General features: G+C 42.3%; 100 protein-coding genes and 2 pseudogenes (1 of these 102 only partly in view). 55 read left to right on the top strand and 47 right to left on the bottom strand.

The window, feature by feature from the left end:
• The 6 genes from xdhB to Vgang_RS15165 all read left to right on the top strand — a co-directional run.
• Positions 1-569: the end of a xanthine dehydrogenase molybdopterin binding subunit gene (gene xdhB, locus Vgang_RS15190; protein ID WP_105901671.1), read on the top strand. The gene continues 1,852 nt to the left of window position 1, outside the view; the window shows 569 of its 2,421 coding nt (coding positions 1,853-2,421); its start codon lies beyond the left edge, outside the window; the stop codon is at positions 567-569.
• Between the two features lie 156 nt (positions 570-725).
• A complete protein-coding gene (gene xdhC, locus Vgang_RS15185) occupies positions 726-1,568 on the top strand; it encodes a xanthine dehydrogenase accessory protein XdhC (RefSeq protein ID WP_105901670.1) in 843 nt (280 codons plus the stop codon).
• A gap of 94 nt (positions 1,569-1,662) precedes the next feature.
• On the top strand, positions 1,663-2,985 hold the full coding sequence (guaD, locus tag Vgang_RS15180) for a guanine deaminase (RefSeq protein WP_406708318.1): 1,323 nt from the start codon (positions 1,663-1,665) through the stop codon (positions 2,983-2,985).
• Positions 2,986-3,128: 143 nt separating this feature from the next.
• Positions 3,129-4,181, top strand: a complete 1,053-nt coding sequence (locus Vgang_RS15175) for a phospholipase A (protein WP_105901669.1) — start codon at positions 3,129-3,131, stop codon at positions 4,179-4,181.
• A gap of 399 nt (positions 4,182-4,580) precedes the next feature.
• Complete coding sequence (locus tag Vgang_RS15170; protein ID WP_105901667.1) at positions 4,581-5,525, top strand: hypothetical protein; 945 nt, start codon at positions 4,581-4,583, stop codon at positions 5,523-5,525.
• 174 nt (positions 5,526-5,699) lie between these two features.
• Positions 5,700-6,890 carry an HPP family protein gene (locus Vgang_RS15165; RefSeq protein WP_105901666.1) on the top strand — a complete coding sequence of 397 codons (1,191 nt, stop codon included), beginning with the start codon at positions 5,700-5,702 and terminating at the stop codon, positions 6,888-6,890.
• A gap of 187 nt (positions 6,891-7,077) precedes the next feature.
• On the opposite strand, the gene Vgang_RS15160 is transcribed toward Vgang_RS15165, so the two are convergent.
• Positions 7,078-7,947 (bottom strand): NAD-dependent epimerase/dehydratase family protein, encoded by an 870-nt coding sequence (locus tag Vgang_RS15160; RefSeq protein ID WP_157946011.1) that lies wholly within the window; start codon positions 7,945-7,947, stop codon positions 7,078-7,080.
• A 43-nt stretch (positions 7,948-7,990) separates the two neighbouring features.
• Between Vgang_RS15160 and Vgang_RS15155 the strand changes: the two genes are divergently transcribed.
• Genes Vgang_RS15155 through Vgang_RS15145 form a run of 3 tightly spaced genes read left to right on the top strand, consistent with a single transcriptional unit; the run spans position 7,991 to position 9,448 of the window.
• Positions 7,991-8,605, top strand: a complete 615-nt coding sequence (locus Vgang_RS15155) for a sugar O-acetyltransferase (RefSeq protein ID WP_105901664.1) — start codon at positions 7,991-7,993, stop codon at positions 8,603-8,605.
• 34 nt (positions 8,606-8,639) lie between these two features.
• A complete protein-coding gene (locus Vgang_RS15150; protein ID WP_105901663.1) occupies positions 8,640-9,038 on the top strand; it encodes an AAA family ATPase in 399 nt (132 codons plus the stop codon).
• A 59-nt stretch (positions 9,039-9,097) separates the two neighbouring features.
• Positions 9,098-9,448 carry a VOC family protein gene (locus Vgang_RS15145; protein WP_105901662.1) on the top strand — a complete coding sequence of 117 codons (351 nt, stop codon included), beginning with the start codon at positions 9,098-9,100 and terminating at the stop codon, positions 9,446-9,448.
• Between the two features lie 2 nt (positions 9,449-9,450).
• On the opposite strand, the gene Vgang_RS15140 is transcribed toward Vgang_RS15145, so the two are convergent.
• On the bottom strand, positions 9,451-10,458 hold the full coding sequence (locus Vgang_RS15140; protein ID WP_105901661.1) for an AraC family transcriptional regulator: 1,008 nt from the start codon (positions 10,456-10,458) through the stop codon (positions 9,451-9,453).
• A 253-nt stretch (positions 10,459-10,711) separates the two neighbouring features.
• Between Vgang_RS15140 and Vgang_RS15135 the strand changes: the two genes are divergently transcribed.
• Positions 10,712-12,178: a coniferyl aldehyde dehydrogenase gene (locus tag Vgang_RS15135; protein WP_211293976.1), complete on the top strand. Its 1,467-nt coding sequence runs from the start codon at positions 10,712-10,714 to the stop codon at positions 12,176-12,178.
• 35 nt (positions 12,179-12,213) lie between these two features.
• Positions 12,214-13,944 carry a GMC oxidoreductase gene (locus Vgang_RS15130; RefSeq protein WP_105901659.1) on the top strand — a complete coding sequence of 577 codons (1,731 nt, stop codon included), beginning with the start codon at positions 12,214-12,216 and terminating at the stop codon, positions 13,942-13,944.
• 88 nt (positions 13,945-14,032) lie between these two features.
• Here the strand turns inward: Vgang_RS15130 and cueO are convergent, their stop codons facing one another.
• Positions 14,033-15,670 (bottom strand): multicopper oxidase CueO, encoded by a 1,638-nt coding sequence (cueO, locus tag Vgang_RS15125; protein ID WP_105901658.1) that lies wholly within the window; start codon positions 15,668-15,670, stop codon positions 14,033-14,035.
• 200 nt (positions 15,671-15,870) lie between these two features.
• On the bottom strand, positions 15,871-16,515 hold the full coding sequence (locus Vgang_RS15120) for a DsbA family oxidoreductase (protein ID WP_105901657.1): 645 nt from the start codon (positions 16,513-16,515) through the stop codon (positions 15,871-15,873).
• Positions 16,516-16,674: 159 nt separating this feature from the next.
• Here Vgang_RS15120 and pxpB point away from each other — a divergent pair, with 159 nt between their 5' ends.
• Both pxpB and Vgang_RS15110 read left to right on the top strand, forming a co-directional pair.
• Complete coding sequence (gene pxpB / locus Vgang_RS15115) at positions 16,675-17,379, top strand: 5-oxoprolinase subunit PxpB (RefSeq protein WP_105901656.1); 705 nt, start codon at positions 16,675-16,677, stop codon at positions 17,377-17,379.
• Positions 17,376-18,311 (top strand): 5-oxoprolinase subunit C family protein, encoded by a 936-nt coding sequence (locus Vgang_RS15110; protein ID WP_105901655.1) that lies wholly within the window; start codon positions 17,376-17,378, stop codon positions 18,309-18,311. The genes pxpB and Vgang_RS15110 overlap by 4 nt, the downstream gene beginning before the upstream one ends.
• A gap of 36 nt (positions 18,312-18,347) precedes the next feature.
• On the opposite strand, the gene yccS is transcribed toward Vgang_RS15110, so the two are convergent.
• The gene (yccS, locus tag Vgang_RS15105; protein WP_105901817.1) at positions 18,348-20,540 is read right to left on the bottom strand and encodes a YccS family putative transporter; all 2,193 of its coding nucleotides are present in this window, start codon (positions 20,538-20,540) and stop codon (positions 18,348-18,350) included.
• Positions 20,541-20,809: 269 nt separating this feature from the next.
• Here yccS and helD point away from each other — a divergent pair, with 269 nt between their 5' ends.
• Complete coding sequence (gene helD, locus Vgang_RS15100) at positions 20,810-22,957, top strand: DNA helicase IV (protein WP_105901654.1); 2,148 nt, start codon at positions 20,810-20,812, stop codon at positions 22,955-22,957.
• Between the two features lie 196 nt (positions 22,958-23,153).
• Here the strand turns inward: helD and Vgang_RS15095 are convergent, their stop codons facing one another.
• Positions 23,154-24,356, bottom strand: a complete 1,203-nt coding sequence (locus tag Vgang_RS15095; protein ID WP_105901653.1) for an NnrS family protein — start codon at positions 24,354-24,356, stop codon at positions 23,154-23,156.
• A 201-nt stretch (positions 24,357-24,557) separates the two neighbouring features.
• On the opposite strand from Vgang_RS15095, the gene norR reads away from it, so the two are divergent.
• The 3 genes from norR to Vgang_RS15080 all read left to right on the top strand — a co-directional run bounded on the left by norR (position 24,558) and on the right by Vgang_RS15080 (position 29,129).
• Entirely contained in the window at positions 24,558-26,114 is a 1,557-nt protein-coding gene (gene norR / locus Vgang_RS15090; protein ID WP_105901652.1) for a nitric oxide reductase transcriptional regulator NorR, read from the top strand.
• Between the two features lie 189 nt (positions 26,115-26,303).
• Entirely contained in the window at positions 26,304-27,974 is a 1,671-nt protein-coding gene (hcp, locus tag Vgang_RS15085; protein WP_105901651.1) for a hydroxylamine reductase, read from the top strand.
• An 87-nt stretch (positions 27,975-28,061) separates the two neighbouring features.
• Positions 28,062-29,129 (top strand): hybrid-cluster NAD(P)-dependent oxidoreductase, encoded by a 1,068-nt coding sequence (locus Vgang_RS15080; protein ID WP_105901650.1) that lies wholly within the window; start codon positions 28,062-28,064, stop codon positions 29,127-29,129.
• Positions 29,130-29,211: 82 nt separating this feature from the next.
• Here Vgang_RS15080 and Vgang_RS15075 read toward each other — a convergent pair whose 3' ends face one another.
• The 9 genes from Vgang_RS15075 to Vgang_RS15035 form a co-directional block, all read right to left on the bottom strand.
• Positions 29,212-29,466 (bottom strand): DUF2999 family protein, encoded by a 255-nt coding sequence (locus Vgang_RS15075; RefSeq protein ID WP_105901649.1) that lies wholly within the window; start codon positions 29,464-29,466, stop codon positions 29,212-29,214.
• Between the two features lie 82 nt (positions 29,467-29,548).
• Positions 29,549-29,701: a hypothetical protein gene (locus tag Vgang_RS15070; RefSeq protein ID WP_157946010.1), complete on the bottom strand. Its 153-nt coding sequence runs from the start codon at positions 29,699-29,701 to the stop codon at positions 29,549-29,551.
• Positions 29,698-30,561 (bottom strand): VOC family protein, encoded by an 864-nt coding sequence (locus Vgang_RS15065; RefSeq protein WP_105901648.1) that lies wholly within the window; start codon positions 30,559-30,561, stop codon positions 29,698-29,700. Before Vgang_RS15065 ends, Vgang_RS15070 begins: the two co-directional genes overlap by 4 nt.
• Positions 30,562-30,747: 186 nt before the next feature.
• A complete protein-coding gene (gene yjfF / locus Vgang_RS15060; RefSeq protein WP_105901647.1) occupies positions 30,748-31,749 on the bottom strand; it encodes a galactofuranose ABC transporter, permease protein YjfF in 1,002 nt (333 codons plus the stop codon).
• Positions 31,746-32,792 (bottom strand): galactofuranose ABC transporter, ATP-binding protein YtfT, encoded by a 1,047-nt coding sequence (ytfT, locus tag Vgang_RS15055; protein ID WP_105901646.1) that lies wholly within the window; start codon positions 32,790-32,792, stop codon positions 31,746-31,748. The genes yjfF and ytfT overlap by 4 nt, the downstream gene beginning before the upstream one ends.
• Complete coding sequence (gene ytfR, locus Vgang_RS15050) at positions 32,789-34,336, bottom strand: galactofuranose ABC transporter, ATP-binding protein YtfR (RefSeq protein ID WP_105901645.1); 1,548 nt, start codon at positions 34,334-34,336, stop codon at positions 32,789-32,791. The genes ytfT and ytfR overlap by 4 nt, the downstream gene beginning before the upstream one ends.
• A 194-nt stretch (positions 34,337-34,530) precedes the next feature.
• The gene (gene ytfQ, locus Vgang_RS15045) at positions 34,531-35,490 is read right to left on the bottom strand and encodes a galactofuranose ABC transporter, galactofuranose-binding protein YtfQ (protein WP_105901644.1); all 960 of its coding nucleotides are present in this window, start codon (positions 35,488-35,490) and stop codon (positions 34,531-34,533) included.
• Between the two features lie 390 nt (positions 35,491-35,880).
• Entirely contained in the window at positions 35,881-36,336 is a 456-nt protein-coding gene (locus tag Vgang_RS15040; RefSeq protein ID WP_105901643.1) for a methylglyoxal synthase, read from the bottom strand.
• A 140-nt stretch (positions 36,337-36,476) separates the two neighbouring features.
• The gene (locus Vgang_RS15035) at positions 36,477-38,846 is read right to left on the bottom strand and encodes a fatty acid cis/trans isomerase (protein ID WP_105901642.1); all 2,370 of its coding nucleotides are present in this window, start codon (positions 38,844-38,846) and stop codon (positions 36,477-36,479) included.
• A 389-nt stretch (positions 38,847-39,235) separates the two neighbouring features.
• Here Vgang_RS15035 and Vgang_RS15030 point away from each other — a divergent pair, with 389 nt between their 5' ends.
• The 5 genes and pseudogenes from Vgang_RS15030 to Vgang_RS17135 all read left to right on the top strand — a co-directional run bounded on the left by Vgang_RS15030 (position 39,236) and on the right by Vgang_RS17135 (position 42,578).
• Positions 39,236-39,772 carry a DUF3332 domain-containing protein gene (locus tag Vgang_RS15030; RefSeq protein WP_105901641.1) on the top strand — a complete coding sequence of 179 codons (537 nt, stop codon included), beginning with the start codon at positions 39,236-39,238 and terminating at the stop codon, positions 39,770-39,772.
• Positions 39,773-39,943: 171 nt separating this feature from the next.
• A complete protein-coding gene (locus tag Vgang_RS15025; RefSeq protein ID WP_105901640.1) occupies positions 39,944-40,177 on the top strand; it encodes a hypothetical protein in 234 nt (77 codons plus the stop codon).
• A gap of 302 nt (positions 40,178-40,479) precedes the next feature.
• Entirely contained in the window at positions 40,480-41,523 is a 1,044-nt protein-coding gene (locus Vgang_RS15020) for a GMP reductase (protein ID WP_105901639.1), read from the top strand.
• 380 nt (positions 41,524-41,903) lie between these two features.
• Positions 41,904-42,490 (top strand): annotated as a pseudogene (locus Vgang_RS17140) (sigma 54-interacting transcriptional regulator).
• Positions 42,453-42,578, top strand: coding sequence for a DUF6119 family protein (locus tag Vgang_RS17135; protein WP_406708317.1), 126 nt, complete (start codon positions 42,453-42,455; stop codon positions 42,576-42,578). Before Vgang_RS17140 ends, Vgang_RS17135 begins: the two are co-directional and overlap by 38 nt.
• 240 nt (positions 42,579-42,818) lie before the next feature.
• Here the strand turns inward: Vgang_RS17135 and Vgang_RS15005 are convergent, their stop codons facing one another.
• Both Vgang_RS15005 and Vgang_RS15000 read right to left on the bottom strand, forming a co-directional pair.
• Positions 42,819-43,601, bottom strand: a complete 783-nt coding sequence (locus tag Vgang_RS15005) for a helix-turn-helix transcriptional regulator (protein WP_105901638.1) — start codon at positions 43,599-43,601, stop codon at positions 42,819-42,821.
• 25 nt (positions 43,602-43,626) lie between these two features.
• The gene (locus tag Vgang_RS15000; protein WP_105901637.1) at positions 43,627-44,160 is read right to left on the bottom strand and encodes a YbhB/YbcL family Raf kinase inhibitor-like protein; all 534 of its coding nucleotides are present in this window, start codon (positions 44,158-44,160) and stop codon (positions 43,627-43,629) included.
• Positions 44,161-44,712: 552 nt separating this feature from the next.
• Between Vgang_RS15000 and Vgang_RS14995 the strand changes: the two genes are divergently transcribed.
• The 4 genes from Vgang_RS14995 to arsB all read left to right on the top strand — a co-directional run bounded on the left by Vgang_RS14995 (position 44,713) and on the right by arsB (position 48,231).
• Positions 44,713-45,744: an OmpA family protein gene (locus tag Vgang_RS14995; RefSeq protein ID WP_105901636.1), complete on the top strand. Its 1,032-nt coding sequence runs from the start codon at positions 44,713-44,715 to the stop codon at positions 45,742-45,744.
• The gene (locus Vgang_RS14990; protein WP_105901635.1) at positions 45,741-46,583 is read left to right on the top strand and encodes an Ig-like domain-containing protein; all 843 of its coding nucleotides are present in this window, start codon (positions 45,741-45,743) and stop codon (positions 46,581-46,583) included. The genes Vgang_RS14995 and Vgang_RS14990 overlap by 4 nt, the downstream gene beginning before the upstream one ends.
• Positions 46,584-46,742: 159 nt before the next feature.
• Positions 46,743-47,081, top strand: coding sequence for a metalloregulator ArsR/SmtB family transcription factor (locus tag Vgang_RS14985; protein WP_105901634.1), 339 nt, complete (start codon positions 46,743-46,745; stop codon positions 47,079-47,081).
• Between the two features lie 76 nt (positions 47,082-47,157).
• Positions 47,158-48,231, top strand: a complete 1,074-nt coding sequence (arsB, locus tag Vgang_RS14980) for an ACR3 family arsenite efflux transporter (protein ID WP_105901816.1) — start codon at positions 47,158-47,160, stop codon at positions 48,229-48,231.
• Positions 48,232-48,286: 55 nt separating this feature from the next.
• Here arsB and Vgang_RS14975 read toward each other — a convergent pair whose 3' ends face one another.
• A complete protein-coding gene (locus Vgang_RS14975) occupies positions 48,287-49,174 on the bottom strand; it encodes a LysR family transcriptional regulator (protein ID WP_105901633.1) in 888 nt (295 codons plus the stop codon).
• Positions 49,175-49,298: 124 nt separating this feature from the next.
• Here Vgang_RS14975 and Vgang_RS14970 point away from each other — a divergent pair, with 124 nt between their 5' ends.
• From Vgang_RS14970 to Vgang_RS14960, 3 genes are all read left to right on the top strand, one after another.
• Entirely contained in the window at positions 49,299-49,718 is a 420-nt protein-coding gene (locus Vgang_RS14970; RefSeq protein ID WP_105901815.1) for a CidA/LrgA family protein, read from the top strand.
• A gap of 4 nt (positions 49,719-49,722) precedes the next feature.
• Positions 49,723-50,421: an LrgB family protein gene (locus tag Vgang_RS14965; RefSeq protein ID WP_105901632.1), complete on the top strand. Its 699-nt coding sequence runs from the start codon at positions 49,723-49,725 to the stop codon at positions 50,419-50,421.
• A gap of 133 nt (positions 50,422-50,554) precedes the next feature.
• Positions 50,555-50,953 (top strand): DUF1090 domain-containing protein, encoded by a 399-nt coding sequence (locus Vgang_RS14960; RefSeq protein WP_157946009.1) that lies wholly within the window; start codon positions 50,555-50,557, stop codon positions 50,951-50,953.
• A 74-nt stretch (positions 50,954-51,027) separates the two neighbouring features.
• Here Vgang_RS14960 and Vgang_RS14955 read toward each other — a convergent pair whose 3' ends face one another.
• Positions 51,028-52,320 (bottom strand): DUF5666 domain-containing protein, encoded by a 1,293-nt coding sequence (locus Vgang_RS14955; protein ID WP_105901630.1) that lies wholly within the window; start codon positions 52,318-52,320, stop codon positions 51,028-51,030.
• Between the two features lie 119 nt (positions 52,321-52,439).
• Here Vgang_RS14955 and Vgang_RS14950 point away from each other — a divergent pair, with 119 nt between their 5' ends.
• The 3 genes from Vgang_RS14950 to Vgang_RS14940 all read left to right on the top strand — a co-directional run bounded on the left by Vgang_RS14950 (position 52,440) and on the right by Vgang_RS14940 (position 54,843).
• The gene (locus Vgang_RS14950) at positions 52,440-53,111 is read left to right on the top strand and encodes a response regulator transcription factor (protein WP_105901629.1); all 672 of its coding nucleotides are present in this window, start codon (positions 52,440-52,442) and stop codon (positions 53,109-53,111) included.
• 28 nt (positions 53,112-53,139) lie between these two features.
• Positions 53,140-54,330 (top strand): sensor histidine kinase, encoded by a 1,191-nt coding sequence (locus tag Vgang_RS14945; protein ID WP_245879883.1) that lies wholly within the window; start codon positions 53,140-53,142, stop codon positions 54,328-54,330.
• A gap of 123 nt (positions 54,331-54,453) precedes the next feature.
• Complete coding sequence (locus Vgang_RS14940) at positions 54,454-54,843, top strand: YgiW/YdeI family stress tolerance OB fold protein (RefSeq protein ID WP_105901627.1); 390 nt, start codon at positions 54,454-54,456, stop codon at positions 54,841-54,843.
• A 141-nt stretch (positions 54,844-54,984) separates the two neighbouring features.
• Here Vgang_RS14940 and Vgang_RS14935 read toward each other — a convergent pair whose 3' ends face one another.
• Positions 54,985-56,376: a YjiH family protein gene (locus Vgang_RS14935; protein WP_406708316.1), complete on the bottom strand. Its 1,392-nt coding sequence runs from the start codon at positions 56,374-56,376 to the stop codon at positions 54,985-54,987.
• A 425-nt stretch (positions 56,377-56,801) separates the two neighbouring features.
• On the opposite strand from Vgang_RS14935, the gene Vgang_RS14930 reads away from it, so the two are divergent.
• The 3 genes from Vgang_RS14930 to Vgang_RS14920 all read left to right on the top strand — a co-directional run bounded on the left by Vgang_RS14930 (position 56,802) and on the right by Vgang_RS14920 (position 60,110).
• Positions 56,802-58,277 carry a DEAD/DEAH box helicase gene (locus Vgang_RS14930; RefSeq protein ID WP_245879882.1) on the top strand — a complete coding sequence of 492 codons (1,476 nt, stop codon included), beginning with the start codon at positions 56,802-56,804 and terminating at the stop codon, positions 58,275-58,277.
• Positions 58,278-59,005: 728 nt separating this feature from the next.
• The gene (locus Vgang_RS14925) at positions 59,006-59,356 is read left to right on the top strand and encodes a hypothetical protein (RefSeq protein WP_105901625.1); all 351 of its coding nucleotides are present in this window, start codon (positions 59,006-59,008) and stop codon (positions 59,354-59,356) included.
• Positions 59,357-59,579: 223 nt separating this feature from the next.
• Entirely contained in the window at positions 59,580-60,110 is a 531-nt protein-coding gene (locus Vgang_RS14920) for a GNAT family N-acetyltransferase (RefSeq protein WP_105901624.1), read from the top strand.
• Between the two features lie 21 nt (positions 60,111-60,131).
• Here Vgang_RS14920 and Vgang_RS14915 read toward each other — a convergent pair whose 3' ends face one another.
• Positions 60,132-61,043: a LysR family transcriptional regulator gene (locus Vgang_RS14915; protein WP_105901623.1), complete on the bottom strand. Its 912-nt coding sequence runs from the start codon at positions 61,041-61,043 to the stop codon at positions 60,132-60,134.
• Positions 61,044-61,223: 180 nt separating this feature from the next.
• Between Vgang_RS14915 and hisC the strand changes: the two genes are divergently transcribed.
• Both hisC and Vgang_RS14905 read left to right on the top strand, forming a co-directional pair.
• Positions 61,224-62,342, top strand: coding sequence for a histidinol-phosphate transaminase (gene hisC, locus Vgang_RS14910; RefSeq protein ID WP_105901622.1), 1,119 nt, complete (start codon positions 61,224-61,226; stop codon positions 62,340-62,342).
• Between the two features lie 64 nt (positions 62,343-62,406).
• Positions 62,407-63,183 (top strand): ABC transporter substrate-binding protein, encoded by a 777-nt coding sequence (locus Vgang_RS14905; RefSeq protein WP_105901621.1) that lies wholly within the window; start codon positions 62,407-62,409, stop codon positions 63,181-63,183.
• A gap of 81 nt (positions 63,184-63,264) precedes the next feature.
• Here Vgang_RS14905 and Vgang_RS14900 read toward each other — a convergent pair whose 3' ends face one another.
• Positions 63,265-64,197 carry a Gfo/Idh/MocA family protein gene (locus Vgang_RS14900; RefSeq protein ID WP_105901620.1) on the bottom strand — a complete coding sequence of 311 codons (933 nt, stop codon included), beginning with the start codon at positions 64,195-64,197 and terminating at the stop codon, positions 63,265-63,267.
• 150 nt (positions 64,198-64,347) lie between these two features.
• On the opposite strand from Vgang_RS14900, the gene Vgang_RS14895 reads away from it, so the two are divergent.
• From Vgang_RS14895 to Vgang_RS14885, 3 genes are all read left to right on the top strand, one after another.
• Positions 64,348-64,962, top strand: coding sequence for a LysE family translocator (locus Vgang_RS14895; protein WP_105901619.1), 615 nt, complete (start codon positions 64,348-64,350; stop codon positions 64,960-64,962).
• A 22-nt stretch (positions 64,963-64,984) separates the two neighbouring features.
• Positions 64,985-65,380, top strand: coding sequence for a DUF2391 family protein (locus Vgang_RS14890; protein WP_105901618.1), 396 nt, complete (start codon positions 64,985-64,987; stop codon positions 65,378-65,380).
• Between the two features lie 171 nt (positions 65,381-65,551).
• Positions 65,552-65,812, top strand: coding sequence for a hypothetical protein (locus Vgang_RS14885; protein WP_157946008.1), 261 nt, complete (start codon positions 65,552-65,554; stop codon positions 65,810-65,812).
• Between the two features lie 136 nt (positions 65,813-65,948).
• On the opposite strand, the gene Vgang_RS14880 is transcribed toward Vgang_RS14885, so the two are convergent.
• The 9 genes from Vgang_RS14880 to malK form a co-directional block, all read right to left on the bottom strand.
• A complete protein-coding gene (locus Vgang_RS14880) occupies positions 65,949-67,334 on the bottom strand; it encodes an alpha-amylase family glycosyl hydrolase (protein WP_105901616.1) in 1,386 nt (461 codons plus the stop codon).
• A 112-nt stretch (positions 67,335-67,446) separates the two neighbouring features.
• Positions 67,447-68,709 (bottom strand): maltoporin LamB, encoded by a 1,263-nt coding sequence (gene lamB / locus Vgang_RS14875; protein WP_105901615.1) that lies wholly within the window; start codon positions 68,707-68,709, stop codon positions 67,447-67,449.
• 381 nt (positions 68,710-69,090) lie between these two features.
• The gene (locus Vgang_RS14870; RefSeq protein WP_211293969.1) at positions 69,091-70,029 is read right to left on the bottom strand and encodes a DMT family transporter; all 939 of its coding nucleotides are present in this window, start codon (positions 70,027-70,029) and stop codon (positions 69,091-69,093) included.
• 60 nt (positions 70,030-70,089) lie between these two features.
• Entirely contained in the window at positions 70,090-70,779 is a 690-nt protein-coding gene (locus tag Vgang_RS14865; protein WP_105901614.1) for a response regulator, read from the bottom strand.
• 10 nt (positions 70,780-70,789) lie between these two features.
• The gene (locus tag Vgang_RS14860; protein WP_105901613.1) at positions 70,790-72,394 is read right to left on the bottom strand and encodes an ATP-binding protein; all 1,605 of its coding nucleotides are present in this window, start codon (positions 72,392-72,394) and stop codon (positions 70,790-70,792) included.
• A gap of 225 nt (positions 72,395-72,619) precedes the next feature.
• Positions 72,620-74,128: a tripartite tricarboxylate transporter permease gene (locus Vgang_RS14855; RefSeq protein WP_105901612.1), complete on the bottom strand. Its 1,509-nt coding sequence runs from the start codon at positions 74,126-74,128 to the stop codon at positions 72,620-72,622.
• Positions 74,129-74,140: 12 nt separating this feature from the next.
• Positions 74,141-74,650 (bottom strand): tripartite tricarboxylate transporter TctB family protein, encoded by a 510-nt coding sequence (locus tag Vgang_RS14850; RefSeq protein WP_105901813.1) that lies wholly within the window; start codon positions 74,648-74,650, stop codon positions 74,141-74,143.
• Between the two features lie 131 nt (positions 74,651-74,781).
• Positions 74,782-75,768 carry a Bug family tripartite tricarboxylate transporter substrate binding protein gene (locus tag Vgang_RS14845; RefSeq protein WP_105901611.1) on the bottom strand — a complete coding sequence of 329 codons (987 nt, stop codon included), beginning with the start codon at positions 75,766-75,768 and terminating at the stop codon, positions 74,782-74,784.
• 342 nt (positions 75,769-76,110) lie between these two features.
• Positions 76,111-77,220 carry a maltose/maltodextrin ABC transporter ATP-binding protein MalK gene (gene malK, locus Vgang_RS14840; RefSeq protein ID WP_105901610.1) on the bottom strand — a complete coding sequence of 370 codons (1,110 nt, stop codon included), beginning with the start codon at positions 77,218-77,220 and terminating at the stop codon, positions 76,111-76,113.
• Between the two features lie 493 nt (positions 77,221-77,713).
• Between malK and malE the strand changes: the two genes are divergently transcribed.
• The 3 genes from malE (at position 77,714) to malG (ending at position 81,663) form a co-directional block, all read left to right on the top strand.
• Positions 77,714-78,892: a maltose/maltodextrin ABC transporter substrate-binding protein MalE gene (gene malE / locus Vgang_RS14835; RefSeq protein ID WP_105901609.1), complete on the top strand. Its 1,179-nt coding sequence runs from the start codon at positions 77,714-77,716 to the stop codon at positions 78,890-78,892.
• 306 nt (positions 78,893-79,198) lie between these two features.
• The gene (gene malF, locus Vgang_RS14830; RefSeq protein ID WP_105901812.1) at positions 79,199-80,761 is read left to right on the top strand and encodes a maltose ABC transporter permease MalF; all 1,563 of its coding nucleotides are present in this window, start codon (positions 79,199-79,201) and stop codon (positions 80,759-80,761) included.
• Positions 80,762-80,772: 11 nt separating this feature from the next.
• A complete protein-coding gene (gene malG, locus Vgang_RS14825) occupies positions 80,773-81,663 on the top strand; it encodes a maltose ABC transporter permease MalG (protein ID WP_105901608.1) in 891 nt (296 codons plus the stop codon).
• 115 nt (positions 81,664-81,778) lie between these two features.
• On the opposite strand, the gene Vgang_RS14820 is transcribed toward malG, so the two are convergent.
• Both Vgang_RS14820 and Vgang_RS14815 read right to left on the bottom strand, forming a co-directional pair.
• On the bottom strand, positions 81,779-83,074 hold the full coding sequence (locus Vgang_RS14820; protein WP_105901607.1) for an SLC13 family permease: 1,296 nt from the start codon (positions 83,072-83,074) through the stop codon (positions 81,779-81,781).
• An 83-nt stretch (positions 83,075-83,157) separates the two neighbouring features.
• The gene (locus Vgang_RS14815; protein WP_105901606.1) at positions 83,158-84,222 is read right to left on the bottom strand and encodes a tartrate dehydrogenase; all 1,065 of its coding nucleotides are present in this window, start codon (positions 84,220-84,222) and stop codon (positions 83,158-83,160) included.
• Positions 84,223-84,366: 144 nt separating this feature from the next.
• Here Vgang_RS14815 and Vgang_RS14810 point away from each other — a divergent pair, with 144 nt between their 5' ends.
• On the top strand, positions 84,367-85,272 hold the full coding sequence (locus Vgang_RS14810; RefSeq protein WP_105901605.1) for a LysR family transcriptional regulator: 906 nt from the start codon (positions 84,367-84,369) through the stop codon (positions 85,270-85,272).
• Between the two features lie 99 nt (positions 85,273-85,371).
• Here the strand turns inward: Vgang_RS14810 and dkgB are convergent, their stop codons facing one another.
• The 5 genes from dkgB to malT all read right to left on the bottom strand — a co-directional run bounded on the left by dkgB (position 85,372) and on the right by malT (position 92,857).
• A complete protein-coding gene (gene dkgB / locus Vgang_RS14805) occupies positions 85,372-86,178 on the bottom strand; it encodes a 2,5-didehydrogluconate reductase DkgB (protein ID WP_105901604.1) in 807 nt (268 codons plus the stop codon).
• 17 nt (positions 86,179-86,195) lie between these two features.
• The gene (locus Vgang_RS14800; RefSeq protein ID WP_105901603.1) at positions 86,196-87,284 is read right to left on the bottom strand and encodes an alkene reductase; all 1,089 of its coding nucleotides are present in this window, start codon (positions 87,282-87,284) and stop codon (positions 86,196-86,198) included.
• Between the two features lie 205 nt (positions 87,285-87,489).
• Positions 87,490-89,292 (bottom strand): gamma-glutamyltransferase, encoded by a 1,803-nt coding sequence (gene ggt, locus Vgang_RS14795; protein ID WP_245879880.1) that lies wholly within the window; start codon positions 89,290-89,292, stop codon positions 87,490-87,492.
• A 286-nt stretch (positions 89,293-89,578) separates the two neighbouring features.
• A complete protein-coding gene (locus Vgang_RS14790) occupies positions 89,579-89,935 on the bottom strand; it encodes a nucleotidyl transferase family protein (protein ID WP_105901602.1) in 357 nt (118 codons plus the stop codon).
• Positions 89,936-90,136: 201 nt separating this feature from the next.
• Complete coding sequence (malT, locus tag Vgang_RS14785; protein WP_105901601.1) at positions 90,137-92,857, bottom strand: HTH-type transcriptional regulator MalT; 2,721 nt, start codon at positions 92,855-92,857, stop codon at positions 90,137-90,139.
• 369 nt (positions 92,858-93,226) lie between these two features.
• Between malT and malQ the strand changes: the two genes are divergently transcribed.
• The gene (gene malQ / locus Vgang_RS14780; protein ID WP_105901600.1) at positions 93,227-95,428 is read left to right on the top strand and encodes a 4-alpha-glucanotransferase; all 2,202 of its coding nucleotides are present in this window, start codon (positions 93,227-93,229) and stop codon (positions 95,426-95,428) included.
• Between the two features lie 280 nt (positions 95,429-95,708).
• On the opposite strand, the pseudogene Vgang_RS17130 reads toward malQ, so the two are convergent.
• The 4 genes and pseudogenes from Vgang_RS17130 to clcA form a co-directional block, all read right to left on the bottom strand.
• Positions 95,709-95,813: pseudogene (locus Vgang_RS17130) on the bottom strand (IS3 family transposase); the annotation flags it as partial.
• A gap of 117 nt (positions 95,814-95,930) precedes the next feature.
• Complete coding sequence (locus Vgang_RS14770; RefSeq protein WP_105901599.1) at positions 95,931-96,980, bottom strand: OmpA family protein; 1,050 nt, start codon at positions 96,978-96,980, stop codon at positions 95,931-95,933.
• Positions 96,981-97,552: 572 nt separating this feature from the next.
• On the bottom strand, positions 97,553-98,773 hold the full coding sequence (locus Vgang_RS14765) for an ammonium transporter (RefSeq protein ID WP_105901598.1): 1,221 nt from the start codon (positions 98,771-98,773) through the stop codon (positions 97,553-97,555).
• A gap of 283 nt (positions 98,774-99,056) precedes the next feature.
• The gene (gene clcA, locus Vgang_RS14760) at positions 99,057-100,514 is read right to left on the bottom strand and encodes a H(+)/Cl(-) exchange transporter ClcA (protein ID WP_245879879.1); all 1,458 of its coding nucleotides are present in this window, start codon (positions 100,512-100,514) and stop codon (positions 99,057-99,059) included.
• Between the two features lie 667 nt (positions 100,515-101,181).
• On the opposite strand from clcA, the gene Vgang_RS14755 reads away from it, so the two are divergent.
• Positions 101,182-102,183 carry a CobW family GTP-binding protein gene (locus tag Vgang_RS14755; protein ID WP_105901597.1) on the top strand — a complete coding sequence of 334 codons (1,002 nt, stop codon included), beginning with the start codon at positions 101,182-101,184 and terminating at the stop codon, positions 102,181-102,183.
• 150 nt (positions 102,184-102,333) lie between these two features.
• Here Vgang_RS14755 and ylqF read toward each other — a convergent pair whose 3' ends face one another.
• Positions 102,334-103,278, bottom strand: coding sequence for a ribosome biogenesis GTPase YlqF (ylqF, locus tag Vgang_RS14750; RefSeq protein ID WP_105901596.1), 945 nt, complete (start codon positions 103,276-103,278; stop codon positions 102,334-102,336).
• Positions 103,279-103,671: 393 nt separating this feature from the next.
• On the opposite strand from ylqF, the gene Vgang_RS14745 reads away from it, so the two are divergent.
• Both Vgang_RS14745 and Vgang_RS14740 read left to right on the top strand, forming a co-directional pair.
• Complete coding sequence (locus Vgang_RS14745) at positions 103,672-104,322, top strand: alpha/beta hydrolase (protein WP_108745527.1); 651 nt, start codon at positions 103,672-103,674, stop codon at positions 104,320-104,322.
• A gap of 16 nt (positions 104,323-104,338) precedes the next feature.
• On the top strand, positions 104,339-104,491 hold the full coding sequence (locus tag Vgang_RS14740; RefSeq protein WP_170066821.1) for a hypothetical protein: 153 nt from the start codon (positions 104,339-104,341) through the stop codon (positions 104,489-104,491).
• Positions 104,492-104,619: 128 nt separating this feature from the next.
• Here Vgang_RS14740 and tal read toward each other — a convergent pair whose 3' ends face one another.
• The gene (tal, locus tag Vgang_RS14735) at positions 104,620-105,570 is read right to left on the bottom strand and encodes a transaldolase (protein WP_105901595.1); all 951 of its coding nucleotides are present in this window, start codon (positions 105,568-105,570) and stop codon (positions 104,620-104,622) included.
• A gap of 320 nt (positions 105,571-105,890) precedes the next feature.
• Between tal and Vgang_RS14730 the strand changes: the two genes are divergently transcribed.
• Positions 105,891-107,201, top strand: coding sequence for a glycoside hydrolase family 18 protein (locus Vgang_RS14730; RefSeq protein WP_105901594.1), 1,311 nt, complete (start codon positions 105,891-105,893; stop codon positions 107,199-107,201).
• Between the two features lie 75 nt (positions 107,202-107,276).
• Here Vgang_RS14730 and speG read toward each other — a convergent pair whose 3' ends face one another.
• The 3 genes from speG to Vgang_RS14715 all read right to left on the bottom strand — a co-directional run bounded on the left by speG (position 107,277) and on the right by Vgang_RS14715 (position 110,073).
• Positions 107,277-107,825 (bottom strand): spermidine N1-acetyltransferase, encoded by a 549-nt coding sequence (gene speG / locus Vgang_RS14725; protein ID WP_105901593.1) that lies wholly within the window; start codon positions 107,823-107,825, stop codon positions 107,277-107,279.
• 197 nt (positions 107,826-108,022) lie between these two features.
• A complete protein-coding gene (locus Vgang_RS14720; protein WP_105901592.1) occupies positions 108,023-108,559 on the bottom strand; it encodes a GNAT family N-acetyltransferase in 537 nt (178 codons plus the stop codon).
• Between the two features lie 176 nt (positions 108,560-108,735).
• A complete protein-coding gene (locus tag Vgang_RS14715; protein WP_105901591.1) occupies positions 108,736-110,073 on the bottom strand; it encodes an alpha/beta fold hydrolase in 1,338 nt (445 codons plus the stop codon).
• A gap of 189 nt (positions 110,074-110,262) precedes the next feature.
• On the opposite strand from Vgang_RS14715, the gene Vgang_RS14710 reads away from it, so the two are divergent.
• From Vgang_RS14710 to aroG, 6 genes are all read left to right on the top strand, one after another.
• Positions 110,263-111,279, top strand: a complete 1,017-nt coding sequence (locus tag Vgang_RS14710) for a lipoate--protein ligase (protein ID WP_105901590.1) — start codon at positions 110,263-110,265, stop codon at positions 111,277-111,279.
• Positions 111,280-111,583: 304 nt separating this feature from the next.
• A complete protein-coding gene (gene cspE, locus Vgang_RS14705; RefSeq protein WP_105901589.1) occupies positions 111,584-111,793 on the top strand; it encodes a transcription antiterminator/RNA stability regulator CspE in 210 nt (69 codons plus the stop codon).
• A gap of 590 nt (positions 111,794-112,383) precedes the next feature.
• The gene (locus Vgang_RS14700) at positions 112,384-112,899 is read left to right on the top strand and encodes a chalcone isomerase family protein (RefSeq protein ID WP_105901588.1); all 516 of its coding nucleotides are present in this window, start codon (positions 112,384-112,386) and stop codon (positions 112,897-112,899) included.
• A 9-nt stretch (positions 112,900-112,908) separates the two neighbouring features.
• Entirely contained in the window at positions 112,909-113,460 is a 552-nt protein-coding gene (locus Vgang_RS14695) for a DUF3833 domain-containing protein (protein WP_105901587.1), read from the top strand.
• Between the two features lie 169 nt (positions 113,461-113,629).
• Complete coding sequence (locus Vgang_RS14690; protein ID WP_105901586.1) at positions 113,630-114,061, top strand: PaaI family thioesterase; 432 nt, start codon at positions 113,630-113,632, stop codon at positions 114,059-114,061.
• Between the two features lie 226 nt (positions 114,062-114,287).
• Entirely contained in the window at positions 114,288-115,343 is a 1,056-nt protein-coding gene (aroG, locus tag Vgang_RS14685; RefSeq protein WP_105901585.1) for a 3-deoxy-7-phosphoheptulonate synthase AroG, read from the top strand.

The following is a 115,343-nucleotide window of genomic DNA, read 5'->3' as shown; positions in this document are numbered from 1 at the left end:
CACGCGGGCGTCCGTTCTATTACTTTGCCTACGGTGCTTCTTGTTCGGAAGTGATTGTGGATACCTTAACCGGTGAATACAAAATTTTGCGTACTGATATTTTGCATGATGTTGGCGCATCACTAAACCCTGCGATTGATATTGGTCAGATCGAAGGTGGCTTTGTACAAGGTGTGGGTTGGCTGACGACGGAAGAGCTGGTGTGGAATGAAAAAGGTCGCTTAATGACCAACGGCCCAGCCAGTTACAAGATCCCGGCGATTGCAGATATGCCAATCGACTTTAGAACCGAAATAGTCCAAAACCGCAGCAACCCGGAAGATACCGTGTTCAATTCTAAAGCGGTCGGCGAACCACCGTTTATGCTCGGCATGTCGGTGTGGAGCGCATTGAAAGATGCCGTACATGCGGTGGCACTAGAAAATACCGCGCAAGGTGAAAAAGCGATTGTCCATTTAGACACGCCAGCGACTCCTGAACGTGTGTTGTGGGCGATGGAAAAGGCGCGCGCGGGCGGTCAAGACGAAGCCAAAGAGCACGTGATTGATCGGGTTAGAGTGCAGGCCTAAAAAGCCGAGAGCCGAGAGCCGAGAGCCGAGAGCCGAGAGCCGAGAAAATTGTGCCTACGGTATGCGTAGTGTCAATATGTCTTTTCGGCTCCCGAGCGTAGCGTCCTCAGCTCTCGCAACTCAGTGCTTTGGAATCAATATTTGTAAGGATGCAGTATGAGTAGTCAATCTCATAACCCAACAAGCCAAGTCTCCTGGATTCAGCAACTTGCACTACTTGAACAGCAAGGGGAAGAGTGCGTGTTGGTAACGGTGCTGGAAGACAAAGGTTCCGTACCCCGTGATGCAGGCACCAAAATGATCGTCACTCGTAATGAGCTATTTGCCACGATTGGCGGTGGGCATTTAGAACATTTAGCCACCAAAATGGCGCGTGAAATTTTGCTTAAAGGTGAAAACAAAACTCACATTGAACGCTTTAATTTAGGTGCACGTTTAGGTCAATGTTGTGGCGGTATGGCAACACTCAGCTTTGAACCGATAGGCTTGAACCAGCATCATCTCGTTTTATTCGGCGCGGGGCATGTGGCCAAAGCTCTGGTCAATATTGTGCAGACCTTGCCATTTAAAATTACCTGGATTGATGAGCGTGAAGCCGAATTCCCATCGCAATTGCCGCCTAATGTAAATAAATTGGTGAGTGATGATCCGGTTGGTGAAATCAAACATTTACCCGCCAATTGCTATTACTTGGTAATGACGCACAATCATCAGTTGGATTTTGATCTCGCCCGTGAGATTTTAACCCAAGATAGATTCAGCTATTTCGGCATGATCGGCTCGCAAACTAAACGCAAAAAGTTCGATTTACGTTTAGCGCATCGAGGCTTTTCCCAAGACAGTATTGAAAAAATGCAGTGCCCAATTGGCATTTCTATGGTGAAAGGTAAACATCCGGCCGAAATCGCCGTGTCGGTGGCTGGCGAGCTGATCGCCCATTATCAAGGGCAAACGCTTGAGCAAAAACGCCCACTGAAACACAATCAATTAGCAGGTTAAGTCGAATCGTCGGTTTAACTGAGTGTCAAAAATGATTCGCATAAAAAGGAATTTATGAATGTCGCAGTCCATGCCACAAATAATGTCGCAAGCAATGACAGCCGCGATCACGCAACAAAAAACAGGTTACCGTAGTTCAATTATTCAAGTGATTGCTGACCCAAGTGACGTCGGTTTAGAAGCATCGTATCGCTATTATGACGATGGCTTACTGGTGGTAGAAAACGGCGTGATTGTCGATGTTGGTGATTATGTCGAAACCTTAGCCAAGCAAGATGGCAACCTGAATATGGTGGATTATCAAGGCAAATTGATCACCGCAGGCTTTGTCGATACTCATATTCATTACCCGCAAACCGGTATGATTGCGTCTTATGGTGAGCAGCTACTCGACTGGTTAGAAAACTACACTTTTCCAGAAGAAGAGCGGTTTAAAGATCCGGAATACGCCGCTAAAGTAGCGAAAATCTTTTTAGATGAGCTGGTCACAAACGGCACAACCACAGCCTTGGTATTTGGTACGGTTCATAAGCAATCGGTGGATGTATTTTTCGAAGAAGCCAAACGTCGCAATTTGCGCATGATTGCCGGCAAAGTATTGATGGATCGAAATGCGCCAGATTACCTCACCGATACTCCTGAATGTGGCTACCATGATTCCAAAGAATTAATTGAAAAATGGCACAATAATGGCCGCCTTTCTTATGCGGTGACGCCACGTTTCGCGCCGACGAGTAGCCCTGAGCAGTTAGACACTGTCGGGCAGCTATTGCGTGAATACCCAAGCGTGTACATGCATACTCATCTTTCTGAAAACAAACAAGAAATTGAATGGGTAAAATCGCTCTTCCCGGAACAGGAGGGTTACTTGGATGTGTATGATCATCACGGTTTATTGCATCCAAGATCGGTGTTTGCTCACGGGGTACATTTGTCTGATTGCGAATGCCAGCGTTTGTCTGAAACGGGTTCCGCGATAGCGTTTTGCCCAACCTCGAATTTGTTTTTAGGCTCCGGCTTATTTGATTTAAACCGCATCGAAGGCTTTGGGGTTCGTGTTGGAATGGGCACCGATGTTGGCGCAGGTACGTCGTTTTCGTTAATGCAAACCATGAGCGAAGCCTACAAAATCATGCAGCTGCAACAAAAGAAATTGCACCCTCTGAAATCTTTATATCAGGCTACATTAGGCGGAGCGAAAGCTCTCTATCTTGATGATAAAATTGGCAGCTTAGAAGTGGGTAAAGAAGCGGACTTTGTGGTGCTTGAACCTAATGCCACCACATTGATGAAATTTCGTATGCAGCAAGCCAAAACTTTGGAAGAGAAGCTATTTGTATTAATGAGCCTAGGTGATGACCGCACCGTACATGCGACCTATGTGTACGGCAATTTGGCTTACAAAACGGAATGTTAGCTTAGAGTTTGCTCATCGTTAATATTCATCAATATATAGCATGCTTAATGTTAATTTCATAATTTAATTGGTATTCTGACTCAAATCCTCTCGAAAATAACCACTGGCAAAAATAGCCGCATTTTCAATCACAAGGATGAAACATGAAAGTCAGATCTCTTTCCGCTATTTTGTTTAACCTTGGTCTGGTTCCTGCTGTTTATGCAGAGCAAGGCCAAGTTTCTGAAACCGATCCTGCGGCTCCAAGCGCTTATGACCTGTGTTTGCTTGAAGCGATTAAGAAAGGTAATGAAACGGGTAATGATCAAACCGTTGAGTCGATTAAGCGGCAATGTGAGCTTGAAAATGTGACTCAAACGACCGCTCAAGATCATAAAAAGAAGAGTGAAAACCTCGCAGAAAATCGGGTTGAAACTGAACGTGAAACCGCGTTTGAACCCTTTGTGATGACGGCGCACCATTTAAACTACCTCTTGCCGATCACCTACAGCGATAAAATTAACCAGAAAGCCTATGAAGAAACCGACTGGGCGGAAGGGATGGAACACGCCGAAGCTGAATTTCAAATTAGCTTTAAAGTGCCGCTTAATTATTCCGATATGATCTTTGATGGTGATGGGCTTTTTTTTGGGATGACGCTCAAATCGTTTTGGCAGGTTTACGCAGCGGATATTTCAAGGCCATTTCGTGAGACCAATTATCGTCCAGAATTATTTTATGTCGCCCCTACAGGTTGGGAACCGTTTGATAGTAAAACCGCGCTAGGTTTTGGTATTGAGCATGAATCTAATGGGCAAAGGCAAGATTTATCCCGTAGTTGGAATCGTGTCTACGCACAGTTCTATTTTGCTAAAGACAATTTTGCACTGAAATTCCAACCTTGGTGGCGTATTCCTGAAAGTGAGAAAAGCGATCCCAACGACGCCAGCGGTGATGATAACCCGGATATCGAAGATTACATGGGGCACTTTGAATTAAGCGGTGCTTATAAGTGGAACGAATTGGAATTTTCTTTCTTAGGCCGTGAAAATTTCTCCACTCATAAAGGTTATGGCGAGTTGGGGTTAACTTTTCCAATTTGGGGGAAAGTGCGCGGTTATGCCAAATATTCAGCCGGTTATGGCAGTAGCTTAATTGATTACGACCAAAATCAGCAGCGAGTAGGTTTAGGCATCGCCATTACAGGCTTATTGTAAAACATCGAGCCTTACGTTCACCTGAAGTTGTCTATACCCAAGTAACCTCAAGATGCGAGTTTCAGCAAGAATAAAACAAGTTTTAGGCTGCGTTAAATTGAATATGATCATAGTGATTCTATCTCTATTCAATTTAACGCAGCCTAAAGCTTGTTTTAACTTGCCCTTCGGGAGCTTCATCCAAGCGCTTAGCCAGTGTCAGATTTAATTGAAAGGTGTTTACATTCCGCATAAATCTTCCTTGTCTAACAACTTGGATGATAGCTCTGAATTCTGCATCTTGAGGTCACTTGGGTATATACACGGATCTAGCAACGTAAAGCAAGGGCTGATACTCTTTGGCCCTTGTTTCTTTCTGTCAATTCCTCAAGTAAACTTTTTCAATCTATAGGTCTGATGATGTCTCAATATGCGTTTATCGATATCCCATTCAATTTTCGTCATACCTGTTGGTTTTGTGGTGAACCCGCATCACGTTCATTTGATTTCCCCAAAAATCCGAAAAATATTCATTTTTTAGAGCATGCTCCCATGAGTATTCCGGCTTGTTCTGAATGTGCGGTAGTCAACGTGGCAGCCGATACCGCATCAATCTGGGCGGTGCGTGATCATGTTAAGCATGCTTTGATGGATAAATACGCTTCACACCTTGCAATTGGACAAAATTGGACGGAAGAAGAGCTGGAAGAATCTGAGTTTTCAGGTGCTTTACTCGGTGGTTTTGGTGAAAGTGCGTGGAAGATGTATTTGATTGCCAAGCAGCGTATTTCTTACCCAGGTTGGCAGGTTGCTGTTGATGGCATTACGGTGGAAGGGGAAAGTGAAGCCTACGGTTTTGAATTTGATGGCGTGCGTTATATGTCGCTCAATACCTGCATAAATCACCTCATTAAATCGCTGCGTTTAGATAAAGAGTTATTGCCTGAGCTAGTCGATATTCTTGGCCCAGAGCGACTGGATTACGCGTTGAAAATCGGCAAACTCAACAAGGCCATTATTCCGTATCAGCGCAATAAAATCTTAGATGAAGTACGCCAACAAGTAGAAGACCGTAAAGATATTGAACGCCAAGCCGCCAGGGCTGGTGATTTCACCGAAGTGGAAGCTATACAAGTCGGCGATGGTCTTGCGACAGTCGAATCGATTCAGTGGGCGCTCAATAACGATATTCTGGACTTGCCGACATTGTGCCAACAAGAAGATGTTTTCTTCGATGAATTTGCCCACCTCGGCGGCCCACAATGCTACATGAACTACTACGGATTGCAGCTGTACTTTGAAGCCAGACAAGATGCGAAGTGGGTAGAAGCGAACGATCCCAATAAAGCGTTTTTTGAGGTTTAAGATTTAAGGGCTGATGCAAGAATTGATCTGCAATCTAGAGCCAGCTACTTATCTAAACCTCCTTTGATTTAACGCTTATTTCTTATTTCTTATTTCTTATTACTTATTGTTTGTTGCGGTTCTGTTGCATAACTGTATACAATTGCGCCTTATTCACAAATTGATACATTCTCAATGCAGCAAATTCTTAAGCATTCTCAAAATCTTTTTTCCAAAATATTGCTCCAGCTAGGTATTGACCATGCAGGGGGGCAGATCATATCTGCGATTCCTTTGATTGAAAGAATCAAAGTTTCAGTTACGGGGTTTTGCGCGTTATTTTTGGTGGTGCTGATCAGTCAATCAGTACAGGGTAGTGATGCAAAGATGCTGCTGATTGGTTCGATGGGCGCGTCTTCGGTTATTTTGTTTGCGCTACCTTCTAGCCCATTAGCTAAGCCGTGGCCGTATCTTGTTGGGCATATTATGTCGGCATGTATTGGTTTAACGCTGAGCTTTTTTATTGGAGATTTGGCGCTGTTGGCTGCAACGACTATCGCTTGCGTGCTTATGATGATGTATATCTTAGAGTGCATGCATCCACCTGCGGCGGCGACAGCGTTAGTACCCGTTCTGGCTAGTCAGCATAGTGAAGTAGGGCAAGATATTTTGCTTCCAATTTGCTTAAACGTGTTGGTGTTTTTTGTCGCCAGCCAGTTGTTGTCGCGCTTGATATTGAAAAAGCGTTGGCTTAAACCAGCCGCAAATTACGATCCGGTACATCTTCATCATGATCAAACGCCATTAAAACGTTTGGGTTTGCAAACCGATGATTTACGCCAAGCGATCAACAGCTTTGATAGCGTGTTAGCGGTGAGCCAAGAAGAGTTGGAAACCATCTACCAACAAGCGCAAAAACTGGCTTATCAGCGCCGTAGTGGGGAAATTCTAAGCCGCGATATTATGTCTTCGGATGTAATCACCGCGTCAGCCGATATGCCGCTTGGAATGGCGTGGAAGCTGCTACATAAACACAAAATCAGCATGTTGCCAGTGGTGAACGAGGAGCGCGAATTATTGGGCGTGATATCCAGTGTCGATTTTTTGAAAAACCTGACCGTACCGAGCTATTCTGGTTTACTTAAGCATTTAAACCGAATGTTGGTGAAGCGTAAGCATCGCAAAGAAGTGAATAACCAAGTGAAAGATCTGATGGTGACGGATGTGATTGCGGTGAAAGATACCGACCATATTGTTGCCTTAGTGCCATTGCTGTCGGATATTGGCCTGCATCACATTCCTGTATTAGACAGCGATCAAAAGTTGTGTGGCATCATCACGCAATCTGATTTAATTGGCGCGTTGTATTCGGTCAATCAAAACTAAAAAGAGGTTAGGTTTTATTCTCTTTTAATACCCCGCCAAAAAATGTCGGCAGTAAGTATAAAAGCGTGAGTCGAATAATATGATTCATCATCACGAATGCCGGTTCGAGTCCGAGTAAAATAGGCATCCTGCTTCCTATTGCTGGTTAAATTTCGATACGGTTTGAACTCAGTTACGACTGGACTCGCTATTGATACGGCGCAAAGGCCATCAAGTCATCGTATTTGAGCGCTAAACCTAATTCTTGACAGCTGAGTTGCGCGTTGATCAACTTGCTGTCTGAGCCATTCATCACAAACTGTGGCGGCGTTAAGCCCAGTTCATTCGCCATTGCTTGATAATATTCTGCGCGGCTAGGGTGAGTCGATGCTGCCAGATGCAGCACTTTGCGCGAAGGCCAACGGCATACAATATTAGAAATCGCTTGAATGACATCGTGCTGGTGGATCAAATTGACCGGCGTTAAGCCATTGTCTAGCGGTTGTTGAGTGTTCTCGAAGCGTTTCACAATATGCTTAGCAGGGTGACGGTCGGTGCCAATCAAACCGGATAAACGCACAATCACCACATTATCTTGCCATTGTTGTTGCAGCCAGTTTTCCAGCCAAACATGGGCGTGGCCCGATTCTGTATTCGGAGCCGTTGGGGTGTCTTCGGTGACTTCGCCTTCGCAATCCGCGTAAACACTGGTGGTGCTAATGAAGATGATTTTTTTACAACCAGCTTGTTTGGCTAAATTCGATAAGCTTTGAATTTTTCGTTTGTAGAGTACTGCGTTACTTTCTGTGTGACTCGTTTCCGTGCGACCGGGTGGCACATTGATGATTAAGAAATCTGAACAAAATGCTGAGATGAGTAGCTCAAGTTCGCTGTCTGAATCTGAAAAATTAACCGGCAAAGATAATGGAATGCCTTGAATGCCAAATTGATTGAGTGCGAGCGCATCACTTTTTAATTGCTTAGTTCCAAAAACGAGAAAGCCTTGCTTTACAAGTTCGGCTGCGAGCGGTAAACCTAACCAGCCGCAACCACAAACCGTGATTTGTTGTTGATTCATATCGTTTTTCATCCTAACTGAAAACTAGTAAGGGAATATTCGTATGCCTGATACTGTGGACGAATTTAGCGTTAAAACCTTAATTGACAATGCCTTGATTGAGCAACAAATGCAATGCAAAGAATGGTTATATGACTTTAATCACTCGCGCCCGCGAGAAGAAGCATTGCGTAAAGAGTTGCTAGGTAAAATTTTAAATAATTATCAAGGTACACACATCGAGCCACCTTTTATTTGCGATATGGGTAAAAATCTCACTATCGGCAAAGGTGGCTTTATTAATTATAGTTTGACGGTGCTAGATATTGCCCCGGTAACTATTGGCGATCATGTTTTGATTGCGCCGAATGTACAGTTGTGCGCCGCTAGCCACCCGATATTGTTGCGAGAGCGCATCCAACCTTTTGCTTGTGGTGAGCCGATCACCATTGGTGATTGCGTGTGGCTGGGTGCTGGTGTGATTGTGCTAGGCGGCGTGAGCATCGGTAATAACAGCGTAATAGGAGCGGGCAGTGTGGTGACCAAAGACATTCCGGATAATGTCATCGCGGTTGGCAACCCATGTCGGGTCATTAAAACCATTGATCATGGTAAACTGCCCACTCAAGCGGATATCGATGCCATTATTGAGAAATATGGTCTAGAAAGCTGGGAATAGTAGGTTGGGACTAGCAGGTTGTAAGTAGGAAAATTTGAACAAAAATACCGATATCACACTCACTTTAATTCGTGGTTTACCGGGCTCTGGCAAATCGACTTTAGCCAAACAACTTGCCGAAAAAACCGGTGCAATTCATCTGGAAACCGATATGTATTTTGTCGGCGAAGATGGTCAATATCGTTTTGAGCCCCTCAAACTGGAGGCGGCGCATCTGTGGTGTCAGCAACAAACTGAACAGCATTTGCAGCAAGGCTGTAGTGTGATTGTATCGAACACTTTCGTGCGACATTGGGAGATAGCTGCTTATCAAGCAATCGCGAAGAAACTGAATGTGAAACTGGACATCCAAGTGTGTGAAGGCAACTTTGGTAGTGTTCATGATATTGCGCCTGAAACACTTAAGAAAATGAAAGCCAAATGGCAGAAATAAGCGAGCCTTAGCCGCTAAAAGTCTATGGTTAGGACGATGGATATAAAAAGGAAGCTCGCATGAATCAACATGAAAAGCTCAATTACGTCGAATTTGGTGCCAACGATCTTGAAGCAACCAAAGCCTTTTTTGAATCTGCTTTCGGCTGGCAGTTCGTCGATTATGGCCCTGAATATTGCGCCTTTTCTGATCAAGGATTAGACGGCGGATTTTTCAAACCGGACGTATGCAGTCAAACGCAAACGGGCGGGGCATTACTGGTTTTTTATAGTGCTGATATTCAATTAACGCTAGATAAGGTCACCAAGCAAGGCGGCAAGATCATCAAGCCGATTTATGAATTTCCCGGCGGTCGACGTTTCCATTTTTTAGAGCCAAGTGGCAATGAATTTGCGGTTTGGTCTGAGTAGCTTTAGCTCAGACCATTTTGTTGCCGCCACTGACTAGGTGTTTGGTTAAACCAAGTTTTAAAGTTGCGGCTAAAAATCGCCAGCTCGCCGTAGCCTAGTTTGAGCGCAATCATAGAAAGAGATAGCTGAGGTTGTCGCAGTAATTTGATGGCTTCTTGTCTGCGCACTTGTTCGATACTTTCCCGGTAACTGGTGTTGTTCTCTGCCAGCAAACGTTGCAACTTTTTAGGGTGAATCCCCATGCAAAGGGCAATGTTGTTCTTATTACATTCACCAGTGGCTAATAATGATTTTATAGTCTGTTGAATAAATTCTAAGGTTTTTAAATGAGAAAATTGGTGTGATGTGCCATTGTCGCTAGGTAGCTGGCTCTCTGTATTAATTTGAATGGCTGGCTTTTTTAATAACAAAGATTTCGGTACATAAATGGCGTCTTCTTTAGCTGAAAAATGAATTTTACAACGAAATTTATTTTCAAAGTAATGACTGTTTTGTAATGGCTTAGGCTGTGTTAAATATATGTATTTAGTATGATTATCGTGACCGATAAGTTCGGTTAAGATGCTGTAATATGCTGCTAATGAGTATTGAGCTTTTTGTGCAGTAAAGTAGTTTTGTTGTAAATGATGAAATCCCATTCGGTAATATTGATCACTGGAAGTAATAGCCAAAGAAAAGCCTTCAGCATGAAAATGAATGTATTTATTCAAAATAGATAAGGTACTGAGGAGCGTTTCCTGACGGCACATATAGTTTTTGATCATACCTAAATAATGGATACTTTGTTTTAAGCCTAATTCTAATCCGAATACGTCGTTAGCACATTCTCTACTCGCAAGTTCAATGGCTTTTAAAAAATGATCATAGAATATGAATGTGTCTGGATCTCGTAACTGACTAGGAATGATACCAGCGTTCTTGAGTAATTTATCTGGATTTTGTCCATAGCCTCGTACAATATCTTCATACCCATTTAAGCATGCTGCTCGAATAAAATAAGTCATATCCATGCTCTCCTTAATATTGTTGATAATTGCAACGTTATAAATAAACGAAAAGCATTCATAGGGCGCATATTTAAACTCTTTGTTTTAACTCCACGTGTAAAAGAGATGTGACCGATTTCTACTTATTGGTTTTTTATGTCCCAAATAATCAAATTATTGTCTTAAAAAGTCAATCTTATTTTTTACTATCATATAAACTGAGTAAAAGTTGTATGAATAGCAACGATAATGTTTACAAGAACTGGGAATGAATTTCATGAATCAAACTACAGCAGGCATTTCGACTGAAAGTTCGGAGTTAAGTGGAAATCCGGAAGCAATCAGTGCGATGCTAACAGAGGCTTTAAATGCTCAAAGACAAGCATTTAAAAAGCATGGTCAAGAAAGCTATGAGGAGCGACGAACTCACCTCAAAAACTTGAAAAGTTTGTTAATGGATAATCGTGAAGCAATCATTGAGGCGATAAGTAGAGATTATGGTAATCGATCGCGTCATGAAACGTTATTTGCTGAAATTGTGACTGTAGCCGATGATATTTCAACGACACTTAAACATTTAAAAAAATGGATGAAGGTACAGAAGCGTAAAGTCGATCACACCATGTATTTCGGTGCTAAGAACCGAGTTATTCCTCAAGCACTAGGTGTGATTGGCTTTCTTGTTCCTTGGAATTTCCCGATTAATTTGAGTTTTGCTGGTTTAGCAGGTGCTTTCTCTGCGGGTAATCGCGCAATGGTGAAAATGTCGGAAAACTCGGTTGAACTGACAAAGTTGCTGCAAGAACTCACACCTAAGTATTTCTCTGCAGATAAATTACAGTTTTTCGTTGAGACGGGTTGTGTTGGTATTGAATTTTCTAAACTTCCTTTTGATCATTTGTTCTTTACTGGTTCTGGTGCAACAGGTCGAAAAGTGATGGCTGCGTGTGCTGAAAATTTAACACCAGTTACATTGGAATTAGGAGGAAAGTCTCCAGCGATTATCGACACAGAATACCCTATGGAAAAAGCAGTTGAGCGTATTTTGTTTGTGAAACGTTTTAATGCAGGTCAGATCTGTGTCAATGTTGATTACGTTTTTGTTCATGAAACTCAAAAAGATGAATTTATTAAATATTCTAAAGCGTGGATTACAAAACATTGCCCGGATATCCATCATGTTGATTATACATCTCTTATTAATGATGATGCTTTTCTTCGGTTGTCAGAAACCTTGAAGGATGCGGAAGAGCGTGGAGCCACAGTAATCAACATGTGTGATCAAGAAGCCGATGCAAGCACACGTAAATTTCCCATGACTTATATTCTTGATGCACCAGATGATTCGATCATTGCTCAGCGTGAAACTTTTGGGCCTATTCTTATGGTCAAAACCTATAATAATCCCGAAGAAGTTATTGATTATATCGTTGAACGAGATCGTCCTTTAGCATTCTATCCATTTAGTAATAATAAAAAATTAATCGATCGCTATATCAGCTCAGTTCTGTCTGGTGGTGTTTGTGTCAATGATGCATTACTCCATGTTGCGCAACATGACCTACCGTTTGGCGGTGTTGGTGGCAGTGGAATGGGGCATTATCATGGCTATGAAGGCTTTATGACTTTTTCTAAAATGCGCCCAGTATTCTATCAAGCTAACTTTTCATTTATGAAGTTCTTAGCTCCACCTTATGGTGACTTTGCTACTAACGTTCTGAATTTCTTGGCTAAAATAAAATAAATATTAACTTATAAAGCGAAAGTGTAGGCAATGTTATGAGTGAAAATAATTTTGATTTCGACCAAGTGATTATTGGTTCGGGCTTTGGTGGCTCCGTGAGCGCATTACGTTTAAGTGAGAAAGGTCATCGAGTATTGGTTTTAGAAAAAGGCAAACGTCGTCGTGATGATGAGTTTGCTGAAACCAGTATGGACCGTAAGAATTATATTTGGATGCCATCTATTGGTTGGAAAGGGGTGACTCAATTTACGGTGACACCTAAAGTGACGATTTTGCATGGTGCAGGCGTCGGCGGAGGATCACAAGTTTATGCGAATGTGCATATGATTCCGGATGATGAAGTCTTTAATTCTCCCTCTTGGACAAAAACACGCTCTGACTGGAAAGATACTCTGGCTCCATTTTATGCATTAGCTCAACGTATGTTAGGTACGACTTATAACGAATATACTAATATTGCTGATGACACATTACGTGAGGTAGCGGAAGAATTTGGCTACGGTGAGAGCTTTACGTCTGTCAGTACAGGGGTTTTCTTTCCGCAAGGCGAAGACAAAGAGCAAGGTAAAACTTTCTCTGATCCATACTTTAATGGTGATGGCCCTGATCGTGCTACTTGTAAATTATGCGCAGGTTGTACGATTGGTTGTCGTCATAATGCCAAAAATACGCTCATGAAAAACTATTTGTACTTTGCTGAGCGTAATGGTGTTGAAATTCGCGCGGAATCTCAGGTTTTGAAATTGGAGCCTATTGGAAAAGACGATGGTAGCGAAGGCTATTTTGTCACAGTCAAAGAAACAGTAGGTAAAAAGTCACGTCAATACACTGTTCGTACACGTGGTGTCGTTGTATCTGCTGGCGTAATGGGCACCATTCCTTTGTTACTTCGCATGCGTGATGGTGAGAAAACATTACCGAATATTTCGCTAATGTTGGGTAAACAGGTTCGAACAAACTCAGAAACACTGATTACCGCTAACAATATGAATGCAGAAGTAAGTGAAGGGGTGAGTATTAGCTCGTTTGCTTCAGTTGACGAGCAAACCAACTTAGAAATAACACGCTTTGGTGAAGGTTCTGATGGCATTTGGTGGTATTTACCTTATGTGCCCCTTGTCAGTGGTGAAGGTTGGTCTCGTGTTTGGGCTATGCTGAAAAACACTATTTTGCACCCGATAAAAACGTATAAAGTCTGGAAACCAAAAGGGAAAGCCAGAAATTCTATCATGATGCTAGTGATGCAAAAATCGGAAGCATTCCTACATTTTGAGTGGAATCGTAGTTGGTATAATGGTTTCAAAGAAGGGGTAACCTATGTACAGAAACCTGGCGATACCCCATTAACGGTATCCTTTCCTTCGGCAGAAAAAGCGACTGATATTTATGCTAAAAAATTAGGTGGCCAAGCGGGTTCTGCTTTATCGGAGATACTCACTGGGGCTCCAATGACAGCACATATCATGAGTGGCGTTCCTATCGGTTCTGATAGCACCAATGGCGTTGTTGACCAAACTGGTGAGGTTTTTGGTTATAAAAATTTGAGAGTTCTTGATGCTTCGATTATTCCAGGTAATTTAGGTGTAAATCCATCATTAACCATTACTGCACTATCTGAACATGCGATGAGTCTTCTTCCTGTATTTGATGAAGAACGTGCCGCTAAGATTAAGCCAATTCTTTTCTCTGAACCTCTAAAAGGCCAAGTGTCGGCGTTAACGGGTTCAGGGGATTTGATTGCGCGACTCAAACCGCAAGAAGCGTAGATTATTTGAAAATATAAAATGGGCGCTGAATTTTCAGCGCCCATTTTTGTTTAATAAAAATAACCGTGTAAATTGCTCACTGAAGCGGTTATGCCGAAACGGCAAATTGCATCATCATTCCAGTGTCTTCATGCTCTAAAATATGGCAGTGCGCCATGTACGGATAGTCCTTATTCGCCAGATGATTAAATTGCACCAGTAATTCAGTTTGTCCCATAGGGAACACGCTAATAGTATCTTTCCACCCACTTAAGTGTGCTGGTGGGGTTTTTCCATCAATAGACAGCACTCTAAAGCGGCAGCCATGAATATGGAAAGGATGCAGCATGTGATCTTTACCTTGGCTGATAACCCAGTGCTCAAATTGGTGTTGTTTGGCTTCAAAATCAATGCGTTGCATATCAAAAGGGCGGCCATTAATAGTATTGATGTGTAGTAGCTCTTCTCTAGTAAAACTGTGGTCAGTATCGGCAGCCATCATGCTACCGTGATCCATATCCTGCATGTCCATACTATGCGTATTATGTTTGGCGTGAGAGCCTTTCATTTCCATGCGTTTTGCCATGCTAGACATAGACGTATTTGAAGCGCTGGATTGCCTTGCCATCATAACTTGCATTGCTTGTCTATCGAGCTCTTCTGGCATGCCTAAAATGACTTCTCGTTTGATTTTGGCAACAGAGGCATTCACTGGCGGTAGTGTAGCGAGTGTGCTTGGCAGTGTTCCATTTCCTTGCTGGTTATTACTTTCAATGGTGACTAAAGGAAATGGTCGATTAAACGGCGCGTGCATCATGCCCATCTGTTTGACTGGTAATGTGACCCAGTCAAATGTTTGGTTATCTTGTAGTTTGACCAAAATATCGTAACGCTCACCGGAAGTGATATCGATTTGAGACATTTTGACGGGTTTATCCAACAAGCCAGCATCAGACGCAACAACATAAAACTCGCGTTCATCAGAGGCAGTCAAACGATATGTTCTGGCATTTGAGCCATTTAATACATGGAAACGAACCCAGCCGGTGTTGACGGTTGCTTTAGGGTAAATGGCACCATTAACGAGAACTTGATTACCCGCGTAACCCATTGAGACATTCACGATGTCGAGCAAGTCATAGTCAAACTCACCATCGTCTTTAAAGCGACGATCTTGAATGACGAGTGGGATTTGATCGTGTCCCCAGTCAGATGGTAAATGTAATCCATCCGTTATGTCATCTTCAATCAACATCATACCCGCAATGCCTTTGATAACGTATTCCGCGGTTTTTGGGTGTTGATGCGGATGAAACCAACAGGTTGCGGCAGGTTGGCGAATTGGTAGTGTTAAGGTCCAACTGTCAGTAGGTTGGATTAATTGGTGCGGTCCACCGTCCAAATTTCCCGGAATTTCCAAACCATGCCAATGCAGAGTCATAGCTTCATCAAGTGTATTAGTCACTTTGATTTGAGTATCTTGCCCAGAACGTACTTTTAACACTGGGCCTAAAAATGCGCCATTAATGCCACAAGTTGAGGTGGATTTATTGGGCAAAAACTGGCTTTTTCCTGACTGAATCGTAAGTTGAGTTAGTCCTTTAGATGTATCAATTAATTCAGGGATGGGTAAAGGAGTTTGTTGAGATTGCTGGCTGGATTGTGCCAAAGCGGAAGGAATATGTGGTAAGCCGAACCCAACAACAGTGGCGGCAGAGCTTAATTTTAAAAATCGACGGCGATCCATGACTTTCTCCTATTGGTACTTTTTCTATAGAGCAATAGCCGAAACATAAAGCTTCCAGTAAGGGGAGAGTCAATGCGTTTATTGTTACTTTATTGATAAGAGTGGTAAAAAAGAAAAGCCACTTAATTATCTGTAATTAAATGGCTTTACTTGTATGTTAGGTATCACTCAATGGTGTAAGCGGAAAGTGAGATGGGCGATTAATCCAAATATTGCTTTAACATTTCTTCATAGCTTTCAACGCTTTGAGCTCCGGTTAGACCTTGCTCATTATTGAAGACAATCGTTGGTACGCCAGAAATGCCCATTTCACGCCATTGATCTTCAATCACATCAATTTTATCGTGCTCCGCACTATCGTGTAGATAAGCAATCATTTCATCGACTTCAAGGCCAATTTCTTCACCAACACTCAAAAGCACATCAATATCGGAGATGTTTTTGCCCTCGGTAAAGTAGGCAGTGAAAAGGGCAATTTTCAGTTGTGTTTGCAGACCGACAGAATGAGCATAATCGAGTAAAATATGACACTGGCGGGTGTTGTAGATACGAAAATCTTCAGTGAAGTTAAACTCAAAACCAACGGATTTTCCAAATTCAATCAAACGTTGACGGTTTGCTGCACTTTCTTCAGCTGATGCGCCATACTTTCGACTAATGTGATCGCGTAGGTTTTCTCCTTCAGGTGGCATATCTGGGTTTAACTCAAACGGATACCATTCGATATCAATACGATCTTGCCAGTTGTTTTTGACTACGGCGTCTTTGAGGTGCTTCACACCGATGACACACCAGGGGCAAACTACGTCGGAAATAATATCAATTTTGAGTTTGGAATTAGACATACCACTACCTTGTCGAATATGTTTATGAAGCTGTGTTGAGTAAAAAGATCAAGCTCCTTATCGTGCATTCATTATGAAAGCTCAACAGTAAGAGTCAAGGAACAAGCATGATTTTGTTCTGTGAATAAGATCAATTAATTAAAGGAATGAGAAAATAGCATGCAAATTGAACAAGTTAGTGAAACTACCTTGATGATTGCTTATGAGAGGATGATCGACCCGCAAACCTCAGACCGAATTTTAGGCACCTTGTCGGTGTTGCAGCAGCAAATGGGGGAAGTGATCATTGATGCGATTCCTTCTTATTGCTCAATATTATTGATGATCGATGTGAGAAAAATGGCGTTAAAGGATTGCCAACGTCAAATTGAAGATTTACTCGAGCAATATGATTGTCAATCCATCCCTGAAATGGATATCGAGTTCGAGTTGCCAGTTTATTACGGTGAAGAGGTCGCATTAGATGCCAAGGACATTTGTAAACGTACAGGGTTGTCGTGGCAACAAATTGTCGAATTACATAGTCAGGCGAGTTATCGGGTTTACGCGATTGGCTTTGCCCCCGGTTTTGCTTATTTAGGGCATGTCGACCCCAAATTAGTCTTTGAGCGAAAATCGACTCCTAGGCTGCAAGTGCCTAAAGGTAGTGTCGCCATTGCAGGCCAGCAGACCGCGGTATACCCCAAAGCCTCTCCCGGTGGTTGGCATATCATTGGTCGAACGCCCGTGCCATTGGTAGATTTTGAGCGTGAGAATTTATCTTTATTTCATATTGGAGCAAGGGTGCGTTTTCAACCAATTTCGAAACAACGCTATCTTGAATTAGGCGGCGAGCTTGCTCAGAAAACAGGGAAGGCATCATGAGTTTGAAAATACTTAACCCTGGTTCATTGAGTTTGATTCAAGATAGTGGTCGATTGGGGTATCAAGGCATCGGTGTCGCCGTGGGAGGCCCTATGGACGAACATGCTTTTGCTTGGGCGAATCGTTTGTTAGATAACCGACCAACCGCCGCGCAAATAGAAATCACACTTGGCGGTTTTCAAGCTGAATTTACCCAAGAAGCTCACATTGCGCTCACTGGTGCAGACACTCAGGCTGATCTTAATGGCACTCGTCTTAAGCTGTGGAGAACTCATCACGTGCCAGCAGGCTCTATTTTGAAATGTAAAATAATGAAGCAGGGCATGCGAGCTTATTTAGCCGTGCAAGGTGGTTTTATTGCACCAGAGGTATTAGGCAGTTGTGCAACGGTAATGCGAGATGAACTGGGTGGCTTAGAGGGTGCGGGAAAATCGCTTCAAAAGGGGGATGTTATCGATTATCAACCTTCATCACACCGCCTTTTAAGGCAAGTGCCGCAAGCGTTTATTCCTCGTTATTTCACGCCTAAATCTGAACTTTGTATTTTGGATGTGCTGGCTTGTTACCAATATTCTGACTTTTCACTGCAAGAACGCCAGCGCTTTTTCCGCTCGGTTTATCAGGTGACACCGAATTCAGATCGCATGGGTTATCGCCTTGCGGGGGACAACATTGAATATGCTGGTGAGAGCTTAATATCAGAAGGCATTGCTTTAGGTGCGATTCAAATTCCATCCGATGGCCAGCCGATAGTACTCATGGCCGATCATCAAACCATCGGTGGTTATCCTAAAATAGGCTGTTTGACTCGCATGAGTGTCAGTAAACTTGCGCAATGTCCACCAGGTACGAAGATTCGGTTTCAGTTAATCGACCGAGAACAAGCCGAAGCCGAGTACAGGAAGATGCTTACGTTTTTTATGCCGCTTTAATCGATGGCAATCCGACTGCGTTTTATCGTGTTAGTCCTAACTTGATTTTGCTTCAATGTTTTTAGGCACGCGCACCGAAAACTTATTCGCGAGTGAGTACATCTCTGGCAGCATGCGATAAATAAGGTGCAGCTGTTGCAGAATAAGGCGTACAGCTTCTTCATCACCTTCTCGCCATTCACTCAAGCGTTTATCTAGTTCACTGTTTAGAGCATCGGGGGTGATCTCACCGTTTTGATAATAAAGTTGTTGCTCTAGTTGCTCTAAACTTTCGTGAATACCTTTGTGCGCTTCTAAAACTAATAAGTGGGTATCTTGATCATCAATACGTTTGCGGTGCGCACCCAGTGCCGATATGTAGCTTAGCATCGCATGGTTGAGTGTTAAGAAACGGAAACTTTCATCAATCGCTTTTTTGTACTTATCCGGTTCTGCCAACATGTTACTGATGGCGCTACTGAGCGTTGCGTCCATCGTATGAGCATTACGTCTGGCTAAGCGATAATTCACATCATCACGTTTCCCCACACGATATTGCGCGATGATTTGTCCGAGGTATTCTTTATTTGATTGAATCGCTTCCGACATCACTTTGTGCAGTTTTTTGGCTTGCCAGTCGGGCAGAATATAACGCACCGCTAGAACGGCTAAGCCACAACCGATTAATGTATCTGCCAAGCGTGGCAAAATGACCGCAAACCCTTCGCCTAACTGGCTAAAGCAGAAAAGTACTAACAAGGTTATGAAAGCAGTAGCGGAACCGTAGTTGTTGATCCTAAAGGCAAAGAATAAGGTGCCGGAAACCACAAGGAAGACCAATTGGCTTTCTTGTGAAGGGAATAACGTGAGTAAAGGTACGCCGACCAATAAACCGATAATGGTGCCGATAACGCGTGCGGTCAGTTTTTGCCTTGTGGCACTAAAGTTTGGTTGGCATACAAATAAACTGGTTAGCATGATCCAATAGCCGAGTTCTAAACCGAAACCTTGAATAATGCCGTAACCGAGTGTGAGTACAATTGACATACGCAATGCATGACGAAACAGCATGGAATCTCGATGTAAATTATTGCGTATACGCTGCCACATGGCTTTGGGTGTGTGCGCGGTGGTGTCATGCAATGAGAAATCATTCGCTTTATTGCTGGTATTTTCGGGTGTGAATTTAGACGCATCTGGATTGCTGACATTCGATAGCTGTTTTTCAACCGTAATGAGGTTATTAAACAGATAGAACAGCTGGGCTAAAGGTAATTTCCATTCAGGGCGGTTTTGGTCTTTCAAAAATTGCATTGAGGCTTGCAGCTCATCCAAAGCTAAGATGGAATCACCATCGTATTTGTATTGAAAGCCTGATTCTAACGCTTCAGAAATATCTCTACAGGCTTTCGCTTGCGCTTGCATTAAATGTTTAAAGCGGAAAAGCACGTCGCTGCGAGAAAAATGATCGGCCAGATCTTGGTAGCGATAATGAGTGGAACTAATACGCTCGTGAATATCTTGTGCAAGAAAATACAACTGTAAATAACGATCGCTTGGCCCGTCCACATGGCCACGTTTCGAGCGGGTGAGTAGAGTATTCTTGCATTGGTTCAACGCATTGACAGTGGCTGAATTGAGCTGGCTTTCCAAAATGCGATAAGGTTGTGGTGTTAATCCAGCAACGGGGTGAAAGAGCGCGCTTTTGGCTTCCAAATAGTCGGCAATTTCTTCAAACACATTGGCAAGGCTTTGTTGTACTGGCTGCATTGGCCAGAAAATTTGCCAAATCATCGAGATAAAAGAATACCAGGCCGCACCAATTAATAAGAGCACCGGTTGAAACCAAATGCTGTCGTATAGGTGATAACCCAACATGGTATAGATGGCGATCAGTAATGAGCCAAACGCAATACTCGCATAACGGGGCCCAATCGCGCCCAACATGATAAAGCCAAAGGTACTGGTGAATAAGCCGATAGCAAATAAAGCGGGGTAAGGGAATAAAACTTCAATGGAAATCGACGCTATCGCAAAACAGATGAAGGTTAAGATCAGAGCACGGATACGCCCCATAAAGTTGTCGTCAGTTTCGGCTAAGGCGGCTGCGATGATGCCTAAGATGAGTGGTGTGATTTCCGTTGTAAAACCGTAATACCAGCAAGGCAAAACCACCCCTAATAGGGCTATTAGAATTCGGACACAATAGTTAATGGTTTTGTCTGACCAATAGTGTTTCAGTTTTTGCATCGAATTTGTCATAGAGCGTTATGATTTTCCAAAGTGGGTGACTGAATCAGTATAGAGGGGTTTACAGCAGCAAACTATATTCTATTGTAATTACAGCCAAAAATTTCCGAGCAGTTTGATTAGAAGCAACTTTTGAGCCAGCTTGCTTACTTTTCCTACACTTTATGACTGGTATTAAATAACCTCTGACTTAGTAACACTTCCTTTCAAATTAAAAGCCGTTAGAATAGCCCTATTCCCCTAATTTTATCGACCGTATAGGAAAACTCATGCAATTAAGCGCCAGCCGTTTTGCTCAATTTTTTATTCAAGATGAATATCGACAAGTTGAAGTCAAAGATCAGCGCATTATTTTGTCGTCACCGACAGATGAGATCCAAATTCCTTTTGCTGCCTGGAACGGTGAAGTAACGGTTGAACGAGGCTTACTTTGGGGCAATCTCTATTTTCATTCTTATGAAGAAGATGCCGAGCAAATTCAGTGGTTAGTACAAGGTTTACCTTGGTTAGATTGTCGTGACTTCGCGCAAATGGCGGTAGGGGAATATCGACGTTGGCAACTTAACCAAAGTGAGTCGTTAGCGGAATTGCTGCCGACCTGGCTTAAACAATTGAAAGAGTTGGTGAATCAATCCGGCTATTTGACCCATTCATCTTTAGAGTTTTGGATGAAAGGTATCTCTGATGACTTGGCGAAAAAAGACATGTCATTACCTGAAATTATCAATATCTTTCCAACCCATAACGAATGGGATGAAGAAGACCGTTTCCAACACAGTGAGCCGTCTTTAGTCAGTGGTTTAAAACGCTGGTTGACTCACCCTGAGGCTTCGATTGAACAGCGCAATCAAACTTGGTTGTCTAATCAAGAAGCGGAATGGAAAAACTACTTCCAACAATGTGAAAAGTCGCCTCTTAATCCATCGCAGCAGCGAGCCGTGCTACTCAATGATGACCATACTCTGATTTTGGCTGGTGCTGGTTCAGGTAAAACCAGTGTGTTAATGGCAAAAGTGGGTTACTTATTACAAAGTGGGCAAGCTCAACCAGAAGAATTATTGTTGGTTGCTTTTGGTCGTGATGCGGCGAAAGAAATGCAGCAACGTATTCAAGAAAAATTTGGTGAGCAGGGCGCAAAGATCAAAGTTCAGACTTTCCATCAATTGGGGTTAGACATTATTCGCTCTGTTGAAGGTGGACAAGTTGAAATCTCTCCTCTTGCAACGACTCCAGCGCAAAAGACCGCTTGGTTTTCACAATGGTTAAAAATGCATTGGATGACGGAAACCAACTTTAAACGTTGGCAAAAACACTTAGCAGAATGGCCGATTGCGTTCTTAAAAGGGGATGTTGAACTGGGATCTCATGCAGAAAACCCGAAATTATTGGCTTGGCTTGAGCAACAAGTCGATCAGCTTTCGGCATTGCAAATGACCAAAAAACAACTGCAAGAACAGCTTATTGAGCGAGAAGACTACCCGCAATTAAACAGCGAATTAATGCTGGCTTGGCCGTGTTATCAAGCGTGGCAAAAAATGCTGAAAGACGAAAATCAAATCGATTTTAACAGCATGATTTCGAAAGCCACTCAGTACGCGCGTAATGGTAAATTTAAACCACAATGGCGCTTTATGATGGTGGATGAATATCAAGATATTTCGCCAAATCGCTTGGATCTGCTGACCAGTATTTGCCATGCTAGCGTACATAAAACGGAATTGGGTGAAACCACGACTCAACAGCCGTGTTCATTATTTGCTGTCGGTGATGATTGGCAGGCGATTTATCGTTTTGCCGGCGCCGATGTCAATCTCACTACTGGGTTTAAACAGCGTTTCCCCCATGCGCATATTCATTATCTAGACACTACATATCGCTTTAATAATCAAATTGGTGAAGTGGCAAACCGCTTTATTCAAGTAAATCCATATCAATTAGAAAAAACGCTTAACAGTCATAAACAGCAGAAACAAAAAGCGGTGACGATCGCCCCAATGCACACGCTAGAACATATTTTGAGTGAGCTTAATGGGCAGAATAAAGCACGTAAAAAAGTGATGATTTTAGGGCGCAATCATTACCATGAACCACAAGATTTAAGAACGCTGCAAAAGTTGAATTTGCATTTAGATATTGAGTTCAAAACTTGCCATGCCAGCAAAGGTAAAGAGGCCGATTACGTTATCATTGTGTCGGTGGATGAAGGGCAATTCCCCGCGGTGGAACGCCACAAACATTTGCATGATGCGCTGCTTTCAAGTGACGATGCGTTCCCGAATGCTGAAGAGCGTCGCTTGTTCTATGTTGCGATGACACGCGCCAAAGAGAAAGTTTGGATTTTGCACAACGCTAATCCATCTTCCTTTGTTAAAGAGCTCAAAGGCAATCGCTATCCGGTGGTGATAAAAAAACGTTAGCAATAATTAAGTGATAAGGAAATGATCAAAGCCAACATGTTGAGTGTTGGCTTTTATATTTTATCCCCCCAAGCCTTAACTTGTGTCAGATTTACTTGAAAGGAGCCTATATTTCACATAAAGCTTCTTTATCTAAAGACTTAGATGAGAATTCTGCATCTTGAGGTTATAGGGTACAGTTTATTTAATTGAATTTTTAACCTGGATGGCCATCTGCGCGAGCTCGAGTGAGCATGTAGCCGAATTTAATCACAAACATGACAAATGCAAATATCCACAAGGCGGCAGATAAGTTAATTAGATGGAGCATATACTGAGGCCAAATGCCGACGCCCAATGAACGAATAAATGCAGCTAATACAATTGCAGTAAAAGGAAGCGCCATGTTGGGGCCTTGGTAAATATTACGACCCGTATGGCCCATGGTCACGCGACAGATCATGGCCAAAATTACGCCCCCCATGGCACCAATCGCAAAGAGGTGAATAAGGTTATGAGCAACAAATAGTCCATTAGTTATCCAGCCGTTAAGCGCTGCACCTTGGAAAATTAAACCGACCGGTAAACAAAGGTAGGAAGCGTGCAGTGACCAAACTAAAGGTTCTTTTAGGGTTTTCCATGGCTGCCAGCGCATAAAGCGGATAGTTTGGGTTAAACCGGCAAATAGCATTAGCCAAGGGCTAGTAATGGCTGCGGTTAACGGGAAGAAACTTAAAATAAACAAAAATAATAATGGTAGGTTTGCTCCCGCATCGAGCCAAAGCAAAGGTTGCGGTTTTTCAAAGCCGATTTTCTTGGCGGTAAAAAAGGGAATCACTCGCCCGCCCATAATTGAGATAAGCAGCATGAACCACCACAGCATCGCTTGCCAGACAGCGATACTTGGAAATGGTGGCATCCCTTTGATGGTGGCATAACTGGCAAAATTAGCCACAATAGCCAATACAAAAAAAGGTAGGAAAATCAGATTGCGATAGCCTTTGGTTTTAAGCACGCGAAATGAAATTTCATAGGCTACCAAGGCAAGAAAAAGCGCCTCAATGCATGAGATAAGCCACAATGGCGTTGGAGTCCAAAATAGCAGGCGTGGAGCAATCCATAGAGCCACGATCAATGCGAGACGTTTATCTTTCGTACCGTTAATCCCTGTCCAGTTTTGTACCGCAGTCAGTAAGAACCCCGCCACAATTGCCATGGCGAAGCCAAACAGCATTTCGTGTACGTGCCACCAAAGCGCCGGAACGTGTAATAGGCTAGGCTGCCCATGTTGGAAGGCATAAACCCAAATGGCGATGGCAATAGGCGCGTAAATCCCGCCCAGTAAAAAGAAAGGGCGAAACCCTAAACGGAGAACAGGAGATATCTTATCTTCAACGCTTTTGTCAGTAATGTTGAGCATGTTGTTTCCACAAATTAAATAGAGTTATTAGGTATTAGCAGAAAGCATGCCAAATTATAACATATTGAATAGTATTGATTTAATAAAATACCCATAAAGTGTTGATGTTATTTTTACAACGCATTGTTATACTTCACACAAAGAAAGCCATTTCTCAATCTTCTCTGTTAACAAAGTTGTAACAACAAGGCAGAAACAAGTATGAATAGAACCTCTCCGAATGCTTCGATTGAACAAGTCTTGCTGAATATTGCCTTAGAACTCAATGCGGGTATTCCGACAGTCAAGCATTACCAAAAATTGATTGATGCGGTGCACCAGTTATTGCCGTGTGATGCATGCGCTTTGTTTATTCTTAACCATCAACAACAACTTGTGCCCGTGGCAATGAGTGGTTTGTCTAATGAAGTGTTAGGTCGAACCTTTACGCCGGATTTGCACCCCCGTTTAGCGATGATAATACAAAGCCAGGATCCTGTTCGCTTTCCACAGGATTCCACTCTTCCAGATCCATTTGATGGGCTATTAGCGAATGACCCGCATCATAACATCGATGTCCATGCTTGTATGGGCTGCACCTTATATGTCGAAAATACCTTAGTGGGCGTATTAACTCTCGATGCACAAAATTCAGGGGCTTTTGATGAGATAGCAGACGAAACTATCAAAACCTTTGCCACCTTGGCTGCGGGGATCGTACGTAATATCAGCCTGTTTGAAGCGCTGAATAAAGCCAACCGTCAGCAACAATCGATCAATAAAGTCTTGATCGATGAAGCGCGTAATCGAGGTGGAAAGCTGGTGGGCATTAGCCCTCAAATCAAACAGTTATTGACTAACATTAAAATGGTGGCGCAATCGAATTATGCTGTACTCATCAGTGGTGAAACTGGCACCGGTAAAGAGCTCGTTGCACATCGTATTCATGCCAAAAGCCTGCGCTCTGATAAACCTATGGTCTATGTTAATTGCGCCGCTTTACCGGAATCGATTGCGGAAAGTGAATTATTCGGTCATATCAAAGGCGCGTTTACGGGCGCTACTTCCAACCGAGCAGGTAAGTTTGAACTTGCTGATGGCGGTACGATCTTTCTGGATGAAATTGGTGAATTACCCTTATTGCTGCAAGCCAAGCTATTGCGGGTTATCCAGCAAGGTGAAGTACAGCGTGTTGGCGCTGACAAAAACAGCTTCATTGATGTGCGTATCATTGCCGCGACCAACCGTGATTTAGACAAAGAAGTCAAAGAAGGGCGTTTTCGTTCGGATTTATTTCACCGCTTGAATGTGTTCCCGATCCAGGTGCCGCCTCTACGGGAGCGAGAAGGTGATATTCCGGTATTGATTGGTCACATCCTAGATAACATTCGTATTCAGTTTCAATTAAAAGTGCTGCATATGCATCCGCAAGCCTTACGTCATCTAGAACAACAACCTTGGCTTGGGAATGTGCGTGAATTAGAACACACATTAATGAGAGCGGGTTTACGCGCCATGCAAGAGGGCGGTGAGATGATCGAGTGGAGACATTTTCTCACGGATTTCAGCGCAACACTTCCAGAAACTGAAGGAGCAAACACTCAATCTACTGTTTTACCCAATGAGCCGATTGCCATGCGCAGTGCCGTTGAACAATATCAAAAACAGCTGATTGAACATGCGTTAGCGAAAAATGGTGGCGTGTGGGCCAAAGCGGCTGAATTCTTGCAAATGGATCGTGGTAATTTATATCGAATGGGTAAAAAATTGGGACTATAAGAATATCATGTTGTCTTTTTTACATCGATTATGTTGTTGATACCACATCAATCCCCTTGTTAATTAATGGTTAAATCGTTAAATATCAATAAGTTAAAATTTGGCACGCTGCGTGCAATACAGTGATTAAGTTTTTCTTGGCCGTCATGGGATAGGCCTAATTATTATTAATCACTGGAGCTTTAAACTATGTTCTGTATTCAATGTGAGCAAACAATCCGCACCCCTGCTGGCGATGGCTGTTCTTACGCACAAGGTATGTGTGGTAAAACGAGCGAAGTGTCTGATCTGCAAGATATCTTAGTTTACGTATTGCAAGGTGTGTCTTTTTGGGCGGATCTTGGTCGCAAGTTTGATATTGTCGATACAGAAATTGATGAGTGGTCACCTCAAGCATTCTTTTCTACCTTAACTAACGTCAACTTCGATGCGGACCGTATTGTTGAATTTTCTAATCAAGCGTATGCATATAAATTACGTTTAGAAGAAAAAGTCCGTGCAGCGGCAACATTAGCTAATCAAGCATTACCAGAATTAACGCCAGCGGCTCAATTTGCATTACCAACCGCTCGTGAAGAGTTATTAAAATACGCACCTCTTGCAGCCGTAAACCGTGGTCATGAAACGGTAGACCCCGATGTCATGGGGTTACGTTTATTATCTCTATATGGCCTAAAAGGTGCGGCAGCTTATATGGAGCATGCACGCGTACTGGGTCAAACAGATGAAGCTATTTTCGCAGAATATCACCAAATCATGTCTTGGTTAGGCTCTGAGCCTCAAGATCTGCAAGCGTTGCTTGAGTGTTCAATGCAAATTGGTTTGATGAACTACAAGATCATGGAAATGCTTGACCGTGGTGAAACGGAAACTTTTGGTCACCCAGCGCCAACTCAAGTCAACGTTAAGCCAGTCAAAGGCAAATGTATTCTCGTGTCTGGCCATGATTTGCATGACCTTGAAAAAATCCTACAACAAACTGAAGGCAAAGGGATTAACGTTTACACCAATGGTGAAATGTTACCAGCGCATGGTTACCCTCAATTAAATAAATATCCTCATTTAGTCGGTAACTATGGCAGTGCTTGGCAGAATCAGCAAAAAGAATTTGCGAACTTCCCGGGTGCGATTGTGATGACATCAAACTGCCTATTAAACCCAGAAGTGGGCCAATACAACGATCGTATCTTTACTCGTAGTATTGTAGGTTGGCCAAATGTGACTCATATTGTCGGTGATGATTTCTCACAAGTGATTGAATGTGCATTAGCGCAAGAAGGGTTCAAACACGATGAAATTGAACACATGATCACAGTGGGTTTTGGTCGTAATGCATTGATGGAAGCGGCGCCTGCGGTTATCGATCAGGTGAAACAAGGTAACATCAGCCATTTCTTCCTAGTGGGCGGCTGTGATGGTGACAAAGTGGAGCGTAACTACTTCAATGAGTTCACGAAACAAACGCCAGATGACAGCCTAATTCTAACGCTGGCTTGCGGTAAGTTCCGTTTCAATAAAGAACAGCATGGTGAAATCAATGGCATTCCTCGTCTCTTAGATGTGGGCCAATGTAATGACTCATACTCAGCGATTCAATTAGCACTCGCATTGGCAAAAGAGTTTGATTGTGGCGTGAATGAGCTGCCACTGACTTTGGTTCTATCTTGGTTTGAGCAAAAAGCCATTGTGGTTCTATTAACGCTTCTTGCATTAGGCATTAAAGGTATATATACCGGCCCAACCAAGCCGGCATTCTTAACCGATAACCTCATGGCTGTGATGCAAGAGAAATTTGACCTACGTGGGATCTCAACGGTTGAAGCCGACTTAAAAACTATTTTAGGCGAAAAAGCGGCGTAATTATGTGAGTAAAAATGCCACCTTGATGACCCTTCAAGGTGGCATACATATCGAAAGCAATAGTTGAGAACATGGTAGAGATAAAAAATGAACAAGTATGAATGGCCAGACAACCAACCCGCAGCCTTTATTTGCCAACGTAAATGGCAGGAAACTCCAAATTGCGTTAGCGTTACTTTAGTAGCAGATAATCAAAACTCAGACACCGTATTTGATTTTATTCCTGGCCAATTTATCACGCTCGGTATTGAAGTAGAGGGTAAGACGGAATATCGCGCTTATTCATTAAGTTCAATGCCTAATCAAAACGAATTACAGCTGACTATTAAACGCGTTGATGGTGGTAAAGTTTCCAACTATATCGTTGATTCTTTACAAGAAGGTCAAATCGTCTCAGTGTTAAAACCTGCTGGTGAATTTCATATTGGTCAGCCGCATGGTGAGCGAATTGTATTGCTTAGCGCCGGTTGCGGTATTACGCCGGTGATGTCGATGGCGAAAACTTTATTATCCGATAAAACTGACACCACAGATATTTACTTTATTCATGCGGCAACCGAATTAGAGCAAGTTATTTACCATCAAGAATTACTTGAAATGGCCGCATCATATGAGCGTTTTCATCTTGATGTGATGTTAGAAAATGCCCAAGGTTCGGACTATTTAGAAGGGCGCTTAACTCAAGCGGCTTTAAAGCAATACTGTTCTGATATTGCCGAGCGTAGTGCCTTCTTATGTGGGCCTGTGGGATTTATGGCGGCGATGAAAGAGAACCTGCAAGCGCTGGGTATGAATATGGATTTCTTTTATCAAGAAAGCTTTACACCAGCGGAATCTGAACAGCCAAAAGTGGTTGCCAATGATGCAGAAAACAAAGCACAGGCTTTAAGCCAAGCCTCCGTTTTTGTACCAGCCTTTGGTGCACAAGTTGAAGCAAAGGTGGGCAGTGCATTAATTGATGCTTTAGAGGCGGCGAAAGTACCTGTGATTGCAGCTTGTCGTAGCGGTATTTGCGGTTCGTGTAAATGCAAAGTCACCAAAGGGGAGTTCACTCGCACTAGTACGGCAACGTTAACGCAAGAAGAATTAGATCAAGGCTTTGTATTGGCATGTTCATGCCAGATCGAATCGGATGTGGAAGTCGCGTTGAGCTAGTCGAAAGCGAATCTGCAAGTCTGAAAACAAAAAGGTCGTGAGTTTTTGGCTCACGACCTTTTAGTTATGTTTGAATATTACCTTACTGATTTTGCAGCTTTTCTTTAGCTTGTTCTACTTTTGAATAATCCAAGCCTAGTTCATCCACCGCATCTTTGATCAAGGCTGGGTTTTGCATTACCTGAGCCATTAACATCTGCAGTTTTTCTTGTGGCAGTCCTAGTTGGCTAATGGTCGCCATTGCAGCCATTGGGTTGGTGGTGAGCTCTTGAAAAATCTCACGAATTTGAGCGTCTTCGATATTGTGTTCTTTTAATAAAGCTAGAATCGGGTTCATTGTGTTCTCTTACAAACATTGAAAAATGTAAAGCTAAGCGACCGCAAAATGCTATTGAAGTCGCTTAGTAAAATCAATGGTTTTATAGGTTGCCGCCAATACCAATACTTGGATTGACATAGACAGGGCCAATTTTAAATGGTGCACCAATATCTAGGCTTGCGTACGGAGTACAAGAGGCCACCATTAATACCGCTGCGGTAACAATAAGCAGTTGTTTAATGCGTTTCATCATTTCATCTCCTGTGCTATCTCTTGGATCACGAAGCCTGCACCAGCTGGGTCGCGGACGATAGCCACGGTGCCATTACGAACTTGTTTGTTTGGTGCCATTAATACGACACCGCCATTTTGCTCAACTTTAGCAACAGTGGCGTTAACATCATCCACTTTAATGTAGTTCACCCACGTAGTGGTAATGTCATCATTCGGCTTTTTTACTACGCCAAATGCAGGTTTACCACCCATAGTAAGATATTGATAGCTGTGGTCACCGAGTGCTTTTTCTGCTTTGTTGTAGCTGTTCAATGATTGGTAGAACTGCTGACTTTGAGTAACATCTTGTGTCCAAACTTCTTGCCATACCCAGTTGCCGGCTTGTTTATCAAGTGGCATCGGATCGCCATTGACGGTATCCAATACTGAGAATACCGCGCCTTGCGGATCTTGAATGACTGCGATATCACCACGGCCTTTGAGTGTGGTTTTCTTTATTAATGTTTTACCGCCGGCTTGAGTCGATTTTACTAAAGTGGCATCCACATTAGCGGTCGACATCACAGGCAACCAATAGTTAGTGGTGCTGTTACTTGGCATTTTTGCCATACCAGCAATAGGCTTGCCTTGGTAAGTAATGAGGCTGTAATCACTATTCACGGTTTGGTAGTCCCAGCCAAAAACGTTGTGGTAGAACGGCTTGACTTGGTCTGGTGCCGTGGTGACAAGATCGCGCCATACTATCGTGCCTTCGGCTTTTTGCGCTGTATCTGCAAGTGCCGGTAAATTGAGTGAAGAAGAGGTAGTGCACGCAGCTAATAGCAAGCTGAATGAGCCAACAATCGGCGCGCTTATCCAGTGTTTTTTGAACAGATTCATTCTTATTGACCTTAGGTAAAAATAAGCAACTATATGAATTTATTACTTTAGACTAAAACAGAAATGAACACACTCAGTTTGAAAGGATAATTTGCAAGCAGGTGACAATTGTTTGATTTGAAATAAAAAAGCGGGCCTATGATACCCGCTAAAATGACCACAAAAATAGGTGCAAAAAACTGGGGATCACGTTGCACCCTCAACTTTTGCCTCATTGGCTGAGTAGGCATTTCTGCGCCGTTCGGAGAGAACCACAAGTAGGCGCTGCAAGCCAATAAAGCAAAACAGTAAAATACCAATGATGATTTTGGTCCACCATGAACTTAATGTGCCATCAAAGGTAATGTAGGTTTGGATCAAGCCTTGTATCAGAACGCCAAATAGCGAGCCAAAGACAGTGCCAACCCCTCCAGAAAGAAGCGTACCACCAATAACGACGGCGGCGATGCCATCAAGCTCCACCCCAACCGCTGCTAACGGATAGCCTGCTGAAGTATAAATAGAGAAGACAACCCCAGCTAACGTGGCGAGTAAGCTTGATAACATATAAATGCTGATATTAGTGCGGCGCACGGGAACGCCCATTAATGCAGCAGATTGTGCATTGCCACCAATCGCATAGACGTTATTACCGAAGCGGGTACGATGGGCAAGATAAATACCCAATGCGACGACAGCCAGCATGATGATCGCAATTAAGCTCAAACGGCCACCACCCCATATTTTCCATGATGCGCGTGACAGTTCACGAAAAATAGGATGTGTTATTGGAATCGATTGTTCAGAAAGTAGGAATCCTGCGCCTCGTAAGAAGAACATACCAGCCAAAGTAATAATGAATGGTGGAATTTTTAGGGTATCAATTAGCCAGCCCATCATGGCACCAAACATTGCCCCCATGGCTAAAACAATAGGAATGGCGACCATAGGGTTGATGCCCCAATCGCCAACCATTTTGGCAAGAAAAACACCAGTAAAAGCCACCACAGCGCCTACCGATAAATCAATCCCGCCAGAGAGAATAACAAAGGTCATTCCAACGGCAATAATGCCTAAAAATGCGTTGTCGGTGAGGATATTACAGATCACTCGTGTGCTTAAAAAAGCGGGGTACTCAATTAGACAAATGAGGTAGCCGAGGAAAAACACACTGATGGTGATCACTAAAGGTAAGTGTCTTTTGATCATGATTGACCTCGCTTAGCGGAATTTAACACCGCTGAAGATTGCAAAACCAGTACTACTAACACAACCAGCGCTTTAACAATTAAGTTCCATTGCGGTTGGTAGCCTGACAGCAATATCCCGGTGTTCACACCTTGAATAATCAGTGCGCCAATTAAGGCTAAAAACAGGTGAAAGCGGCCACCCATTAAGGACGTACCACCAATAACCACAGCTAAGATAGCGTCCATTTCAAGCCATAAACCAGCGTTATTGGCATCGGCTCCTCTGATGTCCGCTGCGACAATAATGCCAGCAATGGCGGCCATTAAACCGCTTAGCATGTAGGTGGAAATCACAATCACAGGGGTATTGATACCGGCGTTTTTAGCCGCGCGAATATTGATACCAACCGATTCAATAAATAGCCCGAGCGCGGTTTTTTGGGTGAGCATCCAAACCAAAAACACACACACTAAAGTAATGATGACCGGTGTTGGGAAGTAGAGAAACGAGCCACTGCCAAACCAAGCGAGGGTGTCATTATTGAAGGTGATGATCTGGCCTTCGGTAATAAGCTGAGCAATGCCGCGTCCAGCCACCATCAATATCAAGGTCGCCACTATGGGCTGTATTTTAAACACGGCCACTAAAAAGCCATTCCACAAGCCACAAATTAGCCCGGAAGCGAGTGCCGCCAGCAACACCACAGGTACGGGGTAGCCTTGCGCAGTTAAGCTTGCCATCGTCGCACCACTGATCGCCATTACCGCACCGACCGATAAATCAATCCCGCCGGTGGCAATCACTAAGGTCATACCTATGGTTAATAACGCCACTGGCGCGCAGCGATTCAGAATATCAATCAAGCTTCCGAAAAATCGATCATCTTGAATGTGGATAGAAAAGAAACCATCGGCCACTAAGCTATTAATAATGAATACCAAAATGAGAGCCGCCACCTGTGGCGCACCTTTAGGCATTTTGAATTTAAAGCCATAAGGTTGCTGAGGGGGATTTTTCACCGGCTTCGGCTTGATAGAATGTTGAACCGTATTCGTGTTCATGCCGCACCTCCTTGCGCAATAGCTTGCATGATATTTGGTACGCTTAATGATTCGGTTGGGATTTCTTTAACTTGTTTGCGATCGCGTAATACGATGACTCGATCGGCATAGCCAACTAACTCTTCTAGTTCCGAAGAAATCACTAAAAGTGCCAACCCATCGGCGCATAAGGTTTCAATTAAACGAATGATTTCGGCGTGTGCGCCCACGTCAATGCCGCGAGTCGGTTCATCGAGAATGAGAAATTTGGGCTTGGTCAGGAGCCAACGTGCCAGCAAGGCTTTTTGCTGATTACCACCCGACAGAAATTCGATTGGCTGCTCCATGTTCGGCGTTTTAATGCCGAGTTGTTTAATATAACGATTGGCAATATCTTGCTGTTCTTTCATTGGAATAGGTTTAAACCAGCCACGTTGAGCCTGCAGGGCCAAAATAATGTTTTCCCGTACTGACGCGGCGCCAATAATACCATCGGTTTTTCGATCTTCTGGGCAAAAACCGAAGCCACTCCGTGATGCTTTACGGGCTGAATGCACGGTGATTTTCTGGCCGCGGAAAACACATTCACCGCTGTCACTAGGTTGAATACCAAAAATGACTTCAGCGGTTTCTGTACGTCCAGAGCCTAGTAAGCCTGCTAAGCCAACAATTTCGCCAGGGTAAACATCGAGGTCGAAAGGCTGAATCGTGCCTTTTTTGCCATAGTTTTTTAATTGAACCGTTGGCGTGTTACTGAGACGAGTTTTACCTGCACGTTTAAGTGCGTTGTCATCAAGATCTTTACCTAGCATCATTTTAATCAGCTCGATTCTGGGTAAATCTTGAGTGGTTCGAGTGCCAATTAACTGTCCATTACGCAGCACGGTAATTCGGTCAGAGATTTCATAAACTTGATCTAAAAAGTGGGTAATGAAAATTAAGCTGATCCCTTTAGCTTTTAAGTCAACCATGATTTTAAACAGCATTTTTACTTCGTTGTTATCTAAGCTGGCTGTGGGCTCATCGAGAATTAACATTTTGGCGGATAAGGATACTGCGCGCGCAATGGCGATCACTTGTTGAATCGCCACCGAAAAATGATTGAGCGGCAGAGTAACATCAATTTTCAGACCATATTGTTTCACCAATTCCTTGGCTTGCTGGGTCATGGATTTTCGGTTGATAAAGCCCCATTTTTTCGGCTCATGGCCAATGAACAAGTTATCGACCACCGACATATTGGGCAGCAAGTTTACTTCTTGGTAAACCGTGCCAATGCCTAGCTGCTGGGCGTGTGATGTGTCGGTCGGGTTTATGGTTTGTCCATCTAAAATAATGTCACCAGAATCTTTTTGATAAACGCCCGTTAAGGCTTTGATTAAGGTAGATTTTCCGGCACCGTTCTCACCCAATAGTGCCATAATTTCTCCATGTTGAAGTTCAAAATCAACATTATCTAAAGCACGTACTCCAGGGAATGACTTACTGATCCCACGCGTTTGTAGTAGTGGACGAGAAGTATGGGGTGCAGCTGAATGTCCTTGTTCAGGTGTGGCTTGTTGCATAACGACTCCGTTAGTGCCTAAGTAATGCGTGTCCACAAGTGTGAAGCACGCATAAGCACATGATCCTTCTTATAACGGGTTCGTCCAACGCTTAGGTTAATCTCAAAAATCTAGTCACTCATGAGAGCGGCGCTAAGCGATGAAACCCTTAAAACCGGTTGATTGAGTCAAACGTGTTGGTTCGTTCTACTCGATTAGTAACCCATATTTTTCTTAAGCGCTAATTGCTCTTCTGCGCTATTAGGTTCAAATAGGTTAGTTTCGGTTTTAATGTGTTTAGGTGGGAGGGTGCCGTCTTGTTTGTATTTGATTAAAGCATCAAAAGCTGGGCCAGCCATGTTGGGGGTCAACTCAACGCTGGCATTCGCTTCACCGGCCATCATGGCTTTGAAAATATCGGGTACACCATCAATAGAAACAATGTAGATATCTGAGCCCGGTTTTAGGCCCGCTTCTTTAATAGATTGAATCGCACCGATAGCCATATCGTCGTTGTGCGCGTAAACAGCACAAATGTTTTTACCGTTATCTTCGGCTTTGATGAAGCTCTCCATGACTTCTTTACCTTTACTGCGGGTAAATTCGCCCGATTGAGTACGAATGATCTTCACGTTATCTGAACCGGCGATCGCATCTTGGAAGCCTTTTTTACGGTCAATGGCCACACTCGCGCCGACAGTACCTTGCAGTTCAACAACATTACATGTTTTGCCATCGACTTTATTGGCGAGCCATTTACCGGCCAGTTCGCCTTCGAGAACGTTATCGGCCATCACCGCTGTCATGTAAAGGGAGTCGTCTTGAACATCGATTCCGCGGTCTAGTAAGAAAACAGGAATTTCAGCGTCTTTGGCTTCTTCAAGCACGGGGCCCCAACCAGTTTGTACTACAGGTGCAATGAAGATGGCATCAACACCCTGGGCAATAAAAGAGCGCACAGCTTTGATCTGGTTTTCTTGTTTTTGTTGCGCATCAGATATTTTGAGGGTAATTCCACGCTTCTCAGCTTCTGATTTCGCTACGCTGGTTTCCGCTGCACGCCAACCCGATTCAGAACCAATTTGTGAAAATCCGACAGTGAGGTCTTGCGCAAATACGGATGGTACTGAAAGCGCTGCGCTGATCATGGCGGTTAAGGCGAGTTTTTTAAGCATAATTTTTTCCTTTTTATTATTGGGTACGCATGAGGTACGACGAGAAATACATTACGTCCTTTATCTCGTTGCTTAAAAAGTAGTCGAGCAATTTGTGCTTGCGTATGGCAAGAGTCACATTGCCTCTTAAATAGCTATTATCTCCATAAAGATAGCGGCCAGATCCATAATCAAAGTTTGATGAATAAACTAATAAAAACAACAGCCTAAATTAGACTTTAGTCGTAGTGTGATTACTCTTTTAAAGAGAGAAAGAGAGAAAGAGAGAAAGAGAGAAAGAAAGCTATAGAAGCATGGCTGATATAAAAAATCCCAAACACCGATGTCCGATGTGGTGTGCTTGGGATGAATAATAGTTAAAACGCTGAGCCTTTATTAAGCGCTAAAAGATTATAAGCGTTCGTTCAAGTAGGCTTGATAATCGGGAATTTCAATATCCACTTCTTGTTCTAGTAATACAGAATTGAATAGGAATTTTGCAGTGGCACGGTTAGTGGCGACCGGAATATTCCACACAGAAGCAATGCGCAGTAGTGCTTTAACATCTGGGTCGTGCGGTACGGCGTTGAGTGGATCCCAAAAGAAAATCATCATGTCGATTTTGCCTTCAGAAATCAGCGCACCCAGTTGTTGGTCACCACCCATAGGGCCACTGATCAGGCTTTTAATCGCAAGGCCAGTTTCACGGCTGAGTAGATTACCTGTTGTTCCCGTTGCATATAAGAAGTGGCTTTGCAATTTTTCTTTGTTTTCCGTAACCCAACGAAGTAGTTCTGGTTTGTAATGATCGTGCGCGACAAGAGCAATGTTCTTGTGAGCAGGCATAGTACGAGTCGTTTTCTTCATTATTAACATCCTGAATGTTCAATAAAATTGGTCTTACTCAAGCATAATTTAATTATCAATAAAAAAATAGGCTTGAATGCGGTTACTGATCAGTAAACCATTCAAGCCTATTCAGTGATTGAAACTAAGTTATGCTGAACCTAGCGATTCTCAAAGCGGTTGTAGTCGAGTAAGCCCGCTTCAACAGGTTGATCTTTTTTATACCATTCGGCAATTCTATCGCTAAATGACCAAAAATCAGGATCACTACGACGGATACCATATTTATCTAACATCGATACATAGTCATCGTTATTTTGCATAGTGGCTAAACGTTGATAAAAATCGTTGATATCTTTTTCTTTTAGCTGCAAGAAAGCGGCGGGATAACTGCCTACAATGCCTTTGACAAAGGTCAGATCATCATTTTCAAGATCGCGATTACTTTCTTCATCGAATAGGCTCGAAATATTGGTATGAGCGTTATTGTGAATCAAAGTGAAAACTTGGTCTTTACCACTGTTGGTCGTAATTAACACGGTGACAAGTTGAGGTACGGGGAGTAAGCCTTTGCCTTTAATATCATCAATTTTACGTAATGTGGCTTCGTTTTCGCTTGATAATCCTGTATCACGAATTTCATAACGATGGCCTAGTACTGGCTTCAAGCGTTGTTTTAGCAATTGATACAGTTCAGCTTGAGTATCTTGAGTTTTGTACTTGATACTGCTTGGCTCTTCAAATTTTTTCACATCACGTTGAATAAAGGCGCTCAGTTGCGGTGATGGATCTTGATACCAACTTTCCATGATGCGGTGGCGATCCGCGATAGGGAGCAAAGATAAGAAATTCTCTTCACCTTCCATGCGCAGGAAGTCCATAAACATCCGGGTCATTAGCTGGTGACCAAAGTTGCCATACACGTCAAAACCATCGACTAATAAATACTGAATACGCTCAAGTAGGGCGTAGTCCATTATCCATGCGGTTTTAGGCGGTTTACCGACCAAGCCTTTCACCACGGACGCACTATCAAAATGACGGAATACGGTTAATGCTGCATTGTCATTTTTACCATCGCCATCCCAAACCAGATCAGTCGTGAGATGTTCACCGCCTTTAAACCATTCATTCATGGCTTGGTTTTTGGCTTTTAAATAACGTGCTTGTTGTTCTGAATAGCTGACCCATTGATAAATCGGGACCACATTGCTTTGCTTTTCTGATGGCAATTTTAAGTTGTCGGTTTGATCGTAATAGAACTTTTTCACGCTCGGGAATTTTGAAGCAGAAGGGTCAACAAAGAATACCCAGAAACGGTCATTAATCACGTTTAGAGCTAATTGACCACGACACACAGGGCCCTTGATGAAGCTCATGATGGTGTTTTGCGCGTTATCTAGCATAAAGTTAAATCGCGCATCGACCGGTAAATCGGCAAAGGCGGTCATTGGATTCGCTGCCACGGTTGGCTCATAACCAGGAAGTTGTTTCACTTCATAAGTTGGCTCAATAAACAGTGACTTCACGCGTTGCAGTTTCGCGTCATTGAGCGCGTAGGGCTGGTGGGTTTTATCCACTATGGTGGCAGGGTAGGCAGCCAGTCGATAATACACACGGTCTACTTTGGGATCGTCATAAGGTCGACGGGTGGCAATGCGTTTGATCGGTTGACCAGGAGGCGTCGCAGAGCGAACCATCGCAAAGAATTGAATCGAGCTCTCTTTGGTTGCTCTTGGATTATCAGTGAAATACAGGTGGGTTAAGAACAAATGCTCGTAAATATAGCGGCTAGATAATTGCTGCTTTAGAGAATCGCCGTTTAAAAAGGCTTCCCACTTATCGACTTCATCTTGTTGCGCTTTTGATAGCGGAGCATGAGCGGTCATGATGGCACCATCAGCAAGCCAGTTCATGAGTGTTTGATGTTCTGCATTACTTAATGCTGGCATACCATACGGCATTCCCCAAGTTGGATAATCGGTTTGGTATTGCTCATAGTTTTCAATCGTCGGGCATTGTTGTTGGCGATCAATAGAAAAATCAAACCCTTCTAATTGTTTTTGTTGTGGCAGAGGATGCATTTGTTTTTGCGTCAGTAAGCGAGCCACAAGACCGGCTTCTAAATTGGCTTCTGGAATTTGTGAACGCTCATTGAGAATGGGGTGAAAGCCAATTTTTCGCCATTCTTGCGTGGTTTGAGCATCTTCGAACAAACGGGTGGGATTGGAAGCGGTTAAACGAGTTCCTTCATAAACTAAGCTTTTATTTGCGCCACGATCGATGCCTTCAACAGAAGATAATTTTAACTGGCAGGGCGCATCATAACAGGCGTGACAAACCACACAGCGGTTATCCAAGATAGGTTTGATCTCGTTAACAAATCGTTGAGCAGCCTTACTATTGTATTCGGGCATACGTTCTTGGACTTCGGCTTTACCAAATAAGTCATCGTAATTCAGCCCAGTGTAGACGGCACAACCAGCAAAAAGAGTGAGGAAAAGCAAAAAAGGAATAAGTCGTAACTTCATTGGGCTACCATTTAAAATCCATCTAATTAGTCTCTAATTGATAAGAGTAACAAATTAATGATACCTAAATAAGTGAAGAGTTTTGAAATTCATTATGTTCTACTAACGTTTTATCTATGTTTTTGATATGTAAGTACAATAATTATTTATTATGTATTCTTGATGTTTTATGAATCCCGGCTATGAAAATGGATATAAATTAGCAAGTTGGGTATGTCAATTATCGCTACTTACTTCAAAAATAAGGTAAATAAAGTTATTCTATCCACGGCAGTGTGCTAGATTTACAAGAGGCTGTTAACCTTGAGTTTTTGAGATGGTTTGTCTTGAATGGGTTTAACCTTGAACGCTTCTAAGTATTTAAAAACATTAATAGAGAGTAATTTATTATGAAAAAGTTGAAAGTAGCTATCGTAGCAGCTCTTGGCGTAACAACTCTAAGTGGCTGTATGGGTCAAATGGGTGTAACTGGCCTAGTAACTAAAGTGAACTTAATGGCAGTTGATAACCGTTACGCTCGTGAAGGTCTATTCCTTCTAATGAGCCCAGTGTACGGTATCGCTTCTATTGCTGACTTATTTATCTTCAACTCAATCGAGTTCTGGACTGGTAAAAACATCATCACTAACAAGTCTCCAGCTCTAGTAGATACAAGCGTTGAAGCTTGGTTGAAAGTCAACGATAAAGTAGATAGCTCTCTAACTGGTGCGCCAGTTCAAGCTAACAACGCTGACGTTGAAAACACAACTATCCAAAAAATCGACAACAACACGCTAGAAATGAACGTTTCTTACGTTAACGGTACGCAAAAAACTCTACGTGGCGTGAAGACTGGCGACGCAGTTGCTTTCTATGCAAACAACGAGCTAATCACAACTGTTAGCTTACAAGAACTAGAAGATTACGTAGCATCAGCTCAACTGTAATCTCCTTTTTATTAGCTAACACTGCTATACAAATTTATTGCTTAGGGCCGATCATTTGTGATCGGCTCTTTTTTTGCGCCAAATCTCAAATCCTCGAAAATTCGACCTAAGTACTACAGATCTTTTGCTCCTAGACTTTCATAGTAAAGCCAGAGCAGAGGAGAAGTATTTATGGAAATGGCATTTGTGATTGTTGAAAAGTCGATTTTATTGATTGGAGTTGCGTGTGTGTTATTCAGCTTATTTGAATATGGAAAACGCAGCCATGATTGGAAAGGGGCAGTAACTGCATTCTATAAACGTGTTGATATGACCGTGAGCGAATTTAAGTTCTATAAAATTGGCGTGAGCTTGCTGATTATGGCAGTTGTTTTACGAATTGTTATTCTAACTTTATGGCCGTAACTGACTGATATTTAAGTTTTTGTATGCTCGTTAGACTTGACTGAATAGTCAGTTTTCGGGGTGCTATCTGGCATAAGGTATCATAAAAAAATTTAAAATATCAGACTAGAAAGAAAAAAATCACAGCCTATAATGCTGAAAACCGGAGCGTCTGCCAACGCTCCGGTTTTTTTGTGTCCGAAATATATGAACGCTTCTGCCAAAGCATTCATAACGCATGTAGGATTTACCAAGTAATAGCTACATTACTGCCTGCACCAGAATTGGCACATACCTCTTATGTAATAAAGGAAATTTGCATTATGCGTATCGAACAAGAACTTAAGTTAGGCTTTAAAGATGTGTTATTCCGCCCTAAGCGTTCAACTCTTAAAAGTCGTTCTCAAGTAAATTTAACCCGCGATTTTACGTTCAAGCACAGCGGACGTCAATGGTCTGGAGTACCTGTTATTGCGGCTAATATGGATTCTGTTGGTAGTTTCGATATGGCCAAAGCATTGGCTGAGCACGGTGTAATGACCGCGGTTCACAAGCACTACACCGTTGAAGACTGGAAGGGCTTTATTGAGTCTAATGATGCAAGCGTATTAAACAATGCGATGGTATCTACCGGTACTTCTGATGCTGACTTCCAGAAAACCAAAGACATCATGGCAATGAGCGATGATTTGATCTTTATCTGCATTGATATTGCTAACGGTTACTCTGAACACCTTGTTGAGTACGTGACTAAAGTTCGCGCGGAATTCCCAAATAAAGTGATCAGTGCTGGTAACGTAGTGACTGGCGATATGGTTGAAGAGCTTATCCTAGCTGGCGCTGACATCGTAAAAGTCGGTATCGGCCCAGGTTCAGTATGTACCACTCGCGTAAAAACTGGTGTTGGTTATCCTCAACTTTCTGCCATTATTGAATGTGGCGATGCAGCGCACGGCTTAGGTGGCATGATCATCGGTGACGGTGGTTGTACTTGCGCGGGTGATGTATCCAAAGCTTTCGGCGGCGGCGCAGATTTCGTGATGCTTGGCGGTATGCTAGCGGGCCATGAAGAATCAGGTGGCGAGCTTATTGAAAAAGATGGCAAACAATTCATGAAATTTTACGGCATGTCATCTCAATCAGCGATGGACAAGCACTCTGGTGGCGTAGCGAAATACCGCGCAGCAGAAGGAAAAACCGTGCTCATTCCATTCCGTGGTTCGGTACACGGTACCATCAATGACATTCTTGGTGGTGTGCGTTCAACCTGTACCTACGTTGGTGCGGCTAAGCTTAAAGAGTTAACTAAGCGTACTACCTTTATCCGCGTTCAAGAGCAAGAAAACAACGTGTACGGTAAAGAGTAAACTCGGAAAATCCAAATAAAAGTGGCTGCCAATGTGCAGCCATTTTTTATGCATATAAAGTATGGTGACGATGAAATGGCGGTAGGGGTTAATCTTTGTTATATCGGTTGGAAAGGTTCGCTACACGGATAAAGAAGCTCTCGGAGCTTTCATCGTTATAAGGTTTAGGCCTTTGCAAAAACATAGAGCTCCTCCTGAATCTAATATAGGAGGTGAAAGTCCACTTAACAGGGTTTTACTTGGGATTGAGAGGTAAACCACAAATTTTTGATTTTGCTACGGAATACACCAAATATTCTACCAATGCCATACAATCACTGACATCAGACAGCCCTAAATTAGACTCGGCTTTTGAAGCTATAACAGCAAAGTCGGAAATCATGCAACGTCTGGTGAAAAAAGCTCACAGACTCGTATTATCTGATTTGCCAGCACTGGTACTTGGTGAAAGTGGATCAGGCAAAGAGGTGATGGCGACAGCCATTCATAACGCAAGTCTTCACTCTGATAAACCATTTAGAGCTGTGAACTGTGGTGCTTTACCAGAGAATTTGGTGGATTCTATTCTGTTTGGTCACGTAAAAGGTGCCTTTACGGGAGCAGATAAAGAGCACGCTGGGTTATTTAAACAGGCAAATGGCGGTACTTTGTTTCTTGATGAAGTGGGTGAGCTTCCGCTCAATATTCAGGTTAAATTACTGAGAGCGCTGCAACAAAAAAAATTACAAGAGTTGGTGATGTCAAACTTAAAGTGGTTGATGTGCGTATTATCGCTGCTACACATCAACACTTGTTTGAGATGACATCACAAGGGAGATTTCGAGAAGATCTTTGTTATCGACTTGCTGTAGGGGTTATTGACATGCCACCGCTTCGAGCAGGAGAGGAAGACATTCCCGAGCTCATATCAACATTAATGCGTGATATAAATCGACAGGCTGAAAAGCATCCTCCCTTTCTTCAGTAAAGTAAATCTAACTAAAACTTACGAGAACTTGAGTCAGAGAGGTTTTAAAGTGTCGATTGCTGGTGTAGGTAAGGTAAAGAAGCCTTGAAACGGTAGCATGCAAGTGTTCTAAAAAATGTGCAAGGTTTAAACATGCTTTTCCCAATCTGATCGAAATGATTAACCTGATTATCCTAAACCATTAAGATTCGGTTAATAATAAGTTGGTGATCGATTAGCGGCACGAATATTGTGGAGAAGAGTAAATGCCGGTGTTTCATGGATCATTTAAAGTTTCTTCATGGGGCAATTAACTGCGTCAGTTGATGTGCAGTTATGAGTGCTTAACCTATTGATTAGTAACGGTTTTAATGTAGTCTCTTGGTGTTAGTCCAAACTTATCCTTAAAGCGTTGGCTAAAGCGCCCTCCGGATTGATAGCCACATGAAAGAGCCAATATTGCGACGTTATTGTGACCTTTTTGCATTAAGTCTAACGCATGATTTAACCGGACTTCTGTTAGCACTTCTCTATACTGCGTGTTTTCTTGTTTCAGCTTTCTAATCATTGTTGAACGGCTTATAGCAAAGTGCTGAGCAACCTCGTCTAGATAATGCTCTTCACTGGGATTTTTCGCTAGATAGCGACTTAATCTCTGACTAAATGTCGTATTGGTATCAGCGAATAGACAGTGTAATACACCAAGTTCTGCCAACTGTTGATAAAGCCCCTGCACCCAATAATATTGTGTATCCTGGCTCATGCTTTGTTGATTGAATGAAAAAAGCGCGTTTAGTGTAACTTGTAATGCGTCACTAGCTTCTAGTATGGGAGTTTTTACTACGCCGCTGTTACTTTTACTTAGTTCGATTATTGAGCTACTCGGTAATCCATAGAAGCTGAACACTCTGGAACGAAAAGCTCCCTTTTGTGGAAGGTTTTCGAAACTCAATGATTCGTAAGCCTCGCATAACAACAATTCAGAGTGAGAAACATCTATGGCAGACTCCCTCCAAAATAGACGTTTACTGCCAGTCATAATTTGAATAATGCTTGGGGAATGAATCCTTACATTCCTGAGCTTTTGAAGTTGTTCTGCTCGAAATGTTGTAACTTGATATTGTTGGTTCATCATTCCCCCTATTTGTTATTTTGGTTTAACGAGTATAAGTAGCGGTTAACTTGGATTTGCCTAAAGCAATATTGTTCAATGTAAAGCCTATCACAGCAGCTGAAGTATTTTCGTTTAACTCTAGTTTTTCGGTAGGCAATGCCCACACGGTAAATTGGTAACGGTGCATACCATGCCCTTGAGGAGGACAGGCTCCACCAAATCCAGTAGTACCGTAATCGATATGAGATTCGATACCACCCAGCTTTTTAATGTTTACGTTTCGTGCTAGTTCGTTGACTGAAGCTGGAATGTTGAATGCAATCCAATGCCAAAATCCGCTGCCTGTGGGGGCATCGGGATCATAAACTGTGATTGCAAAACTTTTAGTACCTGATGGAGCGTCTTTCCAAGTTAATTGAGGAGACTGGTTGCCACCATTACACCCCCAGCTATTATATTCAAAGGTCTTAGCCATCGGGTAACCTTCCTGAATATCACTGCTATTTAATTCAAAGGCTTGCGCTGAGCTCAAAGTTATCAAACTTAGTGCCAATATAGATGTATTGATTATTTTCATTGAAGTGTTCCTTTGCTTGCGTTAGGGGCTAAAATTATATGCCTCATCCCAAGAACAATGGTGTCAATGAGTGTCACAGATGGGTTTTTATGATGCTTTTTTGATACTTAATGCTCTGCAAACGGTTTGTAGGAATGGCTGTCTGATAGGTATTGCAGCATTGCGATGTTTTAGTTTGACTTCAGGCACTAGCACTTTTTAATTTAAAATCCTAGGTGTATCTGGTGATACGGATGGTTCATTCGTTGAGCTGTGAACAGAGCTTCATACAACCTCATATCGCAAGCCCCATTTCAATTTAGCTTTAAGGCTACTGTCCAAAGTACTGTACTGGGTGATCGCTAGTTATCCCAACTGAGACTAGCTATTTATTTTACCTAGTGTGGGAATCTCAAATGCACATTCTTAGTTATAGATTCATGCGTATATATAGCGTGCTTTTCGGTGCTGCAACCTGCATTGCGATTTTTTTTTAAATGACAAATGCCTATTCCTGGGGGGGTATTGGTTGTATAAAATTCGCCCAACTTTTAACGGTTAGGTATCAGGTTAATGAAACAAAAATTAGCGGTTGCTAACGTTATTATGGGGTTATCACTGATTGGTGTATCAGGATCAGTGATTGCTGCTAATGACAAGCAATACACGATGACAGATGAAAGCACAACCATGAACCCTCAAGATGTGCCGTACCAAAATAACGATCACTTATATATTGGTTTGAGGACAGGTTGGGGGGCTTTTGATGGTGCATGCTCCGATAATGCAGAGGATTGTAATGATGACACCCTAGGATATGGCTTGTATGGCGGTTATCAATTTGCCCCGTGGTTCGCTCTAGAAGGTGGTGTGACGGATTATGGTAAGCCCGATGCTAAATACACCTCTGGTGATATTTCAGCAGATATTTATGGCGTCGAAGCTTCCGGTTTATTCATGTACAGGCTTAATGATAAGTGGACACCATATTTACGATTAGGGGCTGCATATCAAAACATTAAGAAAGATATTGAACTAGAAGATGATGATAAGAAAAAAGATCATGATTGGCATTTATTGACGGCGGCAGGTCTCGATTACAAATTGTCTAGACAGTGGTCAATTCGAGGCGAATACCAATTTATTAATGGGATTGGTGGAAATAATACGGGTAATGCTGATTTACATTTTACCTCATTAGGTCTTACTTATCATTTCAATCAGCCTGAGCCTATTCGCTATACCCAAAAGGAAATAACTCTAGATTCAAACGCATTGTTTGCTTTTGGTGATAGTAAATTGAAGTCATTCTCAGATTTAGATTCAACACTCGAATCACTAAAAAAATATGGGACAGGTAATATAAAAATAACTGGATATACGGATTCTATTGGGCAAGAAGAGTTTAATAAAAAATTATCGCTAGAGCGGGCTCGTTCAGTGTACAACTATATGATTAACAATGGATTAAAAGGCTTTAATGTTTATGTTGTAGGCAAAGGTGAATTAGAACCTATTGCTGATAATTCAACAGAAAAAGGGAGAGAAAAAAATAGACGAGTAACTATTGAGTTTAATACGACAGTACAAGAAGAAGTTAAATGATGAAAAATAAATTTATAACATTGATATCAATTTTTATGATTTTGTTCATTTCAGGGTGTAAGAACAATGGTGATACGGGATTGTTAGAAAATCCCGATTCGGGAGCTGATAATAATATACAACAGTTAGTTATTTCACCTGAAAATAGTTCGATTGTTACGGGGGGAAGTCAAACATATACGGCTGCTATTTTTCAGGGTGGGACATTTGTATCTGATGTAACAAAAGATGCGGATTGGGCTTCTTCTGATGCTGATAATGTCAGCTTTGATGAACCTGGAGTAGCAAAGTCGAATTATGAAGGTGAGGTGACAATCACCGCTAAATATAATGGCTTAACTTCTAATACCAGCACCTTAACCATAAGTGATAAGACTGTAGCGAGTATTGAAATCGTTCCAATTGAAAAAAGTACCTTAGTCGGAATGACTGCTAATTTTATTGCCATGGCTAATTTCATGGAAGGTGGTCGTGAAGATGTCAGTAGCATGGGCACATGGGATGTTGAGAATGACAGTATCGCGAGTGTTGATAATAAAGGTGAAGTGACGCCACTTTCCGTAGGTGATTCCCAAATTAATTTTACCTATTCAGGTATAAGTGTAAGTGCTCAACTCCATGTTGTTGGCGATATAACAGAGGTTGACTCATTAACAATAACGCCAAAACAAATATTAATGACTTTGGGTGATAGAGTTGGGTTTAATGCCAACTTGCATTTGATAACAGGTGAAACAGTGCATGTGACAGATTCGGTCGAATGGAGTTCAAGTTTGCCAGGAACGATGATCGATCAGTCTGGAATTTTCATTTCACAAGTTGAAGGTCAGAATGCTTGAGTACCAATTTACCATCTCACAAAAATATCAACTTATGGTTTTTTCAACAATAGATTTACACACGATGGCCACTTCATAAACTCGAAGTGGCTATTTTTTATCTCTTTACATCTGAAATATCATATATATGATATTCCATATATTTTAGATAGGAGAAAAATGATGTCTCCCCTTATTTTGTACAAAGCTCTAGCTGAAGAGACTCGCTTGAAATCATTGCTGTTAATGCAACATCTTGGTGAATTGTGTGTTTGTGACTTGATGCAAGCGTTGGAATTGAGCCAGCCCAAAGTCTCGCGCCATTTAGCGGAGTTGCGTAAACATGAAATCGTCTTGGATGAGAGGCGCGGCAAATGGGTGCATTATCGAATCAATCCCGAGTTGCCAGAGTGGGCGAGGACGATTTTACAAATCACGTTGCAAAATAATCAGGTCTTGATTGAGAAAGAGCTAAATAAGGTTGGTAAAGGATCTTGTCAGGCTTTGGCTTATGAATAGCTTGGCTTAGGAATAACTTAGCTTACGAGTAACTCGGTTGGCGAATAAATAGAGTGTAAGAGTTGGATAAACCATGATGAATAATGCAGTAGAACCGGCGCAAACTTCAGCGTCACAAAGAATGAGCTTTTTAGATAGACACCTAACCTTATGGATTTTCTTAGCCATGGCAATCGGTGTTGGAATTGGCGTTGCTTTTCCTCAGGTCGCGCAGTGGAATGAAAGTATGTCGGTGGGCTCAACCAATATCCCGTTGGCCATTGGTTTGATTTTGATGATGTACCCACCATTGGCGAAAGTGAATTACAGCTTATTAGGTGAAGTAACACGAGATAAAAGAGCGATCACCTTATCTTTAATCATGAACTGGTTTATCGGTCCAATTCTGATGTTTGCTCTGGCCATTATCTTCTTGCGTGATTACCCAGGTTATATGACGGGTTTGATTTTAATTGGCTTGGCGCGTTGTATTGCCATGGTACTAGTGTGGAATGACATCAGTGGTGGCAGTAAAGAATATGGTGCAACGCTGGTTGCTCTTAATAGTGCGTTCCAAATTGTGACTTACAGTTTCATGGCATGGCTGTTTATTACCGTGTTACCACCGTATTTTGGCCTCGAAGGCTTTGCGGTTGATATTACCATGTTGGACATTGCAGAAAGCGTATTGATTTACCTTGGGATTCCATTTTTAGCGGGCTTTCTAAGCCGTAAGTGGTTGGTGTCAGCAAAAGGTGAGCAATGGTATAACGAAGAGTTTATTCCTCGAATCTCACCGATTACTCTTATTGCGCTGCTTGCGACAATCGTTCTGATGTTCAGCTTGAAGGGCGAGATGATTATTGAATTGCCTTTTGATGTGATTCGCGTGGCGATCCCTTTAGTGATTTATTTCTTGTTGATGTTTTTTTCGAGTTTCTATATTGGTAAGAAGATGGGGCTACCATACGATCAAAATGCTTCCATTGCGTTTACCTCTTCAGGAAATAACTTTGAGTTAGCGATTGCGGTATCTATTGCCGTGTTTGGTTTGAATTCCGATCAAGCGTTTGCAGGTGTTATTGGGCCATTAGTGGAAGTGCCTGTGTTAATTGCGTTAGTGAATGTCGCTTTACGTATGAAAATGAAATACTACAGTTCAGGAAAATAGCCATAATTTTCAAATGATAATGCCCGTTCAGGTAAGTTGAACGGGTATTTTTTATTTAAGCACGCCCTAATTTTTTGTGTCTGCACAGTTCAATCCAAGCCTCAGCCGCTTTCGGAACATAGCGTTCAGCATGCCAAATTAAACCGAGTGACCAGTCCATCGAATGCACCATAGGTTTGACTAATACACCATCATCTTTAACGCGGTGACACAGCGGTTCAGGTAAAAACGTAACCCCATTACCACTTTTTACCAGTGCGACCAGAAAATCCCATTGGCTGCTACGCGCAGAAACTTGCGGGTTAAACCCAACTTGCAGACAGCGCTGGTGGATATATTCACTCAGTGTGAACTCTTTGGTGTAAATATAAAAAGGCTCGTGTTCAAGATCTTTCCATTTTACTTGAGTTTGTTTCTGCCAATGTTGGCTGTTAGGCACAATGGCATGGACAGGGTAGCTATCGAGAGGTAATTGAGTGAATTCCGGTCGGGCTTGTTCTTCCAGCATGGTCATCGCCACGTCCAATTCCCCGTGGAGTAAAGCTTGTTCAATACGCTTTCCACCGTACTCGACAATGGTCAATTCAATATTCGGGTAGCGCTGCTTAAAACTTCGGATTAAAGAGGCATAAAGATGCCCAACCATAGGGGGGATCCCCAAGCGTAAATGACCGCGTTGGAGTTGATTTAAATCGTCCAATTCAGACTGCATTTGTTCCATTGACTCGAGAATCTGTAATGCTCGCGCATAAACGATTTCGCCGGCTTCGGTGAGCCAAAAACGCCGCCCTTCACGGTGAATTAAAGGCTGGCTAACGGATTGTTCTAAATTTTTGATCATCTTGCTGATGGTCGGCTGAGTGACAAATAAGCTCTCTGAGGCGCGAGTGAAACTTTGTTGTTGGATCAGTTCAACAAAATATCTTAGTGCTTTGATATCCATGGCATCATTCCAGTTAAACATTTGCATTCCATTTTGGCATGATTTTTATAAAAATAATTCATTTTTCGATGGTTTTTCTGCGTCATATACTGCAACTATCTTATGGCAAGTGGAACAAACTGATATGTGTAAGCGTGTTTTCTCTATTCTCTTTCAAGTCGTCATATTTTCACTGATCTGGCTGGTGGCTGATTACTTAGTTCAGCGGTTTCATTTTCCTATTCCGGCTAATCTAACCGGTATGGTGCTGTTGCTGATTTTATTGTTTTCTCGTGTTGTTAATGTGGATTGGTTACGTAGTGGGGCAACATGGCTATTGTCTGAAATGCTGCTGTTCTTTGTACCCGCAGTAGTTGCCGTGGTTAAGTATCCTGATTTAATGATGCATGAAGGTGGGAAGATTTTAGCCATCTTATTTATAAGCACGATTTTAGTGATTGGTGTAACGGCGTTGGTTGTCGATAAAATTTATCGCTATGAATTGCAATTGGCACGCCGTAAGTCGAATAAACATTCAACGTCTTCAGTAGTAAAATTAGGTTAATCACATGACGGTATTATCGGGTTATTTTCTTGGTATAGTCTGCTTTTTGATGACCATCATTTTCTACTATTTGAGTAAATTTTGTTATCAACGCAAGCCGTCGTTATTGTTGATGCCATTATTGTTCGCTCCGATATTATTGGTCGTGATGGTGGTCAGTTTTAAGATCCCTTATCAAGACTATATGAGTGAATCGCATTGGTTACTTTGGATGCTTGGCCCTGCAACGGTGGCATTTGCTATTCCGGTTTACGATAACCGCCAACTTATCGCAAGGCATTGGTTGTCGATTTCAACGGGCGTGTGTGTCTCTGTCATTGTGGCGATTTCAAGTACGGTATTATTGGCGAAGTTTTTCCACTTATCGGAAATATTACAACGTAGCTTAGCCATGCGTTCTATTACGACACCTTTTGCAGTTGAGGCAACCAAATCGGTGGGAGGTGAAGTCGACCTCACGGCGTTATTTGTGGTGATCACTGGGGTGATAGGTATGGCGGTGGGGGAGTCTATCTTAGCGTTTTTATCCATACGCTCTCACTTAGGCAAAGGAGCCAGTCTTGGCGCATCGGCACATGGGGCTGGCACAGCAAAGGCATATCAACTTGGCAGCTCTGAAGGTGTCGTGGCCAGTATGGTGATGATGATAGCGGGTGTAGTGACGGTTTTGGTTGCGCCATTTGTCGGGCTGATATTTTGGTAAATCAGCCTTGGAAAGTGATGGTATATCTAAAAGTAGATTTGAGCATCGCACAGTATTTTGACGTAAATTCTACATGCATACCGTGTCATCTCAGCTATAGTAGTGATATCTCAACACGTTTATGGATATTCGTATGAAACACACTCTTATTGCTACTTCTGTCTTGAGTTTATTGGTAGGTTTTAGTGCCAATGCGGCGCAAAACTGTGAAGATTTAACTGGCTGTGATGCCAAAGTTTGTCACATTGAAAAGCAGTTGGAATACGCGAAAGAAAAAGGCAACACCAATAAAGAAAAGGGTCTGACCAACGCACTTGAAAACATTAAAAAGCACTGCACAGTGGATGGTTTAAAAGGCGACTTACACAAAGATATTGCGGATATCAAAGATGACTTAGCCGAACACCAAGATGATTTGGCGGAGGCAATGGAAGAGCAAGAATCAGACAAAATTGCCAAATATCAACAAAAGATTGAAGAAGACCAAGCTAAGTTAGAAACGCTGCAAGCTGAATTAAAAAAGCTGAAATAATCAATAATCAAAGTTAGAAATACAAAAATGGCGCTGAAAGTTCTGCGCCATTTTTCATTTTTTGCTCGTTTAAATTAGTTATCGATACGGCAGCTAGACACGCTAGAATTCATTGTCACTAACTGACATTCCACATCAATACGGTCGCCATCTGTGTATGCATCTAAGCTGGCGTCTGTTGCAACATAAGCCCAAATTGTACCGTCAGTCATTTTGCCTTGAAGATCGATATCGTTGTCGTTGATTTCGATTTCTTCAATTTCTTTTACCAAGTAGATAGTTTCTGTGCCGTTGGTTTGCTCAATACCTTCAACTTCGATTTCTACACCAGATAAGCTATCTAGGCTTAAACCGTTTTCAAAATGTGTATTGGCATTCACAACGAACTCAAAACCGTTGATGCTAAAGTGAGTTGCATCGATATAAGTCGCAGTTCCCGTCAATGCAAACTTGTTACTTACTACGGATGTGTTTTGAGAACCTGAACCGTTTTCAAAGTCGATTTCAGTGGCTTCTAAACCGGAGTCTCCATTGAGCAGTTCGGCATCTACCTGTGCACCTTCGATCAAGTCGCTTTGAACGCCATCTTCAAAGCGAGTCGTTGCGGTAATGGCAACGGTAGTGCGTCCATTAAGTTCTATGACTGATTTTTCGTTGTTCACCCAAGTGATAGTACCTTCTAGTTCCATGTCACTGTAGCGGTCGTCATTTTCAACTTCTACTTCTGTGGCAATAAAGACAGCACCTTGCATATAACCTTCAACTTCCACCCAATCGCCATTAACGGGAGCACGTCCATCATCTACTGCTACACTGGCAAAATCCACTTCCGTTGCGCCAATGAAGAAACGACTGTCCGACGCTTGAGAAACTGTGCCTTCAATTTCAGCTTGGTTAACACCGTTTACAATGAATACACCATCTGTTTGCCAAGTATTGTTGGCGTCAAAAAAGCCATTTACAAACACCCAATCACCTTGAGTAAAGGCCGTGTTGATATTAGCTGTAGAAACGGTGATGCCATTAACAACAATGGAATCGGCATTCACGTCACTAATTTCACCGACAAGATTTGGCTCAATGTCAATTTCTTCAGCCGTTCCACGACGGTTGGTTTCCACTTCCAAGCGCATGCCGACTTGAATGTCTTGCAAGCTCCAAGTGATATCGTCGTAACTAACTTCTGCATTTTGTGCATCTAAGGTGTACTCGTTGACGGTAATTTGCGTATCGCTTACGGCACTTGCCACACCATTTAATTTAGTGGGCGTAGCGGCACCGTTGCTAGAATTGCTGTCGTCCGATGAAGAACCACCGCAAGCGGAAAGTAAAGCGGCCATTGATAAGCATAAAAGTGTCTTTTTCATGATTAACCCTTAGTTTTTATATTTGTATTGTGGTTTGAGATGATTTGCAGGTATGGTAATGAGCAAAGCGTCAAGCAAACGTGAAGAAATAAAATAAACATCAAAAAAGTTGGAAAATGATGAAAGTATTGATTGTTGACGATACCTACAGCGTGGTGGAAACCATAGTGGATTATCTTGAATTGGAAGGGATGACCGTGGATTGCGCTTATAACGGAGAGAGTGCATTAACCTTAATCAAAGACAATCATTACGATGTGATTGTGATGGACATTATGATGCCCAAATTGGATGGCATTAGTACTGTAAAGAAAATTCGAGATGAATTATTTTGCAGTACGCCGATTCTATTTCTTACCGCGAAAGACACATTGAACGATAAGATTGAAGCCTTTCAGTCTGGCGGTGATGATTTCTTAAATAAACCCTTTGCAATGGAAGAGCTGTGCTTACGTTTACAGGCATTGCATCGCCGTGGGCCTCGTTTAGATGTGGGTAATTTGTCTTTTGCGGATTTGTCGATGAATTTACAGACCAACGAAGTTTTTCGCGCCGATCAGTTGATCAAACTCAGTAAAATTCAGCGCACCATCTTTAAATTATTATTGAAAAATGCGCCGGCAATTGTTTCGAAAGAGGCGGTGATTTCAGAAGTGTGGGGCGAGGAGTCTCCTTCTAGTGATTCGTTACGCAGCCACATTTATGGTTTAAGAAGTGCGTTAGATAAAGGGTTTGAAACAAGCCGACTTGAAACATTGCACGGACAGGGATATCGCTTAAAAAATGACTAATGCCCCCAGTTTTGCAAAGAAAATTCGCATGACTTTCATTGTGCTCACTAGCATGATGTTCCTATTATTTTGGGGATTAATCTACTTTGCTCAAGACCGGCTTGAAGTGATTAGCCTTGAGCATAGGCTAGCCACAGAGACACAAGAATATTTAAAAAACTACAAGCGTTATGGCTTCCGTGCAGATAAACCCGACCCGCAAGAGTTAGATACGTACTGGTCGAAAGAAGAGATGCCAGACTGGCTAGAACCGTATCAGCAGCCCGGTTTTTTTGAAGAACAACTTGGTGAAGAAGATAAACACTTTCTTGTCACGAAACATCCATCCGGATCTGGCTGGTTATATGTGGTCTTCCAAGATGATGCCGATGATTATTTGGATGAATATGAAGATAACTTGCACCTGATTACTTTTTTAGTGGGCGCTATTTTTCTTATTGCGGTCATGGCATACGGTATTTATTTTGTGCGTTTGTTATCTCATCCATTGATTGAGATTGAAAAGAAAATAGCCTCAATGGCACCGAATAAACCGGCGTTTGACGTGGATACACCTTATAAAGAAACGCGCAGTATTGAATACACCTTACTGGATAACAAAGCGCAAATATCAGCCTATTTTCAGCGCGAGCAAGAATTCAGTCGATTTGCGTCCCATGAATTAAGAACACCTATTATGGTGATTAAAGGCTCGACTGACTTACTGAAAAAAGTGCCCAATCTTCCTAATGTCGCGACCAAAGCGATAAATCGAATTGAATACGCTGGCAGTCAAATGCAAACCCTGACCGAAGCGTTTTTGTTATTAGGTAAAGAGCAAATAGAAGCGCACCACATGAGCCATGAAAATCTTTCTAAGCATATTCATTTGGTATTAGAGGAAATGGCGACGTATTTTGCGAAACAAGATGCTCAATATCAACTTCAAGAAGTCGATCCAAGTTGTGTCGATGCGCCACCAAGTTTTGTGGATATTGTCATGCTCAATTTGATCAAAAATGCCTTTAGTTACAGCATTGGTGATATCAACGTGGATTTGAATCATTGGACATTAACTGTGACTAATCAACATGAGGGTAATGATTTACATAATTCCGGATACGGTTGTGGACTTGTGATTATTGAGCGTATTTGTGCTCGCATGGGTTGGTCGTTCTCCACACATAATGATGGAAACGTGTTTATGGCGAAGGTGGTGTTTGCCTCTAAATCGCCCTGATTTTTATTTTTGGCACAATCACTAAAAAATGATGACTCTTCACGCTCTCTTCACATTAGCCTAGTTAAAGTAGCCTTATATCGTCGAACGACACACAAATAATGATAAAAAGGTGAACACACTATGAACAAAACATTAATGACACTTTCGCTTGCTGCCGTTCTTTCTACGCCTGCAATGGCTGCGACTGAGGTTGTTTCACCAAGTACAACTAATAATGGCCAAGGTGGTTTCCAAGGGCCGCGTCATGGACAAAATTTGATTACTTCAGTAAAACAAGCCAAAGACGCCAGTGACGATTACAAAGTAGTGCTGAAAGGCAAAATCAAAAGTTCGCTAGGCCATGAAGACTATATTTTTGCTGATGAGACGGGTGAAATTACGGTCGAAATTGATGATAAAAAATGGCATGGCCGTACTGTGACAACGGAGAATACAGTCGTACTTCGTGGTGAAGTGGATAAAGATTGGAATGAATTGACTATCGATGTGGATAGTTTAGAAGTGTTGTAATTCTGAATAATCAATTCGTTTAGTTAGAAATAAACAAGCCTGCATGGTTCTGAGAAAATCGTGCAGGCTTGTTTTATTATATCCTTCGTACTTGTCGCCTCACTGCAACTTCAATTACTTTGGATATAGTGCAGATTGGATTTAGAAAATTAAATGCGCTACACCAACAATCACAGGTAGGGTGATGAGGGTACGTAAAATGAAGATCACGAACAGCTCAATTAATGTGACTGGAATTTTACTACCAAGTAATAAAGCACCGACTTCCGACATATAAATCAATTGAGTAACTGACATTGCTGCAATGACAAAGCGTGTCATATCGCTGTGGATCGGCGCAGCAAGAATCGCAGGAATGAACATATCTGCAAAACCGACCATAATGGTTTGTGATGCTGCGACGGCTTCAGGAATACCCAACAGCTTTAAATATGGAATGAAAGGTTGGCCGATAATTTCAAAAAATGAGCTGTATTCAGCAATCATCAATGCGCCCGTACCTAATGCCATGACTACTGGCAGTACGCCAAACACCATATCAATGGCATTTTTCACACCTTCAATTAAGACTTTTTTGAATGAACCTACGTTGTTTGCTTTGGTTAACGCAAGGTGCATACCCCAAGAAAAATTGGTGTGCCCTGGTGGCAAGTCATCGGCTTTCATATCGGGTTCTGAGCCATCGATGAACACATCTTTTTTCCAACGTAGTGGTGGAATACGCGGCAAAATAATCGCGGCCACTAAGCCAGCAAGACAAACCGCAGCGTAGAAAGGTAAGAATAAGTGCTCCAGATTAACTTGCGCGATCACCACGAGGCTAAACGTAATCGATACTGCTGAGAAGGTGGTACCGACAATCGCTGCTTCACGTTGAGTATAGAATTTATCTTCATACTGCTTGCTGGTTAGCAAAATACCTACCGAGCCATCACCCAGCCAAGACGTCATACAGTCAATGGCTGAGCGACCAGGCAAATTGAAAATAGGGCGCATCACTTTACTGAGTAACGTACCGAATAGTTCAAGCAGGCCAAAATCAAGTAGCAGTGGTAATAACATGCCGGCAAAAATGAACACACAAAATAGTGTTGGCAGCAAGCCAGAAAGCACCATACCGCCAGTGTTTTCTTCCCAGATCATCTCTGGGCCCATTTGGTAATAAGCCATCACGGCTGCAATACCACCGCAAACACGTACCACATACCAAATTGGGGTTGGGGTTAATAAAGAGTGTAAAAAGGCATTATTTTTAATAAAGCTCGGTTTGATGGCTTTATAAAGCGTGGTGACGATCGCCATGAATGCGATAACAACCGTAATGATTTGCACAATATGGGTACTGATTGCTGCTTGCATCGCTTTAGCGAGAATGGCAACCGGAATGGTGTAAGAACCTTGGTAGCTCAGCGGCGCCATGAATAAAAACAAACCAATCAAAGAGGGGATAAGAAAGGTTAGGTATGTTTTTAATGGGTAGTGTTGTTTTTCTACCTTGTCGTTACCTGGTTGTGTTGGAGTGTTGTTCATTATGCTCTCAAATGATAATGCTTAAAAATCGCGCAATCCATCGCATAACTATTCACTATCAATCCATGATTTATTCAAGGTCGGCAAGAATACCGATTTTCAAACAAAAGTGAAATAGTTAATCCAGATTTTCTTTCAGACAAGTATAGCCATTGAAAATCGTCTCACTGTGAAACCGACTGTCTTGGCTGTGAATGTGAATTAGATCACGATAAAGCTTGCTGCAATCTGATCAAGCCGTCACAATAGCGCCACATTCCGAATTATTAATATCTCTTCCCCAGTTTCTATTAGATAGCCTTCGACTCTATTAGTCGTTTGAAATATTTGATAGATCGCTGCTGTGAAGCTGAGTAAAACTCAATAACGGTATTGATATTCATCCCCCAAAGCCGTTATGGCTTGTCTATTTTTCGAGATCAATATTTATGAGTTTTTCTTCTTTAGGTTTATCTGCCCCTATATTAAAAGCGGTGGAAGAGCAAGGCTACAGCACGCCATCACCAATTCAAGCGAAAGCAATTCCAGCAGTGATTGAAGGTAAAGATGTGATGGCCGCAGCGCAAACCGGCACCGGTAAAACGGCTGGCTTCACGTTGCCTATTCTTGAGCGACTATCAACCGGCAATCGCGTACGCCCAAATCAAGTCCGCGCGTTAATCTTAACTCCAACTCGCGAGTTGGCTGCGCAGGTGCAAGCGAATGTTGAGCAATACAGCAAATATACTCGCCTAAGTTCTAATGTTGTTTTTGGTGGCGTTAAAATTAATCCGCAAATGATGAAACTGCGTAAAGGCACGGATGTGTTGGTCGCAACCCCTGGCCGTTTATTGGATTTATACAATCAAAATGCATTGCGCTTTTCTCAATTAGAAGTGCTGGTGCTTGATGAAGCTGACCGTATGCTGGATATGGGTTTTATTCGTGATATTCGTAAGATCTTAGCAATGCTGCCGGCGAAACGTCAGAACCTTCTATTTTCGGCAACCTTCTCTGATGAGATCCGCGCTTTAGCGAAAGGCTTAGTGAATAACCCGGTTGAGATTTCGGTTAACCCAGCCAATCAAACCGCGACAACCGTTGATCAATGCATCTATCCTGCGGATCAAAAGAAAAAAGCCCCAATGCTATTAAAGCTTATTCAAGATAATGATTGGCAGCAGGTACTTGTGTTTAGCAAAACCAAACATGGTGCTAACCGATTAAGTCGTTTTTTAGATGAAAAGGGCGTGAGCTCTGCGGCAATTCACGGTAATAAGAGCCAAGGCGCACGTACTAAAGCGCTCGAAAATTTCAAAACTGGCGAAGTACGAGTTTTAGTGGCAACCGATATTGCTGCGCGTGGTATCGATATTGCTCAATTGCCGCAAGTCGTGAACTTCGATTTGCCGCACGTATCAGAAGATTACGTGCATCGCATTGGCCGTACAGGTCGTGCGGGTGCGACTGGTAAAGCAATTTCTCTTGTGTGCGCCGATGAAGCCAAAGATCTTTTTTCGATTGAGCGTCTAATTAAGCAAGTTCTACCACGTAAAAACTTAGAAGGTTTTGATGTGGTCAATAAACTGCCAGAGTCAAAGTTAGATACTCGACCAATCAAGCCAAAGAAACCGAAAAAGCCGAAGAAAGTACAATTCAATCAAGATGGCGCGGAAGGGCAAGCTAAGCGCCAATCTAATACAAACCACAGAGCTAATACAAATCACAGAGCTACTTCAAACCAGAAAGCCAATGAAAAACAAGATGGGCAACGTTCTGGCGATAATGCGCGTGGTCACAAGCCTGTAGGTAAAAACCGTCGTCATACTGGTAAGCCAAAGCAAGGACAAAATGAAGGCGCAGCTTCACCTGCCAAACGTAAGCCGAACCCAAAGCGTCAGTTTTCGACCAATAAATCCGCTTAACAACATCTAATCTTACTTTCCTATTTTTGACACAAAAGAAACATAGTCAAAAATAGGAAGTTCGCTGTGCGAAATCTCTCACACCAACTGTAAGCAATGTCGTTTTTATTATCTAACACCTCGCATCAATTTAACATAACTCATTGTTTTTGTTTGGTTATGTTTTTGTTTTGTTTGACCGAATCAATTTGGATATAAAAAATTGAACTGGGTCACTTGAGGAAAATCAGCAGAAGCGTAATCTTACTGGTGTCGAGAGGGAAACGACACAGGATTCAAGCAAAGCTAAGACGGCTTTATTCAGGATGAAGTTTGGTGGTTAGGATAACGACCAGCAGGATGCAAAGGACATTAAACGGATTAGATTAAGTTGTAGGATGCAGCTTAAAACGGATTTAATGGATACCTCTAGTTTGAGGAAGGAACACCGCTCAAGGAACAAGTGATGAGCGCTAGTCAGGAAGATTAGCTTGCAAGGAAGGCTTAGGACACCGCTCGGATGGCGAAGTACGGAAAGGCTTAGGATAAGCACTATCAAGGATTCGATGCATGGAGCATCAATAGTAGCTGGAATGCTGCGAGTAAGACTATAACCCCGATACGAAAGTGTCGGGGTTTTTCTTTTTTATGTGGTGTGAAGTTAAACAAAGTCCAAATTGAGATCAAACTAGTGTAAGATGCCGCCACTGCTCACTCTATGAGAGTGAATGAATTAAAAGGTTAATGACATGCAACACAGCGATTATGAAACACTGGTAAAAACTCTTTGCACCCTAGACTCAGTACCAACAGCACTTAAGTTCTTACAAATGAACAGCGATAGTAATGTAGCCGATGCGGCTAAATCTCTTTCTGGTCAATTTGCGATTGCAGAAGTTGAAGGGCAAAACCGTATTTACCATGTCAGCACTCAAACCGATGATAATGGTGTTGAACAAGAATACGTTGAACATATTATGAATGAAGGTGACGATATTATCCGCTTTGTAGCGTGGTTCTTCGACATCATGTTCGATGTAAAAAATAAAGATACTTATGCAGCAGCAGGTAAGACTTATACTCAGCCAAAGCGTAGCTAGAAATTGAGTGATTCATTTTGTGAAATTAAAGCCAGTAGAGTGATCTGCTGGCTTTTTTGATAGCTTCTCGGGGCTATCAGTTCAATTGTTCTGAATGGTATACACAAAAAAGTGCAATGTTCGGTGGATTTTTCGATACATTAGAGAAAACAATAAGATAATCAGAGCACACATGGAGTGGGCTATTGATGTCACTTTCCCATTATTTCTTTAAGGAGCAAGGATGTTCGTAAGAGAAGCTGAGTTTCAAGACTATTCACGTATCGCCCAAATTCATGCGAAAAGCTGGCAACAAGTTTATCAAGGCTTATTGGATGCTGAGTATTTAAACAATCGTGTAGAAGATGAACATTTGGCCATGTGGCAGACTCGACTCACTCAGCCTCCACTCAATCAGGGGGTGCTAGTGCTTGAAGATAACGATCAGATCTGTGGTTTTGTTTGCTTATATGGCAATCACAGTTTTGAGCAAGGCACCATGATTGATAACCTTCACGTTATTGATGGCCAGCGTGGTAAAGGGTATGGAAAAGCTTTACTGGCCAATGCAGCACAATGGGCTGAAAAGCATTTTTCTGACTCAGGTCTGTACCTAGAGGTGCTGGAAGGCAATGCCCCCGCCAAAGCCTTTTATTTATCTTTAAGACCACAAAATAGCGGTGATTTTATTTGGAAAGCGCCGTGTGGCTCTCAAGTTCTTTGTCACCGCTTGCGTTGGGAAAATCCACAACAGCTACTCGACGCAACGCGCTAGTTGCTCATTTGTGGTTAAATTTTATTCGGCCAATAGCGCAGCCAGAAGGTGCTCGATATGGGCAGCTTGACTGCTGGAATGATGCGATGTTTTTGGCCGAATAAAGTAATAACCTTTACCTGATGCCACTTGAAGTGAAAAGGGCGCTCTCAACCGGCCAAGCTCGATGTCTTGTGCTGCGAGTTTAATGTCTCCAATCGCAATACCAAAGCCATGCATAGCGGCATTCACAGACAGATCAAGGGTGGCGAAATGCTGGTTCTTTTTTCCCTTCAATTGATTAAGAGAAAGCGCATTTTCTTGAATGGCTAATGCGCTTAACCACAGTCGCCAATCGGTTTGTTGTTCCGTTGCATGAAGCCAAGTCTGTTTTTCCAAATCATGAATGTTATTCATCGCTAACGTCATTTGGTTTGTACAGACGGGCGTTAAAATTTCATCAAATAATTTGTTGTAGGCTAATGTGGAATCTTGTGTTTGCAGTTCTTCAAAATTGCCATAGCCAATCGCGGCATCAAAAGGCTCCGTGGCGAAATTCACATTGTGCTTAATTGATGAGGTTAGCTCAACATCCACTTCAGGATGGTTTTGTTGAAAATCCATCAACTTGGGTAGTAACCAAGTGGTAATGCAGCTTGGTGCTTTCAGTTTGATTTTCTGCTTGTCATGCGCGACATGTTCAATTGAGCGATGTAAGTAATTTAAGGTGTGTTCAACAAAGGGAAGAAACTCCGTTCCTTTAGCCGTTAAGCTCAGCCCGCGAGCGTGTCGATGAAACAAATCTACATTCAATCGTTTTTCCAGAGAGAGAATTTGTCGACTGACTGCGCCTTGCGTCACATTTAGACGATTTGCTGCCGCCGTAAAATTCAGTTCCTCTGCTGTAATGATAAAAGAATGTAGCTCTTTGATTGTGGGAAGTTTGTGGTACATCCTGAATGCCTAAATCCGTTTAGTGATGAGTTTTTATCATAGCTTGTATGATTAATTTTCGCTTCTTATTTTTTCTATTCTTTATATAGTAGTCAAAAGTTAATTATTTATGCTTTCTTTGTGAATATAAATGCTTTTGGTGGCTTGTTATTTACGAGGGTATTCGATTGGAGGCGATGGATGACAACAGGACAACATCAGTTAATAGAAAAATTAGTACCTGATTCGATAAAAAAACTCATACCTTATCAATCTGCTCGACGTATCGCGCGTGGTATGAAAAATACCGAAAATCATGTCTGGTTGAATGCAAATGAACTCGAAGTGTGTTGCCAATATGGGGATGAAAAAGAAGGGGGGAATTCGCACTACAATCGCTATCCTGATTATCTACCTACAGATCTGGCTTTTGCTTATTGGGATTATTGTAAACAAGCGCAACCTGTGATGGCTGATAGTGCCGAAATTATGGCCGTTCGCGGCGCCGATGAAGCCATTGATTTGTTGGTGAGAACCTTTTGTAAGCCAGGTAACGATCAAATTTTAGTGTGTCCACCGACTTACGGTATGTATGAATTTTGTGCCGATTCGATGGGCGTGAAAACGGCGGTAGTGCCACTTACCGCAGAGTTTCAGCTTAACCTTATCGATATTAAAAAGCAGTTAGCGGAAACCAGTATTGTGTTTTTATGCTCGCCAAATAACCCGACTGGGAATGTACTTGCCCAGCAAGATTTGGTCGATTTATTGGAATGTACTAAAGACGAAGCCTTGGTGGTGGTGGATGAAGCCTATATTGAGTTTGCTCCGCAAAGCACAGTTTTGCATTTAATGTCGCAATACCCGCATTTGGTGGTGATCCGCACGTTATCAAAAGCCTTTGGTCTCGCCGCGATTCGCATTGGTTTTTTAATCGGCGATCAAAGTGTGATGTCTTATGTTTCACGTTTGGTTGCGCCTTACCCGATTGCTGATCCAAGCGCCGAGATTGCTTTGAAAGCCTTATCGCCAACCGGCAGACAACAAATGGCGCAACAAACCTCAGAATTGATTGAAATTCGCGATTGGTTTATGGGAGAAGTGAGCCAACTGCCAATGGTAGAAAAGGTATTTCCATCAAGTACCAACTTTGTGCTTATCCGCTTTAAAGGAAGTGAGAACTTTTATCAATACTTGCTTAATCATGGCGTTGTGGCACGTAGCCCGGCACAAGAAGCAACCGTAAAAGGGTGTGTAAGAATTTCGATTGGTTCTGCCGAGAGCATGACGAAAACGTTAGATGTGTTAAAACAATACTGATTGATTTAAGGCTGTTGATGGTCACAGACCTTAGCTTAATAACAGAATAATAAAGGGATTTACTATGAAAAAATTACTGACTTTAGTGTCGATTTGCTTGGCTGTCGTGTCGGGTGCCGCTCAATCACAAGAACAAAAAGTGGTTCGTTTGGCCTCGGATTTTACTTACCCTCCATTCAATTATAAAAATGCGGAAGGCAAGCCTGTGGGTTTTGATATCGAAATTGCCAATGCTCTATGTAAAGAAGCGAATTTTAAATGTGAATGGGTTTCACAAGATTGGGATGGTTTAATCCCTGCGCTATTAGCAAGAAAAGCCGATGTGATCATGGCATCAATGCGTATTACTGAAGAGCGTAAAAAACGCGTGTTGTTTACCCATAAATACTACCAAACGCCTGCTCGTTTTGTGGCAAGAACCGATGCTGATTATAAGATGGATAAAGCCGGTTTAACGGGCAAAAACATCGGTGTTCAGTTAGGCACCATTCACGATACTTATGTAACCGAGAAGTTTGGTGATGTAGCAAACATTAAACGTTACAAAGGCCAAGATGAGGTGTATTTAGACCTATCGAATGGTCGTTTGGATGTGGCGTTCAGCAATGCCGATCAACTGCAACTGGCCTTCTTAGATAAACCGCTAGGTAAAGGTTTTGAATTGGCTGGTGAGCCTGTGACGGATAAAGCTTATGTGGGTGAGGGCACGGCACTGGCATTACGGAAACAAGATAAGAAACTGGCCGAAGCCTTTAATGAAGCGATTGATACCATTCGTCAAAATGGCACTTACGATAAAATCGCCAGCAAATATTTCAACTTTGACATCTACGGTGACTAAGTTTTATCATCATGGGTGGAGCGAAATCTGCAAAACAATAAAGCGACTCACTATTCAAATGAGTCGCTTTTTTATTGAGTACTATTTTAGCTTTTCCACTTTCTGACAAATCGCTTCAGCTAATAAATGGGAAGCAATATTTCTATCGATTAATTGCTGTGGCATTTTGCCGCTATCCACAACATTCAACCATTCTTCAACCATATTGGCGAAACCTTTCGTGGTTAACATTGGCATCCAATCTTTTGTCGTTAAATTTTCTGCCTTATCTTGTTGCCAACGGGTGCCCTGCATAAAGTTAGTGAATTGATAAGACTGATTTTCAAAGCAAGCCGTTACTGTTTCTTGAGTTTGACCAAACACTCGGTTCATCGAAGCATTTAATAAACTGCCTTGTTGTTGCCATTGCACGTTGATACTAGCCAGTTGTTGATTCGCTGTTTTATGGCTAATCACTTGAATATCTTGTAGATCAGATTTGGCGTAAATATTGACGCTGTCGAGCGGATGAATAAAGTCATCAAAAATAAAGGTTCTTACTTCACCCGGTTGATTAAAGCGATGTTTTTCCCAGCGTAAACTCAATAATGATTGCTCAGGCTTGCCAGATTGTATGCCATGTAAATGCTGGTTGAATAAAGGAATATGGCGACGATTAAAGCCAACATACAATGGGGTATTTTTGCGGGCCGCAAGTTCATATAAGGCTTCACAATCGTGACCGTTGTCCATTAAGGGTTTATCAACAAAAGTAGCAATGCCTTGTTCTAAGAAAAATTGAGCAATGGATTGGTGGCTGGATGTTGCACTGTGGATCATCACAGCATCTACGCCTGCTTGCACTAATTGGCGATAATCCGTATAGGTTTCTTTAATGCGATATTGATGAGCCAATTGAGAGAGAGTCGTGGCGTTACGTGTACAAAACACCCATTCAATACCTTCAATATGAGTGATAAAGGGCAAATACGCTTTTTGAGCAATACCGCCAAGGCCAATTAATGCAATTTTCATGTCCCATCCTTTGTTCATTCATCTGTTCATTTTTATGCTTTTTACATCATACGGATTTTTTTCGAGGCTGTTGATCTTTAGTGATAATTTTTTGATTACAATGCAGAATGCGATTAAGCGCAAAGCATATAAAAATGAAAAAGGATTCCCATGACCGTTAGTATTTGGATGTCGCTATTATTAATTTGCCTATTAGGTGCTATGTCACCAGGGCCAAGCCTCGCCATGGTGGCAAAACATAGCCTAGCGGGTGGACGTAAAAATGGGTTAGCCACCGCTTGGGCTCATGCTTTTGGCATCGGCTTATACGCATTATTTACCATTCTCGGTTTGGCGATTTTATTGCACCAATTTCCACTGGTGTTCAAAGTCATAACGTATGCCGGTGCCGCTTATTTAGCGTGGTTGGGCTTTAATGCGCTGCAATCAAAAGGGGGCATTGCGGAACGATTAGAGAAAGGACAAACTTGTTCGGTGGCGCAATCAGCCAAAGAGGGGTTTTTGATTTCTATTTTGAGCCCGAAAATTGCCATCTTTTTTACTGCCTTGTTCAGTCAGTTTGTGGCTGTCAGCGCAGAAACCAGCAGTAAAGCTATTATTGTTATGACGCCATTTTTGGTCGATGGTTTATGGTATACCTTGATTACGTTCATGCTTTCTAGTCAATTATTATTAGAAACGTTACGAAATAAAGCGCAATGGATTGACAGAATTTCCGGCGTGGTACTGATCGCCTTAGCCATTCGCGTGGTGTGGATGCTGTAGCGGTAAACCTTGGGGGATGACTATGAAACTCAATTTTAACTGGGAAGATGCCAGCCAAGTTATTATTGGTGCATTTACGCTTGCGGTGCCGATTTCATTTTCTGAAGAAGCCTGGGACTTGAGCAAAACCTTACCGCTAGAAAATGTCGCCATGCTGTTTGCCATCTCGATCATATTTTTAGGCTTTTATGCCTATCAGAGCGTGTTCCAAAGTGATGTAAAGCGCCGTTTACTGGCTTTCTTTCTGCGTATTGTGATTGCTTATCTGTTAACGATATTCGTAGTGGCACTTGTGTTAGTGACACTGGATAAACTGCCCCTAGAGTCTGACCCATTACTGGCCTTTAAACGATTGATTCTTATTGCAATGCCCGCTTCAATGGGCGCAATTGTGGTGGATAGCTTCGATAAGGAGTGAGAATTTTCTAACCACGATACGCAAATTAACCACAAATAAAATTAGACAGCCTCAAAAAATACTGTATATTTAAACAGTGATTTTTGAGGCAAGTTTTGATGGTTTTCGTTATAGCTAAAGCGAGTCATTTGTCTTGAAGATCTGATGAATCAATGGCAAGAGGACAAAGACATGACGAACGTTTACCCATTTACTAAACCTGAATACGCTACCGAAGATCAAGTTGCTAACTTACGTTGGATGTTTTCTCCTTTTGATCCAAGCCGTGATCGATTCACCATTGCTAAAATTGCCACAACTTATCAAATCATGCATTTTGCTGATCGCGGCTGTACGCTCACACCAAAAGAGATTCATGAGTACTTAAGTGAAATAAAACCTATGCCAACCACCGCATTTAAAATGGTTTCTAACATGATGACGGCGTGTTAGTTCGAGCACGATGTTACACAGACTAAAAGTTACATAAACTAAAAGTTACACAGACTAAAAAGCCAGTAGTACACACGGTAACTACTGGCTTTTATTCATTTCAGCGTGAATTATTGAGCCTAAGAATCTAAGAAACTTAAGCCAACAACATTACTCCAGATTGAGCGGGAAGCGTTAATGTGTGTTGCAATAGATCATCACCACCAAGCCACATGTTAAATTGATTTGCACTGAAGGCACCATTAGGTAAGTTAATTTGGTGTTCCTCATTACCTTTATTGATAGCAACAATGCCGACGGGCTTTTCTTCAGTGCCCCTTAATACCACCAACACATCGTCCGTTGCTTTTAGAATATGCACAGGTTGCCCATGCACCTTCTTATGGAACTGAATCATTTTAAGTAGGGTATTATCGTGCCAGCTTTGCTCCCAACGTGGGTAGCCAAGCGCATCAAGATCGTTACTGGTGTTCTGGTCTGTATAAATCAGCGGTGCGCCATCACTACAGCCTAGCAGGTAACAATACACAAGTTGTTCTTGTTGCGGAGACAGCATTTGATTACGGAACACATCGTTGTTCGGAATATCATGCGTAACCGCAAATGTAATCGCACGCTTGGCCTCTAAGCATTGACCTTGTTCTTTCAAATCTTGTAGTGACGTCATACTGCCGTCGTATTTAAATACGTTGAGCAACTTATGGAATAGCGGAAAGTCATAAGCATCAAAACAAGTGGTTTGAATAAATGGCTTTAAGAACACTTCGTATTCGGTTTTGCCTTCACCGCCATCTGTGATGATCTCACTAAAGATCTTTACTCCTTGGCAAATGTCATCGGTCCATACTTTGGCAATATGGTCAGGCGATAAATGTTTAGCCGCATCAATTCGAAAGCCGGTTACGCCGAGTGTTTTCATCGCTTGAATGTAGGATTGTTGCTGCGCGACAACATTATTGGTCGGGGCTAGCGTCGGTAGGCCAGGATCGGTCTCACTGCTACTTAAACGACCTTTCTGTACTTCACTCGCATCAAGCCAGTTGGTGATAGGGAAAGCGGGCTCAAAGTCTTGCTCAGTAAATAACGGCTGAGATAGATCGCCAAATAATTTTAGTGAATTAAAGTGTTCAGCTTGCGCTTGATATTGTGCAAGTGTCTCAGCATTAGGGTAGGTTAAATCAGTACGTACGTGTGATTCATTCGCCATATGATTGAACACCACATCCAGATACAAACGGATGCCTTGCGCGGCCAAGGCTTGCTGCATAGCAATAAAATCATGGGTGTTACCGAGTGGATTGTTGATCACACGATAATCTTGAGGTTGATAGCGATTCCACCATTCTGAATGAGCAGGGGATGTCATCGCAGGAGAAACCAATACGGAATCATAGCCTAGTTGAGCAATACGCTCGGCTTCATTGGCCACTTTTTGATAAGACCAATCAAAGGCATGTAAAATCACATCGGCAGAAGACGCTGCTGCTTGAGCAGAAACAGGTTGATTTGTGAATACAGACATAATGCCTCTTTAATATTTCTGTTCGTTATCGAGTAACGTTATAAAAAGAATTATTGTAACGCACAACGCCAGCGAAAGTGCTGGCGAAGTGTTTTAGCTTAAACGTTTAGGCTTACCACCATGCTTCAGCTTGGATACCGACTGATAGTTCGTCAGATTGGTCGCTACCAAAGCGGTTGTCGTTCTCGAAATCATTCACGTAAGATGCGTAAACGCGGATTTCAGGACGAGCCCAGAAGCCAGAGCCAGCAGTCCATGCTTGTGCAACGGTGAATTTCGCACCTTCGTTGTCAGCACCGTCCGTACCCCATTGGTTAGTTTCATTGTAGTAACCAGCTTCGAACTCAGTTTTCACGGTTTCTGACCAGTTATAAATAGGGCGCATTACGATGTTAGCAAACTGGTGGTCTTTTTTATCGCCTTCATAAGAGCTTTGAGCAAACATTACTTGGTGACCGAAATCCCAGTTCTCGCTTAAATCTACTACACCGAAGTTAATCACACGGAAACCAGTATCTCCGTCAGAAACCGCAGGGATCCAGCTACCTGAACCTAAACCAGCCATACCAGATGCAGCACCGTTAGTACCAAATTGGAATACAGTTTTGTTGAAGCCACCGAAGAAGTTACCTTGAGTGATAACCGCGGTTGCCATTACGCTATCTTCGCCATCAAAATCTGCATCTTCTTGGTCATCACTTTCGTTAACCATGTAGTAGTTAACACCTAATTCTAATGATGCATCTTGCCATAAACCCAGACCAGCATAGCGAAGGTCAAAGTTATTGATGTTCACATTCTGGTTCACACCATCGATACCCATGTCATTGCCTAGTGAATCATCACGCATGAAGGCAAAAGATAACTTACCTGGGCCTACAGTCACATTTTCAATACCGCCGCCTGCGCCACCAGATGTGTTCCAGTAGTAGAAGTCAGTGATATGGATATCTTGACGTTGGTAGTAACGTTTACCTGCCCAAAGCACCGCTTCTTTATCGAAATCGAGTAGGCCTTTAGCTTGTACGTTGAACTGTGCTAGAGCAACATCGGCACCGTTGTCATCATCACGCGCTGATTCCCAGCCGTTTGAACCATCAGAGCCGTATGCGATCATTGAGCTTACGATAAATTCTGCACTGTCACCGGCTTTAATAGGAGTGGTATCAAGTTGGATTTCGCCGTACACATCGTCTTCGTTACCTAGACGACCAACTTTATTCTTTTCGTAAGATTCGTTAGCACCACCGTGTGCGCTTACACCAGCACCAGCACGCATATAACCGTGGAAATCAACACCAACTGCCATTGCACTAGAAGCGAGTAGAGCAGAAGATACTGCAGCAGCAGTTAAACAAACTTTGAGGGTCTTCATAATTACAATCCTTTATATTGTTTCATCATGCCCAGCGTTTGAATTCATCTTGAATTGATGCTGGGGTTGTGAATCTCTGAATGCTTAATTTCGTTTTTAGCTTTGTCATCCAGCGATGGAGTAATCATGTTTCAGACGAGGGTTTTGAACATCCTCCTAAAGCCAGAGGCGTAGGGGAGTAGAGCGGGAGGATGAGTGCGGTGATCACACTCTGTGACAAGGATTTTTAAACCGAATGTGATCTTGAACAGAAATGGTGTGGTATGGCGTAAATTTTTGAGAGATTCTGCACACTAGAGGGGAATTTGTGAGCCGGTTAGCATTTCACGATTATGACCGAAAAATGCCAACCTAATGAGTAAACTTTTGCTTTTTATGCGGTTATAACGCGGGTTTGGCTTTGCGAGTAACCAGATAAATCCCTGAGCAAACAAGTACTAACGCGATAAGGTTTTTCCACTCGAAGATGTTCTCATGTAGAAACAGCGCAGATAGTAAGCTACCGAAGATTGGGATAAGGAAGTTAAAAATGGTCACCATTCCTACCGGATTGTATTTGAGTAATACACTCCAAACCGCAAACGCAGCCGATGACAATAAAGCCAAATAAATAAGCAATAAGACACTAGCGACATGAAACTCACCACTATGTCCACCTGACAAGTAGCCAATCAATAGTAAAGCTGCACCACCTAAACTCAGTTGCCAGCCTGTCATTAGCATGGCATCCATCTTTTGCGATAAACGCTTACCGTAGATAGAAGCTGAGGCTAAGAAGAACGCTGCTAATACAATAGACCCTTCACCAGCTAGGCTAAACTGAAAATCAAGCAAAGATTGGTTAAAGTTCACCAAGAACACGCCAGCGAAACCAACTGTGCAGCCCAGTAACTTCCGATGTGTCAGGCGGTCATTGTGATAAATGAAATGCGCCAACAACACACTAAAGAAGGTGCCCGTCGCATTAAGAATCGAGGCTTTAACCCCAGTCGTATAAGCCAAACCAATATAGAAGAAAATATACTGTAGCGTCGTTTGCGTTAAGCCGAGTGCTGCAAGTTGGCTGAATTTTGGAAGGGTAAGTTTTAACTGTGGTTTGTTAAGCAAACGAGCAAGAACTAATAAGATCAAACCTGCCAGCAAGAAACGTTGCCCAGCAAACACCATTTGTGAAGCCACATCATGTTGTTCAATAGCCAGTAAAGCGTAACCTGTCTTGATTGCCGGGTAAGCGCTGCCCCATAAAAAGGTACATAAAATGGCGAGAGCAAACACAACCGGTAAGCGGGTAAATAAATTGTCAGTATTAGGCTTCATCATTGAGTAAAATCCTATGGAAAATGAAGTTCTAATATATCAAAAAAGTGTTTCATTTGTGCACTATTCTAGCTTCACATACACTCTTTCTGGTCGGCCAACTTTACCGTATTCGTTTTCTGCGGTTAATAACCCGTTGGCGGTGCAATATTCTAAATATCGGCGAGCAGTGGTTTTACCAATACCAACTGCTTGGCTGAGTTGATCGACCGTATATTTGGTGCCAATATTTTGTGAAAATACCCGTTTGATCTTATCCAAAGTGAGGCTTTCAATACCTTTGGGCAATTGGCTTTGTTGCTTATCACGCAGCTTCATATTGAATAGGTCATCAATTTGGCGTTGCTCTAGATTATCGAAAGCTTTCATAGCATTATTGAGTGATAAATAACGTTCCAATGTTTCTTGCAATCGACTGTACGACACAGGTTTTAGTAGGTAGTCGAAACAGCCGAGTTTCATTGCCGATTTTACGGTGTCGATTTCATCTGAAGCGGTAATTAACACAATGTCAGTTTTGCTGGTGGTTTTATCTGCCACGATGTCACGGAAAAAATCGATCCCAAGTCCATCAGGTAAGTAGTTATCTAAAATGATGAGATGGGGCTTATGGACTTTCACCATCACGCGTGCCATTTGCAAGGTTTCGGCAATGCCTACTGGATTAAAGCGTGTTGTTTGCCTTAGCATTTCAGCATGTATTTCCGCAATTTTGCTATCGTCTTCAACGATCAATACGTCAATTTGTTCCATGGATTTTCCTTTACTGAGGGCTATCTGCTTGGTTTGGAATAAAGACAGAAAATATACAGCCTTGAGGTTCCGCATCGTTGACGGTCACAATGCCGTTTGCCTGTGTCACATATTGATTCACTAAATACAGACCAATGCCGTGATGGTGTTTATCGGGTTTGCAGGTAAACCCTCTTTTCCAAATATGATCGACGGTTTCTGCATCAATACCCGTGCCGTTATCGGTCACTTCAATCACTAAGTCTTGACCCGCATCAGAGAGTAACACTTCCACAACTCGTGAACTGTTGGCATTTTTCAGTGTGCTATCAAAAGCATTTTCAATCAGGTTGCCTAAAATGGCGCACAATTCGGTTTCTGATAAATTGCAGTTAAGATGGCTTAATTGACAAGTCGGATCTAACTGCAGTTTTAACCCTAACTCTTTGGCTCGTAATGATTTTCCTAATAATAAACCTGCGACCTGATCAAGCTCAATATGACGTTGAACAAAATCGAGCAGTTGTTGCTTGTTGCTGTTTTCACTCGCAATTAGTGACTGAACTTCATCAATCTTCCCCATTTGTAGAAGCCCGGAAATGGTCGCTAGGCGATTAGAATATTCGTGCCTTTGAACACGCAAATTATCACTGTATTGCTTAATTTGAGTGAGGTCAGTGGTGAGTGAATAGATTTCGTCTTTGGCACGAAAACTGATCACCCAGCCTATGATTTGTTGCTGATTGAAAATAGCGACTCGATTGGCAATTAAGTTGTGTCCATTCAGCTGAATCATTTCATCTTTTAAATTTTCGTCTAAAGGTTGATGGAAAAAGAACTCACTGTTTGCAACATATTCGATGATTTGGCGCTTTTTTAAATAATGCATATCATGCTGCGTACCGATGATTTTTCGAGCTGAATCATTGAGTGCGAGAAAGTAGCCTTGGCTATCAATCGCTATCACGCCTTCATAGACTGAACTTAAAATCGATTTTTGTAAATTGAGGGCTAAAGCGATTTGATGCGGCTCCATGCCATTCATTTGTTGTTGAATGTGGCGGGAGAATGCCCAAGACGCGATCATGGTAAGCAAAAGAATCACGACCATTTCAATTAATAGCGGCTGCATATAATTGTTGAGCCATTGATCAAAACGGTTTAATAAGTAGCCGACGGATACCACGCCAATAATCTCATGATTTTCATCGAAAATAGGGGTTTTGCCGCGTAAACCATAGCCTAGGCTACCTTCACGCAACGTGACATAGGATTCGCCACGCTCTAATACACCAACGTTATCCCCGCCTTGCATTGGGTGTCCGACACTGGTTGGGGTAGGGTGAGCAAGACGTATTCCTTGCTTGTCACCGATGACGATAAAGCTGGCATCAGAAATTTTAGCTAGCCGTTCAATATGCGGTTTGATGCCTGAAATATCACGCTGCTGGACTTGTTTTATTAGCTCAGGATCGGAGGCAATTTCTTTGGCTTGAACTAAAGCACGAGTGCCGACTTGATGCTTGATCGATTCGAGTAAAGTTCTATCGAATTGCCATACCATCACCGCGACTTGGACGCACAATAGGCTAAACAGCAATAAGAAAACTTTCGTCCGGAAGGCGATTTTGTTCATGGCTACCACTTATGATCAAAAAATATCGCGTTATGTTAACCAAAAGTAAACAAAGAGACAGTGACGGTTTTCGAGCTTTAGTAATGAGTTTTATTGAAAAGTGCGAGTACGGCGAAGTTTTACAAATCAATAGACCCTAGACATGGCTTAATGCAAAAAAAAGCCCAAACACGAAGTCTGGGCAAAGGGGCGGATAAGACCCATAAGTTTACAAAGGAAAAACGATTAATTGGTGACAGGCTTTTGCGTCATCTTGGTACGAATGAATCCGAAAATAGGTAACAAGATAGATAATGCTATGACCACTAAAAGAATTTGCGCAATACCTGACTGAGAGAAAATGGTCAGATCTTGGTTCGAAATTCTAAATGCTTGGCGGAATGATTGTTCCATTTGGCTGCCAACAATCGCGGCTAAGATCATGGGTGCCGTTGGAATATTAGCGCGGCCCATAATCACTCCGGCAATACCAAGAATGATTAAGATGTAGAAATCCATCACCGCTGTGCTGATTGCATAACACCCCACAAACGCAAGGCCAAGTACGATGGGATAAAGCACTTTGGCTGGGATTGCGAGCAAGCGAACCAATACGCCAGCCAGAGGGATGTTGACGATAGCCAAAATGATGTTAGCTACGAACATACTGGCGATTAAGCCCCAAGCGGTATCTGGATGTTGAGTAAATAGCAATGGTCCAGGTTGAATGCCTAGCATGAGTAGTGCGCCCATCATTACCGCAGTGGTACCTGAACCTGGAACGCCAAGTGACAGCATAGGGATCATCGCACCGATTGAGGCGGCGTTATTGGCCGATTCTGGCGCCGCTAAGCCTTCAATCGCCCCTTTGCCAAATTCATCTTTATTTTTAGACAGTTGCTTCTCATTGTTGTAACACATGAGTGAGGCCATTGTGCCGCCCGCACCCGGTAGTGCCCCGATGATAAAACCGACGGGGGCGCTACGCAGAATTGGCCATTTGGAACGTTGCCATTCTTCTTTATTGATCCAAATCTTTTTGAACTCAGTTTGCACATTTTTACTGCCATCGCTCAGCGTTTTGAAGCTCTTAAATACTTCACCCATGGCGTAAATACCAATGATCACCACTAAGAAATCAATACCAGTCTGCAACTCTAAGCTGCCAAAAGTGAAACGTTCTAAGCCAGATTGACCATCAATACCAACGGTTGAAATCGCAAGGCCAATACACATGGACAAGAAACCTTTCAGCATATTGCCTTTTGACATAGAGACCGTCATGGAAAGCGCTGCTACCATCAGTAAGAAGTATTCTGCAGGGCCAAACTTAATGGCAAAGCTCGCCACTGGTTCAGCAAGTAAGGTCATTAATACCGCAGCAATGGTTCCGCCGATTAAGGACGCAATCGCTGAGATGGCAAGAGCGGCTTCTGCACGGCCTTTCATCGCCATTGGGTAACCATCAAAGGTGGCAGCCAGTGCAGCGCCATCTCCCGGTGTATTGATGAGAATCGAACTGCGCGAACCGCCAAACATCGCGCCAATATAAACGCCGGTCATCGTAATCAGAGAAGCGGTTGGCCCCATCGAGAATGTCATAGGTAGTAATACTGCGACACCAGTAGCAGGGCCGAGGCCGGGTAGCATGCCAATGACCGTACCTAATATACCGCCGAGTACGATTAAAAAGAGGTAATAAGGTTGGAGCGCGATGCCAAAGCCATCCATTAAACTCGCTAAAATATCCGTCATGATTTAGCTCCGTTAATTAAAAAATGGGAAAGGAGGAAGGTTGACGGATAACAGTTCGTTAAACGTCACAAACACGCCGACTGAAAACGCCAAAGCGATGATGGCACTTTTCTTCCAGGCACTGGTGCCACAAGTCACCATAAGCATGGCATACATGAAAATAAAGGTGCTGATCACGTAGCCTAGTGGGTCAAATGTCACGGCGTAGATTAAGCAAATCACGCAAGTAATAGCGATTTTGCGGCGGTTGGCTTTATGTTGCGCATTCTCATTTAGCATGGCTTTGACTGCGGCAATGGATGGGCTAATGCCACCTTTGATCACCAACAATACACCAATAAAAATGGCAATCGCTGAAATCACCAATGGCATAAAAATCGCTTCTAGTGGATTACCAAACATAGGTTGTGGCAGGTTGTAGGCATAACCGCCGTAGGCTAAACCAAACACAATGCTGAATAGGCCTGTTAAGCCATCCCAGTTTGCTGATTTTTGGATAGATCTATCTTGCTGATGAGACATATTGTTACCTCTAAACAATAAATAGGCGTTAATTTGAATCGCTTGGATCGTTGACTCGATAGCAATTACGTTAAGAAAAGGCTGCAAACACAGCCTTTTGAGAGCAATAGTGAAAGTCGTATTTGAGGGGATTATCGACCAAACACTTCTTTAATCAGCGTTTTATATTGCTCGTTTGTTTTGCCTAGGAAAGCGTTGAAATCTTTATCGTTTTGGTAAGCATCATCCCAGCCATTGCGTGCTAGCGCTTCTTTCCACTCTGATGACTGAACCATTTTTTGAATTGCATCTTGCCAGTAGCTTACCGCTTCGGCTGGCATGTCTTTAGGGCCAAACAGTCCGCGCCAGTTTTCGAAAGTCACATCAATGCCTTCTTCTTTTACGGTTGGAATTTGTGAAATTTGATCTTTACCGACACGTTTATCTGCGGTTTGCGCTAAGGCTTTTAATTTGCCGCTTTCGACTAAGCCTGCGACATCACCTAAACCGGTTGAAATGAGGTCAACGTGACCGCCAAGCGCTTGTGCGACCAAGCTGCCATCTTGAAACGAAACATAATCAATTTGACGTAAGTTCTCGACGCCAGCGGCTTTAGCCACTAATAAAAATTGAATGTGGTCCATAGAACCCGCTGCAGAAGTACCACCGATTTTGACGGATTTAGGATCTTTTTTCAGAGCATCCATTACCTGTTTAATTGAGGTGTACTTTGAGTTTTCTGGTACAACAAATGCCGCGTAATCGGTGATCAAACGTGCGATAGGGGTCGTATCTTGATAGCTGTATTGCGTCAGGCCAGTTAGGTTCGTTAACAGAATCGGTGGCGAATAAACCGAAATCAGGTCGCCTTTTCCTTTTTGTGTTTGCATATAGGCAAGGTTGACTGCACCACCGCCACCAGGACGGTTAATCACAGGCATATTGCTAGTGACAATACCGGTGTCTTTGAGTGTTTTCGCAACCGTGCGAATGGTGAGATCCCAGCCACCACCTGCGCCAGCTGGAGCAACCATATTAATTGTATGAGGAGGGTAATCTTGTGCGTTTGCAGCTGTTATTGGTAAAAGTGCGGTACTTGCTAATATGGCACCCGCAAAGAGTTGTTTGAGTTTCAACATAAACTTACATCCTTTTCTAATGTCCTTTATTTGAATTAAGAGTCGTGGCATTTAATTCTTGTTATCGAGAAACATTAAATCTGAATTTGTTAATGAAATGTTTCTTGCAGGAGATAATAGAAGTGATGGCAAAATTGAAATGAGAGCAGGAGCAATTTAACGCCACAAAAAAATGGTGCTTATGGATTTTATGGTGTTAATTCACAGGGATGTTTTTATTCTATTGATTTTAAAGCAAAAAAATCCCTGAGCTACAATGATCACTCAGGGCATAAAAAGGCAGATATATGAAACTAAAATTACTTAATTAACCAAATTTAAGGCTAATTGGTGCAGTGAGGACTAAACACCGCGTTCTTGGAATAGACGCTTACAAGCACGGCCATCACTATGGAATAAGTGACAACGATTTGCTGGAATGCCTATTTCAAATTTATCGCCTGCTTCTACATCTAATGTATCGTTTTCACGATAGATAAAATCGGCATCGACATGATCAAGGTTTACGTACACTTGAGTTTCATTACCTAATTTCTCAACCACTTGCACTTTACCTTTGATAACCACATCACCATCACCACTTGGTAATAGGTGCTCAGGACGAACGCCAAGTGACATACGTGAGCCAACGGTGACGGTAGATCCGTCTACTGGTATCCAGAAAGAAGCTTGGCTGGCAAGTTCAACTTTGACGCGTTCGGCTTCCACTTCTTTCACTTGTACGTTAATGAAGTTCATTTTTGGTGAGCCAATAAAGCCGGCTACAAAGCGGTTTTTTGGGTAGTGATACAGTTCTAATGGTTTACCCACTTGAGAGACGCTACCACCATCTAGCACGACGATTTTATCGGCCATGGTCATTGCTTCGACCTGATCGTGAGTTACATAAATCATAGTACAGCCCAGCTTTTTGTGTAGCTTGGCCAGTTCAATACGCATTTGTACACGAAGAGCGGCATCTAGGTTAGATAGTGGTTCATCTAATAAGAACACTTCAGGTTGAGCAACCAAAGTACGACCAATGGCAACACGTTGACGCTGACCGCCTGAAAGGGCTTTAGGCTTACGCTCAAGTAAGTGACCCAGTTGCAAGATGTCGGCAGCATGATCGACTCGAGATTTGATTTTCGCTTTATCTTCTTTTGCCAGCTTTAAACCAAACGACATGTTATCGAATAAATTGAGGTGCGGATAAAGCGCATAAGATTGGAATACCATGCCAACGCCACGTTCAGAAGGTGGCACGTCATTCATTTTTGTGTCGCCGATAAAGAGCTCACCAGAGGTAATATCTTCTAAACCTGCAATGCAGCGTAATAATGTGGATTTACCACAGCCTGATGGGCCAACAAATACGACAAATTCGCCGTCATGAATATCTAAATCAACATCTTTAGAAATGAGGTTGTCTCCATACGCTTTACATACTTTCCGCAGAGTCACACTCGTCATCTGGCTTTCCTTCTGGTTATTTTTCTAATCTGTTTTCTATATTGAAATGAGAGTTGTTATTAGATTGTTCTCATTCAAATGTAATTATTAATCAATGCGTTATTTATATCACTCGGGCTGATATAAATTGCGACTGTGAAATTCATCATACCGAAAATAAACCAATAAACCTCCTCCTTAGACATTTAATTTTTGGGGTACAGAGGGGGATGAGTGCATAGATCACACTTTTTTATTTGTAGTAAAATGCGGCCTAAATTAGTGAGTATGATGTGCGGCTGCTCACATTAATCGACCGTTTTGGGCGAGTGTAGAAAAATATTGTTAACCAAGCTCACAAAAATTAGCTTGGCTCTGGGGGGCGTAGAAGTTAGGAGGATGTAGCGGATTCCTAATTGGCGCAATATTTTCTCATACCAAACGGTATTACCTGTGTTACGACCCTACTTAAGTGCGTAACACCTAAACAAGAACAATAGAAAGGATCATGGACATGAAGAAAATCCTCAATACAGCCATCTTATGTAGCCTTGCTTTAAGTGGCGTAAGTGCCCACGCTGCCATCGAAGAAGGCCAGTTGACCATCTGGATTAATGGTGACAAAGGTTATAACGGTCTTGCTGAAGTCGGTAAAAAGTTTGAAGCAGACACAGGTATTAAAGTGACTGTGGCACACCCTGATAAGTTAGAAGAAAAATTCCCTCAATTAGCATCAACCGGTGATGGTCCTGATATTGTTCTTTGGGCGCATGACCGTTTTGGTGGTTACGCACAAGCTGGTTTGTTAGCGGAAGTGAAACCATCGGCTGACTTTAAAGCTAAATTCTCAGATTTCACATGGGATGCCGTGTCTTACGAAGGTAAGTACATCGGTTACCCAGTTGCGGTTGAATCCCTTTCTCTTATTTACAATAAAGACATTATCAAAACACCGCCTAAAAATTGGGAAGACATTGCGGCTTTAGATAAGAAGCTACAAAAAGAAGGTAAGCATGCCATCATGTGGAACCTATCTGAACCATTCTTCACTTGGCCGATCCTTGCATCAGACGGTGGCTATGCGTTCAAATTTGAAAATGGCGCATACAACACTAAAGATGTAGGCGTAAACAATGAAGGTGCGCAAAATGCGATGTCTTTTGTTAAAGGCTTAGTGGATCAAAAAGTTATCTCACCAGACGTAGATTACACCATTGCTGAATCAGGCTTTAATAAAGGCGAAGTGGCAATGACAATCAATGGTCCTTGGTCTTGGGCAAACATCGATAAAGCGGGCGTTAACTATGGCGTGACAACCTTGCCAATGTTTAACGGCAAGCCATCAAAACCATTTGTCGGTGTATTAACCGCGGGTATCAGCTCTGCGTCACCAAACAAAGACCTTGCGGTGGAATTCATCGAAAACTACATGCTGACTCAAGAAGGCTTGAAAGCGGTAAATGATGACACGCCACTAGGTGCGGTTGCTCTGAAATCTTACCAAGAAGAGCTAGCCAAAGACCCACGCATTGCAGCAACAATGGCGAATGCCGAAACTGGCGAAATCATGCCGAACATTTCTCAAATGTCAGCGTTCTGGTACGCAGAAAAAGCGGCAATTGGTAATGTGGTCAATGGTCGTCAATCAGTCAAAGAAGCGTTGGATACAGTTGCAGCGCGTATGACTAAGTAATCTTTCTCAAGGCTAACAGCCTCTATATTGAGAAAGGTAAAATAGGGAGGGTAATGCCTCCCTATCGTAAACCAAGCAACAATGTAACCTAAGTAACCATTTAGTTATCCGTCTGCTTTATTTAGAGCCAACTTAATACCCTTTATTAAAATTTATAATTTACGGCTCATGAATAGTGTTGATAACCAGTTTTGATTTGTTTGTTAACACTTATGCAGTTTCAAAAGCTTTCGATTTTACTTCACCATTTTTATGCTGACAGTGAAATTCGATACAGAAACGGAATTTATTATGTCATCGAATATTATGTCTTCTCATTCGGCCTCAATGTCTGAATCTCGCCCTTTTCCTTGGTTGAAAACCGCGGTTCTTACTGCCATTGCATTATTAAACGGCTATGCGATTGTACTTATGTACGCGCGTGGTGAATTTGCCTTTGCATTATTAACGCTTGTCCTTGCCTCAATGGGTGTTTATGTCTTTGCTCGTAAACGTACGTATGCGCATCGCTATATTTACCCTGGTGTTGCAGGGATGATCTTATTCATCATTTTCCCATTGATTTATACCATTGGTTTAGCTTTTACCAACTACAGTGGCGCTAACCAACTGAGTTTTCAGCGTGCCCAAGGCGTATTACTTGAACAAACTTTCCAAAGTGGTGATAGCTATAACTTTGAGTTACGTCAGCATGATAACTTGTACTCCATCGCACTTAAGCAGGGTGATCACTGGTTAGCTTCTCAGCCAATTTCGTTATCAGAAGGTTCAGTACAACAATTAGATGGCCATATCGATCTTGCGCCTGTAACCGAATTGCCAGGTAAAAAGACGGCTTTAAAAGATGTGATTAAAAACCGCAGCGTGTTGAGTCAACTTGAAGTTGAAACGCCTGATGGCGTGTCACTGGTGATGTCTGGCTTACGTAAATTTGCTCAAGTAAAACCGCTTTATAGATTAGATGCTGACGGCGAAACTCTCGTTAATAACCGCAGTGAACAAGTATTAAAGCCAAATTATGAGATTGGTTATTACCAGCCTGTGGATACGGATGGCCAATTCATTGCTGAGCCAATTACTCCAGGGTTTATCGTTAATATTGGATTTGATAACTTCACACGTATTTTCAGTGACCCAGGCATTCAAGGCCCATTCTTTAAAATTTTCGTGTGGACCGTTGTATTTGCGGCTGCGACCGTAGTACTGACTTTGGCAATGGGCGTGATTCTTGCGCAAATCGTGTCTTGGGAAGAGTTAAAAGGACGTGGCATCTACCGTGTACTTCTTATCTTGCCTTATGCGGTGCCAGCCTTCATTTCTATCTTAATATTCAAAGGTTTATTCAACCAAAGCTTTGGTGAGATCAACCAGCTGCTACAAGGGTTATTCGGCCTTAGCCCGGCATGGTTTACTGACCCAACGTTAGCGAAAACCATGGTTATCATCGTGAATACCTGGTTGGGTTACCCATACATGATGATCTTGGCAATGGGTATGCTTAAAGCGATTCCAGATGACTTATATGAAGCCTCAGCAATGGATGGCGCAGGCCCAATCGACAACTTTATGAAGATTACATTACCACTGCTGGTGAAACCAATGGTACCGCTATTGATTGCTAGCTTTGCCTTTAACTTCAACAACTTTGTATTGATTCAATTATTAACCAACGGTGCGCCAGACATGATAGGCACGAGCGTTCCAGCCGGTCATACCGATTTATTAGTGAGCTACACCTACCGTATCGCGTTTGAAGGCGCGGGTGGTCAAGACTTCGGTCTAGCAGGTGCGATTGCAACGTTAATCTTCTTATTAGTGGGCGGCTTGTCACTACTGAATATGAAGTTCACTAAACTAGAAGCAGAATAAGGAGATTCAACATGGCTATGGTTCAACCTAAATCATTAAAATACCGTGTCTGGGCAACGCATATTGGCATGTGGTTCTTCTTGGCATTGATGATGTTCCCACTATTGATGGTGATCGCGATTTCTTTCCGTGAAGGTAACTACGCTGCGGGCGATTTGATCCCACGTAATCCATCACTAGAGCACTGGAAATTGGCGCTGGGCTTTGATGTCGTGAATGCGGATGGCAGCGTGATTAAACCACCATTCCCAGTGTTATTGTGGCTGTGGAACTCTGTCAAAGTAGCTGGCTTAACAGCGATTGGTATCGTGACACTATCAACCACATGTGCTTATGCGTTTGCTCGTATGAAGTTTAAAGGTAAAGCGGTGATCTTACGTTCAATGCTGATCTTCCAAATGTTCCCAGCGGTATTGGCACTCGTGGCGCTATATGCATTGTTCGACCGTTTAGGCACTTACGTTCCATTCTTAGGCTTGAATACGCACGGTGGTGTGGTGTTTGCTTACATGGGCGGTATTGCACTACACGTATGGACAATCAAAGGCTACTTTGAATCGATTGATAACTCTCTGGAAGAAGCGGCAGCACTTGATGGCGCAACACCTTGGCAAGCATTCCGCCTAGTATTGTTGCCACTTTCTGTGCCAATCCTTGCGGTGGTATTTATCTTGTCATTCATCGCTGCGGTAACGGAAGTGCCAGTGGCATCATTACTACTTCGCGATGTTGATTCTTACACCTTGGCAGTGGGTATGCAGCAATATTTATACCCGCAAAACTACTTATGGGGTGACTTTGCCGCCGCAGCCGTACTGTCAGCATTACCAATCACGATTGTGTTCTTGCTTGCTCAGAAGTTCCTAGTGGGTGGTCTAACCGCAGGTGGTGTGAAAGGGTAATTTCACTGATATAAAGTAAAACTATAACGCCGCAGAATGCTTGATTCTGCGGCGTTTTTTTATGTTTGAATAGATAGTTTTCTTATGTAGTAACGAGAATCGCTAGTATCTGATCCTATCCTTTAATTAAACTTCCTTTTGTATCGGGGAAGAACGGATATAAAATTGGAAGTAGAATCATACAAACTATGAGAGATACAAAAATGAGTGGTATTCCTGCTTTTAAGTAATCAGTAAAGCGATACCCACCTGCGGTCATTACCATTGTGTTGGCAGGCATTCCTATAGGTGAAGCATAAGCACATGAACCACCGATAACGGTTGCCATTATTACTGCTCTGGGGTCTGCTCCTAAATTTGCAGCAATTGAGACTGCAATCGGTACAAGTAATGCTGTAGTTGCTGTGTTTGACATTACATTCGTAAGAACACAGGCGAGCATAAAGACTGCGAATGTTAAAACATAAGGTGAAGCATTTTGACCTAACGAGTCGATAACACCATTCGCAATTAATACACCAGCTCCTGATTTATCTAACGCCGCTGCTAGCGATAATGTTCCACCAAATAAGAAGATTGTTTTTAAGTCAATTGATCTCATTGCTTGTTTTTCATTGATGACACCCGAAAGAATTAATACTAAAGCGGCTATACTGCCTGACAGATAAAGAGGAATTCCTAGGGATTTTTCAAAAATCATTGCGAGAATAGTTAAGATAAGAACTGCTAAAGAAAGGTTTTGCTTCCATATAGGAACATCTTTGTGCTTATTGCTATTTTCTGTCTCGATATTTTCTTCATTTGTATCTCTTTGGGGTAAAAGCTTATAGCCAAAAAATGCAAAGTAAATAATTCCGCAGATCAGCATTGGTAAACCTATTTTAGCAAATTCAAAAAATGAAAATTGCATACCCATAGACTCTAATGCTGATTGGCCAATTAAGTTACCAGGAGCACCAATGAGTGATAAGTTTCCACCTAGGGCAGCAGCAAAGACAAGAGGCATTAAAAGACGGCTTCGAGCAAAATTTGATTTAGCGGCAATACCTATAACAACAGGTATAAGTACAGCGGCAGTTCCAGTATTACTCAAAACACCAGACATTAATCCAACAATAACCATTATAGCTATTATTAGTTGTCTTTCTGTTTTGGCAAATCGAGTAACTAATCCGCCGATTTTATTTGCCATCCCAGTTTCAAATAAAGCGCCGCCGACAACGAACATAGCGACGAATAAGATAACATTTTTATTTATGAATCCTATAAATGCAGTTTCTTCATCGAGAACACCAGTTAATACTAAGCCTAGACAAACCATCATAGATGTTACTGATAAGGGAACCTTCTCCCATATAAACATAATGACTGCAAATAATAGAAATAATATAGAAATAGTAGAGGGGGTCATGTTATTGGTCCTTCAATTTAATTATTTTTATGCCCCATTAATTGGAATTTTATTATTACTAATGGGGCATTTTATATGAGGATTTATGAATTGATTTTTTTTATAATAGCGTCGGTCACTTGTTGAGTTGTTGCTGTTCCACCAATATCCGGAGTGGTGATATTTTGGCTTGAAACTTCATCTATAGCAGACATGAGCATTTGACTAGCTTCTTTCTCACCAAGATGTTCTAGCATTTGTGAAAGTGTCCAGAAACTTGCAATCGGATTTGCTATACCCTTGCCTGTAATATCGAATGCAGAACCATGGATAGGCTCAAACATGGATGGAAAACGGCGTTGAGGATCGATATTTGCTGTAGGTGCAACCCCTAAGCTTCCTGCTAATGCTCCAGCTAAATCTGATAAAATATCGGCATGTAAGTTTGTTGCAACGATAGTATCTAGCGATTGTGGGTTTAATGTCATCCTTACTGTCATAGCGTCAACCAACATTTTATCCCAAGTAACATCAGGAAAATCTTTTGAGACTTCATCTGCAATTTCATCCCACATAACCATACCATGCTTTTGAGCATTTGATTTAGTCACTACGGTTAATAGCTTTCGAGGTCGAGATTGCGCAAGTTTAAATGCGTATCTCATAATGCGGGTAACACCAGTGCGGGTAAATATTGCCACTTCTGTTCCAACTTCTTCTGGTAAGCCTCGGTGAGTACGGCCACCATTACCTGAATATTCGCCTTCGGAGTTTTCACGTACAATTACCCAGTCTAAGTCACCTGTTTTGGCATTAGTAAGAGGGGATTTTACTCCAGGAATAATCTTGGTTGGTCTTACATTTGCGTACTGATCGAAGCCTTGGCAGATAGGAAGGCGTAAACCCCACAGTGTAATGTGATCTGAGATATCAGGGTCGCCGACAGCACCAAAGTAGATAGCGTCGTAACTTTTTAATTGATTCAGACCATCTTCTGGCATCATTATCCCGTGCTTTTTATAGTACTCTGAACCCCAATCAAAATGTTTAATATCAACATTAAATGTACCGATTTTTTGCTGTAAAGCATCAAGAACTTGTAGACCTGCAGAAATAACTTCAGGGCCAATGCCATCAGCTGGAATTGAGGCAATCTTGTATGTATTCATGTTTATCTCCATAAGGTTATTGGTAAAAGATGTTTAAATCTTTTTATTATTTGTGACACATGACGAGTATGGTTCTGGACTAATCATTTATCATTAGCATCTGTTTATATAAAAAAATAATATAATGAAACAAAGGCTAAGCCGATGAATTTGACACAACTACGATGCTTTATTGAGGTCGCTAAAACCTTACATTTTGGTAAAGCTGCGCAAAATTTATCAATGATGCCTGCTGCCTTAGGGCGGCATATTAAATTGTTAGAAGATGGTATTGGTGCGCGCTTATTAGATCGCTCTACTAGAAGTGTTATTTTGACTCCTATCGGTAGAGAATTTTTTGATGAAGCTCGAGCATTACTTCAACAAGCAGATTGTTTAGAATTTAAATATCGCCAAATTGCACGACTGAATGCTCATCAAATAAAAATCGGTGTTATTGATAGTGTTGCGATAGGAATGATGCCAACCATTCTAAGTAATTATAAAAAACGTGGTGGTTTGGCATCGATACAAATACTTGAAGATAAAACTAAACGCTTATTACCTCGCTTAATGTCAGGGCGACTTGATATGGTTTTTATTCGTCCTCCATCAACGGTCGATCCGTTAGTGGAAATAAAGTTTCTTGGTTATGAAGAGGTTATGGTAGCGGTGAATATTAACCATTCATTATCAAACTTTGAAATGATTAAAGTGCAAGATTTGATTGATCAACCTATGATTGTTCCAGATCAGCGCTCTAGACCACATAGCTATAAGCTTACAATAAAATTATTTTCGCATTATGGTTATAAGCCAAATATTGTACAGGTGGCTAATGAAAAGCAAACTATTATTAGCTTGGTAGCGGAAGATATTGGGCTTGCTTTAATCCCTAAATCCGCCGTGCAATATTCCTCAAAAAAAGTTAAATATATACCGTTGTCTGGTATAAACTCAGAATGTATAAAAGTACTACCGTTGGCTGCTGCTTGGTTAAAAGGTACCGAAGACCCTATTCGTGAAGATGTTTTAAAAATATATGAATGTTTATATATGAACGATGTTTAGGCTTGATGCATAACAATGCTAACTATGGGGAAAATTAGGAAGTAAAAATACAAACTTTGAATGTAAGGCTCTTAAGAGCCTTACATAATTTAGTTAATCTTAATCCCAATCAGGGGCGAAATCTGGATTCGCAAGACGATGATTACGATCAAGTGTCGCGATCTGTTTCATCTCTGCTTCACTGAGTTTCACTTTTGAATATTCCAGATTGCTCGCCAGATTCTTTTCCTTGGTGCTGGACGGAATCGTCACATAGCCTTGTTGAATAATCCAAGCAAGTACCACTTGAGCCGGTGTAGCTTGATGGTTTTCGGCAATAGCACAAATCACGTCATCTTTTAGCACATCACCATAAGCAAAAGGCATGTAGGCCGTAACGAGCATGTTGTGTTGCTGGCAAAATTCAATTACCGCACGATTTTGCAAGTAAGGGTGAACTTCAACTTGGTTAGTAAATATTTCACCCTCGCCAAGAATATCAATAGCCTGAGCCATTTGCGCCGTCGTGAAGTTAGAAATCCCAATATGAAGAGTTAAACCTAGGTCTTTTGCTTTTTTCAACTCGGTTAAGTATTCCACCATTGGAACCGACTCATCTTTTAGCGGCCAGTGAATTAACAGTAGGTCTACATAATCGCTTTGTAATTTTTCTAAACTTTCCTTTAGGCTTGGTAAAAAGTCAGCTTGAGCGAAGTTATCCGTCCAAATTTTCGTGGTGATGAATAATTCTGAGCGTGGAATCTGGCTGTCGGCAATCGCTTGACCGACTTCTGCTTCATTGCCGTAAATTTGCGCGGTATCAATATGTCGATAACCAAGTTTTAAGGCCATTTCAACTGATTGGTAGGCGTCTTGTCCTTTAAGACGAAAAGTGCCAGCACCAAGAGCGGGAATCGTAGTAGACATCAATGTATTCTCCTTAATTATTCAGAATAAGCTGGGTAATCCGTTAAGCCCTGCTCAGCGCCACCAAATAGCGTTTCAGGGTTATGCTCCGCTAACGGATATTGGTGCTTAATACGAGTCACTAGATCTGGGTTGGCAACAAAAGGACGGCCAAAGGCAATCATGTCGGCGTAGCCCAGCTTAAGTGCTTGTTGTGCTTTTTCTGGGCTGTATTTACCGGCCAAAATAATGCATTGATCAAACGCTTTGCGTAGGTTTTGTTTGAATGACTCTGGCGTATCGGGCGCATCATCCCAATCCACTTCGGCAATGTGAATATAGGCGATACCTTGTTTATTGAGCAGTTTCGCCGCTTCAACATAAGTATGCTCTGGGTCGCTATCGACTGTGCCATTTAAGCAAGTGAATGGCGCAAGGCGCACACCGACACGTTCTTTGCCGACTGCATCGACGAGTTGTTCAACCACTTCACCTAAAAAACGCAGCCTATTTTCGGTGCTGCCACCGTATTCATCAGTACGGTTATTCGCATCGGAATCAATAAACTGATTCACTAAATAGCCATTAGCGGCGTGCAGTTCTACGCCATCAAAGCCTGCTTCTAAGGCGTTCAATGCCGCTTGATAGTATTCAGATTTAACATGTTCAATGTCTTCTTTGCTCATGGCTCTCGGTTCAACCGTATCAACAAAGTTGGGTTGGTTCGCTTCATCAATGAATACTTTGACATTTTTGGCTGCAATTGCGCTCGATGAAATAGGCTGCACGCCACCGGTATTGCTTGGGTGAGTCACGCGTCCTACATGCCAAAGCTGGGCAAAGATCTTTCCGCCTTTAGCGTGAACCGCATCGGTGACCAACTTCCAACCTTGAATGTGTTCTGGCGTGTAAATACCGGGTGTCCAAGCGTATCCTTGGCCAAGTTGAGAAATTTGTGTGCCTTCAGCGATGATTAAACCTGCCTCTGCACGTTGCGCATAATATTCCGCCATCATCGCGTTAGCGCAGCCATCTTTTGCGCGTGAGCGTGTCATCGGAGGCATGACAATGCGGTTATTTAAAGTGAGATCACCGAGTTGAATCGACGAAAATAGGTCGTTTTTCATGACTGTCCTTATGAAAGTAATGATGAATTGAGAAACATACTAACAAGGCAATCACCTTTCACTAATAGCAATAAAGACAAATCACTTTTGTAAAAATTGCAAAAAAAAGCCCTAGTGCTGAACATAACACTAGGGCATTCAGGACTTGGACATTCAAAACTGGGACATAGTGGCTAGCATTATTTCCGGTTTCGAACTTCTATCGTCAGTAGCCGGTGGTTAACGCACTTGGCGTTCTTGGATCCGATGCACCAAAGAAACCAGAATCGGTATGCATAATTGACTGGGTACTGCCCATGGCTTCTTTTTCAACCACATTTTGTCCTTTGGCTTTCAGCAGATTAATCGTATCTTGGTTTAAGCCTTTTTCGATACGCAATTCATCCGGTAACCATTGATGATGAATACGCACCGCGTTAGTGGCTTCTGCGATATTCATGCCATGGTCAATCACGTTCATAATGATTTGTAAGGTTGTGGTAATGATGCGGCTTCCACCTGGACTGCCGGTTGCCAAGATAGGTTTACCATTTTTGAACACTAAAGTTGGGCTCATGGAAGAAAGTGGACGTTTTCCGCCTTGAACAGCATTAGCATCACCACCAATTAAGCCATAGCCATTTGGAACGCCAGGCTTAGCTGAAAAGTCATCCATTTCATTATTAAGCAAAATACCCGTACCTGTTGCCACCATGCCTGTTCCGTATGAAAAGTTTAAGGTGTAGGTATTGGAAATGGCATTGCCATCTTTATCCATCACAGAAAAGTGGGTAGTTTGGTCACTTTCATACGGCATAGGCTGGCCGTGTTTAATCTCTTTGGCTGGGCGGGCTTTCTCTTGAGAAATCTGTTCATACAATGAGTGGGCGTAGTCTTTGCTGGTTAAGCCTTTCATTGGCACTTCGACAAAATCCGGATCACCTAAGTATTCGGCTCGGTCAGCGTAGGCGAGTTTCATCGCTTCAGCCATCACGTGAATGGTCTCGGCTGTGTTGTGACCCATTTCGCCAATGCGATAATTTTCCAAGATATTCAAAATTTGAATGATGTGGATCCCGCCAGAAGACGGAGGTGGCATAGATGCAATGCGATAACCACGATAGCTCCCCATTACAGGGTCACGTATTATGGCTTTGTAATTGGCCAGATCGTCTACTGACATCAAACCACCTGCGGCGGTGACAGAGTCCGCAATCGCTTTGGCTGTTTCACCTTTATAAAAGCCATCACGACCTTTTTCTGCAATGAGCTTGAGAGAATGAGCTAAATCCTTTTGAACGAATTTGTCGCCAATTTGATAATCTACTTGCCCATTGTTTTTAAAGAATACCGGGATGCTGCTGTCCCATTTTTGTAGCCGTTCTTTTGCACTTTGCAGTGAAGTGTATAAATCTGGAGTCACGGTAATGCCTTGATCGGCCAGTTTGATCGCCGGAGCCATGACGGTTTTAAGATCCAGCGTGCCATAGTTTTCCAGTGCGGTAATTAAACCATCCACTGTGCCCGGTACACCAACGGCTAAACCATGGAAGCGAGATAACTCTTCGACCGCATTGCCATCTTTGTCTAGGTACATATCTTTGTAGGCTTTTGATGGGGCCATTTCACGATAATCAAGCGCGTAAGTTCGTTTCTTTTTGGCGTCATAGATCATCATAAAACCGCCACCGCCAATGTTGCCAGCACGTGGGAGTGTTACCGCTAGAGCAAACCCAATCGCGACCCCTGCATCCACTGCGTTGCCACCTTGCTTTAGAATGTCGACACCAATTTTAGATGCCAATTCTTCTTGGGTCGCCACCATGCCATGCTCTGCCCATACAGGGTGGAAGATACTTTCGCTTGAATAAATAGCCGGTGTTTGAGCAAAGCTAATATTGGCTGAGACGGATGAAATAACGGCAAACAACGAAAGGTTGAAAAAGCGTTTGAGCCTTTTAAAAATGTGTGAGTTTGCCGTGATGGAAAGTGCTGTAAATGAAAAATGGTGAGTGCTGGTTTTTGTCATTGGGATCCCTCATCAACGAAAAATTGGCTTTAGCTGCAGGGTGGGGAGGAGTGCAACTAAAGCCAAGAAGTAGAACAAGCAGATCAACCGAGGTTATGGATGGAATGTTAAAAGCTAGGTTGTGCTTGTTGTTTCGTCAGTGTGTGCGTTTGCATGACTGACCACTTTAGTGTGGTAGATAAATGGTATTTTCGACAGTTTTTAGTAGAAAATTTTTCGGAAATGTATGAGTGATCAGTTATATGATCAAAGTGATCCTGCTGTGGAGTATACCGTGCTGGCCTTGTTAATCTGAATAAGGGCGGTAATGCGCCTTAAACATTTGCTCCAGATCTATCGATTCTGTCAGTTCAATATGCTGATCTTTTAATGTTTGCGTGAAGGCTTGATTATATTGTTGTGCGGTTAAGCAATAAGGATTATTACGATCTTCTGCGTGATTGAGTGCTTGTTGGCAAGATTGATTAAATAGATATTGATATTGTTTTAAGGGTTTCAAAGCCTGTCGCTGGTGGCGAGAGGAGCTCAATTGCCAAATTGCGGCCATCGTAAGTAATAAGGTGAAGACAACAAAGAGCCGTCGCTCAATCGTAGAGAGAACGAGTGTTGGTTTCTGCTTATGTTGCTTGAGAAATACCGCCATTCGATCATCCTTAATCTGTGGCAAATGTGATGTATTTATAGCATTCTACCCAGCCAAATTCGCCTACCAAGGTCACGTTTATACTGACTTATGCCAACAAGGTGCAAGGTGGATCAGTCGGATGGTTTGCGAAAAGTGAACAGTAAAGGCTTACGATTTGCACTGAATTAAGTCAATCGAAAGCCTTGTTGTTCATAGCAGTTAACTTGCATTAAACCCCATGAGTTGAATTAAATGCTCTGCCGTTTTAATGGCATGTTGACGATTATCTAATCCCATTTTTTGATACAGATTCCGGATGTGTGTTTTGATGGTCGTCGGCGCAACATCAAATTCTGCGGCGATTTGATCGTTACTTAAACCAGAATAAATCAAACCGAGCACTTGCCATTCACGCTGAGTGAGCGGGCTGGTCCGGATCAGTTCAGGTAAATCAGGTAGCGATAATAGTTTCTCAACAAACTCTTCATCAAAATGTACAGAACGGGCTCGCTCTTTATTTGACATTAACTGCAATAAGTTCTGAGCTCGATGGGTTTCTAGTTCACCGAGTTGTTTATTGCGAATTAATGTTTGTAGAAGCGGAGTAATGGTTTCGCCGTTACATAAGAAGTTACCGATCATGCCGGTGCTGTTAGTGAGAATCAGAGCATTACTGAGATGTTGTAGAGCTTGCTCTGTTTGATTTTGTTTCACGGCGAGCACAGCTTCAAGCACGAGGTTTCTATTTTTATCGGCTTTCAGGTTCAGCTTAGTCGCTTGTGTCTGCATAAATGTCAGTACCTTTTCAGCTCGCTCAAGCTCGTTAATCTGTATTGCCCCACTTGCTATGTTACGCCATTGCAATTGTTGGAAATGGTTAACCGCAGATTTCGGTTCTTCGCAGTCAATCAGCCATTGACGAACGGCTTCATCATCGCCGGTGGCTTGCCAGTAAAGTAAGTTAGAAAAATCAGCATTAGCGCGCCAATCGATGTGATATTGATTGCTGGCTTTGAGTTGATTACAGGTTTCTAAATAGCGCGCCGCTTTATCGAGTTCACCACGAGAAATGGCAATGCGAGCGAGCATGGAATAACAATGCAATGAGCGTGATGCCTTAAATGGTGCGAGCACCTCCAACCCAAGGTGAGCACATTGTTCCGCTTCATCTAAACGGTTCCAACACCATAAGACTTGTGCTTTGATTCGCAGCATGAACTCATGCAACGGCACTTGTTGTAAATGATGTTCTTTACTGAATTGTTCGGCTTTATTTAATAGCTCAAATGCGGCTTGACCGTAGCCTCGAGCCAGTTGAATTTCACCTTGTTGCAAAATAGCCCAAAGCGCTTGGTGATAAACACCATCTTCACGCGCCATGATTTCGGTTTTATGCATGGTTTCAAAGGCTTTATCAAGCTCACCAATCACATGATAAACCTCACCGACAACCGAAGTGGCAACAATACGGCTGCGGAAACTGGATTCTGGCAATTGTTGCAAAGCGAATTCGGCGGTTTCTAATGCCAATGCCGGATTGTTTTGGTTGATGGCCACTTGCGCAGACAAGGCTTTGAATTCGCCAATTTGAGCGACGCTTAATTCAATGTTGTGTTGAGAGAGTTTCTCTTCAGCTTCGATGATCAAATCCAACACTTGATTGTATCTGTGCTGACTTTGAGCCAGCCACGCACGTAATAAACACAATCGAGGAGAAGTAAATAGAATATCTTCAGAGAGAGTATTGATGGCGGTTTCAACTTCTTGTAAATCCCCGCTATTAAACATCTGCCAGCCATATTCCGACAAGATTTCACTGACCAGATGGTGATCATCACTCTTCTGTGCATGAATCAACGCAGTTTCAGGGCGTTTCTGTTTTAGCCATGCTTTGGCTGCGTTGTGGTGCAATTTCGCACGTTGCTCAGGGATTTGCGTATAACGGCGGTGGCGTAAAAAGTCAGCAAATAAATGGTGGAATCGGAACCAGTTATCTTCACCTTCCATCGGATGTAAGAACAAGCCAAATCGGTTTAATGAGTCCAGCATGGCAAGTGCATCATCACGACCCGTTAATTCAGCAATCAATTCGGCGTTGAACATATCCAGCACAGAACATTGCAATAAGAAGGTTTGTAAATCGGTGGTCAGTTGGTCAAAGACTTCTTCCGCCAAGTAGTCCCAAATGTGATCCTGATTATAGTTAGCGATTGAATCTGGTGAAAGCTCCAGCGCGCCAGGAGATTGCTGCGCATGCAGAGCGATCAATTGTAATGCTGAGGCCCAACCTTCAACTTGGTTGCGAAGGGCTTCTAAAATTGGACTAGCGTATTGGCGATCAGCGATGCGTTTGTGGAAGAAGCGTTCCGTTTCCTCTTGGTCAAATGCCAGTAGGTTGTTATCGACTTCAATTAACAAATCACGCACACGTAAATTGGCGGTATTGAGTGGCGGATGAGTGCGACTGGTAATAACCAAGGTAATGTTATCTGGCATGTGTTTCAGGAAGAAGCGCAAACCTTCGTGAATGTCATCGTTATTAATGAGGTGGTAGTCATCGAGAACCAAATATGTCTGTGTCTCATTGAAGCCAAATTCTGCAAAAAGTTCGCTAAATAAGCTGGTTAAATTAGCGAATTGGCGACTCTCGGCCAGTGCTTGTGTATTCGGACAAGTGTTGTTGGTCGCTTTATTAAACGACTGTAGAAAGTAATTGGCAAAACGAAATGTATCGTTGTCATTTTCATCAATGTTATACCAGCCCAAATTGGGATGATTATTCAGCCATTGCGCTGCCATGGTGGTTTTGCCATAGCCAGCAGGCGAGCGGAATAGCACAAGCTTGTAATAAGGAGCATGTGTGAGCGCGTCGAGTAATCTAGAACGCAGAATGGCGTTATGAAGGCGCGCGGGGCGATTGAGTTTAGACGGTATCCACATGGCAGCGATAATTCTCTGATTGTTCGTATTTTCAGCGTTCTATTTAACTTAGGTCAAGATGAATAATAAAGCTGAAAATAGGCGGTAAATTTTTTTGTTATCGAGTTCAAACTTTTGATTATTTTTATCTGATGAACTGCGTATTTGTCTGGCTTTAAAATATCACGTGATAGCCAATTATGTGTGATCTGGCTCAGGTTTATATGGTAAATCCTGTCCTAGATCTCATTTTGTTCGAGTTTTCACTCTACTACGCCCTTTCTCTACTCCTTGTACGCCCTAAAAAGGGAGGATGTGACCCTTCGTTGATGTGGGCAAGATTGGTATTAACAAATTAACAGTCTGTCAACAAAGGTTATGGAGCATTCAATGCAAGGTGTTAATCCAACTCAAGAATTCGATTGCCAAACGGGTTCTGTATTAAAACAAGTGGCAAGCCGTGAAGGAATTGTTGACCATTATATCAGCGCGTGGGGAAAAGAAGCCTACGTGAGTGAGAAAACCATTGAAGAATTACTTCAAGCTCTCGGCTACGATACATCTAATCCTGATTCACTACTCGCACAAGCCGAGCAGCGTCACGCTGTTGATGTGCTCCCGCCCGTGAAAGTTGCACACGTAGGTAAAGAAGTACACGTTGAGTTGCACATCAGTGCCGCAGCACGTGTGAGTGAGTTTTCTTGGCTAGTGGAAACAGAACAAGGCGAACGTTTTGAAGGGTACTTGGAATCTCAAATTGTGGCCGATTACCGTGAAGAAAAAGGCTACTTAGTTTTTTCTCTTTGCAGTTCCCTACCTTTGGGGTACCACCAATTTTCACTGTTCCGCAAACGCCGTAATAAGCCGTTTGAAATGGCGCTCATCATTACACCACAAGCGTGCTTTAAACAGCCTCAACTAGAAAATGAAGAACGTTTATGGGGCCCGAGTATTCAGCTTTACTCTGTTACCTCGGAGTCAAACTGGGGCATCGGTGATTTCTCTGATTTGAAATATTTGGTCGAGAAAATTGCAGAAGGTGGCGGCGATTTTGTTGGCTTAAACCCGATTCATTCATTATTCCCTGCGAATCCAGAAGGAGCGAGCCCGTATAGTCCGTCTTCACGTCGTTGGTTAAACGTGATGTATATCGACGTTGAGGCTGTACCTGAGTTTGCGAAGAGTGAAAAAGCACAAGCGCAAGTTCAGCAAGCTGATTTCCAACAGCGCTTGGCAGACAATCGTCAAAAACAATGGGTCGATTATACGGAAGTCTCCGCATTGAAAATGGCGGTCTTACCAGAATTGTATGCTACGTTTGTTGAGCAAGAATTGGATAAGAACACACCAAGAGCGCAAGCCTTCCAACGTTTTGTAGAAGCGGGTGGTGAAAGTCTCGTACACCAAGCCGCATTTGATGCGTTGCATGGTGATTTGAAAGCGAAAGATGATTCCGTATGGGGCTGGCCTGTGTTTGAGGAAGGCCTACGTCACTTCGATAATTCGGCGGTGCAGAGTTATATCAAGAAAAATCAAGACAAAGTCCAACTGTTTATGTATTTGCAGTGGCTGGCAGATGAGCAACTCACTCAGGTTCAAGCGCTTGCCGTCGAAAAAGGGATGGCGCTAGGGTTATATCGCGATTTAGCCGTTGGTGTGTGTGACTCTGGGGCTGATACTTGGGCTGATCACGGCGCACTTTGTCAAGATGTCAGCATTGGCGCACCACCGGATATCTTTGGTCCGTTAGGTCAAAACTGGGGCTTACCACCACTTAATCCGTATGAATTGACCAAACGCGCTTATCAACCATTTATCGATCTTTTACGTGCCAACATGCGTAACTGTGGCGCATTACGTATCGACCATGTACTTGGGCTTCTACGCCTTTGGTGGATTCCGAAAGGTAAAGGGGCAAAAGATGGGGCGTACATCTACTACCCAGTGGATGATTTGATGGCGATTCTTGCCTTAGAAAGTCACCGTCATCAATGTGCTGTGATTGGTGAAGATCTTGGAACAGTACCCGAAGAGATCGTAGGTAAATTAAATGATGCGGGCGTGCATTCTTATAAAGTCTTCTTCTTTGAAACCGATCAAAGTGGTGAATACATCGCACCAAAAGATTACAAAAAGCAGTCAATGACGGCGTTATGTACGCATGACATGCCAACGTTACGTGGCTTTTGGAATGCTGCTGATTTGACGTTAGGCAAAGAAATCGGACTCTACCCAGATGAAGAGCAATTAAATGTGTTATTTGAAGACAGAAAGTCACGAAGAGAACATATTATTGCAACATTAGCCAAACATAATCAGTTACCAGAACTTGAGAAGAATGAATCGGGTGACGTGATGATTAACCAAGCGTTAAGTGAGGCAATGCAAATTCACATGGCAACAGGTTCAAGTGCACTGTTAAGTTTACAGCTTGAAGATTGGCTGGAAATGGACACTCCGGTCAATATTCCGGGAACAATGGACGAATATCCGAACTGGAGACGAAAATTGTTGTCTACTTTGGAAGAGATGTTTGCAAGAGAAGACATTTTGCAACTTGAAGCCAAATTAACAGCGGCGCGACGTTTATAGTTTTATTTATATCTGAATACAAAGGATATGAATACAGGGGAGCAAAGTCCGGACATACTTTGCTCGCCACAGGAATACATAGCTGAATTCCAACCACAAAATTCATTGTTAGGTCGCATCATAGATGCACTTAATACTTCGGCTAACCATAGCGTTGTATTAATCCTTTACCTATCCGAGCGACTTCCCGGCCAGGAATAGCTCGGTTTTTTTTGTCTAAAATTTATCGCAAAGGGGAAAACTTTATGGATGAAATGCGCCTTGAAGTTGGACATTGCTGTTATGAGACTTGTAAGGGCTGATTTCGGTATTCTACTGGAGTCAGCCCTTTTGATTTAATCTTAATCTGAACGTTATTGTCATAATCAATATATCTATCAATGCTGGTGATCTCGTTTACGCAAAGTTCGGGAGGCCTATTTAATTGAGGTTAATTAGATAAAAAGAAAGGAGCCGCAATGAACGGCTCCTTGATTGATTCAATTATGAAAGGGTTGCTTTCTTATTGAGCTTCAACGTAGTGAATTTCTACACGACGGTTTTGCTCACGACCTTCTGCTGTTGAGTTATCAGCGATTGGGTCTGCTTCACCTTTACCTTCTACAGTGACACGAGAAGAATCAACGCCATTCGCTGTTAGGTAATCCGCTGCTTTTTGAGCACGTTGCTCAGAAAGTTTTTGGTTGTACTCAGCAGAGCCGGTTGAGTCAGTGTAACCTGTTACTGTTACATTTACGTCTTGGCGTTGGTCAAGATAGGTAACAACTGGGTCAAGAGAGCTTTTCGCCTCTGGAGTTAGCTCTGTTGAGTCATGACCAAATGCACCTTTAGATAAAGTTGCTGCTGGTAGTGGCTCTGGAGCTGGCTCTGCTTCCACCATTGGCTCATCTTGAACCATCGCTGCTGTTGTTGCCGCTGCAGCTGCTGTTGCTGCAGCACCTTTATCAGAACTACCGAAGTAGTAGCTTAAGCCAAGTGATACATAGTGAACATCGGTATCACCAACACTTGAACTGCCCACGTCATCAAACCATTGGTATTCTGTACGAACACGCCAATTATGACTAAGTTGATATTCTAAACCAGCACCTAGCATTAATGACCAGTTATTATCGCTTTCAGACTCACCGATAGAAGATTTGTGTTCAATATCATTGTAAGAGGTGCCGGCTTTACCAAATAGGTTCCAAGCACTGCCTAGGTTCCAGTCAGCTTTTAAGCCTAATTCACCGTTTTGAATTTTGCTTTTAACATCTTCAGCTGCGAAATAAGTTTTTGCATTTCCTAAGTAGTTATAACCACCCTCTAGTGATAGCCAGTTATTAAACTGATAACCACCGTAGACACTGCCGCCCCACGCATCATCATCACTGTTATCATCACAGCCTTCTTTAGGGTCACAGAAGCCAGAAAAATAGCTCCAACCAGTTTTGGCACCTAAGTAAAACTCACCCGCATTTTCAGCAGCAGCGTTTACCTGAGGCGACATTAAAAGAGATAGAGAAATGATAGACGCAACAGAAGGGTATAGAGAAATCCGTTTAATATTCATATCGGCACCAACCAAAGTTAATTAATCCGTACAAGGGAGACCTAATGCTTTAACTTGGTAAAGATTAAGTCATGGTTTTGTTAGTTAGTCACTTGAAAACTATAAGTTTATCAGGAGCTAAATACACAATACTGATGTAATGTTAGTTTATCAATCACTATCTGTGAAACTTTTTTAAATATAATTTGTCGAATTGATTTGTTTTTTCTAGTCAATGTAACAAAAATCATGCCAATCTCTATAGTTTGTGTTTTTATGTTAATGTTATTCTCCTTTTTTATTTCAAAACAATATCTTATGTCTAATATATTAATTGTAAATAATATTTGCATGGCTTGTGTGTATGCGTGTTTTGCGCTTTAACAACACTATTTATATTGTTTTTAGTGATTTGATTCTAAAAATGAATTTACGAAAGTGTGATTAAGATCACTTTTGTATTTGAGGTATACGTCCCAAAAAGTGAAATGCACGCTCATTTTGTTAGAGGGGTAAGGAAGGGTAAGATGAGGGATCTGGCGGTGAACAGCGTATCTTTCAATACGCTGCTTTTATAATTTAGTAAAATGCGATTAGTCTTCGTTGGTCGCACTGATCTTATGAATAGATAAATCAGCGCCATTGTATTCTTCTTCTTGGCTTAAACGTAATCCTGTCGCTTTATGGATGATTCCATAGACAACAAACGAACCAGCGACTGCAATGATAATACCCGCTAATGTGCCTAGTAATTGAACAGTAAAACTGACGCCTCCCATACCACCAAGCATGGTTTGACCAAATATACCAGCTGCGATACCGCCCCATGCGCCGCATACGCCGTGTAATGGCCATACACCAAGAACGTCATCGACTTTGGTTTTGTTTTGCATAAAGGTAAATAACCAAACAAACATACCGGCAGCGATAATACCTGTAATGAGAGCGCCAATTGGATGCATCAAGTCAGAGCCGGCACAAATTGCAACTAGACCAGCGAGTGGGCCGTTATGAATAAAGCCAGGGTCATTTTTACCCATGATCATAGCCGCGAGAATTCCTCCAGCCATCGCCATTAATGAGTTGATGGCAACAAGGCCACTAATGCCATTGATGGTTTGTGCAGACATGACATTAAAGCCAAACCAACCGACCGATAAAATCCATGCACCAAGTGCTAAGAATGGAATGTTAGAAGGGGCGAAGTTTGTGTGTTTACCCGCTCGCACTCGGCCATGACGCATACCTAAAAAGACCACAGCAATAAGCGCAATCCAGCCACCTACAGCATGAACGACTACGGAACCGGCAAAATCGTGGAAACCGGCACCGAATGTGGTTTCAAACCATGACTGTAAGCCAAAGTTACCATTCCAGATCATGCCTTCAAATAAAGGATAGATAAAACCAACGATAAAGAAGGTGGCAATTAAAATAGGATAAAAGCGAGCTCGTTCTGCAATACCACCAGAAACAATGGCTGGAATCGCTGCTGCAAAGGTTAGTAAGAAGAAAAATTTAACGAGTTCATAGCCATTGCCTGCCGATAAGGTTGGAGCATCAGCAAAGAAGGTATGGCCGTATGCCACCCAGTAGCCAAAGAAAAAGTAAGCAATAGTCGAAACGCCAAAATCGGATAGAATTTTAACCAGTGCGTTAACTTGGTTTTTATGCCTTACGGTACCCACTTCAAGAAAAGCGAAACCGGCATGCATGAGGAAAACCATGATCGCGCCCAAGAGCAAAAATAAGGTATCGGAACTTTGGGTTAATGCTTTTACTGCGCCATATACTTGAGTGGTGGACTCGTCCATTCAATATCTCTCCTAATAATCAAAATTGCGTGCACTATTTTTAAGCGCCATAACATCTAAGGCACCGTTTTGATGCATTTTGCCATTAAAAAGCAATTAGTGTGCCAGCTTCAATTAAGAAGGTGTTGGTTATTAATACGATAAAAAGTAGGGGGTTACGATATGGTGTTGAGAGACCAATAAGAAATGATGCACCATATTAATGCGTAATGATTATATATGGTGCACCGCGAGTGTTGCCAAAGTGTTAATTTGGTGCATGGTTAATCTCAGCTGAGATTAACTATTTTTCTGAAACTTCAGCCTCAGTCGGTTTGACATCCGTTTCTTTCAATACCGGCTTGGATTCGTGCTTTGGTAGATCACCTTGTTGCAGTTTGGCATTTTTCAGTGTTCGATGTAGTAGCTGAGTATAAATAGGCTGGCCACCGAGTAACTGCGCGACAATGGTTGCGCCGAGTGTGGTAATAATGAGAGGCAAAATTAGGTGATAGTTATTGGTCATTTCGATAACTAAGAGTATGCCGGTGATAGGGGCTCGTACCGTAGCGGCAAACAACGCGCCCATTCCTGCAATAGCAAACATGCCAGGTTCAATATTTAAACTAGGATCAATATTCAGTGCTAACTGACCATAAAATGTACCAAATAATGTCCCTAACGCGAGCATTGGAGCGAAGATACCGCCAGGTGCCCCTGAGCCGAAACAAATCAAAGTAGTGGCTACTCGTGCAAGGAATAAAATTAGCAGCAAGCTTACACTGTAATCGCCATTAGTTGCGCCGGGGATTAATTCAATACCGCCACCCGTCAACTCTGGTAAGTACAATAGGAGTAAACCGAAACAGCCACCAATGACGGTGCCAGTAATTAGATAACGTTTCTTCTCATTGCGGTGAATTCGCACAAACATATCTTGCGAAAATGTTACAAGGCGATTAAAGATAACGCCGAAAAAGCCAAAAATTAGACCTAATACTAAGAACAGCCACAATGTATTTAAATCTGGTGCTGTGTATTGCGGCATGGTGATCACCGCATCCTGTCCTTTTAAAGAACGGAAAACAATGGTCGCAATGACAGATGAAATGATAACGGCTTTTATTGACAATAGGTTGTAGCGAAAGTGAGGTCGCATTTCTTCAACCACAAACATAATGCCAGCCAGCGGAGCATTAAATGCCGCAGCCAAGCCACCAGCCGCACCACAAGCCAGTAAAGAGTGTCGTCCATCCTGATCTTTTAAACGAAAAATATCTGACACCATTCGCCCAACATTACCACCCATTTGAACCGTTGGACCTTCGCGACCCAGTACCATGCCCGAACCGAGTGCGCCTAAGCCGCCGAAAAATTTCACAGGTAAAACACGCCACCATCGCACAGGACGAATATCATCCATTGCACCTTCAATTTCAGGAATACCGGAACCAGCCGCCTCTGGAGCAAATCGATTCACGAGGTAATAACCAATAAAAGCTAAGCCTGCACTGACGAGAATAGCGGCAAGCCACAATGGCAACATGGAATTTAATTCTTGCTTTAGCCATTCAGTGCGAGATTCAGAAACCCAATGCACACCGATTTCAAAAAATGTCCCGATCAATCCGGCAATTAAACCCACAATGCTTGAAAGCACTAAAATGGAGACCGGAGTTTTATCGCGAGATAAAATGACGCCCACAAATCGCTTTGATTTGTAATGAGAAATAGAATGTCGGAGTGATTTTGAGTTGGCCATTTAAAATTGATTTCCACCTTGTGAATAACGTTGTGAAGGAATGAGCTCACTGTATGAAACTTGTTACATATAGACGAGATACGGCCTTGTCTTAAAGCTAAAATGCAACATGAATCACATTATAAGATGCTAGTGAATTATTACATCAAATTGTTACGAAAAGTTATTTTATTTCTATCATGAATATTTGTGTCAACATGACAAACTTGAGCTTTCACTTTTTTGTGCCATGCTTGTAACTAGCAGGAAGTGATATATTTTCTAAGGAGGAAAGCCTTTCTGCTGACGTAATCAAGATGTTCTAGATGTAGAGCAACGTCTGGTAGCTTTAGCTTCTAGTCGATAGCGTAGCGACATAGTGGAATATCAATTACGGATTAGCAAAAGACAATTTGGAAGTGACAAAGTATATAGATTGAAATCCTCGATTATGGTCAAAACAGAAAACACACGTTTGACCCGCATACTCACGATTGAGTCTCGAGGGAAAAAGCGCACTGCAACTGGTGCGCTTTTTTGTGTTTGCGGTATTTGCGATTGGGCTTTTCTAACCGCTAAGATTCATGTCGAAACCTTTATCAGCATTGATTATAATAATCGGCCTTTTTTATTCATCTTTGTTTTAAAGATGGGCGATGGTAGAAATCAAAGGTTCAAGGAGACAGCAATGCCGCAACAAGTGCCGACCAATATTATCACCGGTTTTTTAGGAACAGGTAAAACTACTGCGATTTTACATTTACTAAAAAACAAACCTGAAAATGAGAATTGGGCGGTTTTAGTCAATGAATTTGGCGAAATAGGCATTGATGGTGCGATGATGTCCGACCAAGGTGCGATGATCAAAGAAATCCCAGGCGGTTGTATGTGTTGTACTGCTGGTGTGCCTATGTCGGTTGGCATCAATGCGCTGCTGCGAACGCAACCGGATAGACTGATTATTGAACCAACAGGGCTTGGTCACCCAAAAGAAGTGACAGCAAAATTGTTGTCCGAACAGTTTGCACCTTATGTTGATTTAAAAGCCACTATCGCTTTACTGGATCCAAAATACTTATCCATCGATAAATACCGCGATAACCAGAATTTCAACGATCAACTTGAATCCGCGCAAATCCTTGTAGCCAATAAAATGGATAACGCCACTGAGCAAGATATCGCAGAGCTAGCTATTTGGTTTGAAACTTTTAAGCAAACACATCCCATCGAATCGGCTAAGTTACAATTGCTGACTGCCATTCATGGAGAACTACCACAAACGATATTAGATATTGAACGAACTGACATTACACAAGAAACGACTACATCACATCACCACCATCATAATCATGCTGATTTTGAGCCGCAGTTTGCGCTTAAACCGGGTGAGGCGTTTACCCGTAAAGAAAATAAAGGGCAGGGCTATTTTAGTTGCGGTTGGATCTTTGGTGCTGAAGTAAATTTTAATTTTGACCAGTTATTTTCGATGTTATCCGCCATTACTGCAGAGCGTGTAAAAGGCGTAATGAATACCGATCAAGGCTGCTATGCGTTTAATGTGTCGAATGGCGTGGTTAGCGTAAATAAAATGAGTTTGGATGGATTTGAATCACGGCTTGAAGTGATCGACAGCCAACTAATGCCGTGGCAACAGCTCGAAGATGTTTTGCTTTCTTTAATGGTCGATTAATTTTTTAAATAGCAGCGCATAATTGTGAACGATTGAATGTGATCGATAAAAAAGAAAAAGGCGGAAGGGAAATCTGCCGCCAATCAATCACACTGATTAAAACCTCTGTTCGCAAGAAATAATCTGTCGCTAATGTTTATTCGGTTAATATTAACGTTTGTTACGTAAATAACGTTTGCGACGTTCTTCTTTTTTCTTCGCTTTTTCTTCGGCTTTACGCTCGGCTTCTTCTTCCACTTCAATTAATTCTTGCGTGATCATTTCTGGCAACTCTAAAGTCACTTTACCTAAGGTGCCGCTACGAAGTTCATGCAGTAGAATTTCTGAAGCTTTATGTAAATCAATGCGGCCGCCGGCACGTAACGCGCCACGTTTACGGCCAATTTCTTCCATTAATTCGATTTCAGTTTCCGGTAATTCGTCGATGTTATAGCGTTCTTTTAGTAACTCAGGGTACTGCGCCGCTAAGTATTCAACCGTGTAAAACGCCACTTCATCGTATTCCATTGCGGTGTCTTTCACTGCGCCTGTTGCAGCTAAACGGAAACCACTGTGTGGATTTTCCACTTTTGGCCATAAGATTCCCGGAGTATCAGACAGCACAATACCGTTTTGTAGATTAATACGCTGCTGACGGCGAGTTACGGCAGGTTGGTTACCGGTTTGAGCAATCGTACGTCCGGCAAGGGTATTAATAATGGTTGATTTACCCACGTTTGGAATACCCATGATCATGGTGCGAATATCTTTACCGATATCGGTACGGTGCGGAGCAAGTTTACGACATAATTCCATTATTTTATGCACTTCTTGCGGGTTTTCTGTGGTGATCGCCATCGCTTTCACCCCTTGTTCTTTTTCAAAGTGCTCAATCCAAAGCTCCGTCAATTCTGGATCAGATAAATCACGTTTATTCAGTACTTTAATACAAGGTTTATCACCGCGAAGCTTAGAAATCAGCGGGTTTTCACTCGAAAATGGAATACGAGCATCCAATACTTCAATGATGACATCAATTTTAGGGATCACTTCCTCGATCTCTTTACGAGCTTTGTGCATGTGACCGGGGAACCATTGGATTGCGTTGTTAACCATTTGAATATATTGCCTTATTTTCTAATTAGTTCGCATGTAGTTGTCTATTGATTGAAAAATATAGAGTAGAAATAAACCGGTTTGCTCAATATAAAACCCAATCACAGACCACAGCGCTGTTATTGCCGCTCACTTTACCATTTTATTGACTGAGCGGGAATGCAAACGCCTAAATGTCATTTCATCAGCATGTTAGATAATTCAGTTTGTACGAAGGTTAGGCAATAAATACGTAATATCTGGCTACCGCGTTTTAGGGGGTTTTAGACACAATAGATGAACTTAATAAAGAAGCTCCGAGCGCAATACTGCTCGTTTTCAATGGTATATCAGAAAGTAAGCTGGTTGTTTTATCAAGCCTTAGAGCATTCATAGATATTAGGAGATAGTGTGATGAGTGAAGTGACTAAAACGCGTAATACTGGTAATGATGAAAATACAATGAATACGGGGCGTAGAGATATGATGAAAGTCGCTGGAGCTGGTTTAGTCGCGCTAGGTATTGGCAGCTTAACGTCAAGCCAAGCGATGGCGAAAGAAGAGCTAGAATTAACCAGTGAGTGGGATAAAACTTTTGCTAAAAGGGATGAAGTAACGCATAAAAAAGTCAGCTTTCCAAACCGCTATGGCATTACTTTAGTAGCAGATTTATATCAACCTAAATCAGCGTCAGGCAAACTTCCTGCCATTGTATTGAGTGGTCCTTTTGGCGCAGTAAAAGAGCAATCTTCTGGTCTTTATGCGCAAACTATGGCAGAACGAGGCTTTGTTACTCTTGCGTTTGATCCATCTTACACTGGTGAAAGTGGTGGCGAGCCAAGAAACATTGCTTCACCAGATATTAACACCGAAGACTTTAGTGCCGCTGTCGGTTTCCTAGGGTTACAGTCAAATGTCGACAGTGAAAAGATCGTGGCAACGGGGCGCTGCGATTGTTTTATTGCTGTTGTTAATCGGATTCATTGTGTGGGTGGTGAGAAAGTACTTCCAAACTCATCCAGTGCCATTGTCAGTTACGTTTTGGCAGGCAATTCGACGAGGTGACGTCAAAGCTGCACGCTTGTTGTTGTACACCAAATTGCTGCGTGAAAAACACCGCTATGCCTTCCAGCAAACACAAGATTTGGCCGACGTAGGACTTAATATTGCGCAATCAGATGGCAGCAAAACCTTTAAGCAAAGTTGGAAGCGCATTAAAGCGGAGAAAACATAAACATCGGTATTTAAGCTCTTAAAGCTTGCAGAGAAGATTAAAAATATTTCTGGTTAATGCCATATAGAAAAAGACCTTAGTATTAATGAACTAAGGTCTTTCTTTTATGAAACTATCTTGACTTTGACTTACAACTTAGCGCGAATCATATCTTCTAGCTTACCTTGGTCAACGGCAAATGCGCGGATGCCTTCAGCCAGCTTTTCTACCGCCATCGGATCTTGGTTGTGCTCCCATAAGAATTCAGCGTGCTTCATTTTTTCTGGCTTAGGCTGAATATCTTGAGTTGGCGTTAGTTTTTGCTCAACGTTGCCTTGTGCGTCTTCGAGTTCTTGAAGAAGCTGCGGGCTGATGGTTAAGCGATCGCAACCTGCTAGCTCAAGAATTTCGCCAGTGTTACGGAAGCTGGCACCCATTACAACCGTGTCGTAGCCGTGCTGTTTGTAATAGTTGTAGATGCTGGTGACTGATTTCACACCTGGATCTTCATCTGCGGCAAAATCACGACCTTCTTTGGCTTTATACCAATCCATAATGCGGCCAACGAATGGCGAGATGAGATATACGCCAGCTTCTGCACACGCACGAGCCTGTGCAAATGAGAATAGAAGTGTCAGGTTACAGTTGATGCCTTCTTTTTCTAAGATTTCAGCGGCGCGAATGCCTTCCCAAGTTGACGCCAGTTTAATCAAAATGCGGTCATTACTGATGCCAGCATCATTGTACATTTTGATCAATTGGCGAGCTTTGTTCACACTGCCTTCGGTATCATAAGAAAGACGAGCATCGACTTCGGTTGAAATACGTCCTGGAATGACTTTTAAGATTTCTTTACCAATGGTCACCGCAAGCATATCGCAAGTATCTTGCACTTGTTGATCGGTATTTTGGCTTTGTGATTTAGCATAGGCAATGGATTGTTCAATCAAATCGGCGTACGCAGGAATTTGCGCTGCTTTTAAAATTAATGATGGGTTAGTGGTGGCGTCTTGGGGTTGGTATTTGGCAATCGCATCAATGTCGCCGGTATCAGCAACAACAGTAGTCAATGCGCGAAGTTGTTCTAATTTACTACTCATGTATAACCCTATCTAATAATAAAAATAATATGGATTGAAAATCGGAATCAAGCGGCAGATTAGTGTATTGCTAGGCTTTGTTTCACAAGGCTTGATTTGGTATTCATATTGGAAATATATGCGAGCTAAGTCAAATTGTGCTGCGTAAAAGGATGCTTAGATCTCACTTTTTCTTTGCTGATCGTTTGCGCAAACGTTACAAATTTTCATGCGTTTCCAGTGGATATTTGAAGTCACTTCCTAATTGACCGAAGAAGCGGTTGAACCACTTAAAATTGTATTACTTTCAAGTTGACCCCCTGAATTCAAAAGGAAGCAATATGAAAGTCAAGACACTCGCTTTATTCATGGCATCATCGCTGGCATTAGTTGCCCATAATACAGTACAAGCACAACAGCCCGTTGTGGCCGGTTACTTTGCCGATTGGCAATATAAAAATAAAGACCACCCCTTTACCGTAAAAGATATTCCTGCGGATAAACTCACCCATGTTATTTATGCATTTTTGAGTATGTGCGGACCACACACCGGCGCTGGTGAAACCGTGATGCAACAAATTCAGCAACAATGTGAGGGTAAAGAGCCGTTTACTGCCGTCATCGTGGATAAAAAAGCAGCGCTTGAAGTCGATTTTGGTAAAACGGCTGTCGATGTTGACTACAAAGGGCATTTTGCACAATTAGCGCAATTAAAATTGGAACATCCCAACCTCACTATTTTGCCATCATTTGGTGGCTGGACGATGTCTGAACCATTTCATGAGATGGCGAAAGATAAAAAAACGATGGATCATTTTGCAAAAACGGCAGTTGAACTTATTGCTCAATATGATTTCTTTGGTGGAATTGACTTAGATTGGGAGTATCCAGGTGGCGGTGGTTTAACGACTTCTCCTTGGAATGAGGCCACTAAGTTAAGTGATGAACAAAAAGCATCCGAAAAAGAAGCCTACACCTATTTAGTGAAGGCGATTCGCACTCAATTGGATGCTTTGACATCAAAAACCAACAAACAATATGAATTATCGACGGCTGTTGGTGTTGGTCCTAAAGCAGCCCAGATTGATTGGAAATCCGCTGCGCCTTATCTAACCAATATGTTTGGGATGACTTATGATTTTCTTGGTGGCTGGGGAAAACAAACAGGGCATTTAACCAATTTGCATGCAACGGATCGAAGTTGGTGGGGTATGGGAGCGGATGTCTTTTTAGAGCAGATGATTGAGCTAGGTATTCCTGCCAATAAATTGGTGATGGGTGCGGCATTTTATGGCCGTGGTTGGGAAGGAACACAAAATTTCGATGGCAAATTACCTACTGCCGATTTGACGTCGGAAAAAGGTGCGACTTTCGGTACCAGTGAGCCGGGCTATTTCATGTATTGGGATCTGATGCAAAACTACGGTACTAAGCAAGGCTATCAACAGGGATATGATAGAGAATCACAAGCGCCATTCTTATGGAACCCTGAGAAAAAAACCTTCATCTCTTATGATGATCCACGTTCTATTAAAGCAAAAGCTGAATGGGCCAAACAAAAAGGCTTAGCGGGTATTTTTGCTTGGGAATTAACTGGGGATACAAAGGATAATGAGCTGGTGGAAGCTATGTACCAAGGGATGCAAAAATAGGTCTCATTAAATCAAAAATGCGCGATATCTATTCGCGCATTTTGTGTTTCATTATTTAATTACCGCTGAGGTTATTTATTCAATCGCATCAATTGCACTCGGTTCTTGTTGGCGCTGAATATAATCACGTTGCAACATGTACATACGGATGGCGTTGCGATATTGACCGTTCATAAAGAATTCTTCAATCAATAAACCTTCGCGTTTAAAACCAAAACTTTCGTACAGATAAACCGCTTTCTCATTTTCATCTGATACTTGAAGATACAGTTTGTTAATGTTCAAAATTTTAAATGCGTAGTTTACCGCACGATCGATAATTTCACGTGCGTATCCGCGGCCTTGGAAGTGTGGGGCGATGATGATCTGAAATTCAGCCGTACGGTGGATGTAGTTAATTTCTACTAACTCGACCAGTCCAACATGCTCACGATCAGTGTTCTCGGCAATAAAGCGGCGCTCATTCAAATCATGGATATGCTTAATGTATAGGCTTTCCAATTCCATAAATGATTCGTAAGGTTCTTCAAACCAGTAGGACATAACGGTGCGGTTATTGTTGAGGCTATGAATAAAACGAAGGTCGTCTTTTTCTAATGCTCTAATACGGATATTGTCGCTCATAACAGTCTCTTAATGCATAAATTACAACGAGTTGAGTATAGAGGAAACGATGGACCATTAAGAATGAAATAATTCGTCGATAACGATAAAAAATACTGCTCAATGTGTGACAGTGTCACTCTTGGGGGCTTTTTACAGTGTAAATTTTTTGATAAAAAAACACCCACTCAAGAAGGCCGGAGTGGGTGATTTTGTTTCTATTGCTTTGCCAGCATTTTATAGAAGAAGGTTGTGCCGTCTAATTCACCACTGGCACTGAGAGCAAAATCAGGGATGTAGCCAGCTTCGGTATAGTTCATTCTTTTGTAGAGGTCGGTAGCAATATCACCAACGCGAGTGTCTAAAGTTAAAAGATGTCGACCAGCGACTTGTGCTTCTTCTTCTAAATGTTGCAATAACGCCTTGCTGATACTTTTACCACGATGACGGGTGTGAACCATCAGCTTTTCAACCTCAGCGCGATGCTGAGCGTTCGCTTTTGTAGATAAACTTAGCTGTACACAGCCCACAAGCTGATTATTTTCAAAGGCGGCAAGTAAAAGACGAGCAGAGGGTCTGGCGTTAAGTTCAATCCCGACTTGCTGCCAATATTGTTTAGCGGTATCTGAATCGACTGGCGGTAAAAAACCAACTGATGCGCCGCTCGCTACACAGTCTTGTAAAAGAGCGATCAGCGCATCCATGTGTGGTTCTACATCCGTTAGTACTCTAGTTTGAAGCGAGTGAGTTTGCATAGTTATTTCCTTATAACACTGATCGCCGATTCACTGTTTTTTTAGCCATAGGGCTCATTGTTGAATGATCAATTTGTTTATTGAGCACTTAATTTATTGAGCATTAGGTTTATTGAAAACCCAGTTTAGCGAGCCCTGAGTGAATATTTTTACCTAATGCCGTGTGCTTCCGTCAACTAAGATTTCGGTCTATTTTCAATTTGCTTCAACATGTCATCTAATCGATTGAAAATGAGCTCACCTGCTATGCCAAGCCCGTTGTGTTCGTATTCATTGGTCATCCATGCCTTGCTATTCGGAATGTTGGCAAGTGTTTGACGAGAATAATCAAACTCGACATACATATCGTCGACATAGGTTGCGCACGCAAGAGGCACCGTATTACGACTTAATACATCGGTATCATATAGCGGAGTCCAATCGGCTTTATGGGCAAGTTTTTCGGCCATTTCTTTTAATGGTTTTAAACATTGCATCTGGTCAAACATCCACGGATAAACCATTTCACCGGTAAATAAAAATGGCTGACCAGGTTGGTAGTTAAACTCAGGGTAATGCTCGCGTACACGATGAGCCGACCAAGCCGACGCTGTATTACCTTGTTCATTTTGAGCAAAAGGTTGGCAATAAATAGCTTCGTGTAGAAATGCGTATATGGGATTAGTTTGATAAGCCTGTTCAGCCAACATTGTATTTAAGAAAGCATAACTTAACGTTGGCTGGCCATTTACTTCGATAAAGGCATTTTCCAACAGGTAATACATGGTTAAAGCAGCATCACCGCGTCCGAGATTAATACCAATCATTTGAAATTGTTCTACCGTGAACGCTTGCCCGTTAGGTAAGTTGACTGGGTTTTCAAGCAAGTAATCGGCAATACGCTGGCATAGTGTTTGAGCTTGTGGAAATTGATTAAAGAGCGCTTGATTCTTTTGTTTTACTCGTTGATATGTCGCGTGATAAACCTCATCGGCATGCGCATTAAGTGGTGGTATGCCACCGGTGACATAGCATCTAAGTAAGCTTTCAGGAAATAAGGATAAGTAAGTTAAAGTACAAAAACCGCCAAAACTTTGTCCTAAAGTTGCCCATTGTTCGATATCCAATTTTTGGCGAATGAATTCTGCGTCTTTCACAATACTGTCAGCACGAAAATGCTGTGCATATTGATATTGTGCTTCTGGTGCCATGCTCGCCAACGTTTGGTGAGTGAGTGGTGAGCTTAACCCTGTGCCGCGTTGATCGAGCAATAATACTCGGTATTGATTCAGTGCCGCTTTTAACCATCCAGAACGTGCATCAGGGCGAGGTGATGGAAAGCCTGGGCCGCCTTGAAAGTACACCAACCAAGGTAAGTCTTTATCTTGATTCTCTAATTTAATCACCTCGCGTGCATAGACTGAAATTGATTCGCCAGAGGGATGGCTATGGTCGAGCGGGACGGTAAATAGGTGTGGCTGATAAAGGAGTTCATGATCGATAAATGCAGCGAGTGAAGGATGAGTTGGCGTCACAGAAATCTCCTTGAGCGACAGTAATTGAGAGGTATATAAACATGTATGGGTATATTTCAAAGCAACAAAATCTAACAATATAATTAAAACTCAATACCGACTTGTAAAGCAAATATTGCCAACGACTTAGCTATTTGTTTCTTTTTCAGGTTATGATTCCCAAAGTCTTCAGTTTACAGGGTAAGTAGTATGTCTTCTCTTCGATTATTGTTCTCTACATCGACCAATCCATTATTTAATCTTGCGGTGGAAGATACGATCTTTCGCTCAATGAGTGCGGAACAAAAAGTACTGTTCTTGTGGTGTAATGATAATACTGTGGTGATTGGTCGAGCTCAAAACCCATGGAAAGAATGTAATACCCAACGAATGGAAAAAGATGGGATTACTTTGGCTCGTCGTCAAAGTGGTGGTGGCGCGGTATTCCATGATTTAGGCAACAGTAACTTTACCTTCATGGCGGGTAAGCCTGGTTATGATAAGTCGGTTTCTACTCAAATTGTATTAGATGCACTGCAGAAGTTAGGCATTAATGGTAAAGCGACAGGGCGTAATGATCTGGTGGTAGAAACAGAAGAGGGTGAACGTAAGTTTTCTGGTTCGGCCTACCGTGAAACGATGGATCGTGGGTTCCACCATGGCACGATTTTATTGAATGCGGATATGAGCAGACTTGCGGATTACTTAAACCCCGATCCAAAGAAGTTACAAGCCAAGGGAATTACATCGGTACGCTCGCGTGTCATTAACCTAAATGAACTTGATGCGACATTAAACCATGAGCGTTTGTGTGAGGCGATCAAGCAATCTTTCTTTGAATATTATGGCGAAGAATCTGAGCCTGAGTACATATCAGAAGAGGCATTACCCGATCTTCCTAATTTTGAAACTACTTACGCTAAACAACGCGATTGGCATTGGAACTTTGGTAACACACCTGAATTCAGTCACCAAATGGATGAGCGATTTGTATGGGGCGGGGTAGAGCTGCACTTTAATGTGAAAAAAGGGCATATTGAAGAAGTGCAAATTTTTACTGATAGCTTAGATCCTGCACCACTAGAAGCACTACAGCTAGCATTAGTCGGGCAGGTTTATAGTAATGATGGCGTTCATGCGGCGCTGGAAATCGTACAAAATCAGTTTCCACAGAATCAGCAAGAGCTTGAACAAGTGAAAAACTGGTTACAATTGCAGTTAGCGTGATGCAAAAAACACTTTAGTTATCAATAACAAAGTCTTTAAAGTTTGATTGGTAAATCAAAACGACATTTATTTTCAATAATATTGATGAAAGTGGTGTACATATTCCATTAACCATGTAGTATGTACATCGCTCTGTTGATAAGAGTGATTAATGCAACAATTGAGTAAAAGTAGAATCCGCAACATCCGTTTGTTTTAGATTTTCCCTTCGCTTCATCAAACATTAAATCGTTCAACACAGCACTCGCCATATCGGCGCTATTTAAATGAACTGCATTTATTGCACAAAAATAAGGGACAGATTATGTCTAAAGCAACTGGTATCGTTAAATGGTTTAACGAAGAAAAAGGTTTCGGTTTCATCACTCAAGACAATGGCGAAGCTGACGTGTTTGTACACTTCCGTGCTATCGCGACTGAAGGTTTCAAAACTCTGAAAGAAGGCCAAAAGGTTTCTTTTGAAGTTGAGCAAGGCCAAAAAGGTCTTCAAGCTGCGAACGTTGTTCCTGCTTAATTTTTGATTTCTTAGATACTTTATCTAAGTAACCGAATTGTAAACGCTGGCTTATTAGAGTCAGCGTTTTTTTATCTGCAAAGCACCCTTAATCCCTGATATATAAAACCTTTCTGTATATACCCTTATTCATATTCTTCTTGAATTATTAACCGCTATTTAATTATGGTTAATGTGTGTAATCGAATCTTTATCACAGAATCGCCTGTAAACATTCGCTAATTTAAAGCTTGCTGAAAATGCACTCGAATTGACTTTCTAATGAGTGTGATGGGAATAAGGCGCACAGGAGTTGGGCGCACGTGGTAATTAAAGGAAAATAATATGTCTCGTTCAAATGGCAGAAAACGTTTTTGGTTTCAACACAAACGTGGCCAAGACCAAGTCAAAAAATAATCAATCTCAAATTGATACCCGCCTTTTAGGCAAATAAGCACATCCGATTTGATGTGCTTTTTTAATGCCTGTTTATGAGGGCGTGTTTATTTTTTTCTGAAAAATGTATATGAAAGATAAACGCGACCTAAAAATATGATCGAAATTGCTCACTAAACGTATCAAGTATTACGTTAATAAAAGAGTGATACGTCATGAAGTGGACATACCTTCGACTGGTTTTATTCATTATTCCTATAGCAATTGTTTTGCCTTCTTGGCCTGTTTGGGCGAAAGAGGATCATTTTAAACTGGTCGGGGAAGCCAGAATGACCCACTTATTCTGGGATATTTACGATGCCAAGTTATATACCAAAACTGGGACTTTCCAGAGATATCAACCTCCAATTAAATTTTCACTTACGTATTTACGCAACATCAAAGCGAAAGATATTGTTTCTGCAACCAATCAACAGTGGGAACATCTAGGGCAAAACGGCTTGATTGGCAAATATGATCAACAGCTTTTATCTATGTGGCCAGATATAAATCAAGGCGATAGCTTAACTTTATTAGTGAATGACAAAGGGATCTCAAAATTTTATTACAACCAGAAAAAGGTGGGTGAAATTCAGGACTCAAACTTTAGTGAACAGTTTCTCGCTATTTGGCTATCGCCTAATACATCTGAACCCGATTTGAGAGCGCAATTAATCAAACGGAGTGAGTAGGGGGAAAGTATGAGAATTAAGTTATTAAATGTATTGCATTATAAGATCGTGACCATAGTTGGTTTATGTTTTGTACTCGCTAGTTGTAGTGCGCCAGATGTGGATTTTTACCAGTCGAGTCAGCCGCAATTTAATTTTAAATCCTTTTTTAATGGCAATTTAAAAGCCTATGGTGTGGTGCAAGATTATAAAGGCCAATTGACGAGAAAACTCGTCGTCAACATGGAAGCTACGTGGAAAGACAATATTGGCACTATTGAAGAAGACTTCATTTACGATGATGATGAAAGACAAAAGCGAACCTGGACGATTACCTTAGATGATGAAGGCAAGATTGAAGGGCAAGCATCGGATGTTATTGGTGTAGCAAAAGGTCGTAGTGCTGGAAGTGTATTTCATTGGCAATATTACGTTGAGCTACCATACAAAGGTGACACATTGGAAACCCATTTTGATGATTGGATGTATTTAGTCACCGATAATCGTTTAATTAACCGAACCAGTATAACTAAGTACGGCATTGAAGTTGCCCAAGTGACACTCGTGATTGAGAAAGAATAATGTTGTTATTTTGTTAAATCCTGCTGAGTAAGTCTCAATTTTTGGTTTAATTTTAGCCAAGTGGTCAGATCTCTTTCATAATTGACATATATACCCAAGTGACCTCTAGATGCTGAAACTCGCATCTTGAGGTTACTTGGGTATACATCAATAATAACAAGGGAATGATATGTCAGTTGCAACTATGACGGGGTTACAGGCGCTACAGGCTATGTTTGATGGCAAAATACCGCCGGCTTCAATTACACAGACCATGCCATTGAAAGGCATTTCGGTTGAATACGGTAAGGTCGTTTTTGAGGCAATGGCTGATGAAAGGCATCTCAATCCGCTAGGGGGCGTGCATGGCGGGTTTTTAGCCACCATACTCGATTCAGCCACCGCTTGTGCCGTTCATTCTGCGCTGGACGCGGGAATTGATTACACTACGATTGATCTTAATGTGAAAATGCTGAAACCAGTCCCACAAAATAAGCCTCTGATTGCCGAAGGAAAATTGATTAATTTAAGCAAGTCACTTGGTATTGCTGAAGGTTCGTTAAAAGATTCTGATGGCAAGATTTATGGTCATGCGACAGCAACTTGTATGATCATTCGATAGACAATATTGTCTGATATGAAATGCAGTGGTTCGCCGCTGCATTTTTGTTTCTTGTAAGAAAAATAGGGAAATATGGGCTTTATAGCGAATTAATGATTGAAGTTCTGTTTTTGTAAGGATAAGTTAACAGCAAGGAAGAGAAATTTAACAAGTTTTAACTGAGGTGTGTTTTTTGTAAGACACAATACTCAGCTTAGAATGCACATAAGATAAGGATAATGTCGTTATGCAACAAGTTGATGATGTAAGAATTAAGCAAGTCAAAGAACTTTTACCCCCAGTCGCAGTTTTAGAGAAGTTTCCAGCGACAGAAGAGTCTACTAATACGACATTTGAGTCCCGCCAAAGCATTCATAATATTCTTGAAAGTAAAGATGACCGCTTATTAGTGGTGATCGGCCCTTGCTCCATTCATGATACTGAAGCCGCGCTTGAATACGGTAAACGCTTAAAAGTATTGCGTGATGAGCTCAAAGATAACCTTGAAGTGGTCATGCGTGTTTATTTTGAAAAACCACGTACCACCGTGGGCTGGAAAGGTTTGATCAACGACCCGTACTTAAATGACAGCTACCAAATTAATGATGGCTTACGCATGGGGCGTAAACTGCTGCTTGATCTAACTGATTCAGGCATGCCGACCGCCAGTGAATTTTTGGATATGATCACACCTCAGTATGTTGGTGATTTGATCAGTTGGGGCGCTATCGGTGCGCGTACCACTGAGTCACAAGTTCACCGTGAATTAGCCTCGGGCCTATCTTGCCCAGTTGGTTTTAAAAACGGTACTGACGGTAATATTAAGATTGCGACCGACGCTTGTAGTTCTGCGGGGGCTTCTCACCATTTCTTATCGGTGACTAAATTTGGTCATTCTGCGATTGTTGAAACCGCGGGTAACCCTGATTGCCATATTATTTTACGCGGCGGAAAAGAGCCAAACTACAGTGCCAAACATGTTGCTGCAGTAAAAGCTGAATTAGCTGGTAATGGTTTACGTCAAAAAGTGATGATTGATTTCAGCCATGCAAACAGTTCGAAACAATTCCAACGCCAAATGGTTGTCGCTGAAGATGTAGCAGGCCAAATTGCAGCTGGTGAAGATGCGATTTTCGGTGTCATGATTGAAAGCCACCTAAACGAAGGCCGTCAAGATCTTGTTGATGGTAAAGCGGCAAATTATGGTCAAAGTATCACTGATGCATGCATTGGTTGGGAAGATACAGAAACCGTATTGCGCCAACTTGCGGATGCGGTTGCTGCACGACGTGCCGCTAAGTAA

The sequence above is a fragment of the Vibrio gangliei genome (assembly GCF_026001925.1).
Classification (GTDB): domain Bacteria; phylum Pseudomonadota; class Gammaproteobacteria; order Enterobacterales; family Vibrionaceae; genus Vibrio; species Vibrio gangliei.
The sequence above is the reverse complement of the archived record's forward strand: the minus strand, read 5'-3'. Positions and strand labels throughout refer to the sequence as shown.

Coding starts and splice junctions, on each gene's coding strand:
- speG (WP_105901593.1), bottom strand. CDS start 107,825: ATGAGCGACAATATCCGTATTAGAGCATTAGAAAAAGACGACCTTCGT.
- Vgang_RS14960 (WP_157946009.1), top strand. CDS start 50,555: ATGAAACACACTCTTATTGCTACTTCTGTCTTGAGTTTATTGGTAGGT.
- Vgang_RS14950 (WP_105901629.1), top strand. CDS start 52,440: ATGAAAGTATTGATTGTTGACGATACCTACAGCGTGGTGGAAACCATA.
- Vgang_RS15075 (WP_105901649.1), bottom strand. CDS start 29,466: ATGAACCCGATTCTAGCTTTATTAAAAGAACACAATATCGAAGACGCT.
- Vgang_RS15170 (WP_105901667.1), top strand. CDS start 4,581: ATGTCTCAATATGCGTTTATCGATATCCCATTCAATTTTCGTCATACC.
- norR (WP_105901652.1), top strand. CDS start 24,558: ATGAATAGAACCTCTCCGAATGCTTCGATTGAACAAGTCTTGCTGAAT.
- Vgang_RS14940 (WP_105901627.1), top strand. CDS start 54,454: ATGAACAAAACATTAATGACACTTTCGCTTGCTGCCGTTCTTTCTACG.
- Vgang_RS14855 (WP_105901612.1), bottom strand. CDS start 74,128: ATGACGGATATTTTAGCGAGTTTAATGGATGGCTTTGGCATCGCGCTC.
- Vgang_RS15040 (WP_105901643.1), bottom strand. CDS start 36,336: ATGAAGAAAACGACTCGTACTATGCCTGCTCACAAGAACATTGCTCTT.
- Vgang_RS15175 (WP_105901669.1), top strand. CDS start 3,129: ATGAAAGTCAGATCTCTTTCCGCTATTTTGTTTAACCTTGGTCTGGTT.
- Vgang_RS14700 (WP_105901588.1), top strand. CDS start 112,384: ATGAAGTGGACATACCTTCGACTGGTTTTATTCATTATTCCTATAGCA.
- Vgang_RS14890 (WP_105901618.1), top strand. CDS start 64,985: ATGAAACTCAATTTTAACTGGGAAGATGCCAGCCAAGTTATTATTGGT.
- Vgang_RS15110 (WP_105901655.1), top strand. CDS start 17,376: ATGAGTTTGAAAATACTTAACCCTGGTTCATTGAGTTTGATTCAAGAT.
- malF (WP_105901812.1), top strand. CDS start 79,199: ATGTCTTCTCATTCGGCCTCAATGTCTGAATCTCGCCCTTTTCCTTGG.
- Vgang_RS14690 (WP_105901586.1), top strand. CDS start 113,630: ATGTCAGTTGCAACTATGACGGGGTTACAGGCGCTACAGGCTATGTTT.
- Vgang_RS14815 (WP_105901606.1), bottom strand. CDS start 84,222: ATGAATACATACAAGATTGCCTCAATTCCAGCTGATGGCATTGGCCCT.
- Vgang_RS14970 (WP_105901815.1), top strand. CDS start 49,299: ATGTGTAAGCGTGTTTTCTCTATTCTCTTTCAAGTCGTCATATTTTCA.
- xdhC (WP_105901670.1), top strand. CDS start 726: ATGAGTAGTCAATCTCATAACCCAACAAGCCAAGTCTCCTGGATTCAG.
- Vgang_RS15095 (WP_105901653.1), bottom strand. CDS start 24,356: ATGCTCAACATTACTGACAAAAGCGTTGAAGATAAGATATCTCCTGTT.
- Vgang_RS15070 (WP_157946010.1), bottom strand. CDS start 29,701: ATGATGAAACGCATTAAACAACTGCTTATTGTTACCGCAGCGGTATTA.
- Vgang_RS14865 (WP_105901614.1), bottom strand. CDS start 70,779: ATGGAACAAATTGACGTATTGATCGTTGAAGACGATAGCAAAATTGCG.
- Vgang_RS14770 (WP_105901599.1), bottom strand. CDS start 96,980: ATGAATATTAAACGGATTTCTCTATACCCTTCTGTTGCGTCTATCATT.
- Vgang_RS14800 (WP_105901603.1), bottom strand. CDS start 87,284: ATGAAAAACGACCTATTTTCGTCGATTCAACTCGGTGATCTCACTTTA.
- ggt (WP_245879880.1), bottom strand. CDS start 89,292: ATGACAAAAACCAGCACTCACCATTTTTCATTTACAGCACTTTCCATC.
- Vgang_RS15025 (WP_105901640.1), top strand. CDS start 39,944: ATGGAAATGGCATTTGTGATTGTTGAAAAGTCGATTTTATTGATTGGA.
- Vgang_RS15020 (WP_105901639.1), top strand. CDS start 40,480: ATGCGTATCGAACAAGAACTTAAGTTAGGCTTTAAAGATGTGTTATTC.
- Vgang_RS15005 (WP_105901638.1), bottom strand. CDS start 43,601: ATGAACCAACAATATCAAGTTACAACATTTCGAGCAGAACAACTTCAA.
- Vgang_RS14880 (WP_105901616.1), bottom strand. CDS start 67,334: ATGTCTGTATTCACAAATCAACCTGTTTCTGCTCAAGCAGCAGCGTCT.
- Vgang_RS15145 (WP_105901662.1), top strand. CDS start 9,098: ATGAATCAACATGAAAAGCTCAATTACGTCGAATTTGGTGCCAACGAT.
- Vgang_RS14885 (WP_157946008.1), top strand. CDS start 65,552: ATGACGAACGTTTACCCATTTACTAAACCTGAATACGCTACCGAAGAT.
- Vgang_RS14870 (WP_211293969.1), bottom strand. CDS start 70,029: ATGATGAAGCCTAATACTGACAATTTATTTACCCGCTTACCGGTTGTG.
- Vgang_RS15035 (WP_105901642.1), bottom strand. CDS start 38,846: ATGAAGTTACGACTTATTCCTTTTTTGCTTTTCCTCACTCTTTTTGCT.
- cspE (WP_105901589.1), top strand. CDS start 111,584: ATGTCTAAAGCAACTGGTATCGTTAAATGGTTTAACGAAGAAAAAGGT.
- Vgang_RS15065 (WP_105901648.1), bottom strand. CDS start 30,561: ATGAATCTGTTCAAAAAACACTGGATAAGCGCGCCGATTGTTGGCTCA.
- Vgang_RS14710 (WP_105901590.1), top strand. CDS start 110,263: ATGTCTTCTCTTCGATTATTGTTCTCTACATCGACCAATCCATTATTT.
- Vgang_RS14850 (WP_105901813.1), bottom strand. CDS start 74,650: ATGTCTCATCAGCAAGATAGATCTATCCAAAAATCAGCAAACTGGGAT.
- Vgang_RS14995 (WP_105901636.1), top strand. CDS start 44,713: ATGAAACAAAAATTAGCGGTTGCTAACGTTATTATGGGGTTATCACTG.
- Vgang_RS15135 (WP_211293976.1), top strand. CDS start 10,712: ATGAATCAAACTACAGCAGGCATTTCGACTGAAAGTTCGGAGTTAAGT.
- Vgang_RS14810 (WP_105901605.1), top strand. CDS start 84,367: ATGAATTTGACACAACTACGATGCTTTATTGAGGTCGCTAAAACCTTA.
- clcA (WP_245879879.1), bottom strand. CDS start 100,514: ATGGCCAACTCAAAATCACTCCGACATTCTATTTCTCATTACAAATCA.
- yccS (WP_105901817.1), bottom strand. CDS start 20,540: ATGCAAAAACTGAAACACTATTGGTCAGACAAAACCATTAACTATTGT.
- Vgang_RS14945 (WP_245879883.1), top strand. CDS start 53,140: ATGACTTTCATTGTGCTCACTAGCATGATGTTCCTATTATTTTGGGGA.
- Vgang_RS14900 (WP_105901620.1), bottom strand. CDS start 64,197: ATGAAAATTGCATTAATTGGCCTTGGCGGTATTGCTCAAAAAGCGTAT.
- Vgang_RS15030 (WP_105901641.1), top strand. CDS start 39,236: ATGAAAAAGTTGAAAGTAGCTATCGTAGCAGCTCTTGGCGTAACAACT.
- pxpB (WP_105901656.1), top strand. CDS start 16,675: ATGCAAATTGAACAAGTTAGTGAAACTACCTTGATGATTGCTTATGAG.
- Vgang_RS14915 (WP_105901623.1), bottom strand. CDS start 61,043: ATGTACCACAAACTTCCCACAATCAAAGAGCTACATTCTTTTATCATT.
- lamB (WP_105901615.1), bottom strand. CDS start 68,709: ATGAAGACCCTCAAAGTTTGTTTAACTGCTGCTGCAGTATCTTCTGCT.
- arsB (WP_105901816.1), top strand. CDS start 47,158: ATGAATAATGCAGTAGAACCGGCGCAAACTTCAGCGTCACAAAGAATG.
- Vgang_RS14965 (WP_105901632.1), top strand. CDS start 49,723: ATGACGGTATTATCGGGTTATTTTCTTGGTATAGTCTGCTTTTTGATG.
- Vgang_RS15080 (WP_105901650.1), top strand. CDS start 28,062: ATGAACAAGTATGAATGGCCAGACAACCAACCCGCAGCCTTTATTTGC.
- malG (WP_105901608.1), top strand. CDS start 80,773: ATGGCTATGGTTCAACCTAAATCATTAAAATACCGTGTCTGGGCAACG.
- Vgang_RS14895 (WP_105901619.1), top strand. CDS start 64,348: ATGACCGTTAGTATTTGGATGTCGCTATTATTAATTTGCCTATTAGGT.
- Vgang_RS15000 (WP_105901637.1), bottom strand. CDS start 44,160: ATGAAAATAATCAATACATCTATATTGGCACTAAGTTTGATAACTTTG.
- Vgang_RS15120 (WP_105901657.1), bottom strand. CDS start 16,515: ATGTCTAATTCCAAACTCAAAATTGATATTATTTCCGACGTAGTTTGC.
- Vgang_RS14920 (WP_105901624.1), top strand. CDS start 59,580: ATGTTCGTAAGAGAAGCTGAGTTTCAAGACTATTCACGTATCGCCCAA.
- Vgang_RS15155 (WP_105901664.1), top strand. CDS start 7,991: ATGCCTGATACTGTGGACGAATTTAGCGTTAAAACCTTAATTGACAAT.
- malE (WP_105901609.1), top strand. CDS start 77,714: ATGAAGAAAATCCTCAATACAGCCATCTTATGTAGCCTTGCTTTAAGT.
- Vgang_RS15165 (WP_105901666.1), top strand. CDS start 5,700: ATGCAGCAAATTCTTAAGCATTCTCAAAATCTTTTTTCCAAAATATTG.
- ytfR (WP_105901645.1), bottom strand. CDS start 34,336: ATGCAACAAGCCACACCTGAACAAGGACATTCAGCTGCACCCCATACT.
- aroG (WP_105901585.1), top strand. CDS start 114,288: ATGCAACAAGTTGATGATGTAAGAATTAAGCAAGTCAAAGAACTTTTA.
- Vgang_RS15160 (WP_157946011.1), bottom strand. CDS start 7,947: ATGAATCAACAACAAATCACGGTTTGTGGTTGCGGCTGGTTAGGTTTA.
- Vgang_RS14845 (WP_105901611.1), bottom strand. CDS start 75,768: ATGTTGAAACTCAAACAACTCTTTGCGGGTGCCATATTAGCAAGTACC.
- Vgang_RS15130 (WP_105901659.1), top strand. CDS start 12,214: ATGAGTGAAAATAATTTTGATTTCGACCAAGTGATTATTGGTTCGGGC.
- ylqF (WP_105901596.1), bottom strand. CDS start 103,278: ATGGTTAACAACGCAATCCAATGGTTCCCCGGTCACATGCACAAAGCT.
- Vgang_RS14860 (WP_105901613.1), bottom strand. CDS start 72,394: ATGAACAAAATCGCCTTCCGGACGAAAGTTTTCTTATTGCTGTTTAGC.
- Vgang_RS14765 (WP_105901598.1), bottom strand. CDS start 98,773: ATGGACGAGTCCACCACTCAAGTATATGGCGCAGTAAAAGCATTAACC.
- Vgang_RS14695 (WP_105901587.1), top strand. CDS start 112,909: ATGAGAATTAAGTTATTAAATGTATTGCATTATAAGATCGTGACCATA.
- Vgang_RS15140 (WP_105901661.1), bottom strand. CDS start 10,458: ATGGATATGACTTATTTTATTCGAGCAGCATGCTTAAATGGGTATGAA.
- ytfT (WP_105901646.1), bottom strand. CDS start 32,792: ATGAACACGAATACGGTTCAACATTCTATCAAGCCGAAGCCGGTGAAA.
- Vgang_RS14755 (WP_105901597.1), top strand. CDS start 101,182: ATGCCGCAACAAGTGCCGACCAATATTATCACCGGTTTTTTAGGAACA.
- hcp (WP_105901651.1), top strand. CDS start 26,304: ATGTTCTGTATTCAATGTGAGCAAACAATCCGCACCCCTGCTGGCGAT.
- Vgang_RS14745 (WP_108745527.1), top strand. CDS start 103,672: ATGAGTGAAGTGACTAAAACGCGTAATACTGGTAATGATGAAAATACA.
- Vgang_RS14930 (WP_245879882.1), top strand. CDS start 56,802: ATGAGTTTTTCTTCTTTAGGTTTATCTGCCCCTATATTAAAAGCGGTG.
- malK (WP_105901610.1), bottom strand. CDS start 77,220: ATGACGAGTGTGACTCTGCGGAAAGTATGTAAAGCGTATGGAGACAAC.
- Vgang_RS14820 (WP_105901607.1), bottom strand. CDS start 83,074: ATGACCCCCTCTACTATTTCTATATTATTTCTATTATTTGCAGTCATT.
- Vgang_RS14730 (WP_105901594.1), top strand. CDS start 105,891: ATGAAAGTCAAGACACTCGCTTTATTCATGGCATCATCGCTGGCATTA.
- yjfF (WP_105901647.1), bottom strand. CDS start 31,749: ATGATCAAAAGACACTTACCTTTAGTGATCACCATCAGTGTGTTTTTC.
- Vgang_RS14990 (WP_105901635.1), top strand. CDS start 45,741: ATGATGAAAAATAAATTTATAACATTGATATCAATTTTTATGATTTTG.
- Vgang_RS14955 (WP_105901630.1), bottom strand. CDS start 52,320: ATGAAAAAGACACTTTTATGCTTATCAATGGCCGCTTTACTTTCCGCT.
- dkgB (WP_105901604.1), bottom strand. CDS start 86,178: ATGTCTACTACGATTCCCGCTCTTGGTGCTGGCACTTTTCGTCTTAAA.
- cueO (WP_105901658.1), bottom strand. CDS start 15,670: ATGGATCGCCGTCGATTTTTAAAATTAAGCTCTGCCGCCACTGTTGTT.
- Vgang_RS14720 (WP_105901592.1), bottom strand. CDS start 108,559: ATGCAAACTCACTCGCTTCAAACTAGAGTACTAACGGATGTAGAACCA.
- malQ (WP_105901600.1), top strand. CDS start 93,227: ATGCAAGGTGTTAATCCAACTCAAGAATTCGATTGCCAAACGGGTTCT.
- hisC (WP_105901622.1), top strand. CDS start 61,224: ATGACAACAGGACAACATCAGTTAATAGAAAAATTAGTACCTGATTCG.
- guaD (WP_406708318.1), top strand. CDS start 1,663: ATGACAGCCGCGATCACGCAACAAAAAACAGGTTACCGTAGTTCAATT.
- ytfQ (WP_105901644.1), bottom strand. CDS start 35,490: ATGCTTAAAAAACTCGCCTTAACCGCCATGATCAGCGCAGCGCTTTCA.
- Vgang_RS14975 (WP_105901633.1), bottom strand. CDS start 49,174: ATGGATATCAAAGCACTAAGATATTTTGTTGAACTGATCCAACAACAA.
- helD (WP_105901654.1), top strand. CDS start 20,810: ATGCAATTAAGCGCCAGCCGTTTTGCTCAATTTTTTATTCAAGATGAA.
- malT (WP_105901601.1), bottom strand. CDS start 92,857: ATGTGGATACCGTCTAAACTCAATCGCCCCGCGCGCCTTCATAACGCC.
- Vgang_RS14790 (WP_105901602.1), bottom strand. CDS start 89,935: ATGGCGGTATTTCTCAAGCAACATAAGCAGAAACCAACACTCGTTCTC.
- Vgang_RS14905 (WP_105901621.1), top strand. CDS start 62,407: ATGAAAAAATTACTGACTTTAGTGTCGATTTGCTTGGCTGTCGTGTCG.
- Vgang_RS14925 (WP_105901625.1), top strand. CDS start 59,006: ATGCAACACAGCGATTATGAAACACTGGTAAAAACTCTTTGCACCCTA.
- tal (WP_105901595.1), bottom strand. CDS start 105,570: ATGAGTAGTAAATTAGAACAACTTCGCGCATTGACTACTGTTGTTGCT.
- Vgang_RS14985 (WP_105901634.1), top strand. CDS start 46,743: ATGATGTCTCCCCTTATTTTGTACAAAGCTCTAGCTGAAGAGACTCGC.